The sequence below is a fragment of the Thalassoglobus neptunius genome, from assembly GCF_007859735.1.
Lineage (GTDB): Bacteria > Planctomycetota > Planctomycetia > Planctomycetales > Planctomycetaceae > Thalassoglobus > Thalassoglobus neptunius.
On record NZ_SIHI01000013.1, the window covers coordinates 1 to 89,337 of the forward strand.

General features: G+C 52.8%; 64 protein-coding genes. 31 read left to right on the forward strand and 33 right to left on the reverse strand.

Translation table 11 applies throughout. The features are described from left to right. Positions 1-248: 248 nt before the first annotated feature. From KOR42_RS16690 to KOR42_RS16725, 8 genes are all read right to left on the reverse strand, one after another. Positions 249-515: a hypothetical protein gene (locus KOR42_RS16690; protein WP_146510983.1), complete on the reverse strand. Its 267-nt coding sequence runs from the start codon at positions 513-515 to the stop codon at positions 249-251. A gap of 116 nt (positions 516-631) precedes the next feature. Beyond that, entirely contained in the window at positions 632-1,765 is a 1,134-nt protein-coding gene (locus KOR42_RS16695; RefSeq protein WP_146510984.1) for a D-TA family PLP-dependent enzyme, read from the reverse strand. Positions 1,766-1,918: 153 nt separating this feature from the next. Further along, positions 1,919-3,097, reverse strand: a complete 1,179-nt coding sequence (locus KOR42_RS16700) for a VWA domain-containing protein (RefSeq protein ID WP_146510985.1) — start codon at positions 3,095-3,097, stop codon at positions 1,919-1,921. Further along, positions 3,090-5,372 (reverse strand): DUF5682 family protein, encoded by a 2,283-nt coding sequence (locus KOR42_RS16705; RefSeq protein ID WP_197441280.1) that lies wholly within the window; start codon positions 5,370-5,372, stop codon positions 3,090-3,092. The genes KOR42_RS16700 and KOR42_RS16705 overlap by 8 nt, the downstream gene beginning before the upstream one ends. Continuing rightward, positions 5,369-5,623 carry a hypothetical protein gene (locus KOR42_RS16710; protein WP_146510986.1) on the reverse strand — a complete coding sequence of 85 codons (255 nt, stop codon included), beginning with the start codon at positions 5,621-5,623 and terminating at the stop codon, positions 5,369-5,371. Before KOR42_RS16710 ends, KOR42_RS16705 begins: the two co-directional genes overlap by 4 nt. Positions 5,624-5,690: 67 nt before the next feature. Further along, on the reverse strand, positions 5,691-6,803 hold the full coding sequence (locus KOR42_RS16715) for an ATP-binding protein (RefSeq protein WP_146510987.1): 1,113 nt from the start codon (positions 6,801-6,803) through the stop codon (positions 5,691-5,693). Positions 6,804-6,930: 127 nt separating this feature from the next. Next, complete coding sequence (locus KOR42_RS16720) at positions 6,931-8,532, reverse strand: DUF5691 domain-containing protein (RefSeq protein WP_197441281.1); 1,602 nt, start codon at positions 8,530-8,532, stop codon at positions 6,931-6,933. Continuing rightward, positions 8,529-9,839, reverse strand: a complete 1,311-nt coding sequence (locus KOR42_RS16725; RefSeq protein WP_146510989.1) for an SWIM zinc finger family protein — start codon at positions 9,837-9,839, stop codon at positions 8,529-8,531. The genes KOR42_RS16720 and KOR42_RS16725 overlap by 4 nt, the downstream gene beginning before the upstream one ends. Positions 9,840-10,049: 210 nt before the next feature. On the opposite strand from KOR42_RS16725, the gene KOR42_RS16730 reads away from it, so the two are divergent. From KOR42_RS16730 to KOR42_RS16780, 11 genes are all read left to right on the forward strand, one after another. After that, positions 10,050-11,153 (forward strand): succinylglutamate desuccinylase/aspartoacylase family protein, encoded by a 1,104-nt coding sequence (locus KOR42_RS16730; RefSeq protein WP_146510990.1) that lies wholly within the window; start codon positions 10,050-10,052, stop codon positions 11,151-11,153. After that, positions 11,150-12,022 carry a dTDP-4-dehydrorhamnose reductase gene (rfbD, locus tag KOR42_RS16735; protein ID WP_146510991.1) on the forward strand — a complete coding sequence of 291 codons (873 nt, stop codon included), beginning with the start codon at positions 11,150-11,152 and terminating at the stop codon, positions 12,020-12,022. The genes KOR42_RS16730 and rfbD overlap by 4 nt, the downstream gene beginning before the upstream one ends. Positions 12,023-12,365: 343 nt before the next feature. Beyond that, a complete protein-coding gene (locus KOR42_RS16740; RefSeq protein ID WP_146510992.1) occupies positions 12,366-14,666 on the forward strand; it encodes a glycoside hydrolase family 2 protein in 2,301 nt (766 codons plus the stop codon). A gap of 464 nt (positions 14,667-15,130) precedes the next feature. After that, positions 15,131-16,759: a DUF1549 domain-containing protein gene (locus tag KOR42_RS16745; protein WP_146510993.1), complete on the forward strand. Its 1,629-nt coding sequence runs from the start codon at positions 15,131-15,133 to the stop codon at positions 16,757-16,759. Between the two features lie 84 nt (positions 16,760-16,843). Then, on the forward strand, positions 16,844-18,133 hold the full coding sequence (locus KOR42_RS16750; protein WP_146510994.1) for a DUF1501 domain-containing protein: 1,290 nt from the start codon (positions 16,844-16,846) through the stop codon (positions 18,131-18,133). 507 nt (positions 18,134-18,640) lie between these two features. After that, positions 18,641-19,927 (forward strand): beta-ketoacyl-[acyl-carrier-protein] synthase family protein, encoded by a 1,287-nt coding sequence (locus KOR42_RS16755; protein WP_231740969.1) that lies wholly within the window; start codon positions 18,641-18,643, stop codon positions 19,925-19,927. Positions 19,928-20,329: 402 nt separating this feature from the next. Further along, complete coding sequence (locus tag KOR42_RS16760) at positions 20,330-21,631, forward strand: phenylacetate--CoA ligase family protein (RefSeq protein WP_146510996.1); 1,302 nt, start codon at positions 20,330-20,332, stop codon at positions 21,629-21,631. A gap of 310 nt (positions 21,632-21,941) precedes the next feature. Next, positions 21,942-22,844 carry a dihydrodipicolinate synthase family protein gene (locus tag KOR42_RS16765; protein WP_146510997.1) on the forward strand — a complete coding sequence of 301 codons (903 nt, stop codon included), beginning with the start codon at positions 21,942-21,944 and terminating at the stop codon, positions 22,842-22,844. A 70-nt stretch (positions 22,845-22,914) separates the two neighbouring features. After that, positions 22,915-24,297: a sulfatase-like hydrolase/transferase gene (locus tag KOR42_RS16770; protein ID WP_231740970.1), complete on the forward strand. Its 1,383-nt coding sequence runs from the start codon at positions 22,915-22,917 to the stop codon at positions 24,295-24,297. 250 nt (positions 24,298-24,547) lie between these two features. After that, positions 24,548-25,948: a glycosyl hydrolase gene (locus KOR42_RS16775; RefSeq protein WP_146510998.1), complete on the forward strand. Its 1,401-nt coding sequence runs from the start codon at positions 24,548-24,550 to the stop codon at positions 25,946-25,948. After that, complete coding sequence (locus tag KOR42_RS16780; protein WP_146510999.1) at positions 25,945-27,051, forward strand: alanine racemase; 1,107 nt, start codon at positions 25,945-25,947, stop codon at positions 27,049-27,051. Before KOR42_RS16775 ends, KOR42_RS16780 begins: the two co-directional genes overlap by 4 nt. Positions 27,052-27,162: 111 nt before the next feature. Here the strand turns inward: KOR42_RS16780 and KOR42_RS16785 are convergent, their stop codons facing one another. Then, on the reverse strand, positions 27,163-28,356 hold the full coding sequence (locus KOR42_RS16785; protein WP_197441282.1) for a hypothetical protein: 1,194 nt from the start codon (positions 28,354-28,356) through the stop codon (positions 27,163-27,165). A gap of 359 nt (positions 28,357-28,715) precedes the next feature. On the opposite strand from KOR42_RS16785, the gene eno reads away from it, so the two are divergent. Together eno and KOR42_RS16795 are read left to right on the forward strand one after the other, a co-directional pair. Beyond that, positions 28,716-29,987, forward strand: coding sequence for a phosphopyruvate hydratase (eno, locus tag KOR42_RS16790; RefSeq protein ID WP_146511001.1), 1,272 nt, complete (start codon positions 28,716-28,718; stop codon positions 29,985-29,987). 295 nt (positions 29,988-30,282) lie between these two features. Beyond that, on the forward strand, positions 30,283-31,017 hold the full coding sequence (locus KOR42_RS16795; protein ID WP_146511002.1) for a HisA/HisF-related TIM barrel protein: 735 nt from the start codon (positions 30,283-30,285) through the stop codon (positions 31,015-31,017). Positions 31,018-31,070: 53 nt separating this feature from the next. Here KOR42_RS16795 and KOR42_RS16800 read toward each other — a convergent pair whose 3' ends face one another. From KOR42_RS16800 to KOR42_RS16820, 5 genes are all read right to left on the reverse strand, one after another. After that, complete coding sequence (locus tag KOR42_RS16800; protein ID WP_146511003.1) at positions 31,071-33,092, reverse strand: alpha/beta hydrolase family protein; 2,022 nt, start codon at positions 33,090-33,092, stop codon at positions 31,071-31,073. A 193-nt stretch (positions 33,093-33,285) separates the two neighbouring features. Then, positions 33,286-34,776 carry an endo-1,4-beta-xylanase gene (locus tag KOR42_RS16805; protein ID WP_146511004.1) on the reverse strand — a complete coding sequence of 497 codons (1,491 nt, stop codon included), beginning with the start codon at positions 34,774-34,776 and terminating at the stop codon, positions 33,286-33,288. Between the two features lie 273 nt (positions 34,777-35,049). Beyond that, positions 35,050-37,059 carry a M28 family peptidase gene (locus tag KOR42_RS16810; RefSeq protein WP_146511005.1) on the reverse strand — a complete coding sequence of 670 codons (2,010 nt, stop codon included), beginning with the start codon at positions 37,057-37,059 and terminating at the stop codon, positions 35,050-35,052. A gap of 409 nt (positions 37,060-37,468) precedes the next feature. Continuing rightward, positions 37,469-38,347, reverse strand: a complete 879-nt coding sequence (gene murB / locus KOR42_RS16815) for a UDP-N-acetylmuramate dehydrogenase (RefSeq protein WP_146511006.1) — start codon at positions 38,345-38,347, stop codon at positions 37,469-37,471. Further along, positions 38,334-39,803 carry a UDP-N-acetylmuramate--L-alanine ligase gene (locus KOR42_RS16820; protein WP_146511007.1) on the reverse strand — a complete coding sequence of 490 codons (1,470 nt, stop codon included), beginning with the start codon at positions 39,801-39,803 and terminating at the stop codon, positions 38,334-38,336. Before KOR42_RS16820 ends, murB begins: the two co-directional genes overlap by 14 nt. A gap of 718 nt (positions 39,804-40,521) precedes the next feature. On the opposite strand from KOR42_RS16820, the gene KOR42_RS16825 reads away from it, so the two are divergent. Both KOR42_RS16825 and thiO read left to right on the forward strand, forming a co-directional pair. After that, entirely contained in the window at positions 40,522-42,246 is a 1,725-nt protein-coding gene (locus KOR42_RS16825) for a c-type cytochrome domain-containing protein (protein ID WP_197441283.1), read from the forward strand. A 192-nt stretch (positions 42,247-42,438) separates the two neighbouring features. Next, on the forward strand, positions 42,439-43,545 hold the full coding sequence (gene thiO / locus KOR42_RS16830) for a glycine oxidase ThiO (RefSeq protein WP_146511009.1): 1,107 nt from the start codon (positions 42,439-42,441) through the stop codon (positions 43,543-43,545). Between the two features lie 76 nt (positions 43,546-43,621). Here thiO and KOR42_RS16835 read toward each other — a convergent pair whose 3' ends face one another. Further along, on the reverse strand, positions 43,622-44,023 hold the full coding sequence (locus KOR42_RS16835) for a P-loop NTPase family protein (RefSeq protein ID WP_146511010.1): 402 nt from the start codon (positions 44,021-44,023) through the stop codon (positions 43,622-43,624). 233 nt (positions 44,024-44,256) lie between these two features. On the opposite strand from KOR42_RS16835, the gene KOR42_RS16840 reads away from it, so the two are divergent. The 3 genes from KOR42_RS16840 to KOR42_RS16850 all read left to right on the forward strand — a co-directional run bounded on the left by KOR42_RS16840 (position 44,257) and on the right by KOR42_RS16850 (position 48,402). Further along, positions 44,257-46,257 carry an AAA family ATPase gene (locus KOR42_RS16840; protein ID WP_146511011.1) on the forward strand — a complete coding sequence of 667 codons (2,001 nt, stop codon included), beginning with the start codon at positions 44,257-44,259 and terminating at the stop codon, positions 46,255-46,257. A 263-nt stretch (positions 46,258-46,520) separates the two neighbouring features. Next, on the forward strand, positions 46,521-47,444 hold the full coding sequence (locus KOR42_RS16845) for a sugar phosphate isomerase/epimerase family protein (RefSeq protein ID WP_146511012.1): 924 nt from the start codon (positions 46,521-46,523) through the stop codon (positions 47,442-47,444). After that, complete coding sequence (locus KOR42_RS16850; protein WP_197441284.1) at positions 47,437-48,402, forward strand: ROK family protein; 966 nt, start codon at positions 47,437-47,439, stop codon at positions 48,400-48,402. The genes KOR42_RS16845 and KOR42_RS16850 overlap by 8 nt, the downstream gene beginning before the upstream one ends. Before the next feature lie 257 nt (positions 48,403-48,659). Here the strand turns inward: KOR42_RS16850 and KOR42_RS16855 are convergent, their stop codons facing one another. Continuing rightward, positions 48,660-48,968: a hypothetical protein gene (locus KOR42_RS16855; protein WP_146511014.1), complete on the reverse strand. Its 309-nt coding sequence runs from the start codon at positions 48,966-48,968 to the stop codon at positions 48,660-48,662. A 529-nt stretch (positions 48,969-49,497) separates the two neighbouring features. Between KOR42_RS16855 and KOR42_RS16860 the strand changes: the two genes are divergently transcribed. Next, complete coding sequence (locus KOR42_RS16860; RefSeq protein WP_146511015.1) at positions 49,498-49,917, forward strand: DoxX family protein; 420 nt, start codon at positions 49,498-49,500, stop codon at positions 49,915-49,917. Positions 49,918-49,932: 15 nt separating this feature from the next. Here the strand turns inward: KOR42_RS16860 and speA are convergent, their stop codons facing one another. From speA to KOR42_RS16875, 3 genes are all read right to left on the reverse strand, one after another. Further along, on the reverse strand, positions 49,933-51,849 hold the full coding sequence (gene speA / locus KOR42_RS16865; protein WP_146511016.1) for a biosynthetic arginine decarboxylase: 1,917 nt from the start codon (positions 51,847-51,849) through the stop codon (positions 49,933-49,935). Positions 51,850-52,149: 300 nt separating this feature from the next. Continuing rightward, positions 52,150-52,773 (reverse strand): DUF1802 family protein, encoded by a 624-nt coding sequence (locus KOR42_RS16870; protein WP_197441285.1) that lies wholly within the window; start codon positions 52,771-52,773, stop codon positions 52,150-52,152. Between the two features lie 94 nt (positions 52,774-52,867). Next, entirely contained in the window at positions 52,868-53,464 is a 597-nt protein-coding gene (locus KOR42_RS16875; RefSeq protein ID WP_146511018.1) for a 3-isopropylmalate dehydratase small subunit, read from the reverse strand. 323 nt (positions 53,465-53,787) lie between these two features. Here KOR42_RS16875 and KOR42_RS16880 point away from each other — a divergent pair, with 323 nt between their 5' ends. Continuing rightward, a complete protein-coding gene (locus KOR42_RS16880) occupies positions 53,788-54,903 on the forward strand; it encodes an HlyD family secretion protein (RefSeq protein ID WP_146511019.1) in 1,116 nt (371 codons plus the stop codon). Between the two features lie 79 nt (positions 54,904-54,982). Here KOR42_RS16880 and KOR42_RS16885 read toward each other — a convergent pair whose 3' ends face one another. Further along, positions 54,983-58,966, reverse strand: coding sequence for a DUF11 domain-containing protein (locus KOR42_RS16885; protein WP_146511020.1), 3,984 nt, complete (start codon positions 58,964-58,966; stop codon positions 54,983-54,985). Positions 58,967-59,346: 380 nt separating this feature from the next. Between KOR42_RS16885 and KOR42_RS16890 the strand changes: the two genes are divergently transcribed. Next, on the forward strand, positions 59,347-61,518 hold the full coding sequence (locus tag KOR42_RS16890) for a hypothetical protein (protein ID WP_146511021.1): 2,172 nt from the start codon (positions 59,347-59,349) through the stop codon (positions 61,516-61,518). A gap of 338 nt (positions 61,519-61,856) precedes the next feature. Here KOR42_RS16890 and KOR42_RS16895 read toward each other — a convergent pair whose 3' ends face one another. The 3 genes from KOR42_RS16895 to KOR42_RS16905 all read right to left on the reverse strand — a co-directional run bounded on the left by KOR42_RS16895 (position 61,857) and on the right by KOR42_RS16905 (position 64,648). Beyond that, positions 61,857-63,227 (reverse strand): sigma-54-dependent transcriptional regulator, encoded by a 1,371-nt coding sequence (locus tag KOR42_RS16895; RefSeq protein ID WP_146511022.1) that lies wholly within the window; start codon positions 63,225-63,227, stop codon positions 61,857-61,859. A gap of 629 nt (positions 63,228-63,856) precedes the next feature. Further along, positions 63,857-64,129, reverse strand: a complete 273-nt coding sequence (locus KOR42_RS16900; protein ID WP_146511023.1) for a hypothetical protein — start codon at positions 64,127-64,129, stop codon at positions 63,857-63,859. 36 nt (positions 64,130-64,165) lie between these two features. After that, on the reverse strand, positions 64,166-64,648 hold the full coding sequence (locus KOR42_RS16905) for a division/cell wall cluster transcriptional repressor MraZ (RefSeq protein WP_146511024.1): 483 nt from the start codon (positions 64,646-64,648) through the stop codon (positions 64,166-64,168). Between the two features lie 391 nt (positions 64,649-65,039). Between KOR42_RS16905 and KOR42_RS16910 the strand changes: the two genes are divergently transcribed. Further along, the gene (locus KOR42_RS16910) at positions 65,040-66,320 is read left to right on the forward strand and encodes a phage portal protein (RefSeq protein ID WP_146511025.1); all 1,281 of its coding nucleotides are present in this window, start codon (positions 65,040-65,042) and stop codon (positions 66,318-66,320) included. A 135-nt stretch (positions 66,321-66,455) separates the two neighbouring features. Here the strand turns inward: KOR42_RS16910 and KOR42_RS16915 are convergent, their stop codons facing one another. Beyond that, on the reverse strand, positions 66,456-67,409 hold the full coding sequence (locus tag KOR42_RS16915; RefSeq protein ID WP_146511026.1) for a GNAT family N-acetyltransferase: 954 nt from the start codon (positions 67,407-67,409) through the stop codon (positions 66,456-66,458). 469 nt (positions 67,410-67,878) lie between these two features. Here KOR42_RS16915 and KOR42_RS27660 point away from each other — a divergent pair, with 469 nt between their 5' ends. From KOR42_RS27660 to KOR42_RS16930, 4 genes are all read left to right on the forward strand, one after another. Next, positions 67,879-68,007, forward strand: a complete 129-nt coding sequence (locus KOR42_RS27660; protein ID WP_261342057.1) for a hypothetical protein — start codon at positions 67,879-67,881, stop codon at positions 68,005-68,007. Positions 68,008-68,098: 91 nt separating this feature from the next. Continuing rightward, positions 68,099-68,518 carry a hypothetical protein gene (locus KOR42_RS16920; RefSeq protein WP_146511027.1) on the forward strand — a complete coding sequence of 140 codons (420 nt, stop codon included), beginning with the start codon at positions 68,099-68,101 and terminating at the stop codon, positions 68,516-68,518. Between the two features lie 116 nt (positions 68,519-68,634). Continuing rightward, positions 68,635-69,216 carry an anthranilate synthase component II gene (locus KOR42_RS16925; RefSeq protein ID WP_146511028.1) on the forward strand — a complete coding sequence of 194 codons (582 nt, stop codon included), beginning with the start codon at positions 68,635-68,637 and terminating at the stop codon, positions 69,214-69,216. A gap of 123 nt (positions 69,217-69,339) precedes the next feature. Beyond that, positions 69,340-70,665, forward strand: a complete 1,326-nt coding sequence (locus KOR42_RS16930) for an HD domain-containing protein (RefSeq protein WP_146511029.1) — start codon at positions 69,340-69,342, stop codon at positions 70,663-70,665. Between the two features lie 244 nt (positions 70,666-70,909). On the opposite strand, the gene KOR42_RS16935 is transcribed toward KOR42_RS16930, so the two are convergent. Continuing rightward, positions 70,910-72,325: a sialate O-acetylesterase gene (locus KOR42_RS16935; RefSeq protein WP_146511030.1), complete on the reverse strand. Its 1,416-nt coding sequence runs from the start codon at positions 72,323-72,325 to the stop codon at positions 70,910-70,912. Between the two features lie 347 nt (positions 72,326-72,672). On the opposite strand from KOR42_RS16935, the gene KOR42_RS16940 reads away from it, so the two are divergent. The 4 genes from KOR42_RS16940 to KOR42_RS16950 all read left to right on the forward strand — a co-directional run bounded on the left by KOR42_RS16940 (position 72,673) and on the right by KOR42_RS16950 (position 76,584). Then, entirely contained in the window at positions 72,673-73,995 is a 1,323-nt protein-coding gene (locus KOR42_RS16940) for a prolipoprotein diacylglyceryl transferase (RefSeq protein WP_146511031.1), read from the forward strand. Positions 73,996-74,074: 79 nt separating this feature from the next. Beyond that, positions 74,075-74,242 carry a hypothetical protein gene (locus tag KOR42_RS26775; RefSeq protein WP_197441286.1) on the forward strand — a complete coding sequence of 56 codons (168 nt, stop codon included), beginning with the start codon at positions 74,075-74,077 and terminating at the stop codon, positions 74,240-74,242. 106 nt (positions 74,243-74,348) lie between these two features. Further along, a complete protein-coding gene (locus KOR42_RS16945) occupies positions 74,349-74,576 on the forward strand; it encodes a hypothetical protein (RefSeq protein WP_146511032.1) in 228 nt (75 codons plus the stop codon). A gap of 700 nt (positions 74,577-75,276) precedes the next feature. Then, positions 75,277-76,584, forward strand: coding sequence for an L-fuconate dehydratase (locus KOR42_RS16950; protein WP_146511033.1), 1,308 nt, complete (start codon positions 75,277-75,279; stop codon positions 76,582-76,584). A gap of 47 nt (positions 76,585-76,631) precedes the next feature. On the opposite strand, the gene KOR42_RS16955 is transcribed toward KOR42_RS16950, so the two are convergent. Continuing rightward, positions 76,632-77,636: a vWA domain-containing protein gene (locus tag KOR42_RS16955; protein WP_146511034.1), complete on the reverse strand. Its 1,005-nt coding sequence runs from the start codon at positions 77,634-77,636 to the stop codon at positions 76,632-76,634. A 512-nt stretch (positions 77,637-78,148) separates the two neighbouring features. Here KOR42_RS16955 and KOR42_RS16960 point away from each other — a divergent pair. Continuing rightward, positions 78,149-78,571, forward strand: a complete 423-nt coding sequence (locus tag KOR42_RS16960; protein ID WP_146511035.1) for a thiol-disulfide oxidoreductase DCC family protein — start codon at positions 78,149-78,151, stop codon at positions 78,569-78,571. 312 nt (positions 78,572-78,883) lie between these two features. Here KOR42_RS16960 and KOR42_RS16965 read toward each other — a convergent pair whose 3' ends face one another. The 7 genes from KOR42_RS16965 to rimO form a co-directional block, all read right to left on the reverse strand. Beyond that, positions 78,884-79,804 (reverse strand): DUF6263 family protein, encoded by a 921-nt coding sequence (locus KOR42_RS16965; protein ID WP_146511036.1) that lies wholly within the window; start codon positions 79,802-79,804, stop codon positions 78,884-78,886. 307 nt (positions 79,805-80,111) lie between these two features. Further along, positions 80,112-81,377, reverse strand: a complete 1,266-nt coding sequence (locus KOR42_RS16970; protein WP_146511037.1) for an aldose 1-epimerase family protein — start codon at positions 81,375-81,377, stop codon at positions 80,112-80,114. Between the two features lie 214 nt (positions 81,378-81,591). Then, positions 81,592-82,536: a fatty acid desaturase family protein gene (locus KOR42_RS16975; protein WP_231740972.1), complete on the reverse strand. Its 945-nt coding sequence runs from the start codon at positions 82,534-82,536 to the stop codon at positions 81,592-81,594. 343 nt (positions 82,537-82,879) lie between these two features. Then, positions 82,880-85,189 carry an efflux RND transporter permease subunit gene (locus tag KOR42_RS16980; RefSeq protein ID WP_146511039.1) on the reverse strand — a complete coding sequence of 770 codons (2,310 nt, stop codon included), beginning with the start codon at positions 85,187-85,189 and terminating at the stop codon, positions 82,880-82,882. A gap of 320 nt (positions 85,190-85,509) precedes the next feature. Further along, positions 85,510-86,634, reverse strand: a complete 1,125-nt coding sequence (locus tag KOR42_RS16985) for a CPBP family intramembrane glutamic endopeptidase (RefSeq protein ID WP_146511040.1) — start codon at positions 86,632-86,634, stop codon at positions 85,510-85,512. Between the two features lie 317 nt (positions 86,635-86,951). Then, positions 86,952-87,590 (reverse strand): CDP-diacylglycerol--glycerol-3-phosphate 3-phosphatidyltransferase, encoded by a 639-nt coding sequence (gene pgsA / locus KOR42_RS16990; RefSeq protein WP_146511041.1) that lies wholly within the window; start codon positions 87,588-87,590, stop codon positions 86,952-86,954. 56 nt (positions 87,591-87,646) lie between these two features. Beyond that, positions 87,647-89,092 (reverse strand): 30S ribosomal protein S12 methylthiotransferase RimO, encoded by a 1,446-nt coding sequence (gene rimO / locus KOR42_RS16995; protein ID WP_146511044.1) that lies wholly within the window; start codon positions 89,090-89,092, stop codon positions 87,647-87,649. Positions 89,093-89,337 lie beyond the last annotated feature (245 nt).

Sequence of the window (89,337 nt, forward strand, 5' to 3'; positions counted from 1 at the left end):
CAAATCGAGCGAAGCCATGATCTATGTGGCTTCCATTGGTCGCATGCTCCGCCGCTTAGCTCCTTCACCCAACCAAGCTCCGTTCAAATACCGACTTACAGCATGAAGAGGATTCCGGATAGGCTCTAAGAAGACGACGCAACCCAAAAAAGGCCCGACGAATGCCCTGCGTTGCGTTCGCACTTCGAAATCGATCCCGCGGTCCACATTCACCTCCGCACTGCAGATATGTATAGTGTCGACAAAGATTAGAGCCTTTTGTCAAGTAGGCTGTCAGATGGATTGCTCACTTCAGTCATGATCGTATTAAAAGACTGCTTCATCTGATGTTTTTGACGGTGTTCTCGAATCGTCTCTCCAACAACGATGGCGTACACTCCCATGAGTCCAACGGCTAGCCAAAGTGCCAAAAGGACTCTTCCGCGTTTTCGATCACGACAGAAGAAAGAGTAAGCTGCGTACACGCCGAGTAACAGCCACGACAGGAAGATCAGTTTTCCACCTACGTCTTCCATGGTAATGCCTCTTTAGATCATCACAGATTAATATCCGGGAGATAGGTGTGGTGAATTGTGTGTGTGAGAGTCGCTGTCGTAGGTGGAGTTGAGAGTGTAAAAGTTAGTAATGGCGATTAAATGGTGAGGCGGCGGTCGCGGGCGTCGATTGGCCATTCGTCGATTTGTTCGCCTTTGGAAATGATGATGGCTGCCGGGTAGAGGACGGATGTGGGGCAGACGTGGCGGGGGATGGCGAGGGTCCAGTCCCCGGTTTTCCATTGCTCGGCGGAGGCGGTCTCGATCACCAGGTGTTCTTCGTTTTGAAGGACTTGAACGCCGTCGGGGATGGCTGGGAAGATGGCTCGTTCACCCATGGCCGGGTCGGAAGCGATAGCCTTTGTGCCGAGATCGAAAGTGATGCGATTGGCGGTTGGGCGGCTGATGACTCGCGTCATCACGAGGGCTGCAGGGGTGAACATGTCGAGGTCGGGAAAGTTTTCACCGTATCCAGCATCGTGATACACACAGGTTCCCGGGCTGAGTTCGATGCAGTCGTCGTTAATTTCTGCATAAGCAGGGAATGTGGGAGTTCCGCCACAGATGACTTTTTCGACTGGGAAACCGTCGGCTTGCAAGCTGTCGCGGAATTGGCTGACTGATTGCCAGTAATCATTGACGGCGGCTTTGCGTTCGTCGAGATCGGAGACTTTGAGATGACCGTCGTAAAGATGCAGCCCAGCTGCGCGGAGTCCGGGAGCCTTTGAGATTTTGGCGTAGGCGATTTTCGCACTTTCTCCGAGCGGCAAGCCGGTTCGATCGCGTCCGGGATTGATGTCGAGAATGACGTCAATCGAAGTACCTGCTGCTTCCATTGCGCGGCTGAGGGCTTCGATCTGTGTTAAATCGTCAGCAGTTACGCTGAGTCGAACGTTCGGAAACTTCTTTCGAAATGCGATGGCACGATCGATCGCTGGGCCGATCAGATTGTAAGCGAGAAAGACGTCGTCCACACCGGCATTGGCGAGCATTTCTGCTTCGGCGAAAGTCGCTGCTTTGTGTTTGCGGATGCCGCGCTGAAGTTCGTTCTTGATGATGGTGCTCATCTTGTGAGTCTTGCAGTGGGGCCTGAGTCGCTCAGGCTGCTGCGCCATCTTGATCATTGCGTTGAGGTTTTGGTCGAGCAATTCTTGAAAGACGATGAGCGAGGGGCTGTCAATTCGCTCAGGGGAGTTGATCTGATAGATGTTTGGAAGCTGAGGGATTGACATGGAATTGGCTTTCAAGATTTAAACAGCGAGGAAGCGACGATCGCAGAGGGAGCGAACCTCAATGGATTCTCCGTTCGGGGAGATCGTAAATTTTCAAAGGGCGTTGGGAAATAGTTTGGCTGGGAAGTGGATGATCGACAAGCAGAGAGGACGTTACAACTGGTCCTGATGCGAATCGAAATCTCCATGAGTGACCAGATCGTTGTTGGCCGCCCACTGTGCCAGGTCTTTACGATCAATCGCAGCAGCGATCAGATCGGGAAACTGATCGGGAGTGCAAGCGAAGGCAGGAACACCCAGCGAGGCAAGGGCTCGCGACAGATGATCATCAAACGCGGGGGCTCCGTCATCGTTTAAGGCGAGCAGGCAGACGAGGGTCACTCCGGAATGAACGATGCGTGCAATCCGTTGAAGCAACTCGTTGGCATTTCCGCCTTCGTAAAGGTCGGTGATTAGAATCATGACCGTCTGCTGAGGGCGCTGGATGAGCGACTGAGAATAGGCCACCGCTCGGTTGATGTCGGTTCCTCCTCCTAGCTGAGTTCCGAAGAGAACGTCCACGGGATCTTGCAGCAGTTCGGTCAGGTCGACGACTTCCGTGTCGAAGACAACGAGGCTTGTGCGGAGCGAATGAATGGAAGCGAGAACGGACGCGAACAAGCTGGAGTAAACGACCGAAGTGGCCATTGATCCACTCTGATCGACGCACAGAATGAGATCTCGCATGGCCGATCTTCTGCGTCCGTAGCCGACCAGTTTTTCAGGGATGATCGCATTTTGTTCGGGAAGAAAGTTCTTGAGGTTGCGTTTGATCGTCCGGTTCCAGTCGATCTCATTGTGTTTCGGACGGTTGTTTCGAGTGGCACGATGAAGAGCACCGCGAACAGCTTCGAGCATCGGCTGGCGAATCTTTTTTTCGACTTCTTCGACGACTTGTCGGACGACTTGTCGGGCTGTCTCTTTGGTTTTCGCGGGGATGACACTTTTCAAAGCGAGGAGTGTGGCGACGAGGTGAATATCTGGCTCGACTTGCTCAAGTGTTTCCGGTTGCAACAGCATTTCATGCAGTTTGAGTCGTTCGAGCGCGTCTCGCTGGATCAGTTTTACGTTGGATTCTGAGAAGTATTGGCGAATGTCACCGAGCCAGCGATTGACGTTCGGGCAGGAGCTTCCGAGTCCTCCCTGGCGATTGGAATCGTAGAGCGCCTGAAGAACGTCGTCGCGACCTTTGTCTTCTGCTTCGAGTGGAAATGCGTCGTCCGGTGGATCGGAGTCTTGACCGAGGACCATTCGCCAGCGACGCGACCGCTCTTTGGATGAGTCGTCAGTCATTGTTGACTCCCAGAATTTCAGACAGGATTGGAATGACCAGCCTCGCACGTTCGGAGTGGATCGGTTTCTCGGTGGAAAGCGAATTCGACGAGTTACGTGACGCCGCTTTCAGGTCGAAGGTTCGGATCTTCTCGGCCATCTGTCGCCGTTCCGGGCCGGTGAAGTCGCTGAACGCTCTTCTGAGGATCGGGAGAAGTTCGTCGAAGATTTCTTCGTTCAGGTGCATCAGCCAATGATCGAGGCTTTTCCACAAATCGTCCATGTGAAGCAGCACGAGCCCGTTTCCCTGAAGTAAACCGGTGAGCCAGTTCGCGGCAGTCAGAGTTGGGGTGACGGGTGAGAGTTCGAGAGATGTGATTTGATTCAGTTCTTCGGTGTTGATGATCTTTCTTTCGATCAGCAGTCGGCAGGCCGATCCTCTGAGAAGTCCGTGAGCTTTCGAGTTCATGATGCGCGACAGTCGTTGGTTCCATTCTTCGGTCAGTTCATCATCCTGAATCAGATCGAGCGCTGCTTGAGTCGAAAGAATCCCTTGTTGAACTGCCTCGGCGGCGTCGTCATCGGTCGACTGACACGCGCTCGGCAGGCCAATCAAAATGCGAGAGAGCATCTCTTTGAGGAGTGGCAGGACTGCAGAACATTGAGTTCCGCGCACGTCGCTGTAGCGAGAAATGTTTGCCAGTGGGCCGACCGCTTCCATCAGGTGGACGACATCGCTTCCGACTGCCGACTTGCTTCGAATCAGTTCGATGAGACCGGGAATCGACTCCTGAAGGTCAGCGAGGATGGCGGCGTCGAGAGACTGAGTCAGGGCACTCAACGTTGAAGCCGACCTTGCGAGATCGAGGATTCGGGCTGACGCTGCCGATTCAACCGTCGTGCCCCAGACATTGGCCTCGATCAGTTCGACGGCAAATTGGGGATGCCACTGCAGTTCCCACAACTCATGAAATGTGGAAATGCCGCCGCCTGATTGCTGAAGAATTCCCCAGGAAATCCCGAGAATGTTCAAGCGATTGAGGAGCTGGCTGCGTTGGAGTCCGATCGGCTTTCTTAAATCGAGATCGAGGACTTTCTTCTCGACACTCGGTTTTATCCGAAGAGATTTTTGGAGTCGGGCGAGATCTTCTGCAAGCGGGACAGTTGGTGTTTCGACGGGAACGGAACCGAGTCGGTCGCCGATTTCAAGTTCTTCGCGAATCAGTTGAAGTGGGGCGGTGTTTCCGTGGCACAAGACCGCGAGGATTGATTCATTCAATTCGGCGAGCCCGGCGCTGGGGCGTTCTCGGAGGGCTGCAAGAGTCTCCGCCAGTCTCAGTGCTTCGACGATGTTCGCGGGGGCTGCGTCAAATTCTTTCTTGCGCAGCAATCTCGCAGCATTTGTCAGCCAGCTTTGAGGAGCCTGTTCGCCGAATGTCCAAACGTGCTCGTACCAGCCGGGGGATTGAATTCCCGCTCCGTATCCGCTTCGATACGCGAGCCGACTATAAGTCCACGGAATCCATGTTGAGGTTGTCTTCAGCTTCGGGAGACCTTTCAGTCGAGCCTGATCATCTTTCACACGACATCCGGGGACCTTGCCTTTCAACGCTGCTTCGTCGAGAACCGGGCCGTGCCAGGCTCCGCAGACAATGGCGATTCGTTGAAAGTCTTCCTTGACCACGCGGCGAATCGAGCGACGCATAAACGCTTCTCGAAGAAGGTCCGCCTCGCGTGTTTCAGGGAACTCGTCTCGCACCGACCGCATTGCTTCCTGAATCGCTTCGAAGAGCTGTCGAGGATCCTGCCGCCGTTCAATCTGTTCTTCCCACCACAATTCTGGATCGGAGTAGCCAGCAGCGTTTGAGAGAATTGCGATCGGGTCTGCCCGCCAGACGGGGGCGTTCTCGGCGGTCTTGTCGTCCTGTCGTTCTTGCTCTTCGGTGACTTGTTCAGGGGTTGCTTCTGCTTCATCGAGGGCCAATCGATGAGACATCGGGAGGTCAATCAGGTGGACCGGAACGCTGTGTTCGTTGGCCCAATTCAGTGCCTGCCATTCGGGAGAAAAGACCGCGAGCGGGTAACTGACAGATCGTCGCGGCTGCTGCTTGGGATAGACAAGCATGGCGACCGGGGGAACGACTTCGCCCGTCTGGATCAATTCAAGTGAAGGTTCGGCGTCCGCTGGTCCTTCCATCAGCACGACATCAGGAGCCCATTCCTGAAACGCGGACAACAAGCTTCTCGCGCATCCGGGACCGTGGTGCCGAATGCCAAATACCTGAATACGATTCACCGTTTCGCCGATTTCTTCTTACGATTCGCGACTTTCTTTCCGGTTTGCTTGCCAGCTGCAAATGCAAACGGAATCCAGATGACAGCCAATAGCAACGAGAGCACGACAGCTGTTGCCGATCCAAGCGGCTGAACGAACTTCTCAGCGGTGCGCGCATTTCCTTCGCTCATGATGTAAAGGCCGGCAAACGCCAGCGCGGGGACGGCAATGACGAGAATGACGGTAAGAATCACGCGCGTTTTCAGGCTCATCGGTTCACTTTCTCTTTCAAGCGATTTGTGAATGCGTACGTTTGTACGATCACGAGTGTAATCGCTTTCAAAGACTTTCGCGACTGGCACGATACAGGTCTTTCCATCCGTCTCGCTCTCTGACGATCGCTTGCAGATACTCCTGCCAGACGATCAGGTCTTGGACCGGATCTTTGACAATTGCTCCTGTCAGGCTTGAGATGATATCCCCCGCTTTGAGGGATCCGTCTCCGTAATACGCCGACATTGCCATCCCACTTGAAACGACGGAGATCGCTTCTGCAGTGGAGAGTGTTCCGGATGGGGATTTGAGTTTCGTCTTGCCGTCGACGGAAACGCCATTTCTCAGTTCACGAAAAATTGTGACGACACGTCGAATTTCGTCCAGCGCCGGAACTTCGACCGGGAGTTCGAGTGCCCGTCCGAGTTGCTCCGATCGGCGGTGTACGATCTCCACTTCCTGTTCGAAGGATTCCGGAACCGGAAGAACGACCGTGTTAAATCGTCGCGTCAACGCACTCGATAAATCGTTGACTCCTTTGTCTCGATTGTTCGCTGTCGCGATGACGTTAAAACCTTTGACTGCATGAATCGAGGAATCGGTCTCGGGAATCGGGAGTGATTTTTCAGAGAGAATCGTGATGAGAGCATCTTGCACTTCGCTCGGAATTCTTGTCAGTTCTTCGACCCTCGCGATCCGACCGGTTTTCATCGCGGTGAGCATCGGGCTGGGGACGATCGCTCTATCGCTGGGACCTTCTGCGAGAAGGCGAGCGTAATTCCATCCGTACTTAAGAGCCGTTTCGTCAGTTCCCGCTGTGCCCTGAATAAGCAACTGCGACGTTCCACTGATGGCTGCGGCGAGATGCTCACTCACCCAGCTTTTGGCTGTTCCCGGAATTCCGTAAAGGAGCAAAGCCCGGTCGGTGGCGAGTGTCGCAATCGCAATCTCGATGAGGCGATCGTTTCCCAGATACTTCGGGGTGATTTCTGTTCCATCACTGAGTGTGCCGCCCAGCAGATAGAGTTTGACAGCCCACGGCGATAGCTTCCAGTTCGGCGGTTTCTGGCGATCGTCTTCCTCAGCGAGGCAATCGAGTTCGTGGGCATACTGAACCTCAGCCTGCAAGCGCAGCTGCGCGGAATCTGATTCGGGGATGTTTGCTCCTTGAGCACTCATGTCGTGATTGACTCCTCAATACGTCTTTGGAAGAGCGGGGCAGCTCTCGCAATTTACAGTTCAGTATTTTCAGTGTTTGTCGTGAAAAGCAGGCTTGTTCCCGTAAAGGACTTAAAAGTGTTCTGTGTCACTCCGCCGCCGTCATCTTATCGAGCTCGCGGTAAAATCGTTCGCGGAGCTTGACCCGTTCGTGAAGTTCCTGGATGAGTTTATCAATCGCTGCCGAGTCCCAGAAGTTGCGCTGCCCGGAGTGAGTGTTCCACGGTTTCATCGCTTCGGGGAATGATTCTCTCGGAATCCCTGCTCCTGCCATCTTCAGACATGCCATCCAGTGGACGACTTTTTGGTCATTTCGATTTCTGAGAAGGTTTCGAGCGAGGCTGAGGAACGCATCCGCGAATCCACGAGACCAGGGTGTTTTCAGAGGGGTGAGGAGATCGCTAATGGGAAGAATGGTGGGCTCATGAACTTCCCGGAGTGACTTCATCAGTGCGCTCTCTCTCATTTCTTCAGGAAACATTCCCAGCAGATCCGAAAGAGTTGCACCTGCCAGTTCACGAACCTGGGAAACATTGTGTTGCAGCATCGCCATCCAGTAAGTCCACATCGGGCGTCCCCAGAGGACAACGTCTTCTTCAGCGAGTCCGAAGCGGCGAATCGCCCTCGTCCATCCGAGAATGACGACGGGGCCCCAATCGTCGTTCAGGATCCCGTTTAATAATTGTTCCGGCGTGCAGTCGAAGCGATCGGTCCATGTCCGGGGAGGAACTCGCGAGATAATCCAATCGAGCCAGTGCGATTTCTGTCCCTTTCGGCTTGTCGGGTTTTCGGGAATGCCGTCTGTTTCCCACTCTGATGGATAAGTTTCGGGAGGGACACATTTCAGCTTGAAGTCTTCATTCGGCGAAGAGGTCTTCAGAAGAAAGTCAGCGCTCCGGATTTTCATGCGTTCCACAACTTCCGATTCCGGCAGCGTTGCCAGCAGTTCGATGGCTGTGGTCCGCACATACTTGCTGCGGTCCTTTAAGCATTGAATGAGGAACGGTTCATCATCCGCATTCAGATTCTCTTCGAGGTCTTGAAGAAGATTGTTTCGATCATTCGCCTTGTCGGAGGAGAAAGTTTCTTCCAGCCATTCGCGGCCCTGTGTTGGATCGATCTCTCGGATTTTTCGGAGCACCGCCCGACGTTCCGCGATGGTGCCTTCGTCCCATTGACGCTTTAACTCTGGAAGAGAAGAGTTCTCGTTGACTGATGTTTCCGAAGAGATTGCCCAATTCCATTCAGGGTTCAGGGCTGCCAGCCAGCGCCCACGACATCCGAGGCAGCGGGTGATTTTAGACCGAAGTTCTGGCGATTTCGTATCCAGAGCGACCGGGAGAATTGCTCGAGGGAGAACGTGGTTCGCGTCCAGAATTTTTCGACAAAGCTCCGGTGCGACATCGACGAAATCCTTCGAGAAGGCTTGTTCGAGGAGTTCGCTTGCTGCGTCCGACCAAGGGCAAGCGGAGTCGTCGTGATCGGGTTCGATTGCGGGAACGGTATTCGGTTCGATTCCCGCAGCTTCATAGACAGCTGTCGCCCCGAGTTTCAGAAGGAGCGCCGATTCCGTACTGAGCGGCGCAGCCGGAATTGAGTTGCAAAGGTCGTCGACCGGTCCGCTCTCGCTTTCGGGAGTTGGGCCGGATTTGCCTGTTCCGAGCAGTGCCTGGCGAGTCAGTTCATTCATGTGCACAGACGGTACTTTCCATGAATGATCGCCCCCAGTGGGACGAGCGAGTTTCCGTTCCACTCGCCGAACAGTTGGAACGGATGTCCTCCGGACTCAGCAAGAAGTTTCCAGATGTGCGAAGTTCGAATCGGCAGGCCTGCAGAGTTCTGGTCTCGGACAAACCATTGTCCATCTTCGTTCGTCAGGGTGATGGATTCGAGCGAGCACGAGCAGGACCCCATCCACGGATTGAGAGCAAGCTGCCCCGCATAAAAGGTGAGAAACTCGTCAATGGTCGCATGTCCTTTCGGAACGATTTCTTCTTCAACACGATTCGAGCCCAGCGAGCTAATCCGTGCTCTTTGTCGCAAGCTGCCCGGGTAAAATGCGAGAGTTGTGTCGAGCGTTTCCCCGGGGACAATTGTTTCCGGGAATGATTCTCTTGCCGACGCGAATTGCAAAATCAAGGCTTCGCGTCTTGTCTGTCGTCCCATCAACCACGAGCGCTGGCTGCGAAATCGCTCCTCCTCTTCCGTTCGCTGACCGATGACGAACCACTCGTCGTGAACCTTTTCGTCTTGCGCGTCAATCTCCTCCTGCGACGTCGACCATCCGATGAGCTGACGGACTTCCGAGTGTAGATCGGGAGACAGGGTATCGATGCGTTCGAATGCGTGAATCAACAGCTTGATGCGTCCGAGGTGAGCGGCAAGCCGGTCGGGCCAATCGGGGCCGTTCCCGACGATCTCTGCACAATTCCAAATTCGCGAGGCAAGCCCTTTTGCCTGAGAATCGATCATTCTGCGGGCGGGCTGATCCCAATAGCTGAACGGCTTCGTCTCAAGTCCAGCGAGACCTTCTCTCATCAAATCATCCAGCCACAGCGAGAGAAATTCGACACCTGTCCGGACTTTCTGGAAACGTTCTTCGGCGCGTTTGGCCTGTGCTTTCCGGTCGACCGGTTTCGGCGGTTTCTTAGCTGTGTCTGCTTGTCGGGCTGCCCGGTCTTGCCGTTTCTTGATCCAGTCAGACACCCAATCCGGAGGTGTTTCGATCTGCGCACTGTCAGGAATTTGAGAGAAGAGCGTGAGAAGTGCCAGGCTGTGCTTGCACGGATATTTTCGACTCGGACAGCTGCAGGCTGATCCAAGGTTTGCGAGATCAATTTTGACGAGATACCCGCTTCCACGGCCGAAAACGCCCCACAGAGCAGATGGATCAACTCCGATGTGTTGCCAGAACGCGGGGACAGCGATGGCTTTTGCGGCATCAACCGATTTCTGGTCTGGGGCGAGAGTCGCGATTTGCTCGAGAGAGATGGGCATTTCAGTATTCAGGGTCAAGGAGCAGGAAGACCATACTGATTCATCCGCCACTGGCAAATCAAGTTTCCCCCCGATCCGATCGGACGAATCTTTTCACGGATCTTCAAATTTCCGGGCGGATGGTTGTCGTCACATCGAGACAAACAGCCGGAGGTGTCGTTATAGTGTCGCCTCAGTGAGGGACTGCTTAAACTTTGCAGAAGACGCGCTATGAATTCCAAGTCTCTGACGATTGCCCAATGGGGAGAAACTCAGATCGAGCCCGGAGAAATTCGGGATCTGGAGCTTCGTTTTTCTGAATCTTACAGCGGGATGGGAGTTGCCATTCCGGTTCAGGTCAGACGGGGAATTGAACCGGGGCCAACAATCTTCGTTTCTGCCGCTGTGCATGGGGACGAGATCAATGGGACCGGAGCAATTCGGCAACTGATCATGGACCATTCGCTTCAGCTGACGCGCGGCGGGCTGATTCTCGTTCCGGTCGTGAATGTTTTGGGATTCGAACGCCATTCGAGGTATCTTCCCGATCGACGCGATCTCAATCGGTCTTTTCCGGGGAACCCGAAAGGGAGCTTGACGAGTCGGTTCGCGAACTTCTTTTTCGAGCAAATCGTCGGACGTTCCGATTTCGGAATCGATTTGCACACAGCTTCGATTCGAAAAACGAACTTCCCGAATGTGCGTGCTGACCTCAGCGATCCGCGACTGCGAGAAGTAACGAATGCGTTTGGCTGCACGTTAACGATCAATGAAGGGGGGCCTTCGGGGAGTCTTCGACGCTCAGCCTGCGAAGCCGATTGCCCGACGTTCATTTTCGAAGCGGGGGAAGTCTGGAAGGTCGAATCAACCGTGACCGAACATGCGGTGCGGGGGATTCGGAATGTTCTTGTTTCTCAGGGAATGATCGAAGGAGACATGATCGACCCTCCTTATCGGACTGTCATCGAAAAAACCAAGTGGGTCCGTGCGGAATCGTCAGGATTTCTCGACTTTCACGTTGCTCCTGGTGATATTGTGACCGCGTCGAGTGCGATCGCGACTACATCAAGCCTGCTGGGGAAATCACGCGAAGTGATTGAGTCACCTGATGATGGTGTCGTTCTGGGGATGACGACCATTCCGGTGGCTTCTCCGGGTGAACCCGTGTGTCATTTGGGACTGGTTGACCTCCGCGAAAATCGAATTCACGACGTTGTGGAGAATTTCCCGGCGGATGAACTTCAGCAACGAATTCGCGACGATCTTTCGACAAGTATCTCGATTGTTGATCCTGACCCTGTGGATGAAGAAGTTCGACCGGAGGATGAAGAGTGAGTGTTGTTGTCTTTGGCTGTCGCGGTCAACTTGGAACGGAACTGTGCGAGCAACTCGGAACGAGCGCGGTGGGCTTCGGTCACTCCGAAGTCGAAATTACAAACCCGGAGTCCGTCGCGGAATGTCTGGACCGGGTTCGTCCATCGGTCGTGATCAATGCAGCTGCGTACAACAAAGTCGATCTCGCGGAAGATGAACCGGAAGTTGCCTACCAAGGGAACGCAATTGGACCGCGCGTCCTCGCAATGGAATGTGCAGCCCGAAATCTACCACTCGTGCATGTGAGCAGTGATTACGTTTTCGGAGGGCGATCAGAATCGAACGCGTGGACGGAAGAAGATCTTCCATTTCCGAATAGTGCGTATTCGACAAGCAAGCTGGCCGGGGAGTTTTTCGTTCGTTCGCTCTGTCCGAAGCACTACGTTGTCCGAACGTGTGGTCTGTACGGGAAGGCGGCCCGTGCGGGAGCGGGAAAAGGAAACTTTGTAGAAACGATGCTCCGACTCGGTCAGGAACGGGACGAACTCCGCGTTGTCGTCGATCAAAACTGCACCCCGACATCAGCAGCTGACCTCGCAAGCTGGATCATCGCACTGTCTGAGACCAGCGACTATGGTCTGTATCACGGAACAAATTCGGGGGCCACGACATGGGCAGATTTCGCGACCGAAATCTTCTCCCTGACTGGGCTTCCGACGAAAGTGATTCCCATCCCGTCGTCGGAGTATCCCACGAAAGCGGCTCGACCACGTCAGAGCGTTCTCAACAGTCATGCTCTCTCAAAAGCGATCGGACAAGAACTCCGGCCGTGGCAGACTGCTCTCGCTGAGTACCTGGAAGTGCGCAAGTTGGAACTCGCTTCCGCCTGACGTTCGCACATTCAAGTGATGCTTTTCACCGTTCGGCGAATTGAGGGTACACGCGCGCTGAATTCCGTAGGGAACGTGTGATAAAGAATCTTAGTTGGATTACGTGGGTTCTCATTGATGCGTCGCCGGTTTGCGCTGACAATCATTATGAGAGAGACCGGTGGAGAGAGGCCAGTGTCTGAATGGCACCACTTTCAATCCCCTCTCTCAAAGTTTTTGGAACCACAATCTCGGAGCTTCAATCCATGTGCAGCATCCGTCGTGGACTGCTCTTCGCACAATTGATCGCTCCGATCAGATGTCTTGATATGGATGCTCCGGTCACGGAACGGAAAGAATCTCAATGAATCGTCGAAGAACTCATTTCGAAAGCCTTTTGATTGCGATCACGCTGTCGGTGATCTGCCTTCCCAACATCGGGTTCGGAGAGACCCTCGAGTTGGCAAAGTGGAAATACAATTTCCGCAAGCCGCGAAACCGATGGATGCAACCGAACTTTGACGACTCCCGCTGGATGGATGGCTTCGGAGGATTCGGAACGCGCGAAACACCGGGACAAAGAGTTTCGACGAGTTGGAACACCAACGACATCTGGATGCGAAGATCGTTCACTCTTTCGGAAATCCCGGCCCGCCCGGCATTGCTCATTCATCACGATGAAGACGCCGAAATCTTCATCAATGGAAAGCGAGTCGCAGCCCTAAAAGGATACATCACCGAGTACCAGGTTATCGAACTGGACGACGCAGCGAAGAAGACGTTGAAAGTGGGAAAGAACGTTCTCGCGGTTCACTGCCATCAAACTGGAGGGGGCCAGTATATCGACGTTCATGTGATCGATGCGGACAACATTCCCGATCTTCCGGAGCCGGTCCGCGAAACGAAACCGTTTCAAACGGAATTGATCACCGAATGGGGAGCGGAAGTAACTCCCGAGAACGCGTGGACCGAATATCCCCGACCTGCTCTTGTTCGAGATGAATGGAAGAATCTGAACGGGAACTGGAATTACGCCATTACCCCGAGGTCACAGAATACGGTTCCGGAGAAATGGGACGGCGAAATCCTCGTCCCGTTCCCGCTCGAATCGAAACTTTCCGGCGTCCAGCGTTTACTGGCTCCGGATGAAGCCCTCTGGTATCAACGTCCGATTTCTGTCGAGAAGACGAACGACGTGCGAACGCTTCTCAATTTCGAAGCGGTTGATTACCACTGCGAAGTGTGGCTGAACGGGACAAGTGTCGGACATCACACCGGCGGGAACGTACCGTTTTCGATCGATGTCACCGATGCCGTCAAGGCCGGTGAGAATGTTCTGACTGTTCGCGTCGAAGATGCGACAGAAGAGTGGCAACTCCGCGGGAAGCAAGTGCTCAACCCGAGAGGCATCTGGTACACCCAGGTTTCTGGAATCTGGCAGACAGTTTGGCTGGAGCAAGTTCCCGAAGCGTACATCGCCGATTTGAAAATCCGAACCGATGCACAGACCGGAACCGTCAGCCTCAAACCTGTGATCGAAGTAGGTGCTGGTGAAGACCATCAAATCGAAGTGATTGTCCGCGACGGAGGAAACGAAGTCCTTCGCCAATCGGGAACAGGTGACAAAGTTGAGGTGACGATTCTGGACGTCAAACTCTGGTCTCCGTCGTCCCCGCATCTGTACGACCTGACTGTGAATCTCAAATCGAAAGATGGAACTCTGCTCGATTCTGTGGAGTCATACACCGGTGTTCGAACGGTCGGGAAGACGCGCGATGCCGATGGACACTGGAGATTGACGCTCAACGGGGAAGTGATCTTTCACTGGGGAACGCTCGATCAGGGATGGTGGCCGGATGGACTACTGACTCCTCCCAGCGACGAAGCGATGTTGTTCGATATTGAATACTTGCGTGATGCTGGTTTCAACATGATCCGCAAGCACATCAAAGTCGAACCGCGTCGGTATTACACCTACTGCGATCAGATGGGAATGCTCGTCTGGCAGGATCAGGTTAGCGGTGGGCAGAATCCCCCCTGGACTCGCCTTGAACCGGAACCGACCGACGCTGAATGGCCGGAAGAGCAACATGAGCAGTTCATGACGGAGTTCGAAGAGATGGTGAGCACTCTCGAATCTCACCCGTCGATCGTGGTCTGGACTCCGTTCAACGAAGCTTGGGGGCAGCATCGAACCGTTGAGGTCGGAAAGTGGATTGCCGAGCGTGATCCAACTCGAACGATCAATATCGCCAGTGGCGGAAACTTCTGGCCGGTCGGCGACATTGTCGATGCCCACTCATACCCGCATCCTCGCTTCCCATTCGAGCCCGATCGCGATGCGGAATTCGTCATGGTGATGGGAGAGTTCGGCGGCCACGGATATCCGATCCGTGACCACCTCTGGGATGCCTCAAGACGCAATTGGGGTTACGGAGGACTTCCCGAAAACAAAGAGGAATATCGAGCACGATACCTCGAATCGATCCGATTGCTCGCCGAATTGAAAGAGCAGGGGATTGCTGCCGGGGTGTATACGCAAACGACCGATGTCGAAGGCGAGATCAATGGTCTGATCACTTATGACCGGAAAGTGATTAAGATTCCGGCCGAAGAGTTGCGGAAGATTCACGAAGCATTGTTCGAGGATGCTTCAGAGGAGTGAGTCCAAAGAGCGTCGGCGAACGATTTCCAAGAACGAATCGTTTTTGATCGTTCGACTGTGTTCGGAAGTGTTCGACAGTGATTGGTAAGAGAAGCGGAGCTGCGTCTTTCGAGACCGGTTCCGCTTTTTTTGTGCTCATGTTTCAGCGCGTGCATTCAATGAGAACGGAGCACCGACTTCGATATTCAACATCAATAATTGAGAGTCGTTTCGGAATGAATTCCTGCCGAAAACTTGTGCGATCGCGGAATGGGGATTCTCGAATGTTGATGGAATGCAACCCGTCTGAAAAATCCATTCATCGCGGTCAGAATGCGAAAAAGGAACGTCACTCACATCACGTCGCAGAAAGATGGACCACTCTTTCTGCAGTTGATTCTCAGAAGGATCAACGTATCGTAATGTGTGACGTGAGCTATTCTTTCAGCACGGACTGAAGTTTCTCTCTGACTGAAGAGATCAAGATGCACGAACGATTTCGACGACTTCGACGACGATTCACCTTTTGCGTGGCGTGTTTGTCAGGCGTCCTTCTAATTACCAGTCAGTGCATCGAAGCGGCCCCGCCGAGAAAAAAAGGCAGAAATCCCGCAAACCGGTTGCCTGATCTCAAGGATTCCGAAGACAAACTGAAATTTCTGGAACAGATCCGTTCCAGTTTTCCGACGGTCAAAAGTCGTCGAAGGTCAACGTATGGCTCCGCTGATCTTGATGAACAGCTTGAGAAATACATTTCTCGCGAAACAAGAACTCCACTCGCTCCGATCGTCGACGATGCCACTTTCGTTCGACGGGTGTACCTCGATGTCGCGGGGCGATTTCCAACGTCTGCGGAGATTAAGCAATTCGTTTCGAATACCGCGCCGGACAAACGTTCCGTCTTAATTGATGAACTTCTTGAAACTGAAGAGTTCGCCCGAAAACTCGCTCGGTACTGGCGAACGGTTGTCTTCTCTGAATCCAACGCGAATCGCAATTCCGTTAATCCTCAAGCTTTCGAGGACTGGCTGTTCGAAGAGTTTCATGCCGATTCCGGATGGGATCGAATGGTCGGAGAAATGGTCTCCGCGACACCAAAACGCAAGAAAGACACGAAGCCGCAAGACAACGGCTGGCATCAGGATCACGGACCGAACAATTTTGTGCTTGCGAACGAGCGTAAGCCGGAACTGATTGCGTCGGCGACCGCGAGGCTGTTTATGGGAATCAGCATCGGCTGCGCGGAGTGTCATGACCATCCCTTCGACAAGTGGAAGCGGGAGCAGTTCCATGAGATGGCCGCGTTCTTTTCGCCCGGTCGATATTACATGACCGATCAGTACGACCCCTCGCAGAAATCGGTCGTCGAAGCGAAATTTCTGCTCGGCGAGAAACCTCCGAAGGTGCTGAAGCCGGATCAACGTCGCGTCGCTGGAGCTGCGTATCTGATCTACAACCCCGACAACTACTGGTTCGCCCGAGCGTTCGTGAATCGTGTTTGGAATGAACTTCTTGGTGACGGTTTCTACTCCGTCGACAGCCTGGGACCGGACAAGGAAGTGATGCATCAATTGGTGGTGAACCGGTTGGCTGCATCGTTTCGATATGAAAAATTCAAGCCGAAGTGGCTGTATCGAACCATTCTCAATTCGCGTGCTTACCAGCGTGAGACTCGAACGATCGAACGAACCGAGGACTTATTCACAGCTGTTCGACCCGCCCGACTGAGGCCGTATGAAATCTCCGACAATGTCGAACAACTCGTTGGAGAGAACAAAGGGCTCTCCAGTGCGATCAATCGAACGTTTGAGCAAGACCCGTCCATTCCCCAGCGTGATCTGGAAGGAAGTATTCAGCAAGCACTTCTAATGATGAATAACGGGACGCTGAACAACAAACTCATCAACAGCTCGCTCAAAAAACAGTTGATGAAAATGAAAGACTCCAAAGCTCTTGTGACGGAAGCCTTCGTCAGCGTTTTGGCCCGGGAACCGACTGCCGAGGAACTGTCTCGTTATGAGCAGCACATCAAGACTTCCAGTAAACGAAACGAGGCGGTCGACGACATTCTGTGGGTGCTTGTGAACTCTTCAGAATTCATCACGAAACGCTGACGAACAGCATCCGTCGAAAAACAAGAATTCCTCATCGCATCGAACAATCGAATCGTCCTCGCTGAGAGAAATGTAGTCCCTGATATGAACAACAACCTGTTGCACGTCAATTTGAACGCCGGTGGGGAGATCACTCGCCGCAACCTTCTCCGCCTTGCTGGAGGAGGCTTTGCATCGCTTGCGGGTGCTGGCTTCCTGAAGTCGCTGGGAGTTAATGCCGAGGAACTCAAGCGGCAGGGAAGATCGTGCATCATGGTCTTTCTGAACGGAGCCCCCAGTCAAATGGAGACATGGGATCCGAAGCCCGGTCACGAGAACGGCGGTCCGACCAAAGCGATTCAAACAGCCATTCCGGGTGTTGAGTTCGCGGAATACTGGCCGAAACTCGCAAAGTTGGCGGGAGAGTTTTCGGTCATCCGCAGCATGAAGGGAAAGGAAGCGGCCCACGAACGCGGGCGTTTTCACCTACGGACCGGCCACCGCTTGCTCGGGCCGACCCGTTTCCCCCACTTTGGCTCTCTTGTCGCCCACAAACTCGGAGATCCGGAATCTGACATCCCGAACTTTGTGAGTCTGGGGAATACCGTTAGCTCCGGATTTCTCGGCGTCGAAGTCGCTCCATTCATCGTGAATCAGGCGGGGCAACTCCCAGCCAATGTGAAAGCAATGCAGACCGGGGCGCGACAACAGCGGCGAATGGAGTTGCTGTCGCTCCAAGATCAGGATCTTGTTGCTGCGGGAGCCAAACGCATCGCGCACGAACATCAGGAACTGTACCGCAAAGCATCGAAGCTCATGACTTCGTTGCGGCTCAAGGCATTCACCTTAGCAGGAGAGTCGGACAAGACGAAGCAATCGTACGGAGGCCATGCTTTCGGAAAGAGTTGTCTCGTGGCTCGTCGATTGGTTGAGGCGGGGGTTCCATTCGTGGAAGTACAGCGAGGCGGATGGGACATGCACCAAAATCTTTGGCAAAATATTCCGAAGACGGCGGGAGAGGTTGATCAGGGGCTGTCGGCGCTTTGGGGTGACTTGAGGGATCGCGGTTTATTGGAAAAGACGCTTGTGATCTGTCTTGGCGAATTCGGCCGAACGCCCAAGATCAACCAGAAAGCGCCCGCTGTCGGACGCGATCACTGGGCCAAAAATTTCAACCTCCTCATCGGTGGTTCATCAATTCAAGGGGGAGTCTGCGTCGGTGAGACCAGCTCGGATGGTCTCGAAATTACAGACCGCCCAGTCAGTGTCGAAGATCTCTTCGCAACCATGTGTACAACGATGGGTATGGACCCGTATGAAGAGCTGATCACTCCCGAGGGGCGCCCCCTTCAGATCGTGAGCGAAGGGTTTGAAGTCTCCGAACTCCTTACTTAGAAGTATGTTGCGTCTATTTGAAGAGGCTGTCTTCGGTTTTACTGAAAGCGGGAAACTCTGGGACCGTTATTGACTTTTCCAAGGTTCTACACTCTAATTTCATTGTGGACACTTTCTGTCGTTGAGGGGTCAACGCACAGAATGTCGACAAAGACTCTTTCAGACCGAATGGTTTGAGGACAAGTCGATGTCGGTGTCTACAATAATAAATCGATCAGCGATCGAGGGGTCGAGCGCTGTGATGGTTTGATCTGCTCTGTAGAGCGTTGTTCTCGAAAGAGCTCGTGGATTAATTGCGATATTGAGACAAGCGACAGTGGGATTTCGTCGCTTCCTCCAGAACTGATACGCAGATTTATCGAATCTCTCGCTTCATCTTTCATTGATTGAAGTTGTGAGAGTTATGGATTTCGAGCCTGCGTGACTCATCGCGGCGGTACATGCGTTCCGATATATAGATCAGGAAGATAATCGGATAGCGTTCCGTCGGGAACAAGAGGTCGAGCTATGATGGCTGGCAAGAAAACACCTGGCGTCGTGATTACCGGCGTCGGTGTCGTTTCACCGGTCGGTATTGGAAATGAACGGTTCTGGAGCAATCTAGTAGCCGGACGTTCAGGTATTGGTCTGCTGCGATCGGTTCCGTCTGAGAGCCTGCCTTGCAAACTGGCTGCTGAAATTCACGATTTCGATCCGCTCGAATACGTCTATCAGAAGAAATTCCTGAAGGTCATGTCGCGGGACATTCAGTTGGGCGTCTCCGCTGCGTCTCTTGCGATGAAAGATGCGGGGCTGGCGACTGGGAAGATTGATCCTGAGCGTCTGGGTGTCGAATTTGGGGCAGGGCACATTTCGTTCACGCCAGATGAACTGGTCGAAGCGGCTCGTGACTTCGGAGATCCAACCAACCGAAAAGGTTACACTCGCTGGGGTGAAGACTCTCTCGGAAAGATTGCTCCGCTCTGGATGCTGCGTCAACTTCCGAATATGCCCGCCTGCCATGTTGCCATTGAGCACGAAGCAGCCGGACCTAACAATACAATCACAAGTGCAGATTCGTCGATGATTCTCGCACTTCAGGAAGCTGTGCGGTGTGTCAACCGCGGTCATGCGGATGCGATGATCGTGGGAGCTTGCAGTTCAAACATTCATCCAGTGGACATCGCACGAATCAGCCTGTACGACAACTTGTCACGACAGATCGATCCCGAGACCGCTTGTCGGCCTTTCGATCTCGATCGAGATGGAACGATCGTCGGTGAAGGAGCCGGAGTTGTCGTTGTTGAACGATACAGTCACGCGATTGCTCGTGGAGCCGATATCTATTGCGAAGTTCTTGGTGTCGGTGCCGGATGCGATGGCCGCGGATACGAAAACGGATCGGGTGGACGCGGCTTGAGCAATGCCATGTCGGCCGCCTTGAAGCGATCGGAAATTTCTCCGAGTGAGATTGGCCACATCAACGCTCACGGAAAGAGCACGCTTCGAGACGATTTCGTCGAAGCGAAAGCGTATCACCGAACTCTTGGGGACCACGGTGGCCGAATCCCTGTCACTGCTTTGAAGAGTTACTTCGGAAACTTTGAAGCGGGTTCAGGAGCGGTGGAACTTGTGGGAAGCATCCTCGCCATGAAACACGGCGAGTTGCCAGCGACTCTCAATTACAAGCATCCTGATCCGAACTGCCGATTGAACGTTGTACGAGAACCTCAACGCCTTCGCTCTTCTGTCGCGATGAGTGTGAATCGAACATCGATGGGACAGAGCGCAGCCGCAATTCTTCGAGCGGTTTAAGAGCGACATTCAATCATTCGAATTAATTGTTTCGCAAGGCTTGGATCAGATCACTGGTGGACGAGCTGCGATTTCTTGTCTCGTCCATGATCAGGGACTTTGCAATCGCGCTCTCTTCAATGTTGGATCGAGTTCACGTCATCGCTTGATGTTGAAACGTTGATTCAACGAATAATCTCTTTCGGTTGCTGTTGAAAGAGAATCTCTTCAGAATCAGCGGAGCTAGACCATTCTCGTGGTTTCTCTGCACTCGTCTGAGCATGTTTCATTGATGAAATCTGCGTTGGCGCGTGCGAATTTCTGTAAACCACAGGTGCAGTGTTCTAGTGTCCCAGGACGTCAAGTGGCTTAGCTGGGACTAGGTTTCCTCGCAATCCAACGACTTGCCTGATTGAAGAATCAATGGTTGACCCATTTCCCGAATTATGGTCGCGTTCGCAAATTGAGAACAACCAGTCGGAGCGGCTACGTGCACTCGTGGAGATGGTTGCGGCAACGAATCCTTTCTGGAAGGAACGTTGGAAACGTCTCGGCTTCGACCCAGCTTCTGTGAAAGGCATTGAAGATCTCTCGCGGATGCCGATGCTGACCAAGCAGGAATTGGTCGACGATCAGAATCAAAACCTCCCTTACGGTCGGAACCTGACGTTTCCGGTTTCTCAGTACTCGCGATTGCATCAGACTTCCGGGACGACCGGTAAGCCGATGCGCTGGCTTGATACGCCAGCGAGTTGGGACTGGTTGATGGGGTGTTGGGCGCAAATCTATCGGCTGATCGGGATCACCTCTGACGACGTCTTCGCGTTTCCGTTTTCGTTTGGTCCATTCATCGGGTTTTGGGCTGCTTTTGAAGGAGCGCAGCGACTCGGAAACCTCTCGCTGACCATGGGAGGGATGACGAGCGAAGCCCGGCTGAACATGATTCTCGAGTTGGATGCGACAATCATTTGTTGCACGCCAACGTACGCGCTGCGGTTGACGGAAGTTGCTGAGTCACAGCAACTCCCGATCTCCGAATCGTCCGTCCGAATGATCGTCGTGGCCGGCGAACCGGGCGGAGCGATTCCTGCGATTCGCAATCGCATCTCATCTGCATGGAATGCCCGCGTCATCGATCATTGGGGAATGACGGACATTGGTTCACTCGGAATCGAACCGATCGATCGGCCGGGCCAGTTGCTTCTCCTCGAAAGTGAGTGCATCGCGGAGATTCTCAATCCAGAAACGTTTGAGCCAGTGGAGCCCGGCGAGTTGGGAGAACTCATCATCACGAATCTCGGCCGCACCGGCCAACCGGTCATTCGTTATCGGACCGGAGATCTCGTGAAACAGTGCCCTGAAGTTCCGGAAGGAGGCTGTCAGTTTCTGTCTCTCGACGGGGGCATTCTGGGGCGCGCCGATGATATGGTGACAATTCGCGGGAACAATGTTTTTCCCTCGAGCCTGGACGCAATCTTGCGAGAGATTCCCGGAGTCGCGGAATACATGATCCGCGTTGTGACTCGCCGATCGATGCCCCACATGAGAGTCGAAGTTGAACCGGTTGTGGAACAGGCAGACGAGGTCTCTGTTCAGCAACTTACAACTGTCGTGCAGCAGCGAATTAAGGATCGACTCAATTTTCAGGCAGAAGTTGTTTCCGTCGGCGTCAACGAGCTTCCACGATTCGAACTCAAAGGGCGCCGATTCCACCGGGAAACTTAGGCTGTTTTCATCGATTCTCCGCATTCACAACAGCTCGGCAATTTGAATGCACATTGCGTGAGCAAATTGCACCGCTTCAAATGATGAGCGTAGCTGCGCTCGTTCTGTTTGGCCGTAAAGAATTCGACGCTTCATATTGTTGACCGGCACTTCATTTCGCTTACAGATTCAGAAGCGGACTGATTTGCTCTCAAGCGGAACGGCGATCTTCGTTTTGATTCGATGAATGCTTTCGAAATCGTTACGATCTTCAACTGCAAAAAAAAACTTCAATTGCTGAAAATCCAATCAACGAGTATCGGAGAAAATCATGGCGAGTGACTGGCGTGGCGTTTTTCCTGCAGCGACAACGCAGTTTCACGATGACGAGTCACTGGACATCCCACAGACGATGAAGCATGTGTTGCACATGATTGGTCAAGGGGTGCACGGCATGATCATGCTGGGAACAGTCGGCGAGAACTGCTCGCTGGAGTACTCAGAAAAACTTGAGGTCCTTCGCGCGACCGTCGAAGCAGTGGGCGGCAAGGTTCCGGTTCTGACAGGTGTCGCTGAGTACACGACTTCACTGGCTCAACGGTTCGCCGAAGATGCTGCCAAAATCGGTGTCGACGGACTGATGGTGCTGCCGGCGATGGTTTACAAATCCGATCCGCAGGAGACGATGACTCACTTCCGTGCTGTCGCGAATGCGACGGACCTTCCGATCATGGTCTACAACAATCCCGTGTCGTACGGTGTCGACATCACTCCTGAGATGTTTCTGGAACTCGCGGACGAACCGAAGATCGTGGCCATTAAAGAGTCGTCAGAAAATGTTCGTCGGATCACCGATTTGATCAATCTGTGCGGGGATCGATATACGCTTCTGTGCGGAGTCGATGATCTCGTGCTCGAATCAATTGTGCTCGGTGCACAAGGCTGGATCTCCGGTTTGGTGAATGCATTTCCTGCCGAAAACCGATTGCTTTGGGATCTGGCGACTTCTGGCGACTATGAACGCGCTGTTGAAGTCTATCGCTGGTACACCCCGTTGCTTCATCTGGACACTCACCCCAAGCTTGTTCAATACATCAAACTCGCTGTTCAGGAATGCGGGCTCGGTTCGGAGAAAACACGTGCTCCACGCCTTGCATTGACCGGACAGGAACGTGAACAGGTCCTCGACGTGATTCGTACCGGAGTCGCAAATCGGCCGTCGTTAGAGCGATAAAATCTTTCATCGACTCGCCCACAACTTGGAAACTGTGTTGGTCAGTGCTCATTTGCAAGCGGAGTTCTTCATGACATTTCGGAATCACTTCGTCGTCAACAGTGGAACACGTTCGCAAATGGCTGTTCGGACTTGTCTTCTGATTCTTCTGAGCAATTCACTTCTCGCGGCGGAAAGTGCATCACCGAAAGCGACGAATTTCGTGGTGATCATGGCTGATGATCTTGGGTACGGTGATGTCAGTTGTTTCGGGGCGACTTACTACGAAACACCGCATCTTGACCAAATGGCGGCCGAAGGGATGAGGCTGACCGACTTTCATTCGAATGGTCCTGTTTGCAGTCCAACGCGAGCAGCACTCCTGACCGGGCGATATCAACAGCGTGCCGGTTTGCAGGAGGTCGTGTTTGCTGATCCGAAGCAGAATCGGCATCACGGACTTCAGACTTCGGAAACGACATTTGCCGAAGTGCTCAACCAACTGGGATACGCGACAGGAGTTGTCGGGAAGTGGCATCTGGGATATGAGGAGCAGTACAACCCGGTGCATCACGGATTCGATGATTTCTGGGGATACGTCAGCGGGAACGTCTGCTATCAGTCACACCTGGATCGAATGGGAATCGACGACTGGTGGCACAATTCTACCCGCGTGAGCGAAGACGGGTACACGACACATTTGGTCACGCAGCACGCTGTCGATTTTATTGTCGATCATCAGGACGAGCCGTTCTGCCTGTATGTTGCTCACGAGTGTGTGCATTCTCCGTTTCAAGGGCCGAACGATCCTCCCGTGCGAGTTCGTGGTCAGGTTGGAGACATCAAAGACGCCAAAGTCAAAGACGTGGGACGTGCCTATCAAGAGATGATTGTCGAGATGGATCACGGCATCGGACGCATTGTTCAGGCTCTTAAGAATTGCGATCTCGATGAACGCACGCTTGTCCTCTTCTTTTCTGATAACGGAGCGACGAAGCAAGGTTCCAACGCTCCCTGGAGCGGATACAAGGGGAGCCTGTCGGAAGGAGGACATCGCGTTCCGTTTGTGGCCTGGCAACCGGGAAAGATTTTGCCCGGGACGACATCAGAGTCCCCAGCGATGACAATGGACATTCTTCCAACACTCGTGGAGATTGCCGGAGGCGACCGCTTGTCCTCTGCCGACGGCGAAAGCCTTGTTCCCGTCTTATACGAGCAGGAAGAGCTTGCGGATCGATTGATGCATTGGCAGTATCGAAACAGCTGGTCAGTTCGAGATGGACAGTGGAAATTGCCTTCCGACCGAAACGGAGCAGACGAGAAACTCTTCAATCTCGACGCCGATCCTCGGGAAGAAGTTGATCTGTCAGAAGCCTATCCACAAACATATGACCGATTGAAACAAGCACATGCTGACTGGAACATCGACGTCGCACGCGGAGCAACGGTTCAGCCCGAAGCGAGTGCGAATTGATGATGTTGTTGGTTTCTTCAATCGATGAGCTTCCATGCGAATATTGATGATGCCCGTCGGCACGAGTTGATTAACACTATGGTTCAGCTTCTTCGGTCGGTCCGCTACGATCCTTTTCTGAAGACTGTCGTCAGCGATTTCGAAGTCGACCTATTCGGATGGAAAGTTCTGTGGAGTCTCATCCAGCAAGTATCCCGCGACAGAACTGATACCGGAATTCCTGGACGTCCTTTAAACACGAAAACGATTCATGATTGAAATTAACAACACGTTGACTCCGCAAGACCTTCTTCTGGGGATTCAACGAATGTGGCAATCCTCGGCTGAGAAGATTCTTTCCATCGAACAAACGTGTGGGCCCGAAGTTGGTTCGCCTGTCTTCACTGTCGATGGAAAATATACAGCTCAGGGTTGGACTGAGTGGACTCAGGGATTTCAATTTGGTTCAGCGATTCTCCAGTTTGATGCCACTGACGATGAGCAGTTTCTGGAGATCGGGCGCAGCAAAACGCAGCAGCTGATGGCTCCGCACATCAGCCATATCGGGGTTCACGATCACGGGTTCAACAACGTGAGCACCTATGGAGCGCTGAGAAGATTAATGCTGGAAGGCCGTATTGCGTTCCAGGAATCGGAGTTGGCCGGATACGGATTGGCTCTCAAAGTAAGTGGTGCTGTTCAAGCTGCGCGATGGAGCGAAACTTTTGATGGCGATGGTTACATCTATTCGTTTAACGGTCCGCAGTCATTGTTTTGCGATACAATTCGATCACTCCGCTCGCTCGCTCTGGCGCATCATTTGAAGCACCGATTGATGGGGGAAAATGATGAAGCGATCTCGCTTCTGGATCGATTGATTCAACACGCCCGAACGACTTCACGTTCCAACGTGTTTTACGGGGAAGGTCGCGACATTTACGACGTTCGAGGTCGCGTTGCTCACGAAAGTCTGTTCAATATCAATGACGGTCGACTGCGATGTCCGAGTACCCAGCAAGGGTACAGCCCGTTCACGACCTGGACTCGCGGCGCTGCCTGGATCATCGCGGGTTATCCCGAACAATTAGAGTTTCTGGCCCAGATCCCTGATGATGAACTCGAAGTGTTCGGAGGGCGCGAGCAGATTGAAGAGTTCATGGCTCAGGCAGCCCTTGCTGCCTGTGACTATTACATTTCAGAGAGTCCAATCGATGGGATTCCTTACTGGGATACCGGTGCTCCCGGGTTGGAGAAGTTGGGGGACTACCGCAATCAGAAATCGGACCCGTTTAACGACTTCGAACCGGTCGACAGTTCCGCAGCTGCGATCGCGGCTCAAGGTTTCCTTCGTCTCGGAAACTGGCTCAAAACGCAGTCGAGTCCCGATGCAGATCGTTACACACAAGCTGGCCTGACGATTCTCTTTCACCTTCTGGAAGAGCCTTATCTGAGTTTCGATTCTGCCCATCAGGGATTGCTTTTGCATTCGATTTATCATCGTCCGCGTGGCTGGGATTATATCCCCGAGGGACGACTTATTCCGTGTGGCGAATCATGTATGTGGGGCGATTATCACTTGCGTGAAGCCGCACTTATGGTCCAACGAATGGCTCACGGCCAACCTTATTACACATTTTTCGGTCCGACAGAAGACGCGACATCAGGAGCATGATCGGTCGACATCTCAGTGAACTTGATACGCCTGCCCTTTGCATTGATCTGGATGTGCTGGACGAAAATATTCGTTCCATGTCGAAAGAGATGCGTGATGCGGGAAAAGCGTGGCGGCCCCATGTGAAGTGTCACAAGGTTCCGGAAATCGCGAGGCAACAACTTACTTCCGGAGCCATCGGCGTGACGGCGGCGAAGTCGTCGGAGGCAGAGGTCTTCGTCGAGAATCAGGTTTCCGATGTCTTGATCGCGAACCTTATTGTTGGAGAGCAGAAACTCGAGCGCATCGCACGAATGTGTCGCGAAGGTGATCCGATTGTCGCGTGCGATCACTTCGTCCAGGCGGAAAGACTCTCCGATGTTTGTCGTCGGTCTGGAGTTATTTGTCGCGTCATCGTTGAGCTCGACATTGGAATGAACCGTGTCGGAGTTCGTCCCGGTCCTGATGCGGAACAACTGGTTCGCGGAATTGATCGCCTGCAAGGGATTCGGCTCGTTGGGATCATGGGATACGAAGGTCATCTGCTGACCGAATCAGAGACCGATCGCAAGAGAAAGCGAATTGAAGTTGCAATTTCTTTGCTCGAACGTCAGCGTGATCGGATGATCCGCGACGGAATCTGCTGCGACATCGTTTCCGCTGGTGGGACGGGTTCTTATCAGATGACAGCCCATTTGCCTGTTGTGACAGAAATTCAGGCAGGCGGCGGAATCTTTGGTGATCCGTTCTACTCGAAGATGTGCGGAGTCACCGGATTGAGGCCAGCACTGGGAATTGTGGCGACAGTGGTCAGCCGTCCGAGTCTGATGCAAGCGGTGCTCGACATCGGTCGCAAGTCCATTCACACCGAGATCTCTCCTCCGGAAATTTCGAGGATGGCAAACGGAAAGGAGTTGACCGATGCATCGATCAACTCCTTCAGTGCGGAACATACTGTCGTCGAGCTTGGCCCAGAGTCCAGAAATCTGATCATTGGGGACAAAGTGATTGTTGTCCCCGGCTACAGTGATCTGACGACTCTTCTCTACGACCAGTTCTACGGGTTGCGGGACAATTTCGTTGAGCGAATCCTGCCGATTGTTGGTCGAGGAAAGATTCAATAAGAGTGCTTCCTGTAAAGGTCGTCCCGGACTCGCATGAACGTGCTGAGTCAATTGTTCAAGCGAGTCTTCGGGAAAAACGACCTGATCGCAGCGACGGCTTCGAAGCAATGCTTACCAGAGGATCTCGAGTCCGAGACGACCACCGTGAGCAATGACGGAACCATCGTTCTCGACACTGTATCGACGATTGCCGAGCAGGTTTGTCGAAAGACCGTTGATCTGATCTGGACCAAGAGCAACACCGGACAGGAAGAGTGCTTCGTAACCGGTCACCAGATTGATGTAGTCGGTCAGAGAGACAGTCGCGGTGAATCCAAGGTTTCCGGCAAAGGCAGCCCCGATTTCGCTGTCAGAGAGACGACGGCGATAAGCGGCATTTCCGTTTCCGGTGGCGACAATCGTTTCGCCGACGCTACCACGCATGTTGTTGTGGAAGATACCGGCTTTGCCGTAACCTTCGATGGTGATCCAGTCGCCGTCGAAGAGTCGGCCTGCGAATGTTGCCTGAGCACCATCCAGTTCGTTCGAAGCATCACCTCGAACCTGATAGAGAATCGAATCAGGTCCCGCTGGTGTTGCGAATCCGTCGAGTGACCCAGCCACAATTGGATCGAAACCAACGGCAGTCAGCGAAGAGCCAGCGAGTTGATCGTTGGGCTGTCCGCCAACAGGTGTTCCGTCCGCAGCATCGACTGCGTCAAAGAAACCGCCCAAAGTCACTCCACTCATTTCGTCGAGTTCAATGTGACGATAACCCACAGACGCTCGCCAGCGTCGGCATTCACGGTTGGTTCCGATGTTCAATTCGAAGTCGGAATAGTTTGATTCCGAGAACGATGTCCATCGTGGTGAATAGCCGGCATCCATCGGATCTGTCGCTCTCAGAAACTCCGTTTCGTCGATTTCTGCTCCGACAAGAGTGGCTGCCTGGCTGAGACCTAATGCTCGGTTCAGGGAGTTTCCACCCGCCGGAAAGAATCCAGCTCCGGCAGTGTCATCAAAGAGGACATCTCCATTGAACGTTCCGGAGTCGCTGGTTTCCCAGGTATCCAGTTGTGTCCATGAAGAGTCGATGTCGACACATCCCAGTTGACCACCGAGGATGAGTCGATAGCCGGATGTGTAATCGTAGTCACCACTTCCGAGACCGAGCGATTCTGGTCCGGCAACAACGTTTCCGTCTCCGTCGTTGTCGCGATCCATAAAGACCCAGTCCGCTTCGAAGAACATTTGAGCGTGACTGATCTGGCAGAATGACAGCACTCCAGTTGCGGTCAGGATTGCCAAGAATGTCTTCTTAAACATTGCAGTTCCCCCTCGTCGCTGCATAGGAATTCAGTAGGTATCGGTGTCTGGCACCGTCCCGCTGATTTCTTCATCGGCATCTCTTCGTCTCAACACAAATTTTTGGGCTGTACTGGTCAACCGTTCGTGCGAAATTTGAGAATGATTCTGGTTATGAAATTTAGGTAAGTTAGAGAAAGAAGCCTTTCGGCGAGAATTCGCGGAGCGGGGAATGACAATCGACACGATGGAGATCGAAGCGCCTGTTTGATACAACACGCACTCGTGTCACCAATCTGTACGCTGCGCTGCCTGCGTTTGGGGCTCGATTATTGATATAAGTGCTTATTCAGAAAAGCTTAGCGTTGAAAGGTGTTCCCATGAGTATTCCCGTTCTTGCAGTCCATGGACGACAAATCCTCGATAGTCGTGGAAACCCGACCGTTGAAGTAGAGGTCACACTCGACGACGGAGCCGTCGGTCGCGCTGCCGTTCCGAGTGGAGCGAGCACCGGAGCACACGAAGCGTGTGAACTTCGCGATGGTGACAAAGACGTTTACCTCGGAAAAGGGGTTATTCAGGCTGTTGAGAACGTCAACGAAGAGTTGGACGACCTGCTGACCGGCCTCGACGCATTCGATCAGGCAGCCATCGATCAAGCCATGATCGCCGCCGACGGAACTCCAAACAAAGCCCGACTCGGAGCGAATGCGATTCTGGCCTGTTCCATGGCAACCGCCCATGCAGCTGCCAACTCTTGCGGACTTCCTTTGTTCCGCTACCTCGGCGGAGCTGGAGCTTGTCGCCTTCCTGCACCAATGATGAACATCATCAATGGTGGAGCCCACGCGAACAACGGAATCGATCTTCAAGAGTTCATGGTGATGCCATTGGGCTTCGATACCTTCAGCGACGCTCTTCGCTGCGGAACCGAAGTCTTTCACAGCTTGAAAAAGGTCTTGAACGACAAGGGAATGAGCACCGCTGTCGGTGATGAAGGTGGATTCGCTCCTGACCTTCCTAACAGCGATGAAGCTATCGAAGTCGTTCTGACAGCGATTGAGAAAGCGGGATACAAACCGGGCGAACAAGTCAAAATCGCTTTGGATTGTGCTGCTTCAGAATGCTACGACGAATCAAAGAAGATCTACACCGTCGAAGGTCGTGAACTCGATTCCGCCGGAATGGTTGAACTTCTCTCCGGTTGGGTCGAAAAGTATCCAATCTGCTCCATCGAAGACGGCCTCTTCGAAGATGACTGGGAAGGCTGGAAGATTCTGACAGACAGCATTGGCGACAAATGCCAGCTCGTCGGGGATGACCTTTTCGTGACGAATTCCGAACGACTTGCTCGCGGAATCAATGAAGGAATCGCCAACAGCATCCTCGTGAAAGTCAATCAGATCGGAACGTTGACCGAAACGATGCAGGCAGTCGACCTCGCTTACAAGAACGGCTACACCGCTGTCATGAGTCACCGTTCCGGTGAAACTGAAGACACGACGATCGCCGATCTGGCAGTCGCTCTCGGAACAGGACAGATCAAAACAGGATCTGCCAGCCGAACCGACCGAATCTGCAAATACAACCAGTTGCTGCGAATCGAAGAACTTCTCGACAGCAACGCGATCTACGGCGGCACAATCTCCTAAACCATTTTCATGGTTTTTGAGTGCTGCTTCATTCGAGGAATGCCGCGTTTTCTAATTGGAATCGCTGCAGACCGAAGAATGAGGAAGAAGCGGAGTCTCACCGACTCGAAACGAAAGCTTGCCCCGGTCGTGAATCAACACGACTGGGGCTTTTTTTGTCTAATGGAGGATTCATGGGGCATTCAATTTGTGAGGGGATTGCCTTCACGATTTCGCTCCGTCAATGAGTGCGCAGTCGTGAAGAATCGTTTGCCTGAATTGTAAGAACCGTTTTGATACGTACTCGAGTGATTCAATGCAGCTCGTTCCTGTTCTCGACCTAATGGACGGTCAGGTGGTTCGCGGAATCGCCGGGCGACGGAACGAATACAGGGCCAATCAGAGCTGTTTTGTTCAAGGTTCGAACCCTCTACAGACAGCATGTGCGTTTCGTGAACGCTTCGGACTGAAGCGTTTATATGTTGCTGACCTCGACGCAATTTCCGGACGGCAACCTGATCTTCGAGTTCTTGGGGAGTTGGTCGAATCCGGGTTTCGAATCTCTGTCGATTGCGGAAGCGTTTCACTGACGACAGCTGAGCAGCTGCGGCAACTGGACATTGATGAGATCGTCATTCCGCTTGAAAGCCTGTCCGACTGGCAGAGCGTGGAACAACTCATTGAGGTTGTCCCGACGACTCAGTTGCGATTCAGTATCGATCTTATGCGAGGACGTCCGATGGGATCGGTTGGTGAGCAGGAGTCCATTCGAGAAACTACCGAACGGGTCTTTGGCTTCGGACTGACAAAGTTCATCGTCCTCGATCTCGCCTCTGTCGGCATGGACGGAGGTCTCAATACACTCGAGATTTGCCAGTCGATCCTGGAAATGAACGCAGAAGCAAAAATCTGGACCGGAGGCGGAATCCGCAACTGTGAGGATCTCGAAGGGCTTCGCGAGGTGTGTGATGTCGATGGAGTATTGATCGCGTCCGCACTCCATGACGGGAAGATTTCCCCCGCTGAGGTCCAGCGACTCTTCAACTCCTGAAGACAAACTCAACTTGCCTCCGCTCTCAAGAGAACGCACAAGAGCAGCGATCGCTATTTGTTTTCCGTTTGACCCTTGGTCAGTGTCACAAGCTTCGTCAACGTATCGAACGAGACGACTTGATCGGACATCAACAACTCCGGCGGGGAAATTTCATCGGCTGATGGAAGATCGACGCGGCTGATCAATGAAGACATCAAGGCGGCAGTCGTCACAACTCCAGAGATGTGGTTTGGTCCTCGAAGAGTCAATTCTGCGTTCGCAAAGTCCGGTTGCTGGTGCAGCCCTTCGCATGCTTCCACAATGTCGAAGACTCTCAGGCTGTCCAATGTATGACCGAGAAGGGCAAGTCTGCGTTTTGCGTGCGTCGCTTCGCGAACTTGTGACGGCCATTCCGAAGCTCCCAATGCACGCGGAGCAAAAAAGACGAGTGCTTCTCCATTCGAAGAGTCAGACTCTTTCAACGCTTGAATAAGCATCGAAACGTCGACATTCGTACCTGACTCTGAGCTTCGCTTTTCAGCAGGATTCGAAACGTTGACGTCTGCATGTTCCGGAAAGTGCTCGCCAACTTCACTCGCAAATCCGCTCCATGCTGAGTCATCGCAAACGACGACTTCCAATGTCGTCGGAGAGGGAGCTTGGTCTCTTTGAATCACGAAGACCGGGAGGCTGCAACTCGCATCGCTCATTAACTTGAACTCGCGTAGCGCGAGTCCATCGCTCTTTGTTTCTCGAACGAGTTCGAACTGAATCGGGGTGTCTGTGGCCTTGTTGGGCCAGTTGCGGAAACTCGTTTTTAAGAGTCCACTTCGCAATTGATCAGCGAGTTCGAGTTGTTCTGATTTGCTCTGGGGAATCTGAAGAAAGGGAACGGGAATGAACGATTCGTGAATGGTTGAGGTACGTTCATCAGCCGGGATCGTGTCGAAGACTTTAAGTTCTTCTTTAGTAAACATCTTCTCGGCGACCGACTCAATGGGTTGATCCTCGCCTTTGAGGAAGCGGTTGAACCAGTGAAACGCGCTGACTTGCAGGCGTTGTGTATCTTTGTGCGGCCCCTCGGTGATATTGAGTCCGATGTGATCAAGCTGGCCGTACAATTCGTACAGGTGGCGAGTCTTCATGTAGACATCAACAACTCCATCAAGCGGGAAGATAGAGTCTTTGTCAGTGTTGGAGATCAACAGCGGACGCGGAGCAATTAATGCTGCGACCATGGGGAAGTCCCACTGATAGGTGTTCACCTGATACATGCAATCGCAGTGCCCCTCAATGCAGTCGTCAATCACATGATTTTGAAGACTTGTGATACCAGCGACTGGAACAGCAGCGGCAATCCGTTCATCGAGAGCGGCGACCCACCATGTGTAGGCTCCTCCACCAGAGCGCCCTGTCATTCCAAATCGCTTTGAGTCAACTTCTGGCCGCGACTCAAGATAGTCCAGCGAACGAATTCCGTTCCATGCTTCGACGCCGGCGGGAGTGTATCCGCGATTGTGCCACCACCACATTCCTTCGCGATACGTTCCGTGGTGCAGACCTTCAATCTCGCCAAGCTGAATCGTGTCGATGGTCAGGCAGACGTATCCATTCTTTGCAAACAAGACACCGTGATGGTGATAGCTGACCTTATTCCCGTAGCTGATTCCATTTTCAGAAACGCGGGCGTGTCCACACACGTAAAGAATGGCGGGCAGTCGCTCGGTTTGAGTTTCCGGGCGGTAGAAGTTGCCTGTGACGTAAAGGCCGGGCTTCGACTCAAACGAGATGTTCTCGACGATCACGCCATCGCGTTTGTGAGTTGCGGTCACTTTTGCATTGAGTGGAGTTCGTTTTGGCCAGGGGGAGAGTCCCAGCATCTGTTGAAGCTGTTGAACGTACTCAGGTTTCTTTTGCTTCCAGGTCTCGAGGTTCGACATCGCCGCGACTGTCGACTCGGCGCACTTATTCGTTTCCGCTTCGAGAAAATTGGAAAGCCACTTGGAATTGTCTTCGGCCCTTAAACTCGGCGTGAGTGCAAGAGTGGAAAACAGCAACACGACGAAAACTGGGAGGAGGGTGTGACTTCGCATCGGGGATCTTTCGTTCAGTGATCCTGAAGAGTGAGAGTCGATCGTTCTCACTGTCATCATCGGATCGGCGGGCACTGACCTCTGTTGCTCTCGGATAGACAATCTTTCGAACAGCTTGATTGTGAGTCGGCTGTGGTTGATTGTGCAATGCAACGAGCTGAAATGCGATGCGACGAGAGCGAAAATACTCGCGCTAGAGGGTTTCGAATCGAGACTGCTGTTGAAGAGTTTCCAGCATTTTCTTCGAGTGCCCATCAGCAGTGAGAAGTCCACTATGTGGATGCCGATGAGGAGCTCCGTCGCTGAACTGGTCGAGAAAGACACCCGTCACAGATGGTTTTGCCATGAGCAGCGGAACGATTTCTCCCATCCATTGAGCTTGTCGTTCTTCGGTCCATTGAGGTTGCGAAGGATGTGATCGGACCGCGATGGTCGGATCGGTGAGCGGGTCGTGCGTCGCCGCAGACGGACAGGCAAGATTGACATGGATCTGCAGCCCCAAGAGGCTCCAAAGATCGATCAGTTTCGAGATTGAAAGAATGTCATGGGGCAGACAGGCTCGGTTGGTGTAGCCGACGTTGATGTCAAGACTCACACCAGTCAGGCCAAGATTGGAACGAACGAGCGCGTCCACGAATTGAAACGGCGTAAGTTGGTGATGGCCGAAACGTTGATATTCGCCCCAGGGTTGTTCGATGCGAATAAAGAACTGGGAGTCGCTGTCGGTGCGGACACCCGCTTCCAACGTTCTGGCAGTGAGGGACAAACACTGCTCCTCGTTGAGATTGAGTGCTCCTCCATAGTTTCCGGCGGAAGAAATTTCCCAGATTCGCACGCGACCTGTGTAGCGCGAGACGGCTGTGTCCACAAAATCACAAACGAAGCTGATTAAGTTGAGGAAGTCGCTGCTCCAGGGTTCCAGCCACTCAGGAAGCCCGCCATCATCGAGTCCAACAAGCGGTCCGCCGCGGATGATCATCCGATTTTCAGAGACCGTTTCGATCAACTGATCGACGAGGGACCAGTCGTAATCACCTTCTTCTTTTTCGATATCGGTCCATCGAATTGGAACGGATGCTGTGTTGAAGGTATTGAAGAATGTTTTTCGACCGAAATCCGTCAATACCGAAGCATCGACGGTGGCTCCCAGCAAATTGGGAGCATGAGAAGACGACCGACGAATACTGGCCATCCGTTGAAGTGTATAAGCGTGAGTTAATATGTTGGCTGCCTGACAGGCCAGTTGTAGAGACCTCTGAGACGCTTCGACGAATTGATTCGGCGAATCCTGACATGCACTGGCATGTGCGAGGGCTTTAAACGACCCGGATTGCAGCTTTGTAAATTCTGAGGGAATCATCATGCGCGCCATTTCCCAAATGGCAGCCTGATCCCGAATTTGAGAGAGCTTTCCTCGCGCGAGTTCGAGAGGAAGAAAGTAGGGCCGGTCTTGTTCGCGAAGAGAAGTTGTGGTCAGAACGGGGCGCCCGATTCCCGGCACTGGCCAGGGAACACTCACCTTTCCGCTGTCCGAATATGACCTTCGGCAAGAGAGCGTTTTCCCGTCGTATTCGACTCGAGTCGGAAAGATTCGCCCGTCAAATCCGCTGATGTACGCTTGCCGATGTTCTGGCCACTCTTCGGGACTTGTTGCGGGATGGACGACAAAACGCATCACTCCCATCCCGCTACTCCTGGCGCAACAATTTCAATAAATCGTGAATTATTCGATGGCCAGCCCGAAGCAGCCAAATCAGTTCCACACTGATGAGTGAATTCACAGTAAGCGAGCATCATAGTTTTCAGGGGCAGAACGTACAAGAAGAGTCAGTTTCCTATGGAAATCAAAGAGTGATGAAGGTTTCAGAGCAGTGATTCACAGATCAGGAGACAAGCAAACGACGCCTTCATTGAAAGAAACGAGATCAGTTGGTTGCTGGGAAAACATGGGGACGAATCAGAAGTTGACTTTGAATTCGAGGATGAGGGATCGACGTTGGACTTCCAGCGTCGCTTGTTCCTCAAGGTTCAGCGTTTCAAGAAGAGTTTGAAGCTCCGATGGAGAATTCACGGTCGTGGAATTCAATTTTAAGAGCCGATCATGCGGCTTGAGCCCAGCTTGTTCGGCGACGCTTTCGGGAAGGACTTGAAGCACCCGCACGCCGGGAGAGTCAGCGGTTGCCTGCACTCTCACACCGAGCCCCCGATGCCTTCTTTGTGAGTCAGTATTGAGTCCCCCTGCGATGAGGTCCGACCAGAGATTGGTCTGTGAATCATTCGATCGCGTCAGGGTTCGGCGGCCTGACCCGATCTCCAGGACGATGTTCGTGACGCAGTCCGCAATTTGCAGCATGCCTGAAATGTTTAACCATTCGGTGTCGTCTTCAGGACGATGATACTGCGGGTGAAACCCCGTGAAAAAATGCAGGACGGGAATTCCTGCTTCATGAAACACTGCGTGATCGCTGGGACCGTATCCACTGTTAATGAATTCCGCCGTTAACGACGAAGCAGTCACCCCTTCGCTCACAAGTTCGTTCCATTCGATAGCCGTTCCGACTCCGTAAACGGTGACTTTCTCTCGCAGCCTTCCGACCATATCGAGATTGATCATGGCCATCGTTTCATTCAGAGGGACGACCGGCTCACGCACGTAATACTGGCTGCCGCGCAATCCAACTTCTTCTGCAGTAAAAGCGATGATCAACACTCGATGCACAAGTTGATCGCGATGTTTCGATAAGCGGCGGGCCACTTCCAACAGGACACTTGTTCCGGAAGCATTGTCGTCTGCTCCGTTGTGAATCTCTCCGTCGGCACCCAGCGAGAGCGATCCCCAGCCATCCCGTCCCAGATGGTCATAGTGAGCACCGATCACGATGGTTTGTCCTGATTCCGAATCGTGCGGTTCCACTGATCCGATCACATTCTTTACGAGATGCCGGTGCTTCGACTTCTCCCAACCCAAGTCAACTTCGATTGTGTTCATCGACCGCGACTGAGGAACGGACGTTTGCCGAATTAATTCCTCGAGTTCGTGGATCGGTGGAAGGTCTGCATTCGTGAAGAACTGGCTCAACACTTCCTGATGACAGTGAACGACCGGAATCGCTGAGGAAAAGAGATTTTGTGAGAATTCAACGTCGAGCAAACCTGACGGCGTCGTCCGAACCGAAGTCGATGAGTGTTCTTGCGAGTTCGAGTCAACGACAATGATCACGGATGCTCCGTGTGCGATTGCGTTTTCAATTTTCGCGTAGACAGAAGCGTGGCGACTTGGATGGCCAGCATCTGATTGCTGACGTGTTGCGTAGAATTGAGGCTCACCACGAATGATCACAACCGCAGAATTCGTGAGATCAACATTCTGATAGTCATCGTAGTTCCATTCCGGGGCTGTGATTCCGTAGCCGCCGAACACAACTCGACACTTTTCCGGGACTCGGTCTGACCTGAGAAGAAATGTGAAATCAGTTCCCGCTTTCAGTTTCAGTGGCTGTGAGCGTGACGAGTCAGTTGCAGTTTCGTGGGTCGAAATGGTGATTTCCGGAGCCCCACTTGCAATCCGCGAGAACGCGGGCATCAAGGAAAACTCCTGAAATGGTCCATTGTTCCCCCAATCGGTTGTCAGACCCGCTTGGCGAAATTCTTCGGCAATGTAGTTCGCAGCCTGTTCAATCCCGTCGGTGCCAATTCCTCGACCTTCGAACTCGTCACTCGCAAGCACGGAGACATCAGCTCTCAGACGGCTTTCTGATTCCGACGAGGAGAAGGAAGGAGGTTCCTCGCGAGAAGTCAGGTCAGCAGAGACCGTTTGAGCCAAATCCAGAATGGGCGGACTCTCCTCAACCTTGGTCAGTGGAGGAAGCTGAGCATCTGCGAATGGGATTCTCTGAGACAGCCAGAACAGCCCGGCGATTGCAGCGACTGCGGGAACGAAGACCAAGGTTTTCCAAAACGCAGTCATCGGCACCTTGTTGAAGTTCAATTCCTTCTGTCGCGTGATGAATGTTCACCGGAGGCGATTTGTATGACTTCTTGTGAATCGCTCGATTGTGTGCGTTCGAGCACTTGAGAGGGAGAAGCACTGACGTGTCCACTCACAGAATGAGGCACTGACGCCGGGCGCGAGGAACTCTCTTTCCGATCACATAGCGAATTTCGGAAATTCCGTGAGGGGTATCGACTTCCACTCGTGTGCGGAACTCGACAATTCTGCGGATTCCGCAGGTCAAAGAGCGAGACGAGGGAACGCGACGGGCTGAGATCTCATCATCTTCATTGCCGGTGCTTTGCAATTTGTGCGAGTGGCGCAGCCTGAACCAGAAACTCGATTTCAGGCGAGTGCCGAGAAACGATGAGAACGGTCGAGCGGCTTACCAGATTTGAATCTCGGTCGCTAACTCGACGCCGTGAACTTCGTGCACTCGCGACTTGATCAGTTCGATGAGTTGCAGCACATCGTTTGCGGTTGCGTTCTGATGCGTCACGATAAAGTTGGCGTGTCGGTCACTGACTTCTGCGTTTCCGACACGAGTCCCTTTCAACCCAGCTTGCTCAATCAACGCTCCTGCACTCAGGCCGCGAGGATTTTTGAAGATGCATCCAGCCGACTGGAAAGAGAAGGGCTGTGAGGACTTCTTCATGATCCAGATTTGCCGCATCCGCTTCGTGATTTCGTCGGGATCTTCTTGCGGCATTTCGAGTTCCGCGGAAATGACGACAAGCTCATTGATGCTGCTGGTTCGGTAGTCGAAACTGAGTTCGTCGCCGCTGCGAGTGAAACGTTCGCCATTCGCGGTGATGACGTCGACGGATTTCACGAACTGGCCGATTTCCCCGTGTCTTCCGCCAGCATTTCCTTTGATGGCCCCGCCGATCGTTCCCGGAATTCCGACAAGATTCTCCAGTCCCGCAAGGCCATCTCCAACCACAGACGAAATCACGTGGGAAAGCGGAGCCGCTCCTCCGACGCGCACACGATTGCCTTCGATCGTGATTTCTGAGAATTCCTCCCCACTCAGCTTGATCACGACTCCCGCGAATCCATCGTCTCGAACGAGGACATTTGAACCTCCGCCGAGAAGTCGGACGGGTAAGCCTTCGTCGCTGACAGCTCGGAGCACACCTTCAAGTTCCGCTTCCGTGCGGGGCTCAATGAAAATCTGGGCTGGGCCACCAACTTTGAGCCAGGTGTACGGGGCGAGTGGTTCGTCGTACTTTGTGATTTCGCTAAACTGATCAAGTCCGGTCATCGTGTATTTGAGCGATGTCGCCCGCTCCTAAAGTAATTATGAGTTCCTTCGTCCGTGGGGTAGTCTCCAATCTTGTGCGAATAGGGTCAAGCGATGTGAGAAACTGGCTTTTCGTCCCGGATTCAGCGACGAGGCGCGCGAGTTCTTCCGCTGTCGTTTCCTGAAGTTCGGAGAGAGTCTCACGGGCAGCGAAGACGGGAAGCACGAACACCTCGTCCGCCAGGCGCAGCAAGTCAGCAAATTCGTGAAGCAATGAACGCGTTCGCGAAACTTGATGCGGTTGAAAGTAGCAAACAAGTTGAAAATCTGGATATTGCTGCCGCGCGGTCTCCAGTGTGACTCGAATTTCCGTTGGGTGATGGGCAAAGTCGTCGATGACCACTCGATTGTCGCTTTGGCTGACGACTTCGAACCTTCTCTTTAGTCCGCAATACTCCCGGATGCTGCTTGAAATCTTTTCATCAATGGGAGCCGATGCACTGAGCGTCGCGATTGCTGCCAGAAGATTTCTGAGTGCGTGTTCGCCGGGCAATGGAAAGTCTCCGCTGAGAACTTCCCGGCCGTTTTCGTGGATGAAAACGGTGTGTCCTGAACGATGGGCGGTCCACTGCGCCTCCGAGTTCGTAAGAGAATAGGAAACAACTCGCCCTTGACGATTCCTCTCGTGCTTCCGAGCAAGATCGCGTGATGTTTCACAGTCCCAATTGACAGTGAGAATTCCGTTCACTGGGAGTGATTGGAGAAAGCGGTCATAGGCACGAATTGCGTCATCGAGTGTTGGAAAACAGTCGAAGTGATCGGGTTCGATGCCCAGCAGGCAGATTTGTTTGGGACGAAACTGAAGAAAGTGTTCCCGGAATTCGCAAGCTTCAACGATCGTCACATCGTCGAAACCCAAGCGACCACTTCGCCCGTCGGCGACCTGTTGAGCGCCACAAAACGTTGTTGCGTGGACTCCGGCAGCGTGAACGAAATGGCTGAGAAGACTCGTTGTCGAACTTTTACCGTGAGTTCCGCAAACCGCGATTCCGCTCGATGGATTCGTGATCCGTGCCAGTGCCTCAACATAAGAAATCTGCGTGATTTCATTCTGTTCAGCGACCTGACGAAAACGGTCTGATTCGGGAACAGCGGCGCTGTAAATGAGAAGATCGCAGGATTCTGTAGTCTTCCAGTCGGAAACATCGTTCAGACGAATCAGGTTCCGCTTTCGAAGTTCGTTCCAGGTGTTTTCATTCTGGGAAAAATCACTCCCCGTGATCTGCCAACCTGCGTCGGAGATGACGTCGACCAGGGATTTCATCCCGGACCCGCAAACGCCGACAAAATGGATCGCAGGAGTGCGGCCTTCTGCCTGATCCGGAATAAGCCGTTCTCTGAGACGATTCGAAGCGAAAGCATGCCCGTCGATCGCTGTTGGATTGGCGGAGTCATGTGCAAAGTGCGAGGCAGTCAATTTCAATCGTCCAGCAAACAGAATGTCAGTTCGTTGAGATCGGTGAATTCCAACCGGAATGATCGGAACTGCGGATTGAAACAGATGATGCGATCATTCAGAAAATGATGTCTCCATCGGGAGTTTCGACGAATGTTCTAGCGACAAATGAGGTCTCTGGACAGAACAGACTGAAAATCGACTCAATTCGGAGCAACAACTTCGTGTGAACTTGATTGAGTGTTTGAATCGCGGGCAGATTGCACATCGCTCTGCAGAAAGGCCCCTGACAGGGTGTGAATGAGGATGTAAGATTCAACTCACCGCGAATTGGATGGGGCTGAAGAATCCATCTTTCGCTGTGAAAACGAGACATGAACGGAGAAATTCTCCATCGTTTGCGAACTGGTTGATGCGTTCAACGATATGATCGATCAGTCAGTGGCTAAGAAATGAATTCGGAATCGCCAAAGGTGCAGGCATTTTCATGATGGTTAGAGCATTTTTTGAATTGGTCTTCGCGAAATCGCACGAACAATCAGGGCGAAAACGATCTCATTCTTTCCAAGCGAGTGCTCTTTCCACAACTTCTCAGAATCGCCGGGGCCGTTCCCTCGCGATGATTGTTTGCGGGACAGTTCTCCTCGCTTTGGTCTCTTCGGACGTTTCTGCAGAGTTGACGACAGAGCATCGGCGGGAAATCGCATCGTTAAAGCGGACTGTTTCTCGAGTCGGCTCGATGCTTCGGCGGGACAAAGTCGAAGAGGCGGAACAAACTCTTGAAGAGGTTGAGTCTCGACTCGATGCAATCATCGAAGAGGCAGGCATCAGTGAAGATGACCGCGCGCTTGCAGCGATTCAGTCGGAGCTTGAGCGTCAAAAAGGGCTCATGGACAAATCTTCCGGCAAACCTTCTAAGACGAAATCCGAAGTCAGTTTCGTCGAGGACATTGCTCCGATCATCGACCAGAAATGTCTGGGATGTCACGGTGCGAACAATCCGAGAAACGGCCTCCGCCTGGACTCGTTCGCTGGCTGGAGACGTGGCGGCCAGTCCGGAAGCCTGCTGATTCCGGGGCAACCGGCAAGAAGTCTGCTCATCGCGCGGCTCTCCGCACCGGAAGGACGGGGGAGAATGCCCGCGCGCGGGGAACCTCTGTCCAAAGACGAAATTATGCTTGTTGGGCAGTGGATTGCTCAGGGGGCGAAACTCGACTTCGGCAGCCCGCAGGCAACTCTTGCGGATTTGATCTATGAACATCAGAAGGAAACGCTGGACGTTCAGATTCCGAAACCAACCGGCACGGAAACAGTGTCGTTCACGCAGGATATGGCTCCCTGGATGGCGAACCTGTGTTTGAACTGTCACAACTCTCGAAATAAGTCCGGTGGGCTGTCTGTCGAGACATTCTTCGATCTGATGAAAGGCGGAGACAGCGGCGAAGTCATCATCCCCGGAGATATGGAAAACAGCCGGTTCTTCCGGCTCGTAGGCGGTCTTGAGCTTCCCCGAATGCCACAGGGGCAGGGACGTATTACTCGTCAGAACTACGAAGATATGAAGAAGTGGTTCGCCGAGGGAAACACCTTCGATGGAGCGGACCCCAGGACGAACATTCGCACGTACGTTCGATCTGAAGCAGAGATGCTTGCAGAACAGTTTCGCTCAAAAACCGATGAAGAAATGATCGCGCACCGCCTTGAGCGGACGACGGAACAACTGAGACGATCCGTTCCCAACGACCCTCGAGAGAGTTTCGATTCCGAGCATTTTCTGGTCGTGGGCAATGTCGATCAGGATCGCTTGGAAGAAGTCGCGGAAGACGCCGAAGAGCAACTCTCTAAACTCCATAAGATGTTTGGGGGAGAAGGCCTCCCATGGCGTGGAAAGCTGGCCATTTTCGTTCTCAAGGATCGTTTCAGCTACGACGAATTCAATCAGGTCGTCGAAATGCGTCGGGCGGATCAAGAGATGAGCGGACACTCCAAGGTGACCGCATCGCATGAAGATGCTTACATCGCCTTTCAGGATCGAGGTGACGATGAGAGCGATCTCCCAACGACGGAGCAGCTCTTGATCGAGCACCTGACAGGAGCCTACCTCAAACAGTCCGGAACAGCTCTTCCGGATTGGGTCGTCAGCGGAACCGGGGTGATGATGGCGATGAAGGGCGTGCGAACCGGGCCACATGTTCTTCAAATGAAACAGACAGCTGGGAGTCTCGTTCCGACTCTCGGAAAACCGGAGGACGTCTTCGCAGACGGAAGCTTCTCCCCCGCGACAATCGGCCCGGTTGGTTACACTCTCGTCCAATATCTGCTCGATCAAGGCGGACCCGGGAAGTTTGCCAGACTCATTCAGGGATTCCGCAACGGACTGAGCGCCGATCGAGCGTTCCGCGACGCTTACGGGGCTGATGCCGGTCAAATTGCTCGAGGGTATCTCACTTCTTTACGTGTCTAGATTCGCTCTCTCGTCTGTTCGCGTACCGACATTCTCAATTTGAGAAAACGTTGCATCCATCGAAAGAAACAAGTTCGGGTGAGTGCAGTCGAACCGCGGAAATGGTCTAATTCGGATTGCAGTACTGTCGCTGTATGATTGCAATTTCGAACGACGAATAGAGGAGAGTCGCCGTGCGCGGCTCAGAGATGGATGACGGATGTCGTAATAGTCGGTGGCGGAGTGATCGGATTGACCGCAGCCTACGAACTGGCGCGTCGAGGAATGTCGGTCTGCGTTCTGGAGAAAAACCGGGTCGGCCAGGAAGCGTCATGGGCCGGAGCTGGGATGTTGCCTCCGGGGCAGATCCATGGTCCTCAGGAAATCCGCGAGCTCGTTCGATTGTCCGCCTCGCTTTGGCCGAAACTCTCCGAAGAACTCTTGAGCGAAACCGGACTCGATAACGGATATCGAAATTCGGGCTCGTTGCAGATTTCGCTCGACGATGAGCAGGAACTACTCAGTCAGAAAGCTCTCTGGGAGAAAGAAAACGTTCCCGTTGAAGAACTCAAAGGGAGCGACCTGTTCGAATACGCTCCGGGATTGTCGGATCGACTCACTTGGGGCTTCGCATTGCCGACGATGTCACAGGTTCGAAACCCCCGACATGTCAAAGCACTTCAAGCAGCGTGTCTGTCGACGGGCGTGACCATTCGCGAGAATTGTTCTGTTGATCAGATCGAAGCGATTGGTGAACGAATCGTGGCTGTGAGAGCAGAAGAAGACGTCTTCTCCGCTGATCGATTCGTGATTACGACCGGTGCCTGGACAACCCAGCTGCTGGAGTCCGTTTCCGTCAATTTCGAAGTGGAACCGGTGCGTGGGCAGATCGTTCTGTTGAAGACCGATCCGGGAACGATCGCTCACATTGTCGAAGATCGTCGACGGTACATCGTTCCCCGCGATGATGGGCACGTCCTGATTGGATCGACGATGGAGGATGTCGGGTATGTGAAGCAAACGACTCCGGAGGGAGTCGCAAGCCTCATGGAATTTGCCAACAGCCTCTTCCCCGAATTGGCGCAGGCGAAGTTTGTCCAATCATGGGCTGGTCTACGTCCAAGAGCAGTGCGCGGAATCCCAGCGATCGGTTCGATTGACACCTTCGAAAATCTCTTCGTCGCCGCCGGCCACTTCCGTGATGGACTCTGCCAGTCGACAGCGACAGCGGTTCTGATTTCCGATCTCATCGAAGGTGTGCAGCCTCCGATTTCGGTTGAGTTGTTTCGACCGCCGGTTGCGATTCCTCCTCAATTGTAGTCCAGCATTCTCGTTTGTAGACAAGCTTGGTCGTTGCACGGCACTCTGTGTTTTACAGGCCGAAGCGATCTCTCGATTATGCTGGGGAGACGAAATGGCTTCGGAGCGACCAGAGAAGTTTTCTTGAGAACTGTTCGAACTCAGGCTGACTCCAACCGACCGATTTAGGGAGGATTTCCACATCCACCTGTGAACACTTGGCGGCGGGAAGAAGTTCTTTCATCTCACCTGCTTCTTCATGATCGTCCAGATGACGGACGCGCAACATGACGTCAACAGGTCTCATTCGAGGGCAGTTGTAGAGGAATTGTTCAAACATCGTAAAACCGATTCGAACGCGAACCTGACCATCTTCCGCGCTCAGGATGCGCGCGTGATGTTCCTCGACGAAACCGCATGCTTTGAGAATGATGGTCGAGCCGTAGTTCGTTGTGAAGAAACGATCACGGATTGATGAGAGAGATGAAGAAAACAACATTCCGATAGAACCTCAAGAATTGAGATATAGATTTGACAGGATCGGAAGAGTTTTGCGGACAGCGTGCCGAGCTGCGAAGAATGCGAATTATACGCTGTGACAAGCGGCTCTTTCCTGTTGTCTTGTCATGAGTTACAAACATCTTGAGGGTCCCGTTCAACTCTCGCTTTAATGATCGATGTTTCGAAATTGCATCATCTCTCGTTTCCGAAATTCCACAGACTGAGTGATTGATGGTCGCTGCACATGTGATTGACGATTTGTCAGACCGAATTCTGGCTGGGTATCCGTTGCTGGTGACGCGGACCTACGAAGAGAGACGCTGGGAGCAGGAGTTCCGGAGACTCGCCGCAGATTTCGGATGGTCGTGTGTGAGTTGGTCAATGACCGGCGGAGTTGTCGCTGACTCAGAGTCTTCAGGTTCAGAAGCTGGAGCCGAGAGAGTCGATCCCGTTGCCTTTCTGGCTCAGATTCAGAATGACTATCCGGGCCAGCATCTCTTTCTTCTGAAAGACTTTCATCTCTGCTTCGACGATCCGTATGTCATTCGCAAGTTGAGAGATCTGGTTCCGGTCCTGCCCGGTCAGCAAAAGACTCTGATTCTCTTGGGGACAGTCGACACCATCCCGAAAGAGATTTCGAAAGATGTGTCGATCATCGATCTTCCGCTGCCTGATGAAGATGATTTGCACGAGATTCTCGAAGCGGTTCTGGACGATCCGAAATCGGGGATTGCGACATCGATTCAACAGGCGGACCGCGAAACGCTGGTCCGTTCAGTTCTCGGGTTGACTGCTGACGAAGCACGCAAAGCGTGGGTGAAGTCACTGCGAGGAGCGGACGGATTGACCGATGAACTCTTCGCAAGTTTGATTTCCGAGAAACGAAAAGTGGTTCAGGGCGCGAGCTTGCTTGAGTTTGTGGCACTCGATGAAGGCATTGATGACGTCGGCGGACTGGACGGGTTGAAGGAATGGATTGCGAATCGATCCGAAGCTTTTTCAACCGATGCGAAGAATCGGCACATCGGAAATCCGAAAGGAGTTTTGCTGGCTGGCGTTCAAGGTTGTGGAAAGAGTCTGACAGCCCGGGCGATTGCCAGAATGCTGAAGTTTCCACTGATTCGAATGGATCTGGGCGACCTGCTGGAATCAGGACGAGGTGTTTCAGAACAGAATTTGAGAGATGTTCTCTCGACTGCAGAAACGATCGCGCCTGCCGTGTTGTGGATTGAAGAAATCGACAAAGCGTTCGCAGGATTCGTTGGAAACGAGTCTCAGGATCCGACGGTATCGCGGATCGTGGGACGATTCCTGACATGGCTCCAGGAACATACGCATCCAGTCTTCGTCGTCGCGACAGCGAATCGCATTGAGTCACTCCCGCCGGAACTGCTTCGACGGGGCCGGTTCGATGATTTGTTCTTTGTCGATCTGCCAACCTATGAAGAACGGCTCGCCATCTTCCGAATCCATCTTCAAAAGCGCGGTTGGAATCCGGAGCAGTTTGATCTCGATTCCCACTCGAATGCGACGGAAGGATACAGCGGGGCAGAGATTGAAACGCTTGTGAACTCCGCAATCATCGACTCCTACGCGGAGAAGCGAATTCTCTCAGACGAAGACTTGCAGGACTCCATTGAGCGCACGGTTCCGCTGTCGATTACGATGGAAGACGAAATCTTTCAGCTGCGCGAATGGGCGAGAACACGGTGTCGACCTGCAACGCTTGATCATCGGGTGATTCGAGTTATGGAAGAGGAAGCCCGACGCGGAGAAACGCCCGCTGCGGAAGCTGAAGAAGTGTTGAAGTGGAAACAACTCGCGGAGTACGGACAAATTCCGGCAGCCATTATCGAGTTCCTCCGTCATCATGAACGAGTGACGTGGGATGTTCTTCTGAACGAGTTCGCTGACTATACGGAAGTGTCTGGCCGATACGGACTCGTCTTTCGATCCGATCCGAAAGTCGTCATCTGGACGAGGATTGGCCGCGAACTCGTGGATCAACTGATTGACCTCATCGTCCGGAAGCGGCTCTATCTTCATCCGTGTGGTGAAGATTTATATCAACAAGCATCGACACCCAAACTGCCAGCTGTTGCGAAGTTTCCTGACCAGCGCGTTCAGAACGCCGTCTGGCTCCCGACGGAATTGCAGCTCGCCCCTTATATTGGCGGGGCCGGGATTTACGGACGAGTCGCTCGCATCAAAATGGGAGCCCCTAGCTCTTGAGCGGGTTCCTGAAGAATTTCTTATCCGTGATCAGGGATTTTGCGCATCAGACGCTCTGACAACGACTCATAAGTAACTTTTGACAAGAAGCCAGCCGACGTTGAAGCGATGGCCATGACGCTCCGTTGAAAACGAATGTTTTGCGTCATCCGGCGGAAAATCTCTTTCTGAGAGACACCGCACAATTGACAATGTTCTGCAATTCGTCCATCGTGACCTAGCGTTTTTCTCGACAAACATCCTTACCATGAACGGGTGTCCCAATGATTACATCGCTCGACCGACGGCAGTTTCTTCAGGGAACTGCAGCACTCGCAGCTTCTGCTCTTCTTCCGCAGTTTGCCCTGTCAGCGGAAAAGAAGCCGCTCTATCAGATCTCGCTCGCTCAATGGTCTCTTCATAAGGCCATTTTTGACAAGAAGATGGACAATCTCGACTTCGCTAAAGTTGCGAAAACCGAGTTTGACATCAGTGCGATCGAATACGTGAACCAGTTCTTCTTCGAAAAGGCCAAGGATGAATCCTACCTGGCCGACATGAAGAAGCGGGCTGAAGATCAAGGCGTGCAGAGCCTGCTGATCATGGTCGATCGAGAAGGACAACTCGGCGATCCAGATAAAAACAAACGCAGCCAGACCGTCGACAATCACAAGAAGTGGGTCGAAGCGGCCAAGTTCCTCGGTTGCCATTCCATCCGAGTCAACGCAGCCAGCCGAGGATCATACGACGAGCAGATCGAGTATGCGGCCGATGGGCTTGCTCAACTGACAGATTTCGCAAAGCCATTGGGGCTGAACATTCTTGTTGAGAATCATGGTGGGCTTTCCTCGAACGCTGCCTGGCTCTCAACCGTCATGGAACGCGTCGACGATCCGCATTGCGGCACGCTGCCAGATTTCGGAAACTTCCGAATCAGCGACGATAACTGGTACGACCGTTATCAAGGTGTGGAAGAGTTGATGCCGTTTGCACACGCGGTGAGTGCAAAATCTTACGACTTCGATGACAACGGAAACGACACCAGAACGGACTTCCTGAAAATCATGAAGATCGTGCTGGACGCCGGGTATCGTGGATTCGTCGGAATCGAATACGAAGGTCATCAACTCGACGAGTACGCAGGAATCCGAGCAACGAAGAAGCTGCTCGAAAAAGTTCGTGATGAATTGGCAGGGGACTATGCCTGAGATTTTTGCAGGTGTCGACGTTGGAGGAACGACGGTCAAATGTGCCCTTGCGGACCAGGATGGCAACGTCCTGCGTGAGGGCACGATTGATACCGATTCTCACTACGGTCCGAAGGAAGTCCTGAAGCGCATTGGTGATCTCGTCCTGAAACTCGCTGGAGAATTGGGGGAGTCACAACTCGTTGCGCTCGGAATGGGACTTCCCGGACTCGTCGATCTTCACGCCGGTGAAACGCGTTACCTTCCGAACATGACGGCGCACTGGAAGAACGTTCCAGTCTCTGCGATTCTCTCTGAACAGATTCAGTGTCGAGTTCTTCTTCTCAATGATGTGCGAACAGCGACACTCGGTGAGTTGACGTTTCGCGAAGGTCCAGCAGCAAAGACGATGGTCTTCATCGCGATCGGAACCGGCATCGGTGGTGGGATTGTCATCGATGGCAAGTTGCGACTGGGGCCGCTGGGCGCAGCGGGAGAACTCGGACACCAGACGATTGACCGGACAGGTCCCCTGTGTGGATGCGGGAATCACGGATGTCTTGAAACTCTCGCCAGTGGAACGGCTCTCGCTGCCGAAGGAATTCGACTGATGTTGATGGGGCTGGCCCCGAATCTTCATGATTTGGTTGATGGTGAGCCGGGCCGAGTCGATGTTGAGATGATGGGGCAGGTCGCCGATCAGGATGATGCTGTTCGCGATGCCATTCTCAACGCAGCTTCGGATATTGCGATTGGCGTGGCGAATGTCGTGACGACGGTCCATCCGGATCTCGTTGTTATCGGCGGCGGCGTGGCCAATCTCGGTCCGCTTCTTCTTGACCGTATTCGTGAAGACGTCGAAACCCGAGTCGGAAGACTATTCCCCGTCGATGATATCCGGATCGAAAAGTCACAACTCGGGGCAAAAGCGGGCGTTCTCGGAGCCGTCGCATTGGCGATTCATGGTTTCCCGGATTAGGGGAACTTTGCGTCACGACGAAAGATCATTTTCGCTGAGTGAGCAGAGTGCGCTGCTGCACGATCCACAAAAAGCCCGCTGCTTAGGTCACTTCAATGAAGGACGAAAGCAGCGGGCTTTTCAATTGCCGTTCCGCTTGGCTCCAAGAGTCGATGAGAGCATTTTTAGTTTTCGTTTGCACTCACTCGCACGAGCAAACTCAGTCTTTTTGTCTGATGAAAAAGTTCAATCGAGTGCACAGGAAAGAGCAACTTCCTCTAGAAGCCGAACGAGAAATACGGGGTGGAAATGTAACCGTTCCGATAGCGGGGACCATAATACGGTCGACGTCCGTAATAGCGTCCTCGGTCGTAGCGGTTGTCGAAACGTCGATCCAGTTGCCGGTCGAATTGGCGATAGTCTCGCCGTGCGTCTCGATACCCACGATCGAAAGACCGATCCAATCGACGTTCGATTCGATTTCGTAACACGCGCCGAGGCGGCGCAGCTTCGGCAGTTGTCGTGTCGCTGACTCCAGTCAGAATGAACATTGAGGCAACAGTTGTTGCGATGAGAAAGTTTTTCATGAGAGACCTCCGGTCGTTAATTCACTTCATGCAATCGCTCAAATGGAAATGAGCGCATTACTTTCATCCTATGCATGACTCTTCTCAGTTCAAGACGTGTGGAGGGCTCTGCAATCCGTGGATCAATGCAAAATCGTGAGGCAAATTGCAGTCAGACAACGGTTTACCGAGTTTTCGAGAATTGCCCAAACTTACTCGTTGCTCACGACGTTGTGTGAAATTGACGACGTCGATTTCGAAACGAGCTGAAGCGAAATTCTTCTCGCGAGGACTTGTTCCAATGGCGCTACGCGGTCGATCGAATCAAAGCGCACGTACACAAGCCAACAAGCGAGGATGCAACCCGTTCGAGGGAATGCGTTGAAAGGAATGCCGGACGTTCCCGACAATGCAGAGCATGAGAGAGGTCGTTAAAAAGGCACTGTAAGAAGTCGCGAGAAAGAGACCATCGACGACGATGCTGCCACGCAATATCATCCACGTCGGTGAACAGTCACAGTCTACATAGTCGATCGAAGTGTGGTGAACGATGAGTTCGAAGAACCTCCGAATTGTGGGATGGGTCCTGAGTATTCTTCTGGTGGCGTTTCTGGTCTTTGGAAGCGCCATGGGGAAGTTTACTGAATGGGAAGGGAAGGCGGAGATGTTCGACAAGCTGGGATGGGAGCAAGACGTGATGCATACCATCGGCATTGTCGAAGTTGTGATCGCGATCCTGTTCCTGATTCCTCACACTGCGTTTGTCGCTGCCATTTTACTTGCTGGTTATCTCGGCGGAGCAACTGCGACGCATGTGCGGATTGAAGATCCGTTTCTCGTTCCGATCATCATTGGGGTTGTCGCCTGGATCGCACTCGGTTTGCGTCAGCCGGATGTCTTTCGACTTGCCTTTCGCGGGCCGAGCGCAAGTAGTGATCAAGCTCCAACACCCGAAACCGACAAGAGCTAAGCTGCTCTTGCTCTTCTATTCCTGAAGCCCTTCGAGGTACGTGTAGCCGTTGAGGCCTTCTTCGTAGAATTTGATCAGTCGACCTGCTTCGGCATTGTCGATGAGTCCTTCTCGAACAGCGGCTTCGGCGGCCATCTGAAGTCGATCGATCAGTTCGCGTCCATTGAACTGAACGTACTCAAGCACTTCACTGACGGTCTCTCCTTTGATGATCGACTCCAGCATCACTCTGCCGTTCTCATCGAGATCAACATGAATGGTATTGGTGTCGCCGAACAGGTTGTGGAGGTCGCCGAGGATTTCCTGGTAGGCTCCGATCAGGAACGCCCCGAGGTAATAAGGTGAGCCATCAAACTCGTGCAGACGCAGGGTTTTCTTGACATCACGTCGATCGATAAACGTGTCGATTTTGCCGTCGGAATCGCAGGTAATGTCACACAGGACCGCGTGCCGGCTTGGTTTTTCCTCCAGTCGGTGAATGGGCATCACCGGGAAGAGTTGTTTGATCGCCCAGCTGTCGGGCATTGATTGAAACAGCGAAAAGTTGCAGAAGAACAAATCGGAAAGCATTCCGGGCAGGGAAGTCAGTTCTTCGGGAATGTAATCCAGATCCTCAAGAAGCCGTGTGATCTTTCGACAGATCGCGAAGAAGAGATTCTCTGCGAGCACTCGTTGTTCGAGCGGCAGGTATCCCCCGCTGAAGAGGCTCATCGCCATGTCAATGGCTTGCTGGCAGTCGTGATAACTCTCCTGGACGTTCCTCTGAGTCAGTTCACTATACGTCAACATCAGGTCGTGAAGAGGTTGTTCGTAGTTGTCCGGAATCTCAGGGGGAATGGCTTCGACATCACCCTGTCGGGTGACACCCAGTGTTCCGAAAATTAAGGCGCTATGGAAAGCTGCAATTGCGCGACCACTTTCCGAAAGGATGATCGGGTGATCGACCCCGGTCTCGTCGCAGACCGTTTGAATGTGGTAGATCACGTCATTGGCGTATTCCTGGAGGGTGTAATTCATGCTCGACTGAAAATTCGTCTGCGAACCATCGTAGTCGACACCCAGTCCTCCCCCGACGTCGAGGTATTCGAGTCCGGCCCCGCGTCGCGCAAGATCGACATACACTCGGCTGGCTTCTGTGATCGCAGCTTTGACCTGTCGAATGTTTGTAATCTGGCTGCCAAGATGAAAATGCAGCAGATTAAAACAGTCCTGCATTCCCTGGCTTTCCAACAGCTCAAGCCCTTTCAGGATCTCGCTGACGGTCAGGCCGAATTTGGAGCGGTAGCCGCCTGAAGATTGCCATCGTCCCGCCCCGCGGGCAGCCAGCTTCACTCGCATTCCGATTCGAGGACGGACACCAACCTGCTTGGCAATTTTCAGGATTCGTTCCAGTTCCGTGTACTTCTCAACGACCGGAAGAACCGTTCGTCCGATCTTCTGCGCGAGCATCGCCATTTCGATAAACTCGTCGTCCTTAAAGCCGTTGCAAATGATCGGCATCGACGGGTCCGTCATCGCGACCACTGCGAGCAATTCGGGTTTGCTACCAGCTTCGAGACCGAATCCGAATTCTCGACCGTATTCGACAATTTTCTCGACGACTTCTCGCTGCTGGTTGACCTTGATCGGGTAGACGCAGGCGTATTGCCCCTGATAGTCATTTTCTTTGATGGCTTTGGCGAAGACGTCGCGAATTTCGGTCAGCCGCTCTTTCAGGATGCCGTTGAATCTCAGAAGAATCGGCAGGTCGAGACCTCGGACCTGCAGCCGATCAATCAACTTCTTGAGATCAAGGGCTCGCTCCTTATTGCGGTCCGGGTGCACGAGCAGGTGACCATTCGGGCCGATGGAAAAGAAGCCGTTGCCCCACCTGTTGACCTCGTACAAATCGTTCGAGTCACTTGTGGTCCAGGAGTTTGCAGGATCGATCATGTTTGGCGAAATTCCAAATCTACTCTAACCGGGCTGAAGTGTTGTCACGCGATACCGAACACTCATCGGGATTGCGAGATCAAATCGAAACGCATTCGGGAATCGATCCGAAATCCAGCTGCTGTGGCGACAGTCTGGTCAGTCGGGTTGAGAGATCGTTTCCAGAGAATTCAGGAATTGGGGCGATGAACACTGCTCCGCCAGTTGTGATCTGGGCGGCGCCGAATTCTCCAACATTCGATTCCCCAGTGAAAGCAAAGAAGGGAGAACTTTCTGAAAGTTTCCCGTCGCTGGGATTTGTTAATCGGACGGGTGGTGAAGACGCATCGACGAACCGGTTGCCCTTTTGAACTCATCAATGCGACGCTCAAATTCCTCGTCAGAGAGAACCGCGTTTAATCCACTTGTAGAGAGAGGAACGCTCAGCGTTAACCAACTCTTGCAGCCATCGTACTGGTCGGTGTGTTCGACGAGGACCGGTTTCGGAAAGGAAAAAGCCCGTACAAACAGTGCCGTCAACCCGGGCGACCGATACTCGAACCGCTGGTGAGTCACTTCGTCTTTCAACACATGCAGATTGCGAATTGTTGATAGCTGAGACAAATCGTCGATGTAGCAGCTCATCTGAACTTCGCAAAAGACTTGAATGGGAATTTCGTTCGCCGTGGCTGACGAAGCGATGGGGACTTCGTTCCCGGGCATTTTTTCTGCAAATTCCGGAGTGATCAGTTCAACGGTTTGATGAAAACGCGTGGGGAACAACCAGAACCGATCCGATTTGATCCGGAACTCCCCGTGATCTTCACGAATTCCGCCGGTCCTCAGAAGAACACTTTGATGACCCGAACGAAGTGCTTCACACACGACGGCCCAATCCTTGAGGGCATGCGCTTCCTCATGAACGGAACAGTCTCTCGGGTTCATCGTTGGTTTCATCATGTTAAGTGGCGAGCAACAGGTCGCGGCGAAAAAGGAGGAATCACAACTCGAGCGAGCACGCGAAAACCATGAATCTCGCTTAGTGCTCGACGAATTCTTTGACGTAAGGAAGAGATTCGAGTTTCTCCTTGATCGAAGGATGTCGATCGAGGAGTTGGGCGAGGAAGTCCCATTTGCCGGTGGTCAGCGCTTCGTGAGCACTTTGCGGCATCTCGACGGAAATCACTTCTTCGCCAAAAGTGAGCTCATTCTTCGGGAGATTGAGTTCCAGTTCAAGTTTGGGATTTGCGGAGACGGCAGCGGCGATGCGTTCCAGCTCGGAGCGAGACGCAGTGACGGCCGGGATTCCGAGCGATGTGCAGTTCCCGAAGAAGATCTCTGCGAAGGATTCCGCGACAATTGCTTCAATTCCCCATCGCATGAGCGATTGCGGTGCATGTTCGCGCGACGATCCACAACCGAAGTTTCGGCCGCTGATCAGAATCTTTCCTTCCTGGTGGGCTTCATGGTTGAACGGATGCGATTCGTCCTGTTCCCGATCGTCTTTGAAAGCGTGTTCGCCAATGCCTTCAAAGCTGACACATCGAAGAAAACGCGCCGGGATGATTCGATCTGTATCAATATCGTCGAGCAACAGCGGCATTCCTGGCCCGGTGACTGTTTCGATTACCTGCATAACAATTCCTCTATTCGTTCGACATCAAGCCAGTTGAGACTGCGTAATTTCTGATCCCACACAATAGCAGACCATTGATTCTTGCCAAAACGAATCAGCATCAGGAATTTCAGACTCAGTCGATTCCGATCAGAGAACTTAGTGAACATTTGCAGGTCGTTCCGTTCGAGTTGAAGTTTCCGTTGAGGACGTTCGAACGGCATAATTTTCATTGGAATGCAGGAATTTGACGTCTCTAGCGTCAGACAGACAGGGCTCGCTTCCGATTTTTCAACTCAGACGGAGCGCTACCCATCCACCTCTTTTTATCTTCGCCCATGCCCATGACTCATTCATTCGAGTCCTGTCCCGAGTTGCCTGCGCCTCCCCGACGCATCGCGTTCTTCTCTATCGTTGCGCTCACTCTTGGGATCGGATTGGCCTACTGGGTAGAGCGTCCGCGCGGTCCCGTTTGCCAGGGGACGTTGATGGCTCGGACCACCTACATTACATCCCCCGCAGACGGAGTGTTGGCCGAACTTCTTGTCGAAGAAGGGGCCAGTATCGAAATGAGTCAACCACTGGTTCGCATTGTGGACGACACTCTCGAACAAGCTGTGGCGACCAAAACCCGCGAAATCGATGCCCTCGAATTTCAACATCGTCAGGCACTCGCAGCTGCGGAACTGGAACTTGCCTGGAGACAACGCGCACTCGATTCGGAAATTTGTGAGATCCAGCTGCAATCAGCGACATTTCTGAAGGAGAAATACAACTTCGAAATGCAGCAGAGTATGCTTAACGACATTCTTGCCGGTCAGGAACTGGTCATGGCGGACAACGAAGGATCGTTCGTCAGTTCGCTGATTGTTGACGGGGCGACCAAGCCTTCGGATCGAATGGCAACCATTCTGGAAATGGAACTGGCGAGCAACGCGGCCGAAGTCTCTTCCGCTCAGGTTGAGATCTGTGATTTGCGTCAAAAGCAGCTTGAACAGCTTCGCGATGCACTGCCTGCGAAAGTCCGTCGGACTGAGGGAGTGGACGTCGCGGAGGCGATTCTCAACCGTGCTCGAGCAGAGCTTGACCAGCTGCGTGCACAACAAGAGAGCCTGACTGTGCACTCTCCGTCCATTGGACGAGTTGGCGTTTATCAGAGTCGCGTCGGGGCACGGATTTCCGAAGGAGCACCGATCGTTGAACTTCTCGACGATGCACACCGTTACCTTCTCGTGAACGTTCCGTCGACTGAGATTGTCTCGTTTCCGATCGATCAGAAACTTGTTTTGATCTTCCCGGGGAATCAGCATCGATCGGGAAAAGTGACCATGATCGCACCGCAAGCTCAGCATTGCTCGCTTCTGAACAAGTCGACGATTCAAGTCCACGTTGAGCAAGTCGGGAAGATGTGGCCAAACGTCCCGATCGGATCTCAAGTTGAAGTTCAAATCGATCGTTGAGCCAGCGTCATGCTTTCGCCGCACTCACCCCAGCACCGTTCACACTGCTGAAGCGAGCGGACATGGAAAGCAACCTGTTCTATGGGGTTTCGCCGACAACTCGGACTGGTTTCTCGAAACGGATTGGCTCGCTGTAATCAGCGGTCATCAGTTCAACGCCAACCTTGGAGTTACAGGCACCTGCTGCAGTCAGGACGATATCGAACTCCTGCGTGTCACCCATCCCAACCTCAGCAACTGGTTGGAACACAATCCGATTTCCCTGGACCTGGTATTGGCTGGGACCTTTTGCGGACGTGAACGTCAGCCCGTCGGGGATGACGAATTGAGTAAGAACATTCTCGGCAGCGGCAGTTCCGTCGTTCTTGAGCTTCAAGCGGAACGAGACTTGATCGCCAACGAGGACTGTTTGATTCTGGCCGAGGACATCAATGTCGAGATCGGCGAAGCCTTTGACTTCGAGTGTTGACGCAGCTTCGACAATGTTGTTCTCGTCGTCTCGGGCAACGAAGCTGAGAGAAAGGCTTCCAGCCTGATCGGGAACAAGTGGCGTTTTCAGATCTCTCGATTCACCAGCTTCAAGAACTTCGAAATTGCGAATGAGGACACGTTTCTCGGCATCCCAACCCGGAAGCGGTTGCGCGGGTGAAAGTCCGACAGGGATTCTTTCGATCACTTTCACGTTACTCAGTCTTTGACTTGAAAGATTGGTCACACGTGAAGTCATCTCGATCGGGCGTCCCACGAATCCTCGTTTGGGGCCGCTCTGAATCAAACCGATTCGAGAATCGAGAATGCGCAGGTCCGAGTGAGTTTCCGCATGTGTTTCACCGTTGACGGTGACGAGTGCTTGAGACGACGCAACTCCTGCTGCCTCTGCAGTCAGAACGAGATCGATGCTTCGCGATTCACCGGCAGGAAGATCTCCGACCCGGTATTCAATATCGCGTCCACCGGGATGACTGAGCAGTTCCGGAAGGATTGTTCTCAGATAGACCTCTTTGGCAGAGCCTTCTCCCGAGTTTGTGATTGTCATCTGATAAGTTGCTGTTTTTCCAGTCACAGCTTCTTTTGGCCCCTGCATTTTCAGTTCGATTTTCGGGGCAGTCACTCGAATTCTGGCTGCGACGGCCGCTTCAAAAGAGACGGTTGCGACGCTTCCAATTTCGCCAGCTTCCATCGGGATCACGAGAAGTTGAATTTCCCAAACGTCTCCAGGCTGAAGTTCGGGACGTTCCCAGGTCAACACTCCATTCGACAGAGATGCCTGCGGAATCGTTCCCTTCAGTTTGGTTCCTTTCGGAATGCGATCTTCGACCACGAGCGACTTCGCCGGGCTTCCGCCGACGTTCTTGATGAGGATCGAGTAGATCAAGGGCTCATCGATGGTTGCACTTGCTGGAGCCTTTTTCTCGATGGTCAATTCCGGGCTTTGATCTCCTTCGTTGACGTCTCGATCAATCGTCCCCTGACCGATTAACTCGTTGTTCGACTCAGATTCTTTCGCTTCCGGAGTGGCTTGCGGGTCAGGAATGTTGTTTGCGACTTCACCTTCCTGAATATTCGTAAGCGGTTGGTTTCCGATGTTGAGATCTGCACCTGCTTCATCGCCGAAGGAAAACGGAGCAACGGGAGCCATGCGATCAGTGGGCAGGGCGAGTTTCCGGGGAGTTGGGGAAGATTCGAGACTGGACGGAGAGAGCCGTTCTTCCTGGAGTCCCTGGTTGCTTCCATCAGCAAACTTCACTGGGGGATTTTGTGGAGCTTCGATCAATTCGAACGGACCTGGAGGCGCTGACGACGTGCTCCCCGAGTCGGTTTGAAGTTCCATCCGGCTTCGGTTTCGTGGAATGATTTGCGGAAGATCCGATCCCGAAGTTCCGGGGCCGCTTGAGAGGTTCCCGGAAGGTGTTTCACGAGTGGGGCTCGAGTCTTGTTCACCAAAATAGGGGTTGCTGATTTCCGGAGCTCGGCCGGGATTGATCGTCGGAAGCTCTCGAGCTGGAGGTGTCGCCAGTGGAGTTGGCATCACCAAATCAAGCTCTCCAGACGGCTCAGGCAAAGACTGAGGAGGCGCGGCAGGCTCGGCGAGCGGTGCCGGTCGACTGAGGAGGGCGTTGTTTTGATTCGGTTCTTCGGGCTTCGGAGTGGCTGCTTCTAAGGTCAGTTCTTGTGGGTTCGGCCAGACTGGCAATGCGTCCTCCGTCTCGCTTTCGTCAGCGACTTGCTGGGGCGCTGTTGAGAGCGGGAGTGTTGGGGACGTTGTTTCAATTGGATTCGCTTGCCCCAGTGGAATCGGCGTATTCGGCGAAGGATCAGCCGGAGGGGAAGAAGAATTGGCCGGTGGGAGAAGAGTGAGCGGAACAACTTCTTCTTCACTTGTACTCAGAGGAGCGGTGTTGAGCGGTTCCGAAGTCGGAGCTTCCTGAATTTCCAAACCGGGAGAACGAGCGAAGGGGTTTTCTTCTGCCGCTGGTGCGTTGGCAGGTCCTGCAAGCGTCGTTGAGCCGGGAAGAACATCATCGGTTCCCCCAACTTCTGCTGCTGCGGGAACGGTGTTTTCGTACTTTGCGAACGGATTGGGCGAATCTGTGAGCGCGAACGATGTGACCGGCTCGTTGTTTCCTTCCGGTTGCGGAACTCCTGGGCCGGGGAACGCAGGAAGTTCGTCATTCGTTCCGACATCGAGAGTCTCCGGTTGCACCGCAAGCGAAGTCATTTCTTGATCGACGGGACGATCGAGTCCTGGGAGAGTTGGAGCAGGGCCAGAGTTTGGCGTCTCAGCGGTCTCAATGGGCAGGCTGCGATTTGAATTCGTCGAGAGTGGCTCACTCGCTGAAAGATTTGAAACAGGCAACGCATCGAGTTGAGGAGGTGCTTCCACACTGAGACCGGGCAAAGTCTTCGGCGATGGAAGGACATCGGCGGAAGCGGGAGTCACGGAATCTTGTTCGGCAGGTGAGTCTTCCCAGCTGATTGTTTCGATTTCGGAGTTTTCAGGAAGCTGTTTTTGATGCGAAGGACCGAATGAACTCGACTTGTTGCTCGCTTCAGTTCGCGTGTTGTTTTCGAGCGAGAACGGGATGACTTCGGAAGTCTCTTCGTCTGACTCGCTGTTCGTCGCAACTTCCGGTGAATTTTCTGAAGCGTTTTCTTGATCGAGTTGAGAAGCTTTCTCTTTCTCAGCCGCTTCGGCTTCGCGTTTGGCTTTCGCCGCGACACCATTGAAGAATCTCAACGGGTACACATTTTCTTGTGGAGCCGGACGCTCGACGATTTTTTCTGATGATGGGAATTCTGAATCGGCAGGTGAAGCAGGCGTTCCGGTATCAATCGGGAACACATCTGCTTCTACTCTGGATTCTCCAACAGCAAATTCGACACTTTGCGGGAATCCCCCTTCCGGGAATTCATTCGCAGCTGGCGTGACAGCCCCCATCAATTCGTTGGGCGCGTCGGAGTTGGCAATACTTGGAGCGTCGACAGTGTCGCTGGTATCGTCTTGACTAAACGGGTCTTCTAACGGAACGGGGCTTGCCTCGATATGGACCAGCTCGCTCGGTTCTGCTTCTTGAGAGGTTTCCGAACGAAATTGGATCAGCCCGGGAGAAAGTTCTGCGAGACCGCTATTGCCGTCGGTCGCGGAATATTCCTCTTCGCGCGTGTTCTCCTCGGTTTGTGCCGGAGAAGGTGCCGATGGAACCGGTGCATTCGCTGGCTCATCGGAGGATTTCAGCGGATCAAGAAGCGCAAATTGATGATTCGGGAGGACATCAGAGTTCGAAACAGGTTCCGGGACCGATTCAGCCAGTGTCGGCTCAAGTTCCTGATCGGCACGTTCGTCGAGCTGATCGGAGAAATCAATCTCAACATCCTGAAAGAGATTCCCAGCGACTTTGGGCGTCTCGTTTTCTGTTTCAGAAGGAGAATTGAGGGCTGTAAATGCTGAAGGATCAGGTTCAACATCGTTCTTCTGCAGGCTTTCGTGGGCTTTCCAGACCACAAAGCAGCTGCCGCCAATTACGCCCATCAGAACCAGGGACTTCACAATCAGGTTCTGCATTATGGGGAATCCTTTCCCGGATCATTGAAATCCCATCGGAGGATGGGTGGTTCGAAAGTGCATCTTTGCACCGACAAGTGATAGCAAATTTTGCAAAACCGCGTAAAGGCGAATTCGGATGTTGGTCTCCAGCTGAGTTTTGTTTCGACATTCCGTCGATCAACGGACGCCGATCCGAAAGGGGACTGTTTGAATAGTCTGCCTACGCAAGTTAGAATGCTGACCGAAAATAGGTGGTTTTTAGCGATTGAGAACGATTCTCGCAGCCACACATTTATTCCACGTCGACGGAGCGAAGTGGACGATAACTAGGAAGAGTCTCTTCGAGTCGTGATGACCACGCTTTGGGGATTAATGGAGCGACGGTGGAACAAATGCCAATGCGTCAACAATTTCTCTGGATCGCAGGTTGCTGCTCAATCATAGTTTGGGCAGCAACGCAAACCTGGGCGTATCAAGACGAGACTCCGCAGCCAGTGGGACTGTCCGGGCTGATGGCAGCCTATGCCCCCGACGGCTTGAGCCCGGCCGATTTCGAGGATCTCAGCGAAGAAATTGACGAGAGCTGGAAAGAGTGGACTCTGGAAACCGGGCAGTTTGTCACGGATTTCTATGAAGGAGAAAACGACACTTTCGAAGCTCAGGAAACCGCTCTGAAGCGGGTCCGTGTCAAACTGAACACCATGGAGAAGGCGCTCGAGGATTCTCGATATCGCTCGATTCATGACCAGATCGGTCCTCTTTACTCCAATTTGATTGCTCGCGTTGATCTGGCAGAAGCGGTTCTCGAAACGCTGACCATCGACGAAGAAGCTGCTCTGAAGGTTCGAACTCAGGCAGCGACTGAGACTCTCAAATCCGCACTTGCCAACTTCCGCCGGGATATGAATTCCGTGCGTGGCGGACAAGCCTGGCTGAAATGGGCGAAATCCAGCCAACTCCAAAACTTCCGACCGACGAACGAAGAATCGATCGAAACAGTCAATAAGGTCAAAGCTCAGCTCGAAACCCGAGAAGAATACGGGGATGAAATTCGGGAATTCATGAGCCGTGAATCGTTCCTGCAATTGGAAGATGCACTCGCTGCAGTGCAAGCGGCTGTTGCACCTGTTTCCCCTGAAGCACAGCTTGAACTCCGAGAGCAACTCGGGATGTTTCTTGAAACTGTCGACGAATACTACGACGAGCCTACGCCCGAACTGGCTGCATCGCTTCGAGAGCAGTTCGACGCCATTCGTCTGACCGCCCCTGATGGGGGAGAAGCTTTGTCTTCTGCATTCGCCGTTCACTTCCTCAACTACAATCTTCGTTTGGCGATCTCCGAAGGATTGCTGAACAAGGTGATCGGAGAGACCCGAAACGAGTCCTCGCAGATCAATGACTACATCATGGGCGCTCGTGTTGTTGGAAACCAGAACTCCAACGTCAACCTGTCGGTCAACATTCAGCCGAGCACCAATGAAGCCCGCTTTGAGCTGAACTTGAATGGAGTCGTGCGTACGAATTCGTTCGGATCGACAAGTCAGGCAACAATTCAAACGACCGGATACCACACCTTCAATGCTGTTAAAAGCGTTGGCTTTGATGGAAATGAGTTCTCGACTCGTCCCGCCAGCGTCTCTGTTCGTGCAAATAACCGCCCGGTCGGAGCACGCACTCGGTTCAGCGGTGGGTTGTTCGGTGGAATTGCCGACCGAATCGCCATGCGAGAAGCTTCCGCACGCATGGGACAGGCGAACGGGTACACACAACGAAGTATTCAGGAAGAAGTGAGTGCCGAGCTGAATCGAGAAGTCGATTCCCGATTCGCTGAAGCGTCGATGGAATTGCAAAACCGCCTGTACGGTCCGCTTCGGGAATACGGTCTTTATCCCGACGCGATTAAGTACTCAAGCACAAGCTCGCAGATTCACGGATCGACACGACTGGCGAATCCGACTGAACTCGGCGGCGGACGTCCAAATCCTGGAATTAAAGCATCTTCGAAAGGGATTCTCGTTCAAGTTCACGAGACCCTTCTCAGCAACGGATCGAACCGACTGGAACTGGGAACCGAAGGCAAGAAGAAGCTGAGTGACGGCGAACTTCGTGCGATGATTGAAGAACGTCTGAGCAAGATTCTCGATCGCGATGTCGATCTCGGAGAGCCGGATGAAAGTAGCGAAGGAACAATGTTTGTCTTCGACGAACCGAATCCGATCCGATTTCAGATCATCGAAGGTGAAGTGATTTTGACGATCCGAGCTGGTTTGGACCGTGGTGCAGAAGGCAGCATTCCCACTCAAATCATCACTGTCCCACTGAGTCCTTCGGTCGTTGACGACAAAGTGATTCTCACTCGAGGCAATGTGGGCGTGAAGCCAGTCGAACGGCCTTCCAACATTGCTGAACAAGTGGCTCGAGCGAATGTGATGCGACAGAAGATTCAAGCATCACTTCCCGAACAGGAAATTGATGCGGTCTTCGAACTCGAACAAGAGGGCAAGATCATTAAGCTGCGAATCACTTCGATCGTTGCCGAGAGCGGTTGGCTTTCACTCAACATCGAATAGAGCAAGTTGCTCTATCCAGTGCACTCGCTTGAACTTTTTCATCAGGCAGAAGGCTGATTCATCAGGCAGAAGGCTGAGTTCGCTCGTGCGAGTGCAAACCAAAACAGAAAACGCTTTAACAGGCAAGTGTTCGTCAGTCGTCGCTGAGTGATTTCAGCGACGATGGCTTTTCACTTGGTCGCGACAATCAGAGTCATGAAAGAAGGACGTTGGCCAGCTTGGGCGAACGTCCTTCTCTTTTTGGGTTTTCGAGGATGTGTGTTCGGCAACGCAACTTTCAAAACGAAAAAAGCCGTCCGAGCAATGCTCGAACGGCTGTGTGCTGTCTTGATTGAGGATCAAGCAGCCCGGTCTTGTTTACGATTTGATCCGGGGCCTCCTCGTGGTGGGTATCCGTACTCTCTGAGTTTTCCGGAGAGCGTTCTGATTCCAATCTGCAGTGCCTTGGCCGTCAGTTCGCGGTTCCCACCGAAGCGGTTGAAGGTTGCTTCGATTAGCTTGCGTTCCATCTCGCGAAGAGTCATTCCGGGAGCTTCAGCCGAGTCCTCGGATTGTTCCAGCCATGGGAGAAGTTCTTCGACTGTGACGTCCGAGTTACCCGCAAGGGAACAGATTCGGTTCATCACATTTTCGAGTTCCCGGACGTTGCCTGGCCAGTTATGAGTTTCGAGGCGATTCAAGGCTTCGTTAGACAAGCGTCGTGGATGCTGTCCTTCCCGGACACTCGCCTGTTGCAGGAAGTGTTCTGCAAGACACGCGACATCTTCGATTCGCTCACGAAGTGGAGCAACGGAGATGACATTGCGTTCGAGAAGTTCGGCAAGTCGGAGGTCAAACTTTTGCTCCGCACACAGCTTTCGTAAGTTCGCTGATGACGTTGCGATGATTCGTGATCGGACGGGAACAAAATTCTCGCCACGCTTGTAAGCACTGTTACGAATCGCCGCTGCCAGTTTCGCCTGAACAGGAAGCGTGAGTGAATCAATGTCTTCCAAAACCAGCGTTCCGTCGGAAGCAGCACTGATGCGGCCTTCGCAATCTTCGTCGCCGAACAGTTCTTTCTCGACAGCTGCTGATGTCAGCAGTTGGCAGCGAATGGTCAGCAAAGGTTTGCTGGGACCGGATCGGGTCAGGTGAATGGCACGGGCTGCTTCGCTCTTTCCGCAACCGACTTCGCCAACGACAAGCACTGGTTGATCGTGCTCGGCAGCGAAGTGAATCTGGTTTCGCATTTCGCGAGTTTGACCGCTGAATCCGATCAGTCCGTCAAACATCCGGCCTTCAAGTTTCTGTCGAAGTTCCAGGTTCTCAGTAATGAGTTGTGCCCGCCCGACAGCTGCGAACAACGCACGTCCGATTCGTTCTGGAGTGAGTGGAGGATCCACGACTTCGCAGGTGAGAGACTTCGGCAAACTCATTCGCTGGCCGATTGAAGGCAGCAGAACGAGTTGCGTCGGTCGATCAAGGCGACGAAGTTCTGAATCGAGTTGCTGAACTTGTTCGATCGACTGTGGTTCGTCGATGACCGCAGCTGCGATTTCTTCGTCGAGTGCCAGATCGCGGAGTTGTTCCAGTGATGAAACGGCGATTGCGTCATACCCGTTCCTGCGAATTGCAAGTTCGAGTTGTCGCTGAGCAGCGGGATCTGCTGCACACGCAACGACGCGTCCGGTTGGGCGAATGGTCGCCGGTGGGGTTGAAACAGACATGAGATTCCTGTCTGCGCGACCAACCAGTCATGCCAACAGCTGAGCTGGTATGTGAGAAGCATACCGCTGCGGAAATGATGATTGGAGGCGTTAGGTGATTAAGTGAGAGATGAGACTGAGGTGGGTTCAGAGAGGAGAGTGAGTAATATTCCTGACCGGCAGTTTGCGTCAAGATGCTTCAAATCGAATTTCGAACGATTTTGAAATGATGCAAATTTTTCATTCAAGTCACGGATCAGTTTTACCGGAGAGACTGAGAGCGTCTCACCTGTCGCAGTCGCATCTGAAGTCCTCCATTGGGCCAGAATGGTGCTTCGTTATTCGCGGCAGGCAGTATTGAGAGCGTTTTGAGGGCGTAAGGAGCCATTTAGTAGCAGCCCCTGCTGCCACGGAAGCACGTGGAATCAAGACACTGAAATCGGCACTTCACCTCGAGATTTCGTGGTCGCCCGGCTGGCTTTCAATATCGAAGGCTGGCGAATCGGAGACAGAATGCAACAACTGCTTTGGAAAGCGTTGCCTTCTCGAGCAGTGATTATTGGTGATCCGAGAGGACCATTTTCAGCAATTCGCTGCACAAGTCTGAAAGAGTTGCCTTCGATGAGAACTGCGAAGACTCGTGCGGATTTCTAAAAGATAAAGAGAAAGGTTCGCTCAATTTCGTTAGCGAATTCTTCAGCCGCGAGAAGACGAAAGATTGTGAGAGTGTGAAAAACATACCCGGCAGGTGATTGAAAGGGGCGTCCTTGCCATTTTCCATCCATTTTTACCGAGTGGGGACTCGGAGAGGTGTTGAGTAAGTCACTCTCGCCCATCTGCCGGGTATGCACTGAAAGCAGGGAAATCAACCAACAGAAAATCTGTTTGGTGTTGCAGGCGTCGATCTCATGGCGAGTTGCCATCAGAGGACTTCGTTGACGTGTTCGATGTGAGCGGCCCTAGCTGGAGAGTTCCTTAAACAAGTCTCCAAATCCGGGCATATCTGTTCGTAGTTGTTCGAGCCAGGCTTCGGGCTTCCAGATTTCGACACAAACGACAGCACCGATGATCATGACATCTCCCCCTTTGGGAACGTCGAGGAATTCTCGAAAACCTTCCGGAATCAAGAGGCGAGACCGATTCGCCAGTTTGACATCAGATGATCGGGTCGACAAAAGCCGCCCAAGCCGTTGGACGTCGGTCCATCTCTGCTCCATACGACCTGTGCGGATCTTCTCGCGGATCAGCGATACGCCATCGCTCATCCGCTGACGCCAGTCGGCAGCTTTCCACAAGCTGAGACATCCGTAACGTTCCTTCGCCAGGATTGTCTGACCATCGTCGCCTAAAACAGCGGACGCAAAATCCGTCGGCAGAGTGAGTCGGAATCGATCGTCCAGCGATCGACGGTACTCACCTGTGATGAATGCGTCCGGGGGCATGATCCAGTACCAGCAAGACTGTTGGTCACGTTTGTTACAACAGACTATTGGGTGCTTTCCCCACTTTCAATTCACTTTTTAAAGAACTTTTGGGCGTGTTTCCCACATTCGTGATGCTAATTGAGAAACGGTAGCGGTCAATCCGATTGTGACGCATTTGTCGAAAAATTCTCTGAATGGCTCAACCCGCGCAACCCGCTCGCGACTGATTGAACCGCATCGATTTGCCCCCGTTTTTTGCAGGAATTCCGCGATGTTCCAGCTTCTTCGTGACAAGATCTCGACTGCTCAGTTGAAGGCCCGCTACCAGAAACTTGTTTAGGAGAGACTCCTTCAGCTCACCGAATCGTCGTCGGCTACGCCTGTCTCAGAAGATCCGGGGGACTGGGAGATGGTGGGCGGAAAACATCAGAGTGGGCAGGATCCCCACACTCAGGCGATGACGCGTGAGCAGGTGCGAAAACTCATTCAGGAGAATCCGCACGCCAGCAACATCTTGAGAACGCTTGAGTGCTACGTCACCGGTCCGGGGCTTCGGTTTAAGCACGAATGCGTGTGCAAATCGAATCGGATGACGGACGTGGAGGACGATGTACTCGAAGCGGCCGATCATTTGTGGGAAGCGTTTCTGCAGAACGCGGACGGGCATTACTCTCCTCAGGAACATGCGCGACGGACCTGGCGCGATGGAGAGTGCTTCATCCGAAAGTTCGGGAAAGAGAGTTGGCCGCCAGCGGTACGCTTTGTCGATCCGGAACGGTTTGGGGCGACTCCTCAGGAACCGGACCCACAGGGGATTGTGACCGCCGCTCATGATGTCGAGACACCTCTGGCTTATCTCTACACCTCGCGGAGTGGGCAAGACGGTTTCGATGGGATGCGAGCGGATAGAATCCCGGCCGGTGAAATTCTCCAGACACGAATCGGTGTCGATTCGAATGAGAAGCGTGGGCGGTCCCTCTTCGCAGCGATTCTGGAACCGCTCATTGCCTATTCGAAGTGGATGGAAACAGAACTGTTGGCTCGCAAGCTTCAGTCATCGATTGTGCTTTGGCGAAAAGTTCAGGGATCGTCACAGACGGCGGATGCGTTTGCAGACAACGCGGGAAGCGGAACAACCTGGAACGGTCAGCGACGCGAACGATTCTCTCCCGGTTCGATTCTGACAACAAATCATGCCACTGACATTCAGTTTCTTCAGCCGAATACCAACTTCGGCGATGCCGCATCTCTCGGGCGGATGCTTCTGTTGTCCATCGCAGCTGGGGCTGGTCTTCCTGAATTTATGTTGACGTCGGATGCTTCGAACGGAAACTTTGCGTCAACGATGGTCGCGGAAGGTCCGGCGGTGAAGTACTTCCAAAGTCAGCAGGAGTTCTTCTCAAAGGAATTCACTCGGATGTGGCGTTGGATCATGCAAGACGCGGTTGATCTCGGCTTGCTACCGGTCGATTTCTTTGAACGTGTCACAATCAAGTGGACGTTTCCGGGACTCGTGAATCGCGACCGTCCTAAGGAGAGGCTCACCGACGCCCGGCTTGTTGAAACGGGGATTCTTTCGCGTGCAGAAGTGGCTCGCCGCGATGGTGTTGATCCCGTTGTGATGGAGTCAGAACGGCGACGCGAGCGGGGAACAGAGTCGGACAGTTCGGACTCCGAGGATCTGAGGTAGTTCGTCGTTCGTCGTGAACGGCTCTTCGGGTGGGCACTAAGCTTGGCGATTCTCTAAAAACTTGTCCGAACGCGTTTCTTTCGATGGAGTGGCGTTGGCTTGTGCGGAACGCTGCGAATCCGGAGCGTGATTGAATTAGCTCTGTTTGCGGTAGACGACCGCAGCATCGATTGCCTCGAAATCGGCGGTCTCAATGGCTTTGAGGGCGCCGGGAGAACTGTCAACGACGTGAATTTCTGCTCGAGTGATGAAGTCTGATCGCAGGCGTCGAAGAGTTTCGATGATGAGGGTCGTCGCGAAACCCTGCGATCGATACTTCTGCTCGACGTATAAGTCGACCAGTCCGATCACTCGTTCTCCCCAGCGGGGCTTGAAGTGGTCCAAACCGACGACTGTGAGTGAGCCGATTCGCTCTTTGCTCCGTTTTTCGACCAGGCTGAAATACATCGATTCGATGTTTCCGAAGTGGGTCAACCACCACATTGTGGGATTCTTCGGTTGCTCCATGACCTGCAATTCAGATCGTCTGCGCAACCCCATGAGCTTGATGTTCATGGGGTCGCGTGTGGATCGCAGGTCTCGTTGAAACACGATGGAGCGTGAGTCGGGCTGATAACCCGCTGACAACATGAACGGTTCAGCTTGAGTATCGGACTCCAGAAATCCTGAGCAGCGTGCCCCTCCATAGAGTCCGAAATAGAAGGGGTCGCAGTAGCGAGACTGGCCAGCCTGAATGGTCTGAGCGCCTCGCTTTGTCAGGTATTCTTCTGCTCGCTTCAGCAGTTCCCGGCCCAGTCCCTGACGCTGATGTGTGGGACTGACAACAATCCAGCAGATGACCCCGCGAGAGTAGTCGAGTGAATTGAGGTCTTTCGAAAAGCCGAATCCTGCGTGCGCGAAGCCGACGACTTTTTCGTCTTCAACGGCGATGATCAGACCCTCGGGATCGAAGTAGGGGAGGCCGTACGCTGCGATTTCGTAGGCTTCAATCGAGGAGGGTTGAGCCGCCCCACGTCCCAGCTCTGCCCTGCGACACAACTCGAAAAGAAATGGGGGATCGGAATTCCGGAAACTTCGGAACTGAATCACTCATTCTCCTTCGCGGACTTCATTGGGGGCCAGGGTCTCCTCGTGATCATGGAGTTCGGACCGTTCATTCTGAACAGTTGCTCGCTGGTGGGTGATGTTGAGTATTGGTCGACAATCGACGCCCTAAAATTCACACCAACCGGTCGCGTTCAGTTTCGAATTCTTGAATCTAACGACAGTCAACCGTCACTCAATGCCGAATCATTTCTTTTCAACGTTCCGGGTACGAATGTCAAGTTACGTTCCCGGATTACAGGACTTTTATGTTCAATTGACAGCTACGTCGTTTCCACACTCTCAAGCAATGTCACTCAAACAGCTGTCGCTGTGAACACTGAGTCAGGGAGAGAATGTCTCGGCGCCCCGATTCTCTCCCAATGCATCTCTCTCCCATTGCATCGTTCGAAAAGTTTCGAAATCAGCATCTGCTTTTCCTTCCCCGCGACATGAAGTCTGGAAGTCACAGGGAATGTCTTGTCTCGATGATGTCATCAACATCGAACGGATGCGGATCGTGACTCCATCGGCAGCACGCGATTTCGTCTTCTTCGACGGTGCTTTCGAAATCGCTGAGGATCAGCGTTTCGTCGGGCAGTGATTCCTTGAGTCGAGGAATTTTGGTATGCTAATTCGCAGGAATGTTCGACGCAACGTTCGCGTGCCCCTCTTTCCAGTCGATCTAATTGCCGATGCCACGATCCGAAGTAAACGACAGCGAATTACTCGCGTATCTTGATGAGATGCTTCCAGTGGAGCGCGCGACTCAAATCGAAGCTGTGCTGCGCGAGTCTCCGGCACTTCGAAAACGAGCCGCTCTCCTGTCTCGACGGCGTGATCACGGAGCCCACACGGTGGGCGAGATCTGGCGCCGACGGCAATTGAGTTGTCCGTCGCGTGAAACTCTGGGATCGATGCTGCTGGGAGTCGCGGAGCCGGACGTTGAAGATTACATTCAATTCCATATCCAGGTCGTTGGATGCCGAGTCTGTCTTGCCAATCTGCTTGATTTGAAAGAGAAGCAGTCTCAAGATGCCGATGACAGCAGTCGACCTCAAAGATATTTCGAATCGTCAGCCGGACTCTTTCGCTCGCAATATCGACAAGATTAGACTTCCGCTTTCTTCTTCGTCCTGATTCACTCCGCGGGAAGAACACCAGGCTCCCGGGAATGTCGAGCACTCGTCAGGTCGAGAAGTTGATCTCCTTTTCCAGATCCGCAGAGACTATGATTTTCGTTCTCGATAACTACGACTCCTTCACCTACAACCTCGTCCAACGATTGGGAGAAATCGATCCGTCGCTCGACATTCGTGTCTTCCGCAACGATCAGATCTCTTGCAGCGAGATTGATGCGTTGAATCCATCGAGGATCATCATCTCGCCGGGACCGTGTACTCCAGCAGAAGCGGGTCTCTCTTGTGAGGTCATTCGCCACTTTGCGCCACGTGTACCGCTCCTTGGTGTCTGTTTGGGGCACCAGTGCATTTCGGAAGCATTTGGCGGAAAAGTAGTGCGGGCAGACCGCCTGATGCACGGCAAGACCTCTGCGATTCATCATGATCAGCAAGGAATCTTTCGAGGGATCGAGACTCCCGCCGTTCTGACGCGATATCATTCGCTGATCGTTCCCGAGTCGACCTTGCCTGAAGAACTGATTCCCTGCGCGTGGACTCGAGATGAAGATCATCCGCCGGAACTGATGGCTGTTCGGCATCGAGATTATCCGGTTTACGGTGTGCAGTTTCATCCCGAGAGCTTTTTGTCCGACTGCGGAATGGACATTCTTCGGAACTTTCTCTCTCTGTAGTGCAGCTTCCGAAAGGATTTTCGCGACTTCGTCAACTCTGCTCGGCCTCGAGACTATGTCCATGCGAGTACCAGGAAGAGTGCACTTTGCTTTGAGAGTTCACTACAAGAAAGTTTCGATGTGATGCGGTCACTCGAAGAAATCCCGGAACTCGCAGATCTCCATTCGGGTAGATCTCTGATTCGTGTCCCCGCTGAGCAGAATGTGCCCTTTACTCCGCGGGTCCGTGCGATCGTTGATACTGCTGAATTCCAGCGTCTCAACGAGATCAGTCAGTTGGGCCTGGTCTCCAAAGTCTATCCCGGTGCCCGCCACACTCGTTTTGAGCACGCATTGGGGGTGTATCACAATGCGCTTCTTTATCTGAGACAGCTTTCAAAAGACTCGCGTTTTCGGGAGCGTGTCAGCGCGCATCAGGCGGAAGTTCTGATCGTTTCGTCACTCTTGCATGATCTCGGGCACTGGCCATTTTGCCATCCGATCGAAGATCTCGGGATTTCCGGGTTGGTCCCGCACGAGGTGCGTGCTTCGCGCTATCTCAGCGAGAACGCGGAATTGTCGCATGTCTTGCGTGAGCAATGGGGCATTGATCCGGAAGAGGTTCTTGAGATCCTCGTTCCACAGAAGTCGGAAACCGGCCTGAAGTTGCTTCGCTCGATTCTGTCGGGACCGATTGATGTCGACAAGATGGACTATCTCGATCGGGACAGTTTGCATTGCGGGGTTCCGTACGGACGAAACTTCGATCGCCAGCGATTGATTCAATCACTCGTATTAAATGAAGAGGGCGATGGTCTCGCGATTACCGAAAAGGGAAAGACGGCAGCGGAATTGATGGTCTTTGCACGCTACGTCATGTTCAGCGAAGTTTACTGGCACCATGCTGTTCGATCTGCGACGAGTATGTTCGCACGCGCTTTCTACTCGATCCACGAGAAAGTCGATTTGAATCGACTCTTTCATTCGACCGATGCCGAGATGGTTTTCGAACTGCGGGCGGCTGCAAAAAACGCTCCCTCTGAGACACTGATCGAAAGTCTGTTCGGGTCGCAACGTATCCTCTACAAGCGAGCCATCGAATTGAGTCACGATCAACAGTCGCGCGCGTACACGGCACTCGCTGGTCGACCTTATTCGGAAGTCGTCGCCATCACGGAACGATTGATTTCCCGACTCAATGAAGAAGAAGGGCTCGGGCTGTCGGAAATGGATCTTGTGCTCGACACTCCGCCTCCTCATCGGGAAGTGGAATTCTCGATCGACATTCTCTTTCCGAAACAAGGCGACTTTCGGCCGCTGCAGGTCGTTTCTCCGGTTGTGGATGCACTGGCGACGAGACAATTCGATGATTGGGTGAAACGTGTTCGCGTCTTCATCCATCCGAAACACCGCGATGCCACCACGCAACTGGACTGGGAACGACTTCTTCTGGAAGCTGTCTCGAATTAAGAGTCATTGGGCCCGACGTCTTCGCATTTCTTGTTTTCGCACTTCTGATTTTGGATTGATTCCTTGAATCGAATTCGATTCGATTGACCCGTTCGAAAACAACGAAGCTTGTGGAATAAAAAAATCTCGGCCTTCCCTGAACCGGAAAGGCCGAGATCGTCATTCAGCGTGAAGCCGCTGCTTGCGAGAAGTTATTCGCCGGATTCATCGAACGGGATTCGTTCAGAGAATCCGCGAATAATGTCTACTCGCCTGCCCGGAATGGAGAAGCTGGGAGACCGTTCTTGTTGGAAAGATTCGGTTCCGCTTCCTGATGCCATCCCAGTCGGACAGACTTCGGCATCGGAACGTCTTTGGACGAAACGACGACGGTATCGCCTTTGATTTCGGCTTTGGCCGGTTTGTACTCGCCATTTTCTCCTGCGACTTCAAAGTGAGAAAGTGGTTCGCCATCGCGTGAAGCGAGGCCATCACCGACATGGTCAAAGCTGAGAACGATCTTGTTCCCTTTGACTTCCATCGATTTGAACAGCGGGCCGGAATAGACCAGATCATCGTGACCGTAAGTCTTGGCAAGTGCCCACAGGGCCAATCGATAGCCAACATCCTGCTTGTTACGTGGATGAATGTCATCGACATTGCCAATATCGACCGTCACTGCCATACCTGTATTGGGAATCGTCAACGCTTCGGTTTGGGCTTCCCAGACTTTCGGAAGAATGACGTCCTCACCTTTGTATCGGTATGGAGCAAGCTGAACGTAGTAGAATGGCATTTCAGGATTGTTCCAAAGGTGTCGCCATCCACTGATTAATGCCTTCATCTTCTCGAAGTAGAGCATGCCGTCATGACGGTTGGATTCTCCCTGATACCAGATCGCTCCACGAATCGCGTAAGGGACCAGCGGTGAGATCATCCCGTTATATAAAGCGAGGGGAGACTGGTGGTTCACTTTGCCTTCAGGGCTGACTTGTGGGTACGAGTCGAGGTTGTCAGCGATCGACTTCAGTGCGGGAACTTCTTTGAAACCGACAGGAGGAGTCCACGGTTCGATACGGGTTCCGCCCCAGTTCGAGCCGATCAACCCAATCGGAACGTCGAGTTGGGCTTGCAGGTTGAGCGCAAAGAAGTAGCCGACAGCTGTGTAGTTTCCGACGGTTTCAGGTGTCGTCACTTCCCAGCCGTTCGAAGGGACATTGTCCTGAGGAGTCTTCATCGGAGTGTGAGGAATTTTGATATGGCGAATCAGCGGATAATTCGCAGCTGCGCGCTCTTCCGCAGCATTGATTGAGTTGTTGACCGTCCACTCCATGTTTGACTGGCCAGAACACAACCAAACTTCGCCGACAGCAACGTTCTTCAATGTCCGTTCTGAGGAGCCGACGATTTGAACTTCGTTGTTGGCTCCCGTTTCGAGGTCTTCGAAAATGACTTCCCAGCGGCCATTTTCGTTGGCGGTTCCCGTCTTGGAAGTTCCTTGAATTGTCACTTTGACTTCTTGTCCGGGCTCATCCCAGCCCCAGATGGGAACCTTTTGACCACGCTGGAGAACCATGTTGTCTCCGATGATCGAAGGCAACTTGACTTCAGCGTCGGCAATGGCCGGGGCCATGCTGCCGATCAAGACCGCGACAGAAAACATCCATTTGATTGGTTTCATCACAACTTTCTCTTCAAGAAAACCACAGGTGCTGCCCAGCTGAGGCGATTTACAGCCGAGCTTCCATCAATGAGATTCGATTCTATTGCGAACCGCTCGCCAGTGGAACTCATGGAACATTTCCGTCGTGCCTTTGTGGATTTCTTGAGAACCCCCAGCAACTGCCGGGAAAGAACCTGTGATGAGAACTCTGATCGCGGGCGAAGCGGTCTTGCGTTCATTTTCCGGTTCGTGTTATTTCTTCAAAAATGACTCTTCGTTCCCAATTCCACTCAGGTGTCCGGATACAGACGCTGTGAGGGAATGCTTTTTTCGTTCAAATACAATCGTGTCCACAGGATGTACGGATGTGGTGTGCCAACTGCCAGGAAGATGTCGCCACCGAGATCTCACAGGATGGGCAAACTCTCAAGTGCACAACCTGTGGGGATGTTGTCCGTGAGGTATTTGCCCCGAGTTTGCATCCAGAAACCAAGTCAGCTCGTGAGTTGCTGCAAAAGTGGGCCGAAGAACAGAAGCTGACGATTCAAAAACCTTCACAGCCGAAGACTCCGCCAGCGGAACCAAAGTCCGACCGCTCCGCCAGCCGCTCACTCACAACCGATCAGACTTCATCCGATCAAGCTCCGACTGACCAAACTCAAGCCGAACCAGCATCGACAGAACAGGCTTCGCCAGATGCCGCTGCGAAGGTTGCGTCGACAAAACAGGATGCTGTTGCGAAAGTTGGCGCGAACAGCTCAGACGAACATCGCGAAGAAACAGCAGATCAGATCGTCAAAAAGAATCTCAGCGGCGAATCGCTGAAGGAAGATGCTGCGGCCGATGAAATCGACTCGGTCAATTCATCTGAGAGTCAAAATTCCGCTCACGGAGTTTCCGCCTCTCACGAAGTTCCGCCAACGATTCAGCGGAAAGCTGAGACATCCTCACGAAGCAGCAGTGATCCGAGTTTTCGTGTTGATACCGCTCACGGAAGTGAACGATTCAGCGACAGTGCAGAAGACACGACTCATGGAAAACGACGCCGATTGATTCCCCGGGCTCCAAACTTGTCGGCTGTGAATCGCGATCAGATAGACGAAGATGTCGCGGAATCCAATGATGTTCACGTTGATGAGTTCGCGTCGAAACAGCAACACGCGGCGGAACATGATCTCGCGAGCGAAGTCCCGGAAGCAGATGATCCGGAAACGGGTGATACTGTGAACGCAACGGGGCCTCGCCAAACACATCTGGAACATCACTCCGAGCAAGGTCCTCCTCCGCCACATTTCGATATGCAAAACGTCCGCAAAAAATCACGGTCCCGTCCGGGAAAAGTGGAAGCGATGTGGGGCCAGCTTCTGGCCTATGCCGGAGTCGGCATTTTGACACTCGGTTCGATCCTCGTGCTCTGGGGATATTTCGGATCCATTGAAAGCTATGCTTCAACCGGATGGCTGTTATCGACAGCGGGGCAAATGCTCCTGCTTCTCGGGTTGGTGACGCTCATTTCCGGAGGGATGGAACAAACAAAAACAGAAGTCACTGAACAGATTGAATATCTCGGCGGACGCATGATCCGCATCGAGGAATCAACGGAACAGCTCTTGAATGGACCGCATTTCGGTCGACATAAAGAGACCTCTTCGAAGAATTCACAACTCCATCCGAAAAGAGCGGAATAGGATTTGAACTGATTGGACGTTCTCCCTAACATTCGCCCCGCATCGATTCGATTCGACTGAGAACAGGGAGTCAGGTCCAATGACAGGATACACAGTTCATACTGGGGCAAACGACAAGTTCCGCGACGGATGGGACAACATTTTCTCGAAGCCGAAATCGAAGACAGCTTCAAAGAAAAAAGCAGCAACGAAGAACAAGGCAGCTTCAAAAAAGAAAGCTGCTGCGAAGAAGACAAAGAAGAAGTAACGGTCGAACTGGATTGATCGGCCGTCGGTGATGTGCTGCAAGTGACTCGCTGTGGAACAGCGGTCTGTTTCGTCGATATTCCATCAAATGACATTGGAGGTCAAAGATGTCAAATTCTGATCAACTAACCGATCAACGCGTGCTCTCCCTTGACGATCAGGACAGCGCTTACGAAATCATCTCAAGCGATGAAGTTGATCGCGTCGTTGAGGTTCTCGAAGACTTGATGACTCGAGTGAAGAGCGAAAACATTCGCTCGATCCTCGATGAAGCAGCGGACGAGATCTATTCGCTCGTCTATTCTGAAGAACACGCTGACGCGGACGCTGCGTAATCTGCGAAGGCGAACTTTGCACGGTGTTTGCAAAGTCTCGCAATGCCATGAAGTCACGTGTTCAACGAAGACATGTCGTTGAATGCTTGACTGCTCCGCGATTTGCTTCCGGGAAAAGTCGTTTCGACTCGCAGGAGAACTCGATTCGAAATTTCCTTGCGAATTCGCGCGAGCAAAATCGGACACAGATCATGACTCCCGGTTGATCCAACTTCACTGAGATTAACTGTCGAGATCAATCATCGAATTCAGGTGTACGTCCTGAACTTGTCACTCCAATCAGTGGGAAGGAATCGGCCGCCTGAAAATGGTGCAGGGAAGCTTCCTTCTCGAATTGACGAAGTTTATCGATCAATCTCTGGCTGAATTGAGAAAGCCTCGGAAGAGGAGGTTCGTCCTTCTTCCGGGGTTTTCTTGCGTTCGGGAACTCAGACTGTCGCGAATTCGGCGGTTGGGCGTCTGTCCAGGAGACTCAAATTCGAGGATTTTGAGCGCGTTTTTGAGTCGACACTTGTTCGTGCACCATTTTGAAGGGATAACATGATCGACGTTCCGAAGATGTCGCGGTAGACAGGGCATCGTTGCCGCGCTCAAACTTCGAGAATGCCTCCGCCGATCGATTGAAGTGATTGTATTGGAATGCACCTCGAGCAATCGCTGTCGGCCACAGCCACTCCTTCCTTGAGACGATCGACCTTCCATGACGACAATCACAGGTATCACTGCGAGAGACATTCGTTTTCCAACTTCACAGCACCTTGATGGATCGGATGCAATGAATCCCGATCCTGATTATTCCGCAGCTTATGTCGTTCTCGAAACAGACTCTTCATCGGGAGTTTCGGGGCATGGAATGACGTTCACGATCGGACGCGGGAATGAACTGTGCGTGGCTGCGATCCACGCGTTGAAGCCGTTCATCGTCGGAAAGAGTCTCGAAGAGATCATCGAAAACCCCGGCGCGTTCTGGAGCCATATGACCGGGGACAGCCAGTTGCGATGGGTTGGACCAGAGAAAGGCGTGATCCATCTGGCGACCGCAGCTGTCGTGAATGCTGTCTGGGATCTCATTGCGAAGGTCAAGGAAAAGCCGCTGTGGCGTCTCCTGAGTGAAATGTCTCCTGAAGAAATTGTCCGGTCGATCGACTTTCAATACATCACCGACTTTCTGACTCCTGAAGAAGCGTTGGACATTCTTCGACAAAAGGAACCGACGCGGCAGCAGCGGATCGATGACCTGTTGGCGAATGGCTTGGCCTCTTACACCACCTCAGCGGGATGGCTCGGGTACAGCGATGAAAAACTCCGGGAGTTGTGTCGTCAATGTTTGAAAGACGGTTGGCAGTGTTTCAAGATTAAGGTGGGCCAGAATCTGGAAGACGATATCCGTCGCTGTGAGATCATTCGCGAAGAAATCGGTCCTGATCGCAGACTGATGATCGACGCCAATCAGGTATGGGACGTCGATGAAGCAATTGAGTGGGTTCAGAAACTCGCGAGATTCAATCCGTGGTTCATCGAAGAGCCAACTTCACCGGATGATGTTCTGGGCCACGCCACAATCGCGAATGCTGTAGCCCCGATCAAAGTTGCCACCGGAGAGCACTGTGCGAACCGAGTGATGTTCAAGCAATTCCTGCAAGCCAAGGGAATGGGGATTTGCCAGATCGACAGCTGTCGATTGGGTGGCGTCAACGAAATTCTGGCTGTGCTGCTCATGGCTGCAAAGTGCGATATTCCGGTTTGCCCCCATGCTGGAGGAGTTGGCTTGTGCGAATATGTGCAACACTTGTCCATGTTCGATTATGTCGCAGTCAGCGGTACGACCGAAGACCGGATTACCGAATTCGCTGGCCATCTCCACGAGCACTTCGTGAACCCTGTTCAAATGCGGAACGGAAACTATCTGGCTCCGCAGGCCCCGGGTTACAGCATTGAGATGTTCCCCGAGTCCCTCGATCGGTATGAGTATCCGCACGGCGAAGCATGGGAAGGAACCGTTGCCTAAAGTCTGCGCGACGAATCTCTGAACAAGCACATAACGGTGAAATTCATTTACGGAGACGGTTCCGTCGCCCGTGATGAGAGTTTCGGGCGATTCGAAGTTTCATGCCCGAATGGAGACTCAGGGAAGAACTCGACTTCCGGAATGAAGCGATACGATCCCCCATTGCGAGCTGCCAACTCTTTCAGAAACTTCTCGCCGTCGTCGTCGCCAAAGCCAATGCAATTGATTGAGACTTTCGCCACGTTGGCTTTCGAAACATTCTCGACGACACGGTATTTGAAATCACCGTCAGTGAGGAAGTAGATGACTTCCGGTCGAAGTTGAAGCGCCATCAGCAACGCAATTTCCGGATCCGTTTTTCCTTCCGGCTTTGCTGTTGCCATCCAGTGAAGGTATCTCTTCTTCGCCCCGGTTGTTGCATCGGCGAGTTGATTCGAAGGCATTGGGTATGCGTGCTCATTGAAGAGAATCATGAAGAATCGCTGGGTTTCTTCCATTGCCTGAATCGAAGTGAGCAATTCCATTTGAACTCGCGCGAAGCGGGTTTTCGTCGGTCCCGGGAAAGGGTGAAGCATACTCTTGGACGCATCGACAACGAAAACGACGCTGTGACCTTGAAGATTGATTCCGAAGAAGTGCGCGCCGCCGATGCCTTCACCGTCGCCCTCGCCGCTTTTCGCGAGCACTCCCGTCGGAATGAGCGGACCGACATCTTCGCTCATCGATCCGGTCCCGTTCGAGGGAGCCATGCGAGGAAGGTCTCCGGCGATTTCATATCGAGGTGCGGAAGTGACCGGAGCAGATGCAGGCTGAAGAAAACTTGGAGGAGCTTGTCGCTGTTGATTGGCGCGATCCGATTCCGCCTCGACGCCGAAGTTCATGTCGGCGATGACGGTCATGTCCGGAAACTCCTGGACATCGGCATTCCCGACGATTGTTGACAGTTCTCGAGAGTCGCTCGCCGGAAGGAGCATCATCGCAAAGATGCCGACCACCATGAGATGAAGGATCAGCGATGCAGCTGCCGGCACGCCTTTCTCAATCATTCTCATTGTCGGACCTGCGAAGCTGAAAGAAGAGAAGAAACGAATTCCGAAATGCCGTCTCTTGCATACAATCGGCTGATTGAAAAAAGTTCTCGCCAGGATTTACGGTAACCAGCAAGAATGGAAGATGCAAAAGTGATTTCTCAGGAATCCTGAGGATCAAACAGGGACAATGGAGAAACTCTAGCGGTTGTATCAGCTGTACGGTGTCACGCAATTTGCCGTGTCACTTCCCTTTCTTGTCTGCAGCGAATCGCACAGGCGAGGGTAGTGAGAGAAGCAATAAGGTTGAAAACGGCAGAGCGGCAGAGTTTTCAACGAGGTTTCAAAGGCATTGTTAAATGGCCGCCCATGAAATGAGTGTGAAGAATTGAACCGCGTTCATGGTCATTTTCGAGATGAAGTTGTCGGATTTCATTGATTCGAATGATGGATTCTGTTCGGATCGCGAATCAATTTCGGTTGCTTACTTCTCCTCTCGATGAACTTTCACTGAATGCGATGACAGAAATTTGATCATGAACAGGCAGCCCGAATCCTCACTCGAAGAATCTTCTCCCATCGTCTTTTTTGATGGCGTGTGCGGGTTCTGTAACGGGACCGTCGATTTCCTGATGACGAGAGATCCCGACCACCGGTTGCGTTTCGCGCCGCTGCAAGGAAAAACGGCTCAGGAGTTATTGACGGAGGATCAGCGGAATCTCGATTCCATCGTTCTGAAAGATTCGACAGGAGTCTGGAAGAAGTCGGCTGCGATTGTTCGCATTTTGTGGCACATCGGCGGAGGCTGGAAATTTCTCGGCACGCTACTCTGGCTGATTCCGTTTCCGATCCGTGATGTTGTGTACGGTTTGATTGCCCGCGTTCGCTATCGGATTTTCGGAAAACGTGAAGCGTGTCGAATGCCGACAGAAGAGGAACGGAACGTGATTCTTGAATAGACGATTCAACATCACATGGCGGTTTTCATCGTGGATGCCAAACGATTTCAGAACGAAGTCTGGAGCATTTTCTTTTTTTGGGTTTGGACTCACTCGCACGAGCAAACTCAGCCTTTTAACTGATGAGAAAGTTCAAGCGAGTGCACAGGCAAGAACAACATGCTCTAAAAACAAAGTCACCAGAGAAACAGTGTCTCTCTGGTGACTGATCGGTTCGGTACTTGAAAAGAGGCAAAATTGACGAGAACTCGTCTCCGTTGCATGAGCGTCTTTCCTGTCTGAGGAAGACTCTGCACGCAAAACTTCTAAGGATCACTGACGGTTTTGCTTCGTGCCGACTTTCATGACGAGATCGAGTGACGATGGGAGTTCCTGACCGTTCGCGATGAAAGTGAGATCGCCGACGATGTGCATGTCGCTGCTTGATTCCACCACGTCTTTTATTGCAGGGTCGTACCACAACGTTCCTCCCGAAGATTCCACTTCGAGCTCGCTGTCTTTCAGTTCAAGCGGAAGTTTTCCGCCCGAGATCTCAAACGTGAGCGACTTTGTTTTGACGTCGATTTTATCCATCGACTTTCCGTTGTGCTGCTCGGGGCCAACGTAAGTGTATTCGCGAACGAGATAGAAAACCTGACCGCTGCCGAGATACGCTTCTTCGTTGCGTTCCCAAGTGTCTCCAACAGCCACCGGTTCTTTGGGAAGTCGATTGATGGCTGTTTCGGTTTCTTTCTTGAGACGGTCGTCAGACATCTCTTCAGAGAACGCTTCCGGAAGATCCTGATTGGAGTCGTTCGTGTATTTCGCCGACTTGACTTCATGGTTGTCTCCATAGGTAATTTCCCAAGTCGACTCTGCCGCGACGGCGATGTATTTTGCGATGTCCGCCAATGGTCCATCGGGCACAGCGTTGTTCGGGTTTCCGGTGTCGAAGTTCAAGGAAACTCCTCCCGGAAGCTCCATATTCATTTGCATCAATTCCAGGTTTCCAAGCATTTTGACTTGCCCGGAAGTCGCACTCTCAACGGTTTGCTTAATCACAATGTAATTGTCCACCGCGGTGACGATATCCATTCCCGCAATGTTCAAAGTCTGGTCGATATCCATCTCGACTTCCGATTTGGTCACCTCACCCTGTTCAAAAGTCGGGGCATAGGAGAGGTCCGTTTGAGCAAAGACAGTCAGGGGCGACGTGATCAATACAGCGGTCAGTGATAGGATTCGCAGAATCATTCGAACATTCCTTCATTTCTCTGGTCTAGTCAAATGGTTGTGAAGCAACTCGATTTCCGTAGGGAACCGCAGAGATGTTCCAATGAAGGACTGGCCCAGGCGATTCGTTTTCTCATACGTACTGATTCGCAATTTAGATGAAATAATTTGCGAGATACTGCTTGCTTTCGCCTTTTTTTCCGATCTTGGATCACACACTCTCTCGCGTGGGGATCACCAGATTGCTCTTCGGTTTCGTTTAAACAGAGTGGGTCTGAAAAGAACTTCTCAAATAATCCAGGCGATCACGCAACTCGCGCAACGTGCTCTATTCCGGAGGACTTTTTAAGGTTTCGGTTGGCCGATCATTCTGGAGTTTCTGGATTTCCTCGACCGTTTCTTTGATCTTCTCAGGCGAGTTCAAGAACTCGTAGCGAAGAGTGAACTGACGAGTTTCATCTGCGGCAAGAACCGGAATGCGCCCGTGCGATCGCTCGACTCGTCGATTGAATGGATAAGAGGTTCCGGGTTCCAATCCCGTGACGTAACCGTTTTCAATCGTGGTCAGGTTCTTCCAAAGCGTAAAGCATGGCAACTCGTCGACGTTGTATCGAATCGTCGCTGCCCGGTTTCCTTCACTGTTCTTCAGGCAGATGAGAGTCTCTGAATTCGAATCAGCATACAACTTCATCAAATAGACTTGTTCGATAAAGCCTTTCGTTGGGGCGGCATAAAACCACGGAGCTTCAACATCTTTCGAAGCTGCCGCATTCATTGGCTGAACGGATTGCACAGGAGCAATGAATTCCGCGCCTTCCGACAACAACGGGACTCCGAAATTCGTGTGATAGATCAGTTGGAGTTCTTGCGGATCGGATCCCATGTTGGTGACTTCGTCTGAGATCGTCAGCTCTGTCGATCCGGGAATGGTGGAGACCTCAGTGGACAGTTTCAGTTTCGGCCCGAACAGCATTGATTCGTAAACGGTGCCACGAAGACGGATGCGATGAGGAGGAGCTTTGTCGATGATCAACTCCACCCGCGAGGCGGGAATGTTCCCGACCTTTCCGTGCAGCGTGAGCATCATCTCCGCTTCCGCTCCCGTGTTGTCGGTGAACTGATCAACTCCGGGGTGCCCGGCGAATTCGAGTCCGCATCGAACCATCCATTCATTGAAACCTTCCAGCCATCCGATCCCTCCGCGAGATTCAAGATTGACCCACTGCGGGTGGACCACTTCCTTAACGGGAGATTCCCACCCGATGCGGAAGTCGTTGATTTTGATATCCAGAATGCTCATTCCTCTTGTTGGAATGATGCGAATGGCCATCGCACCATTCTCAAGAGTGATGAGATCGACACTCTCCTGTTTTCCTCCGTGCAGGACTTCTTTGCGGACGGACCAGCCGGAAGCTTTGGCGATCCCTTCGAAGTTCTTGGACGACAGCGTTTTCTCTCGAACCCACTGGCCGGTCTGCGTATCGATGAGGACGAAGCGGTGGCTCTCGGCTTCCAGATTGCCGGCCTTCAAGACCAACCAAAATGCGCATAGGAAAGTGAAGACACGAAAAACCGTGCGGAATGAGCGGCACATTGATGATCGTCCTGAGAATTCAGAGAACAGAGATCGAGAAGTGGTTCTCTAATTGTTGACGACTTTGAAGCGAATCGCAACCTGAGACGCAATGCGTGACCGTCAGATGATCACGCGAAGATGGCAAGCTCCTGCGAGCCAGCAGTGAGTGTTGCGCGGAAAGCGTCGCTGAAAAGGGGCGATGAAAATGCTTCGTTTCGAACGTCCGAATTCTCTAAGCCTCGATCACAGCGTCTTTCTCACCCAGGATTTGGGCGGTGACATCCTCACTAAAATCGCTGACGTCGTGAGGCTTTTCTTCTGAGGGAGGCGGGGCTCCCACGTTCATTCCAACTCCTGGATTCCAGATGAGAGACGGAATCAAATCGCGAATCGCACCCCAGTACGTTTTGAAGACGGGGTAATCGAGCGACGGGTTTTCGACCTCGTATTGTGCCATCCGATCGCAGAGTGCTTCGTGTCGATAGCGGGGATGACGATGGTGCGGTCCGTGGACGAAAATATCGAAGTTGAAGTACGTGCAGATCGCGGTGATGGGACTTGAACCGATAACGGTGCGCGTTCCCAGGAGCGGGTCGTAGCTTCGCATTCCCAAGTGTTCTGTGAACTTCCGGAAGGTTTGATAGACGCCCGCGATGACGTGAGGAATGATCCAGACCACGAGAAACAGATGCCAGCTCGAAGTGACTGTCACGAGCGTCAGAATCGCCGTCCAGACAATGGCGATGACAATGTACTCGTTGCGGATCAATCGTCGGACTTCCGGATTCTGCAGTGAGGAGTCCTTGTGAAAGTAAAGGCGACCGTAAACGAATGGAGATGTCAGGAATCCGAACGGGATTTCCAGCCAACAGAAGATGCGACGAAACCATAGCGACGCATTTGGATCAGAGTACGGCCACAACTCCCAGTCGGTGGACTTGTTCAAGTAGGCATGGTGGCGAATATGGCTTTCGCGATAAACATGAAACGGAACGAAGATCATGGTTCCGATGAATCTTCCGATGATGATGCTCCACCGCTTCGAACCACCGAGCGTGTGGTGGGCTGCTTCGTGGAAACAACTGGTCCAGCAGAAGAGCGAATAGGAAACCAGCAGTGTCCAGAACGCCCACGTCAGCCAATGATCGTTCGGCCAGGAGAAGGCGAGTGCAAACATTCCCGCGAGTCCAATCGGTGCAAAGAGAAACCGAGGAATCGTAGACCATGACACGGAATGTTTAGAGACGGAGGTATTTGCAGACTGGCTCATCGTGCTCGACATTGAATTGAAACCACTTTCGACAGTTTCCTCCATGTTAGGTCCCGCAGCGAGCGGATCACTTCATCTATTTTAGTCCCCAGTCCCATTTTACCCAGAGTCTCAGGCGGCTTGAAGAATTGGTTTGATCCTGACGGTTGGTCGGATCGTGTCAATCTCGACTGGTCGGAGGGAATGTAAGCCTCTTTTCGTAAAGGCTTTACGTTCAGAGCGCGCTGCTGGGAAAAAGACCGGTCACAGGTTATCCAGAAACGACGGTTTGTTGTTCCTCGCCGTCGCCGATTGGACATGAAGAGCTTGGATGAGGTTCCGAATCCGATGATCGGTTCCAAAGCGTGAGGAGTGCTGGCAGAGTGATGAGATCACTGAGAAGTGCGATCATCAGGATAGACGCCATGAGCAATCCGAACTGGCGTGTCGGGACAAACGCGCTGAGCGCGAAGACGAGCATCGACGCGGCACAGATCAACGTCGTCTGTAACATCGCCGCTCCGCAGACAGCGACGGATTCAATAATTGCTTCCCGCGAGCGTCCCAATTCTTTCGACTTCATTCGATGAAAACACAAGAAGTGAATGGTGTCGTCGACGGCAATTCCCATCGCGACTCCGGCGGTCATCATGGAGCCGATATCGATTGGAACGGAAAGAAGTCCCATTGCCCCAAATGTCACAATGACCGGAAAGGTGTTCAGAACGGTCACCATGAGAGCCAACCCGGGTTGTCGGAGCACCAGGAGCACAGAAATTCCAATCAGTCCGAATGCGGTCAACAGGCTCCAGAAAAGATCGTGCATGATCATCACCTGCACACTCTCGATGAGCGGCATCATCCCGGTGTATTCCGCACGAACTGAGTTTGGGGGAAGCTCTTGAGCGTCGAGAATTTCTTCGACCTGTGCTTCGATCTTCGACTGCAATTCCCCATAGCTTCGGCCTTCCGTTGCTCGCACGCGGCCGGTGAGTCTCCAGGCATCTCCATTTTCGCCCGGGTAAAAGTAATTCGATTCCTCAATCAAATCGCGTGAATCATGCAATCGTCGACGAATCAACGCCTGTCGGACGAGAGGTCCTTTGGATTCCGTCCAGACTTCCTCAGGCAGAAACGAACGTGCGGAAAGGACGCTGTCGATTCCGGGAACAGTCTTCAGCGCACTGTGGATTGTGCTGATCAATTCAATCTGTTGCGACAGGCTCAGCGCGTCATCATCTTCAATGTGCACGACGACTTCGACCGGCACTGATGGACCGATCTTCTCTTCGAGCCACTGATAGTCGGTGATGATTTTTGTGTCACTCGCAAAAAGTGAAGTGGCGTCGACACTCGTCCGGATCGATCGCAGTCCCTGTCCGAGACTGATGATCCCGACAACCGATATCAATGTGATCGGAACCGAATGACGCACGACCACACCACCGAACCAGTGGAGTTGCTTCGCAGAAAACAGGTTCGATGAGGCCTTCTTCCGGATCGGCCACTTGCAGAGTGCATCGGGGAGCACTCCGATGAGAATTGTCACCGTCACTAACAATCCGCAGGCACTGATTCGTCCAAACGCAGCGACCGGAGCAATCCCGCTCACTGAGAGCGAACTCAAACCAACGGCGGTTGTGATGGCAGCCAGGCAACAGGGAGCCCAACCTTCTCGCATAGCTGCTTCGACGGCCGGTATGGGCGGAAGCAGATTCGATTGCGCGAAATAGTAGTTGCAGAAGTGGACACCCGCCGAAACTGTCAGCACGAAAACGAGTGGAGGAGCCACAATCAGAACGGCATCAAGCGTCAATCCGGAGAAGTAAACCGCAGCCAGAACGAGACCCTGTCCCAGACAAGCGATGCCGATGATCAACCCGGAAATTCTCCACGACCGCAGGCAGACAATGCAAAGGATGGCAGCCACCAGTGTTGAGAGTGTTCCGTAAAAGTTGATTCCCTGCAGACTTTCCGCATCAATGGCGACTCCATCGTGCGGCGGCCCAGCGACGATTAACTCTTCCTCAGAGAATCCCGTCACGTCTTGCGAGACATTCAAGAGGTGTTCAAGAGACTTTTTCCGGGCTTCGTTTCCGTCGTACGTGAGGACGACGAGCGCGCAGCTCGTTTCCTGATCCGGACCGACTAGCACTCCCGTCAATCGTTGAATCGCATCCTCAGTCGACAACCCAAGCGGTGGGGATGTCATCTGTTCCAGCACACCGGGACCAGTAAGGACACGCTCGAACGGAACCACTTCCGGAAGATCAGGCAGCGTGTTCCGCGCCATCAATTCATTCTGTAACAACAAGAGTTTGGGATCGCCGAGAGTGCAGCCTTCCCAGCTGACATCGACGACGTCATTCCCTTCGAAGTTGCGGCGAAATTCCTCGAACGCTCGTCGCTGTGGATTGGTCGGAGACATCCACTTTTCCGGAGTGATTCGCATTCCATCAATGCTGCGAATCGCGCCGACAATCACGAATGGGACGAGAAGACCGATGAGCGCGAGCGTGACCCATGCACGTTTCTGCACACGTCGCCGAAACAACTCGGTGTGATCGGTAGGTCCGTTCATAGAGACAGCGGAGAATTGTATTGTTCGAAGTGGAAATGAGGAACGATCAAACTCGTTCCCGACATGCGGTGCGGCGAGATCGTGAACTTCGATGACGCCACGATAGCAACTTACCTTAATTGCAGTCTCTCAACGAGTTTTTCACATGCGACAATCCGCGATGCCGCTCGATGCCCGCAGCGAGCGTTCATTCTCGTTCGAAGCCATAGAAAGCGTCGATTGAGAGAAATCAGATCGATCGGTCCGCCAGCTTCGTGATGATTGTCGAATTCAATGCCCAGACACGACGTCGAGCGTGCCCATCTTCGCGTTTCGAGACTCTATTGCGGAAGGAAGACGCGAATGACATCGTAGCCACAAAATGCAAGCATCAGGGCAGCGAGGATCATTGGCATCGCGAATGTTTGCGATGTCAGCACGTACCGCTGAGGTTGTTCAGAAGTGCCGGGCTGTTCTGTCGATTCGTCAAATGTGTGCTCGGCCATCGCAACAGACTCGACCGGGACTCTTCGCGTTCTCATCTGATAGAGCCAGTAGAAACACCAGATTGCATACGCGACTGCAACTGGAAGGTAAAACCAGGGTGTCTCCAAATCGTCCTGATCGACCCGGAGTAACACTGTGGCCAACGCATTATTCAGAAAGTGAAAGAGGACAGGAGCCCAGAAGCTTCGCGTCGTGAGATAGACCCAGTGAAGTGTCAGTCCGACTGGGAGAATTGCGAACACGTGAGGGGGATACATATGCACCGCTGCAAACAACAGTGTCGTCAACGCCACGCCTATCGTGACTCCCCATCTTCGGTTGAGCCCTTGTCCGATCAGACCTCGAAACAGGAATTCTTCGCCGACTGCCGGAACGACAGCGATAAAGAAGACTGCTAAGAGAAGATTCGAGTTGTTGAACTGTCCAAGAATTTCGTGAACGTCCGTTCCTTGAAAGAGTTCCAACCCAGGAATTGTTTCTACCAGCTGGTTCCATCCGGTTTCCCCAAGCTGCATCATTGAGTCAGCGATCACTGTCATCGGAACGACAAGGCTGGTTGCAACGAACACTTGGCCGAATGACGGGGGACTCATCTTCAGTTTGCGGAGCGGCCTTGGAGACATTCGCCACAAACCGAGGGGGATGAGGAAGAGATAACAAATGAATGCCGGAGCGGTGACGACGGTCAATCTTTCGGTCGCGGAAAGCCCCGAATACCACTCTTCGAATTGAAAAGCCTCAAGCTGTTCGAAGTTTTCCAGTGTCACTGCCAGCATGGCAATGATCACGCCCGCCATTCCGACCATTTGAAGAACGAAGAACAGGAAGATCCAGAAAAGCGATTCGGGAAGACCCGGTCCGGCTGGCCGAGAACCCGGTTTCTTTTCATTGACAACTGAAGCCTCGCCGGAAGGTTCAGGATGTTCAGGTCGAGGAGCGTTGTCGAGGTCTTCGTTCATAGTCTCTCATGGGCGAGGCGAGAAATCGCGAGAGCCCAACTTCCTATTTCAGCACCGGCAATAAGCGGATGCGTCGGCCTGCGTGTCAACGTTTCACTGAGGGGATTGCCTCAACTCGATTATTGCTTGAGGGAGTCTGTTTGCGAAGCGTGTTCGCGAAAACAGCCTGCGCAACAGGATCTACAATCACGACTGGCGCACTTATTACGGTCTTCACGAAATTGTCACCGTAATCCAGAACCCGAAACAGCGACGGTTTCTTCGTCTGTGTTGAAGTCGACTCGTTCACGAAGTGAATTTCATTCCGTCGGTCGAAATCACTTTTCAGGAGTCGACTTCTGTTGGGACATCAATGCCATGCCTCTCCAGGTATACTCAGCTCCTGAATACAGCGTGATCAGCACCATTGCGATGATCATCCAGTCTCGGAAGGACACAAAGTGCTCAGCATACGGGCCAAGAAATTGCGTGAGCGTTGGACTCATCGACGCGAGACAGAGCGGAATGGTGACCGACTGAACGATCATCTTCAGCTTGCCGCTCCACTTGGCTGAGAAATCAATCCCGTGGCCTTCGAGAACTGATCGGAGACCAGTCACAAACATCTCGCGACCGATCACAATAAACGTCGTCCACGGACAGATACCGCTGTCGGGATGTGCGGTCAGAAAGATCAACGTTCCGCCGACGATAACTTTGTCGACGAATGGATCCATGATGCGGCCCAGAACCGTCACCTGATTCCATTTTCTCGCCAGATAGCCATCCAGAAAATCGGTCGCTGCGGCGATGACGAAAATCGCTGTTGTCAGAAGCCAGTAGTCAGTGAAGTCAATCAGGGCCAGGACAACAAACGAGAGAACCAGCCTTGAGAACGTGATCAGGTTCGGGATGTTCAGCGAGTTCTCGCGAGCAGGTTCAGGCGACTCATTCGACGTTTGCACCTCATCCGTCATCAATTTTCTCTTTCAGTTCAACGTGGCAGATTCCGGGTTTTCAACGTCTCTCGTCATCAACGAAGCGTTGATTCGGGAACGTCTTCGTCTTCCGATTCGTCGTCGGAAAGGACGCCCACGAGATCGTAATCGCGGGCTTCGACAATTGTGACTGGAACCATTTCTCCGGGTGTCAGATTTTCGGATTCGATGAAAACATTCCCGTCGATCTCCGGAGCATCGGCGAAAATTCGACCGACCCACACGCCGGGGGTATCAGTCGGTCCGTCGATCAGGCAGTCAAGTTCGTAGTCGACGAGCGACTTTCCGAAGTCGAACGCGATGTTCTGTTGTGTCTCCATCAACTTTTGTTGCCGAGTTGTTTTGACGTGTTCCGGAAGATGGCCATCCAGTTTGACGGCAGGAGTTCCCGGTTCCAGTGAATACGGGAAGACGCCCATTCGTTCGAATCGTGTTTCGGCAACGAACTGATTGAGCTCTTCGAATTGCTCGTCTGTCTCTCCCGGGAAACCGACAACGAATGTGGTCCGAAGGACAAGATTGTCGATACGACTGCGAAGCTTCTCGACCAGTTGAACGGTCTGGTCTCGATTCACTCGCCGCTGCATTCGTTTCAAGACTTTGCTGTTGATGTGCTGAAGCGGCATGTCGAGGTAAGGCAGGACGCGCGATGAGGCTGCGATCGTATCGATCAGTTGATCCGTGAAGTTCACCGGGTACAGGTACATCAATCGGATCCAGTCGATCCCGTCGATTTTCTCCAGTTCCTCAAGCAATTGAACGAGGCGGACTTCTCCATAAAGATCCATTCCGTAATAGGTTGTGTCCTGTGCGACGAGAATCAGTTCGCGGACTCCATCTTCGACGAGTTCCCGAGCCTCTTCGACAACCATTTCGATCGGTTTGGTGACATGCTTTCCGCGCATGCTTGGAATCGAACAGAAGGTACACGTTCGATCGCAACCTTCGGAGATCTTCAGGTACGCAAAGTGTGAGGGCGTGATTCGAAGGCGGGCACGGTCGTCGAGCGCTTTCACGGCAGCGGGTCGAAACAGCTCTCTCTGTTCGCGATGTCCTCCGACAAGCCTGTCCGCGACGCGAGTGATTTCATCTCGACCGAAAACTCCAACGATATGGTCGATGTCCGGCATCTCATCGATCAGGCTGCCTCCGACGCGTTCCGGAAGACATCCAGCAACGATGACACCCTTCGTCTTGCCGGATTTTTTCAGGTCGAGCATTTCCTGAATCACAGCCTTCGATTCCTTGCGTGACTCATCGATGAATCCGCATGTGTTGACGATGACAAAGTCGGCTCGGTCGGGCTGTGAGACCAGCGAATAGCCATCTAACGCCAGCGATCCGAGCATTTTCTCGCTGTCGACGAGGTTTTTGGGGCATCCCAGGCTCACGAAAGCATAAGTCCCTTTCGAGAACCCAGCATCGTCCGCGCCTGCAGGAGAATCGGGAGTTGGAACATCGATGATTGGAAGATCGACCATGAATTTTGTCAGTGAATCATTGAGGGGGGAGACAGTCTCTGTTCCGCCTCCGGGGAGAAATTGCGTCGGAATCCGGAATTCTAGCATGAGTTGAATCGATTTTCGATCATCGAATCCCGGTGTAGACATCGGTCAGAAAACGTAGCGCTCGACGGAGAGGGTGTGACGGAATAAAAGCGTAGCGCCCAGATGATCACTTGTTGTCAGGTGTTCAGACTTTTGGTTTTCACCATTTGTTTGAACTG

What these genes read in the sequence shown, in the direction of transcription:
- KOR42_RS16690 (WP_146510983.1), bottom strand. Translation starts at nt 515, where the DNA reads ATGGAAGACGTAGGTGGAAAACTGATCTTCCTGTCGTGGCTGTTACTC.
- KOR42_RS16695 (WP_146510984.1), bottom strand. Translation starts at nt 1,765, where the DNA reads ATGTCAATCCCTCAGCTTCCAAACATCTATCAGATCAACTCCCCTGAG.
- KOR42_RS16700 (WP_146510985.1), bottom strand. Translation starts at nt 3,097, where the DNA reads ATGACTGACGACTCATCCAAAGAGCGGTCGCGTCGCTGGCGAATGGTC.
- KOR42_RS16710 (WP_146510986.1), bottom strand. Translation starts at nt 5,623, where the DNA reads ATGAGCCTGAAAACGCGCGTGATTCTTACCGTCATTCTCGTCATTGCC.
- KOR42_RS16715 (WP_146510987.1), bottom strand. Translation starts at nt 6,803, where the DNA reads ATGAGTGCTCAAGGAGCAAACATCCCCGAATCAGATTCCGCGCAGCTG.
- KOR42_RS16720 (WP_197441281.1), bottom strand. Translation starts at nt 8,532, where the DNA reads ATGAATGAACTGACTCGCCAGGCACTGCTCGGAACAGGCAAATCCGGC.
- KOR42_RS16725 (WP_146510989.1), bottom strand. Translation starts at nt 9,839, where the DNA reads ATGCCCATCTCTCTCGAGCAAATCGCGACTCTCGCCCCAGACCAGAAA.
- KOR42_RS16730 (WP_146510990.1), top strand. Translation starts at nt 10,050, where the DNA reads ATGAATTCCAAGTCTCTGACGATTGCCCAATGGGGAGAAACTCAGATC.
- KOR42_RS16740 (WP_146510992.1), top strand. Translation starts at nt 12,366, where the DNA reads ATGAATCGTCGAAGAACTCATTTCGAAAGCCTTTTGATTGCGATCACG.
- KOR42_RS16745 (WP_146510993.1), top strand. Translation starts at nt 15,131, where the DNA reads ATGCACGAACGATTTCGACGACTTCGACGACGATTCACCTTTTGCGTG.
- KOR42_RS16750 (WP_146510994.1), top strand. Translation starts at nt 16,844, where the DNA reads ATGAACAACAACCTGTTGCACGTCAATTTGAACGCCGGTGGGGAGATC.
- KOR42_RS16755 (WP_231740969.1), top strand. Translation starts at nt 18,641, where the DNA reads ATGATGGCTGGCAAGAAAACACCTGGCGTCGTGATTACCGGCGTCGGT.
- KOR42_RS16760 (WP_146510996.1), top strand. Translation starts at nt 20,330, where the DNA reads ATGGTTGACCCATTTCCCGAATTATGGTCGCGTTCGCAAATTGAGAAC.
- KOR42_RS16765 (WP_146510997.1), top strand. Translation starts at nt 21,942, where the DNA reads ATGGCGAGTGACTGGCGTGGCGTTTTTCCTGCAGCGACAACGCAGTTT.
- KOR42_RS16770 (WP_231740970.1), top strand. Translation starts at nt 22,915, where the DNA reads ATGACATTTCGGAATCACTTCGTCGTCAACAGTGGAACACGTTCGCAA.
- KOR42_RS16775 (WP_146510998.1), top strand. Translation starts at nt 24,548, where the DNA reads ATGATTGAAATTAACAACACGTTGACTCCGCAAGACCTTCTTCTGGGG.
- KOR42_RS16780 (WP_146510999.1), top strand. Translation starts at nt 25,945, where the DNA reads ATGATCGGTCGACATCTCAGTGAACTTGATACGCCTGCCCTTTGCATT.
- KOR42_RS16785 (WP_197441282.1), bottom strand. Translation starts at nt 28,356, where the DNA reads ATGTTTAAGAAGACATTCTTGGCAATCCTGACCGCAACTGGAGTGCTG.
- eno (WP_146511001.1), top strand. Translation starts at nt 28,716, where the DNA reads ATGAGTATTCCCGTTCTTGCAGTCCATGGACGACAAATCCTCGATAGT.
- KOR42_RS16795 (WP_146511002.1), top strand. Translation starts at nt 30,283, where the DNA reads ATGCAGCTCGTTCCTGTTCTCGACCTAATGGACGGTCAGGTGGTTCGC.
- KOR42_RS16800 (WP_146511003.1), bottom strand. Translation starts at nt 33,092, where the DNA reads ATGCGAAGTCACACCCTCCTCCCAGTTTTCGTCGTGTTGCTGTTTTCC.
- KOR42_RS16805 (WP_146511004.1), bottom strand. Translation starts at nt 34,776, where the DNA reads ATGGGAGTGATGCGTTTTGTCGTCCATCCCGCAACAAGTCCCGAAGAG.
- KOR42_RS16810 (WP_146511005.1), bottom strand. Translation starts at nt 37,059, where the DNA reads ATGACTGCGTTTTGGAAAACCTTGGTCTTCGTTCCCGCAGTCGCTGCA.
- murB (WP_146511006.1), bottom strand. Translation starts at nt 38,347, where the DNA reads ATGACCGGACTTGATCAGTTTAGCGAAATCACAAAGTACGACGAACCA.
- KOR42_RS16825 (WP_197441283.1), top strand. Translation starts at nt 40,522, where the DNA reads ATGCTTCGGCGGGACAAAGTCGAAGAGGCGGAACAAACTCTTGAAGAG.
- thiO (WP_146511009.1), top strand. Translation starts at nt 42,439, where the DNA reads ATGACGGATGTCGTAATAGTCGGTGGCGGAGTGATCGGATTGACCGCA.
- KOR42_RS16835 (WP_146511010.1), bottom strand. Translation starts at nt 44,023, where the DNA reads ATGTTGTTTTCTTCATCTCTCTCATCAATCCGTGATCGTTTCTTCACA.
- KOR42_RS16840 (WP_146511011.1), top strand. Translation starts at nt 44,257, where the DNA reads ATGGTCGCTGCACATGTGATTGACGATTTGTCAGACCGAATTCTGGCT.
- KOR42_RS16845 (WP_146511012.1), top strand. Translation starts at nt 46,521, where the DNA reads ATGATTACATCGCTCGACCGACGGCAGTTTCTTCAGGGAACTGCAGCA.
- KOR42_RS16850 (WP_197441284.1), top strand. Translation starts at nt 47,437, where the DNA reads ATGCCTGAGATTTTTGCAGGTGTCGACGTTGGAGGAACGACGGTCAAA.
- KOR42_RS16855 (WP_146511014.1), bottom strand. Translation starts at nt 48,968, where the DNA reads ATGAAAAACTTTCTCATCGCAACAACTGTTGCCTCAATGTTCATTCTG.
- KOR42_RS16860 (WP_146511015.1), top strand. Translation starts at nt 49,498, where the DNA reads ATGAGTTCGAAGAACCTCCGAATTGTGGGATGGGTCCTGAGTATTCTT.
- speA (WP_146511016.1), bottom strand. Translation starts at nt 51,849, where the DNA reads ATGATCGATCCTGCAAACTCCTGGACCACAAGTGACTCGAACGATTTG.
- KOR42_RS16870 (WP_197441285.1), bottom strand. Translation starts at nt 52,773, where the DNA reads ATGAACCCGAGAGACTGTTCCGTTCATGAGGAAGCGCATGCCCTCAAG.
- KOR42_RS16875 (WP_146511018.1), bottom strand. Translation starts at nt 53,464, where the DNA reads ATGCAGGTAATCGAAACAGTCACCGGGCCAGGAATGCCGCTGTTGCTC.
- KOR42_RS16880 (WP_146511019.1), top strand. Translation starts at nt 53,788, where the DNA reads ATGACTCATTCATTCGAGTCCTGTCCCGAGTTGCCTGCGCCTCCCCGA.
- KOR42_RS16885 (WP_146511020.1), bottom strand. Translation starts at nt 58,966, where the DNA reads ATGCAGAACCTGATTGTGAAGTCCCTGGTTCTGATGGGCGTAATTGGC.
- KOR42_RS16890 (WP_146511021.1), top strand. Translation starts at nt 59,347, where the DNA reads ATGCGTCAACAATTTCTCTGGATCGCAGGTTGCTGCTCAATCATAGTT.
- KOR42_RS16895 (WP_146511022.1), bottom strand. Translation starts at nt 63,227, where the DNA reads ATGTCTGTTTCAACCCCACCGGCGACCATTCGCCCAACCGGACGCGTC.
- KOR42_RS16900 (WP_146511023.1), bottom strand. Translation starts at nt 64,129, where the DNA reads ATGGCAACTCGCCATGAGATCGACGCCTGCAACACCAAACAGATTTTC.
- KOR42_RS16905 (WP_146511024.1), bottom strand. Translation starts at nt 64,648, where the DNA reads ATGCCCCCGGACGCATTCATCACAGGTGAGTACCGTCGATCGCTGGAC.
- KOR42_RS16910 (WP_146511025.1), top strand. Translation starts at nt 65,040, where the DNA reads ATGGTGGGCGGAAAACATCAGAGTGGGCAGGATCCCCACACTCAGGCG.
- KOR42_RS27660 (WP_261342057.1), top strand. Translation starts at nt 67,879, where the DNA reads ATGTCTTGTCTCGATGATGTCATCAACATCGAACGGATGCGGATCGTG.
- KOR42_RS16920 (WP_146511027.1), top strand. Translation starts at nt 68,099, where the DNA reads ATGCCACGATCCGAAGTAAACGACAGCGAATTACTCGCGTATCTTGAT.
- KOR42_RS16925 (WP_146511028.1), top strand. Translation starts at nt 68,635, where the DNA reads ATGATTTTCGTTCTCGATAACTACGACTCCTTCACCTACAACCTCGTC.
- KOR42_RS16930 (WP_146511029.1), top strand. Translation starts at nt 69,340, where the DNA reads ATGCGGTCACTCGAAGAAATCCCGGAACTCGCAGATCTCCATTCGGGT.
- KOR42_RS16935 (WP_146511030.1), bottom strand. Translation starts at nt 72,325, where the DNA reads ATGAAACCAATCAAATGGATGTTTTCTGTCGCGGTCTTGATCGGCAGC.
- KOR42_RS16940 (WP_146511031.1), top strand. Translation starts at nt 72,673, where the DNA reads ATGTGGTGTGCCAACTGCCAGGAAGATGTCGCCACCGAGATCTCACAG.
- KOR42_RS26775 (WP_197441286.1), top strand. Translation starts at nt 74,075, where the DNA reads ATGACAGGATACACAGTTCATACTGGGGCAAACGACAAGTTCCGCGAC.
- KOR42_RS16945 (WP_146511032.1), top strand. Translation starts at nt 74,349, where the DNA reads ATGTCAAATTCTGATCAACTAACCGATCAACGCGTGCTCTCCCTTGAC.
- KOR42_RS16950 (WP_146511033.1), top strand. Translation starts at nt 75,277, where the DNA reads ATGACGACAATCACAGGTATCACTGCGAGAGACATTCGTTTTCCAACT.
- KOR42_RS16955 (WP_146511034.1), bottom strand. Translation starts at nt 77,636, where the DNA reads ATGAGAATGATTGAGAAAGGCGTGCCGGCAGCTGCATCGCTGATCCTT.
- KOR42_RS16960 (WP_146511035.1), top strand. Translation starts at nt 78,149, where the DNA reads ATGAACAGGCAGCCCGAATCCTCACTCGAAGAATCTTCTCCCATCGTC.
- KOR42_RS16965 (WP_146511036.1), bottom strand. Translation starts at nt 79,804, where the DNA reads ATGATTCTGCGAATCCTATCACTGACCGCTGTATTGATCACGTCGCCC.
- KOR42_RS16970 (WP_146511037.1), bottom strand. Translation starts at nt 81,377, where the DNA reads ATGTGCCGCTCATTCCGCACGGTTTTTCGTGTCTTCACTTTCCTATGC.
- KOR42_RS16975 (WP_231740972.1), bottom strand. Translation starts at nt 82,536, where the DNA reads ATGTTTGCACTCGCCTTCTCCTGGCCGAACGATCATTGGCTGACGTGG.
- KOR42_RS16980 (WP_146511039.1), bottom strand. Translation starts at nt 85,189, where the DNA reads ATGAACGGACCTACCGATCACACCGAGTTGTTTCGGCGACGTGTGCAG.
- KOR42_RS16985 (WP_146511040.1), bottom strand. Translation starts at nt 86,634, where the DNA reads ATGAACGAAGACCTCGACAACGCTCCTCGACCTGAACATCCTGAACCT.
- pgsA (WP_146511041.1), bottom strand. Translation starts at nt 87,590, where the DNA reads ATGACGGATGAGGTGCAAACGTCGAATGAGTCGCCTGAACCTGCTCGC.
- rimO (WP_146511044.1), bottom strand. Translation starts at nt 89,092, where the DNA reads ATGGTCGATCTTCCAATCATCGATGTTCCAACTCCCGATTCTCCTGCA.